Source organism: Micromonospora sp. NPDC048907, assembly GCF_055586885.1.
Genome location: NZ_JBVJHI010000002.1, coordinates 843,178 through 941,466 on the forward strand (window position 1 = coordinate 843,178; position 98,289 = coordinate 941,466).

Genomic DNA, 98,289 nt, shown 5'->3' on the forward strand with positions numbered 1-98,289 from the left:
GTGGTGCTGCGGTGAGGCCGTCCGGGCCGGCGCTGCTGGCATTGGTTACCGTTACGGGATGACGGTCACGAACGGGTACGACGCCTTCGAGGGCGCGGGCGACCTGCTGCGCGCGCTGTCGGCGCCGATCCGGCTGGCGATCGTCAGCGAACTGGCCGAGGGCGAGCGCTGCGTGCACGAGCTGGTGGAGAAGCTCGGCGCCCCGCAGCCACTGGTCTCCCAGCACCTGCGGGTGCTGCGCGGCGCCGGCGTGGTGCGCGGCTCGCGGCGCGGCCGGGAGATCGCGTACGCGCTGGTGGACGAGCACGTCGCGCACATCGTGGCCGACGCGGTCAGCCACGCCGGGGAGGGGCCGTCGTGACCGAGGGGGCACTGCGCAACACCCGCCAGCGGAGCGCGGTGAGCGCGCTCCTGGCCGAGGTCGACGGCTTCCACAGCGCCCAGGACCTGCACGCCATGCTGCGCCAGCGTGGCGAGCGGGTGGGTCTGACCACCGTCTACCGGACCCTGCAGGGGCTGGCCGACGCCGGTGAGATCGACGTGATGCGCCCGCCCGGCGGCGAGCACCTCTACCGGCGGTGCAGCGAGGGCCATCACCACCACCTGGTCTGCCGGGCCTGCGGCCGGACCGTGGAGGTGGCCGGCCCGGCGGTGGAGAGCTGGGCCGAGCGGGTCGCCGCCGAGCACGGGTACGCGCAGGTCAGCCACACTCTGGAGATCTTCGGCACCTGTCCGGCCTGCGCCGGCTGAGAAAACCGACCCGTGCCCGGACGGCCGGGCCGTGGCACGCTGTCCGGCGTGAAGATCTACGCCGACCGTTTTCCGACCGCCCTCCGTCAGCTCCTCACCGATCTGCTCGTGGTCGTCTGGGTGTACGCGGCGATCCGCTTCGCGCTCTGGCTGCACGACCTCGTCGAGAAGCTGGCCGTACCCGGACAGAAGCTGGAGGGGGCCGGCGGCGGACTCGCCGACAACCTGGCCGACGCCGGCGGCAAGGTCGGCCGGGTGCCGCTGGTCGGCGACGAGCTGACCGGCCCCTTCACGAAGGCCGCCGAGGCCGCCCGCGCCGTCGCCGAGGCCGGCCGCGACCAGCAGGAACTGGTCGGCCAGCTGGCCCTGGCGCTGACCATCGCGGTGCTGGTCTTCCCGCTCGGGCTGGTGCTGTTCGGCTGGCTGCCGCTGCGGGTGCGCTGGATGCGGCGGGCCGGCGCGGCGAAGGCCCTCGCGGCCGCGCCGGCCGGGCGGGACCTGCTCGCGCTGCGCGCGCTCGCCGGGCAGCCCCTCGCCAAGTTGAACCGGATCGGGCCGGACGTGGCCGAGGCGTGGCGCCGCGGCGACGACGGGACGGTCGACGCGCTCGCCGCGCTGGAGCTGCGCGGACTCGGGCTGCGCACCGGCCGGTAAGGTGTGCCGGTGCTGTACTTCCTGATCGTCGTCGCGGTCCTGCTGCTGATCTACGCGGGCGTCCTGGTGAGCTTCGTCCGCAAGGGCCGCCGGATCCCGCCGGCCGCGTACCTCGTGCTGGCCGGCCTGAACGGCCTCATCCTGGCCGGGGTGATCGCCTGGGCGGTCGCCCGCTGACGGCGGGCCCCCGCCGCGTCCGGCGGGGGCCTCCGACCGTCACGACGCGGGCGGGATGCGGCGGCGCACGTCCTGCGCCGTGGACGGGCCGGGCTCCCAGCGGGCCACCCAGGGCCGATCGGCGCGCGGGGTGACCACGCCCTCCTCGATCGAGGCGTAGCGGCCCGCGATGATCCGCTTCGCGGCGGCCACGTCCACCGAGTCGGTGTTCGACCACAGCCCGGTGAACAGCTCGTCGACGCGCAGCCGGGCCTGCCGGCAGAACAGGTCGGCCAGCTCGACGTTCTCCGGGTGCTCGGCGCGCTCGGCGACCGCCCGGACGCAGACCGCCGACATCGCGAACAGCTCCGCGCCGATGTCCACCACCCGGCCGAGGAACGCCTGCTTGCGCTCCATCTTCCCCTGCCAGCGGGACATCGCGTAGAAGGTGGAGCGGGCCAGCTTGCGGGAGGTCCGCTCGACGTGCCGCAGGTGCCCGGCGAGCGGGCCGAACTCGTGGAAGGCCCCGGGCGCCTGGCCCTTGCCGACGGCCAGGGTGGGCAGCCACTTCGCGTAGAAGGCGCCGGCCCGCGCGCCGGCCCGCGCCTTGCGGCCGAGCCCGGCGTCCGGGTCGATGATGTCGCCGGCCACCGACAGGTGCGCGTCGACCGCCTCGCGGGCGATCAGCAGGTGCATGATCTCGGTGGAGCCCTCGAAGATCCGGTTGATCCGCAGGTCGCGCAGGAGCTGCTCGACGGCGGCCGGACGCTCGCCCCGCGCGGCCAGGGAGTCGGCCGTCTCGTAGCCGCGCCCGCCCCGGATCTGGATCAGCTCGTCGGCGATCTTCCAGGCCATCTCGCTGGCGTAGAGCTTCACCAGCGCGGCCTCGATGCGGATGTCGTTGCGGTCGTCGTCGGCGAGCAGGCAGCAGAGGTCGAGCATGGACTCCATGCCGTACGTGGTGGCGGCGATGAAGGCCAGCTTCTTGGCGACCGCCTCGTGCTCGCCGACCGGCCGGCCCCACTGGACCCGGTCCGCGGCCCACTCCCGGGCCACGTTCAACGCCCACTTGCCGGCGCCCACGCACATGGCCGGCAGCGAGAGCCGGCCGGTGTTCAACGTGGTCAGCGCGATCTTCAGGCCCTTGCCCTCGCCGCCGATCACGTTCTCCTTCGGCACGAAGACGTCGTGGAACCGGGTGAGGCTGTTCTCCAGGCCGCGGAGCCCGATGAACTCGTTGCGCCGTTCGACGGTGATGCCCTCGCTGTCGCCCTCCACCACGAACGCGGTGATGCCGCCGCGCCGCCCCTCCGCCGCCGGCACCCGGGCCATCACCACCAGCAGGGTGGCGACCGTGCCGTTGGTGGCCCACAGCTTCACCCCGTTGAGCCGGTAGCCGGTGCCGTCCTCGGTCGGCTCGGCCGTGGTGGCCAGGCGGGCCGGGTCGGAGCCGACGTCCGGCTCGGTGAGCAGGAACGCGGAGACCTCGCCGGCGGCCAGCCGGGGCAGGAAGCGCTCCTTCTGCTCGGGCGTGCCGAACATCTTCAGCGGCTGCGGCACGCCGATCGACTGGTGTGCGGACAGCAGCGCGCCGATCGACGGGTTCACCGAGCCGGCCCGCATCAGCGCCCGGCAGTAGTGCAGGTTGCTCAGCCCGAGGCCGCCGTGCTTCCGGTCGATCTTCATACCGAACGCGCCGAGCCGGGCCAGCCCGTGGAACACCTCGTCGGGGATGCGCGCGTCCCGCTCGATGGCCGCACCGTCCACCTCGGAGTCCAGGTACGCCCCGAACGCGGCCAGGAACTCCTCGGCCCGCGCCGCCTCCGCCGGATCGGTGCGGGGCCAGGGGTTGATCAGGTCGAGCTGGAAGCGGCCGAGGAACAGCTCCTTGCCGAAGCTGGGCCGGTCCCAGGCCGACTCGCGGGCCGCCTCGGCGACCTGCCGGGCCTCCTTCTCGGAGACCTGGCCGGCCTCGGTCGGCAGCGGCCCGGCCCCGCCCGCCGCGCCGGCCGGCGGCTGCGGAGGGTCGTCGACGGGCGCCACCCGCCCGGTCGGGCCGCCGTGTCCGGCGGGGTCGGGTCGGCTGTTCTGTGTCGTGGTCACGGCTGCCTCCTGGAGACCTCGGTCCGGCTGCGTCGACGTGCGACGAGAACGACGCTACCCCCGGGTGTTACCCAGGGGTAGCGTCGCGCGCACGTCCGATTTGGCGGGTCCGGGCGGTCAGTCGCCGGCCAGCGCCCGCGGATCGTCGTCCTCGTCGTCGATGTCGTCGTCACCCCAGTTGCGCCGGGCGAACGGCAGGACCACCCAGAAGGTCAGGAACCAGAGCCCGGTGATCGCGCTCAACAGGAATGCGATCGGGCGGTCCAGCACGAAGTCGGTGATCAGCAGGACCGCGCTGACCATCGAGATCAGCATGAAGCCGAGGCCGCCGCTGGCCATCCGGTGCGCGAAGCGGACCAGCTCCGGCTTGCGGCCCTGGCGGAACAGCGCCCGGTGGAAGGCGACCGGCGAAATGATCATCGCGGTGGCCGCGGCGGCGGCCAGCAGCGCGACGATGTAGACGTCCCGCTGGAACTCGGTGGTGCGGGTGAAACCGTTGCTGAACGGCAGGGTCAGCAGGAAGGCGAACAGGATCTGCACCCCGGTCTGCGCCACCCGCAGTTCCTGGAGCAGGTCGGCGAAGTTGCGCTGCCAGCGCTGCTTCTCGGTTTCCTTGGACACCCGCTACCTCCAGGGAAGACGGTACTGCCGGCGGGGGCCTCCCGCCGGCAGCACAGCCTGTGCCCCGTCCGGCCGAGCGTGAAACCGGTTCAGGATCCGCGGCGGATGCGGCCCGCGTACCGGGCCTCCAGCTCGGCGTTGTGCTCGTCGCCGCCGGTGATGTTGGCGGACAGGTAGACCGGGGGCCGCTCCCCCGCCGCGAGCAGCCGGGCGACCACCTCGGCGACGATCTGCTGAGCCAGCAGCGCGGCGGTGATCGACGAGACGGCGCCGACCGCGCCACCGCCGGGCAGCGGCAGGGTGGCGTCGCCGTACGGGGCGCCGTTGTCCAGCACCACGTCGGCGAAGTCGGCGAGCTTGCGCCCGGACGGGTGGCGGGACGTCATCCGGGCCGAGTGCTGCGCCGACGTGATCGCCACCAGCCCGTGCCCGCGCTCCTTCACGATGGCGGCGAACTCGACCATCGCCCCGTTCACGCCGGAGTTCGAGGCGAGCACGAACACGTCCTGCGGCCGGACCGGAGCCAGCTCGTAGAGGCGGTGCGCCACGGCCGGCTCGCGTTCCAGCTTCGGGCCCAGCACGTCGGCCGGCTCGCCGCCGTGCAGCACCAGGTCGCGCAGGGCGATCCGGTTGGTGGGGACCAGCCCGCCGGCCCGGCCGGCGACCTCCATGGCGAGGGCCTCCGAGTGGCCGGTGCCGAACGCGTGCACCACCCCGTCGGCGCGGAGCGACGCGGCGATCAGATCCGCCGCCCGGGCCACGTTCTCCCGCTGGTCGGCCGCGACCCGGCCGATCGTCTCGGTCACGATCGCCAGGTACGCCTCGGCGCTCACCGTCATGCTTCCTCCGTCCCTCGGGGCCCGGCCAGCCACTCCACCGCGAAGTCGACCGCCGCCCGCTGTTTCATCAACCGGCCCGTCCCGTCGCCGACCGGCCCGAGCCGCACCGCGCCGGTGGCCTCCAGATCGGCGCCGAGCCGGGCGAAACACTCCTCGTCCAGGCGCACGTCGTCCCACCACACCCACTCCCGGCCGCCGTCGGCGGTCAGCACGGCCCCGCCGCAGCGCTGCCGGGGCGGCGCGGGCTGCCGGTACTCCGCCAGGTGCAGGGACGTGTTGCTGCCGTGGTCCACGCCGAGCAGCAGCACGTCGGCGTCGAGGTCGTAGAGGCGGGCCAGCGGAGAGGCCTCGCCCAGCATGTCGGCCCGCCCGTGGTCGGCGACGATCCGTGCGGCGGCCGGCCCGAGCGCGGCGAACGAGACGTACGGGTGGTCGCTGCGCAGTGCCCCCGGCGAGGTGCGGACCAGCTCGGCCAGCGCGCCCATGAAGCGGCTCGGGGTCACCGCCGGGTCGAAGCCGGGCATCCCGTCGCGGATCACCGGCCACCAGTCCGCCGGCACCGGCGGGTTGCTCCACTCGGCCGGGTCGCTGTTGTCCGGCGTGTGGGTGGGCACCACCACCGTGCCGGCCGGGCCGAGCACGTCACGCAGGGCCAGCAGCACCGCCTCGGGGCCGCCGCAGAGGAAGCCCAGCGGGCGCAGGGAGGCGTGCACGAGCACGGTCCCGCCGGGGCGTACGCCGAGGTCGCGGAGCTGGCCGGCGAGCGACGCCCGGGTGTGCGGCCGGGCCCGTGCGGGGCTCGGGGTCATCGGCCGACGCGGGCGAGCACCGCCGCGGCCAGCGGGCCGGACGCCTCGTCCGGGATCCAGTGGGTGACGCCGGGCAGCACCTCGAAGCGGTAGTCGCCGGTGACGTGGGCGGCGCACGCCTCGGCGGCGGTGCGGCCGATCGCCACGTCCCCGTCGCTCCACACGAACGTGGTGGGCACCTCCACCGGCCCGACGGCCTTCATGTCCGCCCCGGTCATGGCCCGGTACCAGTTCAGCGCCGCGGTCAGCGCGCCCGGCTCGCGCATCGGCTCGGCATAGCGGGCCACCCGGTCGGCGTCGCCCACCCCGCCGAGCATCCGGCGCAGGGCCGCCGCGCGGAACGCCAGCAGCACCTTCTCCGCCTTGCCCGGCATGCGGAACAGGGCGATGTAGGACGAGCGGGCCTTCTGCCGCGGGTCGGTGGCGAGGGCGTGCCCCATGGCCGCCGGGTGCGGCACCGACACCGCCGTCAGCGTGCGGACCCGCTCCGGGTGCGCCGCCGCCAGCCCCCACGCCACGATCGCGCCCCAGTCGTGGCCGACCAGGTGCGCGGCGGTCACCCCGAGCGCGTCGAGCACGGCGGCCGCGTCGGCCACCAGCTCCGGGATCCGGTACGCCCCGACATCCGCCGGCCGGGCGCCGGGCGAGTAGCCGCGCTGGTCGAGCGCGTACGTGCGCAGCCCGGCGGCGTGCAGCGCGGGGGTCACCTCGTCCCACTCGCCGGCGTGCTGGGGGAAGCCGTGCAGCAGCAGGACCGGGTCACCGCCCTCGGGGCCGCCGGTGCGTACCTCGAACGTCAGCCCTCGCGCCTCGACCCGCATGATCGCCACCCTAACGGGCGATCGCCCTGCTGGGCTGGTCGGCGGGTTCGGTGCTAGCGTCTGCGTCGAGACAACTTCACATCCGACAGGGGAGCGCACAGCGCTGAGAGTGCGGGCCGGTGCCCGCAGACCCTCCGTACCTGATCTGGGTAATGCCAGCGCAGGGAGTTCGGTCGACCTCCAGCCGCGCCGCCGTCCGGTGACCACCGGGCGTCGGCGTGCGTCTTCTCCTGGTTCCTCACCTGAACTGGGAGTCCGCCATGAACCACACCGACAGCAACCGCTGGCGCACCGTCGACATCGTCGTCGCCTCGGTGATCGCCGTCGCCTTCGGCGTCATCTTCTGGGCCTGGGGCCTGGTCTGGAGCGCCACGGACGCCGCCTTCGCCTTCTTCCCGCCCGCGCAGACGCTGATCTACGGCGTCTGGCTGGTGCCGGCCGTGCTCGGTGGCCTGGTCATCCGCAAGCCCGGCGCCTCGCTCTACTGCGAGCTGCTGGCGGCGGTCGTCTCCGCGCTGCTGGGCAGCCAGTGGGGCGGCATCGTCATCGTGCAGGGCCTGATGCAGGGCGTGGGCGCCGAGCTGGCCTTCGCGGCGTTCCGCTACCGCACGTACCGGCTGCCGGTCGCGCTGCTGGCCGGCGCGCTGACCGGCCTGACCGCGGCGATCTTCGACTTCGTCTACTGGAACAAGGCCTACGACCTGGTCGACTACCGCCTGCCGTACGCCCTGCTGACCATCGTCAGCGCCACGGTGATCGCCGGCGCCGGCGCCTGGTTCCTCACCCGCGCCCTGGCCAACACGGGAGCCCTGGACCGCTTCCCCGCCGGCCGCGACCGCGCCCTGGTCTGACGGGGTTGATCATGAAGTTAACGGCGATGTCGATCTCCGAAACCGCCGTCAACTTCATGATCGACCGGGCAGGGTGAGCCCGGAGAGGGGGTGCGGGAGCAGTGGGCGCTGTGCAGTTGCGCGGGTTTGGGTGGCGGCATGCCGGGCGGAAGGGCTGGGCCGTTCGGGGGGTGGACCTGCGCGTCGAGGTTGGGGAGCGGGTGCTGCTGCTGGGCGCATCGGGCGCGGGCAAGAGCACGCTGCTGGCGGCGCTGGCCGGGCTCCTGCCCGAGGACTCCGGCGAGCAGGAGGGCACCGTCGAGATCGACGGGCTCGACCCGCGCAAGGCCCGGGAGCGGGTCGGCATCGTCTTCCAGGACCCGGAGACCCAGCTGGTGATGGCCCGCTGCGGCGACGACGTCGCGTTCGGGCTGGAGAACCGGGGGGTGCCCGCCGACGAGATCTGGCCCCGCGTGGACGAGGCGCTGCGCCGGGTCGGCTTCCCGTACGACCGGGACCGGCCCACCGCGGCGCTGAGCGGGGGCGAGCAACAGCGGCTGGCGCTGGCCGGCACGCTCGCCCTGCGGCCGGGTCTCCTGCTGCTCGACGAGCCGACCGCCAACCTCGACCCGGCCGGCGCCGACCTGATCCGGCGGGCCGTCGCGGACGCCCTCGACCCGGACACCACGCTGATCCTCGTCGAGCACCGGGTCGCCGAGGCGCTGCCGCTGGTCGACCGGGTGGTCGTGCTGGAGCCCGGCGGCGGGGTGCGCGCCGACGGGTCGCCCGGGGCGGTCTTCGCCGCGCACGGCGACGCGCTCGCCGCCGCCGGGGTCTGGGTGCCGGGCCGCACCGTGCCGCCGCGGCACGCCACCACCCCACCCGGGGACGTGCTGCTCACCGCCGACCGGCTCGGCCTACCGCCCCGGCTGGCCCCCACCGACCTGGCGGTACGCGCCGGCGAGGCGCTCGCCGTGCTCGGCCCGAACGGCGCCGGCAAGTCCACCCTGGCCCTGCTCCTCGGCGGCCTGCTCCGCCCCGGCACCGGTTCGGTCGTGGCCACCCCCGCCCTGGCCGGCCGGGACGCGCGCACTCCCCCGCACCGCTGGCGGGCGCCCGCCCTGGCCGGCCGGATCGGCTCGGTCTTCCAGGACCCGGAACACCAGTTCGTCACCGGCACGGTCCGGGACGAGCTGGCCCTCGGCCCGCGCCGCACGGGGCAGCCCGGGGCGGCCGTGACGGCCACCGTGGACGCGCTGCTGGAACGGCTGCGGCTGGACCGGCTGGCGGGCGCCAACCCGTACACCCTCTCGGGCGGCGAGGCGCGGCGGCTGAGCGTGGCGACCGCCCTGGCCACCGCGCCCCGCCTGCTGATCTGCGACGAACCCACCTTCGGCCAGGACCGGCGGACCTGGCGGGAACTGGTCGACCTGCTCGCCGACCTCCGCGACGCCGGGCACGGCGTCGTCGCGGTCACCCACGACGCGGACTTCGTCGCCGCGCTGGCCGACCGGACCGTCACCCTGGAGCGCCGATGACGCCCGCCGGCCCCCGACCGCCCCGGCGCTCCGGAGGGCCGACGACGCGCGCCGACCGCGACCGCACCGGTGCCCGGGAGCGCCGGTGATCGGCGTCGAGCCGGTCGCCGCGGCCGGGGCGCCGCTGGCGCGGCGCAACCCGGTGGCGAAGCTGGCCGCCGCGCTGGTCTTCACGGTGATCCTGGTGGCCACCCTCGACCCGGTGGCCCCGGCCATCGCGATCGCCGTCGAGCTGGCGGTGCTGCCGCTGTTCGGCGTCCGCTACCGGGTGCTCGCCCGGCGGGCCTGGCCGCTGCTGGCCGGCGCCGGCGGCATCCTGGTCACGCTTGTGCTCTTCGCCGCCGACCGCTCCGGCCGGGTGCTGGTCGAGGCCGGCCCGGTCCTGGTCACCGAGGGCGTGCTGGTCACCGCGCTGGGCCTGGTGCTGCGGATGCTCGCCGTGGCGCTGCCCGGGATCCTGGTCTTCGCGACCACCGACCCCACCGACCTGGCCGACGCGCTGATCCAGAACGCGAAGGCGCCCGCCCGGTTCGCCATCGGCGCGCTGGCCGCGTTCCGGCTGGTGCCGCTGCTGGAGGAGGAGTGGCGGATGATCAGCATGGCCCGCCGGGCCCGGGGCGTGGACGCCGGCCGCAACCCGGTGGCCAAGCTGCGGCTGTTCGGGTCGACGGCGTTCGCGCTGCTGGTCGGGGCGATCCGGCGGGGCACCCGGCTGGCCGTCGCCATGGACGCCCGGGGCTTCGACGCCGGCACCCCGCGTACGGTCGCCCGGCGGCAGCGCTTCACCCGCGCGGACGCCCTGCTGGTCGCCGGCGCGGCGACGGTCGCCGGGGCGGCGCTGACGGTCAGCGTGGTGCTGGGCACCTTCCGCCCGCTCATCGGCTGAGCCCCGCTACCGCAGCGGCGGGGCCACCCCGCTCCGGTACGCCAGCACCACGGCCTGCACCCGGTCCCGCACCCCGAGTTTGGCGAAGATGCGGTTCACGTGCGTCTTCACGGTCGCCTCGCCGACGAAGAGCCGGCCGGCGATCTCCCGGTTGGACAGGCCGAGGGCCATCATCCGCAGCACCTCGGTCTCCCGGACGGTCAGCTCGGCGAGTCCCGGGTGAGGCACCACCGACGCGGTCGCGGTGTAGTGGTCGATCAGGCGGCGGGTGATCGACGGGGAGAGCAGGGCGTCACCCCGGGCCGCGGTCCGCACCGCCTCGGCCAGCTCCCGGGGCGGCGTGGTCTTGAGCATGAAGCCGGAGGCGCCGGCGCGCAGCGCCCGGTAGACGTACTCGTCGAGGTCGAAGGTGGTCAGCATGATGATCCGGGTGTCGCTCCGCGCCGCCAGGATCCGCTCGGTGGCGGCGATCCCGTCCACCGGCGCCATGTGGATGTCCATGAGCACCACGTCCGGCGCGAACCGGGTCGCCAACTGCACGGCTTCCGCACCGTCGGCCGCGTCGGCGACCACCTCGAGATCCGGCTGGGCGGTGAGGATCAGGCGGAGCCCGCCGCGCACCAGCGCCTCGTCGTCGGCGATCAGGACCCGGGTCATCCGGTGATCCCCGCCGTGGCCAGCGCACCGGCCGACGCCTCCGCGTCGAAGGGCAGCGTGACGCGTACCTCGAAGCCGCCCTGCGGGCGGGGACCGGCGCTCACGGTGCCGCCGAACAGCTCCACCCGCTCCCGGATGCCGGTCAGGCCGTGTCCGGTTCCGGCGTTCCGGCGGACCGCGCCGGCACCGTCGTCGGCGACGTGCAGCCGGAGGGCGTCACCGGCCACCTCGATCGACACGCGGACGGTCGCACCGGGCGCGTGCCGGGCGGCGTTGGTCAGCGCCTCCTGGAGGATCCGGTACCCGCTGACGTCGGCGGCGGCGGGGACCGCGTCGAGGTCACCCGTGACGGTCACGTCGACCCGCCCGCCGGCCAGGCTGACCCCGGCGGTCAGCGCGTCGAGCCGCCGCAGTGACGGCAGCCCCTCCGGGGCCGCCTCCGCACCCCGGAGGATCACCAGCAGCCGGCGCAGCTCGGTGACCACCTCGCGCCCGACCTCCTGCACCGCGTCGAGGGACGCACGGGCCTGACCCGCGTCCGAGTCGAGCACCGCCTGCGCCGCGGCGGCCTGCAACACCATCACGGAGACGCCGTGCGACACGATGTCGTGCAGTTCGCGGGCCACCCGCAGCCGCTCGTCCGTCCGGGCGGCGGCCTCCCGCTCGGCGGCCACCGCCACCAGCCGGGCCGCCTGCGCCCGCCGCATGCGCACGGCGTACCCGGGGCCCAGCACGGCGAGCCCCACGAACAGGATGAAGACCCAGTCGGAGTCGCCGGCCATCGCGTTCTCGACACCGAGCGGGAGGAGGTAACCGGCGGCGGCGACCGGGACCGCGGCCCGGCCACCCACCGCGACACAGGCGAAGGTGGCCGCCACCAGCGCCAGCAGCGGCACGACCGGCCACTCCGGCAGGACCGGCGTGAAGCTCTGCGCGGTGAAGCAGGCCCCGGCCACGACGGCGGCCGTCCGGGGGTACGCCGTGCAGCCGGCCACGGCGAGGCCGTAGCCGACCAGCAGCACGGTGAGGACGGCGAGCCAGCCGGCGGAGAGCGCGGCGAGGTCCGGCCCCTCCCCCTCGACGTAGCCGGCCAGCGGTACGTACAGCTCAGCCAGGCCGAACGCGAACAACGCGGCCCCGGCGAGCGAGATGGCCACACCGCGCCACCAGGCCCGGACGTCGAGGGCAGACATGCCGGAAGGGTAGCCACGGCAGGCGGCTCTCCGCGTCCACCCACGGGTGTAGCGACGGCCGCCGACTCTCCACCCGGGGCTCCACTTCCGCGCCGACGACCCGGCTCGGGTGTGGCTCCTAGCGTCCGTCCCACGACTTCGAGAGGAGACACTGATGGACGACAGCACTGGCGGGCGGACCGGCCGGCGGCTCACCGCGGGCGCGCTGCTCGGCGGCGGCGTGGCGTACGGCGTCGCGAACGCCTTCTACTGGGTGGTGTTCCCGGACGACGTGGCCGACACCGCCGGGAACGTGGCGGTGGCCGCCGGGAACCTGGGCGCGTGGCGGGTGGAGACCGTGCTGTTCGCGCTCGCACACCTGCTGCTGCTGCCGGCGACGCTCGGGCTGGCCGCCACCCTGCACCGGCGCAGGCCGGTGGCCGCCCTGGTCGGCGGCGCCACGGCGCTGCTCGGGCTCTACTTCTCCACCGTCCACCTGTGGCAGTACAACGCCTTCTTCGGCGCCCTGGCCGGCGGCGGGGTGGACGCCGAGGCCGCCCGCCCGGTGACGACCGCGATCGACGGGGATCCGTTCGTGATGGCCTCGTTCGCGGTGTGGCTGCTCGGCTGGCTGGTCGGCCTCCTCGTGCTGGCCTTCGGCGCCTGGCGGGCCCGCCTCGTGGCCCTCTGGGTGCCGCTGCTGCTCACCGCCGGGCAGGTGCTGGACCTGGTCGGCTCGGGCGTCCCGGTCAAGCTGGCGGTGAGCGCGCTCATAATGGCCGGCTTCGTGGGCCTGGCCCTCGGCGTGGTGCGGCGGCACGCGGCCGAGGCGCCGGCCGGTACGGCGACCCCGGCGACCGCCGCCGCCTGAGCCGAAGGGGCCTCCGGGTGCAGTTGTCGTCGCTCCGGCGACGACAACTGCACCCGAAGACCTCAGCTGCGCCGGAAGGCGTAGAACCGGGTCTGACCGGCGCGCTGGCTGCGCCCGGCGAGCCGGGCCTCCCGGCCGGCCGGCGGGCCGGCCTTCGGGGGCGGCGGCGCGTCGGCGCGGCCGGGCAGGGTCACCGGCGCGGCCGGCGCCACGGTGAGCGCGTCGAGATCCGGCGGGGTGAGGTCCACCGGGGACGGCGCGGGCTTGGCGGACTTCCTGGGACTGCGCTTGGCGGGCATACGCTGCCTCCTGACTGTCGGGCACCCATGGGCACGGCGAGCGGGAAACACCCGGGCGGGTCCGGCCAGGAACGCCGCGCCACCGACGGTGACGGGAGAATGCGGACGCCCGGGGCGCACGGTCCACGGCGGTACGCGCGGTGGACCGGGCCTTCGAGAGGTGGGCGTCAGTTACGCATGACCGCACGCTAACCCACCGCCGCGCCGCCCCGCATCCGAATTACCGCGCCGCCGCCGTCGACGGGCCGGGGACGCACCGCCACCGGGTCCTCACCCGCCGTCGACATCCCGGCCCCGCCCCGCGCCACCCGCGATACGGTCGCAGCACGGGCACCGGAGACGAGGGGTGGCGGTACGCATGGCACAGCAGGCGACGGCGCAGATCGGGGTCACCGGTCTGGCGGTGATGGGCCGCAACCTGGCCCGGAACCTGGCCCGCAACGGCTTCACCGTGGCGCTGCACAACCGCTCGCCCGAACGCACCCGCAGCCTGGTTGCCGAGCACGGCGACGAGGGCACGTTCGTGCCGTCGGAATCCATGGCGGACTTCGTCGCCTCGCTGGAGCGGCCCCGCGCCGTGATCGTCATGGTGAAGGCGGGCGCCCCCACCGACGCGGTGATCGACGAGCTGGTCCCGCTGCTGGAGGAGGGGGACATCGTCGTCGACTGCGGCAACGCGCACTTCGCCGACACCCGCCGCCGGGAGGAGGCGTTGCGTGGGCACGGGCTGCACTTCGTCGGCACCGGCGTCTCCGGGGGCGAGGAGGGCGCGCTGCGCGGGCCCAGCATCATGCCGGGCGGCTCGGCCGAGTCCTACCGGAAGCTCGGCCCGATCTTCGAGAAGATCGCCGCCCAGGTGGACGGGGTCCCGTGCTGCCGGCACATCGGCCCGGACGGCGCCGGCCACTTCGTGAAGATGGTCCACAACGGCATCGAGTACGCCGACATGCAGCTCATCGCCGAGGCGTACGACCTGCTGCGGGCCGGCCTGTCGGCGACCCCCGCGGAGATCGCGGACATCTTCCGGGAGTGGAACGGCGGCGAGCTGGAGTCCTTCCTCATCGAGATCACCGCCGACGTGCTCGGGCACAGCGACGCGGCGACCGGCCGGCCCTTCGTGGACGTGGTGCTCGACCAAGCCGAGCAGAAGGGCACCGGCCGGTGGACCGTGCAGAGCGCGCTGGACCTCGGCATCCCGATCACCGGCATCGCCGAGGCCACCTTCGCCCGGTCGCTGTCCGGGCACGCCGACCAGCGCGCCGCCGCCCGCCGCGCGTTTCCCGACGCGGGCGAGAAGTGGCAGGTGGACGACCGGGACACCTTCGTCGAGGACGTCCGGCGGGCGCTGCTGTCCAGCAAGATCGTCGCGTACGCGCAGGGCTTCGACCACATCCGCGCCGGCAGCCGGGAGTACGACTGGGACATCGACCTGGGCGGCACCGCCACCATCTGGCGGGGCGGCTGCATCATCCGGGCCCGCTTCCTGGACCGGATCCGGGAGGCGTACGACACCGAGCGGGACCTGCCCACTCTGCTGGTCGCCCCCTGGTTCGCCGACCGGGTGGGTGCCGGGGTCCCGGCCTGGCGGCGGGTGGTGGCCGACGCGGCCCGGGCGGGCGTGCCCACGCCGGCCTTCTCGTCGTCGCTGGCGTACTTCGACGCGCTGCGCGCCGAGCGGCTGCCGGCCGCGCTCATCCAGGGGCTGCGGGACAACTTCGGCGCGCACACCTACCACCGGGTGGACCGGGAGGGGACGTTCCACACCCGGTGGGCGGGTGACCGCTCCGAGACGGAGGCGTGAGCGCGCTCAGGCGAGCGTGGCGTGCATCTCCCAGACCAGGATCTCCGCCGGCTCGTCGGCGGTCACCCGCTGACCCCCGGCCATCGTGATCCGGGCCGCGTCGCCCTCGTCGAGGCGTCCGGCCGACTCCAGGGTCACGGCGCCGGCGGGCACGTAGAGGTGCAGGAAGGGCGCGTCGGGCAGGTTCACCGTGTCGCCGGGGGCGAGCCGGGCGGCGTGCAGGGCGGCGTACCGGTTGCGGATCCGGATGGCGGAGGCGCCGTCGTACCGGTCCATGCCCGAGGCGACCGGCACGAGGCCGCCCCGCAACAGCTCGTCGCCGATCTCCAGCTGCTCGTAGCCGGGGTCGATCCCCTCCTCGTCGGGGAGCACCCACATCTGCACGAAGTGGACCGGGTCGTGGTGCGGCGCGGTGTTCTCCAGCCGCCAGGAGTCGTTCTTCTCCGAGTGCAGGATGCCGGTGCCGGCGCTCATCCGCTGGGCCAGGCCCGGGTAGATGACGCCGGAGTGGCCGGTGGAGTCCTGGTGGACCAGCGAGCCGCGCAGCACCCAGGTGACGATCTCCATGTCCTGGTGCGGGTGGGTCTCGAAGCCGGTGCCCGGGTGCACCACGTCGTCGTTGTTGACCAGCAGCAGCCCGTGGTGCGTGTTGGCCGGGTCGTAGTGCCGGGAGAACGAGAAGGAGTGCTTGGAGTCGAGCCAGGACAGCCGGGTGAAGAAGCGGTCCCCGGCCCGGCGGACGTCCACCGCCGGAGCGGGCGCCGTGGCCGTCACCAGGCACGCTGCCCGGTGTCGGTCGGCGCCCAGGTGAGCGCCGGTTCGCCGGTGCTCAGCTCGGCGATCTCGCCGGCGCGGACGGCGGGCGTGTGGCCGAGTTCGGCGCAGTGCTGCTCGGCGATCTCCGCGCAGATGAGGGCGACCTGCTCGCAGATCGGGCTGCCCAGGTCCGCCGCGTTCAACGCCATGATCATTTTGAACCGGAGATCGTGCATCCCCCACCCCCGTGGCGGGCGCGTCCGGGCGGCGCGCCCTCGCGCCGATCGTACGCGCGGGCGCCCCGCTCCCGGCCGGAAAGCCGGATGGCGGGGCGCCCGCGTGACGGCCCGTCGGGCGGGCCGTCGACGTCACCAGAACCGACGGCGCTTGGCCTTCTGCGGCCGCAGCAGGTCGGCGCCCTTGGTGAGCAGTCGGCTCACCCCGGACGGGCCGCGACGGGCCTCCAGGGTGTGGCTGAGCCGGCGCGCGCCGGCCGCCGCCAGCGGCACGGCGACCGCCATGACCGCCCACTGGGCAATCCGCTTCTGAATCATGTGGGTTCACCTCCGCTATCTGCCTGCTGTCTGCATTGATACCCAGCGGGCGGCGTCGGTAAGCGCGACCTCAGGCGCCGGGGGCCACCGGGTTGGGCAGCGCGCCGCCGAAGCGGCGGTCCCGCTGGGCGTAGAGCTCGCAGGCGTACCAGAGGTGGCGGCGGTCGAAGTCCGGCCAGAGGGTGTCGAGGAAGACCAGCTCCGCGTAGGCGGTCTGCCAGAGCAGGAAGTTGGAGGTGCGCTGCTCCCCCGACGGGCGGAGGAAGAGGTCCACCTCGGGGACCTCCGGGTGGTAGAGGTATTTCGCGATGGTCTTCTCGGTGACCTTGCCCGGGTCGATCCGGCCGGCGGCCGCGTCGCGGGCGATCGCCGCGGCGGCGTCGGCGATCTCCGCCTGACCGCCGTAGTTGACGCAGAACTGAAGGGTCAGCGTCGAGTTGCCCCGGGACATCTCCTCGGCGGTCTGCAGCTCGGAGATGACGCTCTTCCAGAGCCGCCCGGCCCGGCCGGACCAGACCACCCGGACGCCCAGGTCGACGAGCTGGTCCCGGCGCCGGCGGATGACGTCCCGGTTGAAGCCCATGAGGAAGCGGACCTCGTCCGGCGATCGGCGCCAGTTCTCGGTGGAGAAGGCGTACGCCGACAGGTAGGGGATGCCCAGCTCGATCGCGCCCTCGATGGTGTCGAAGAGGCTGTGCTCCCCCTGCTCGTGACCCTTGGTCCGGGGCAGCCCGCGCTCCTTGGCCCAGCGGCCGTTGCCGTCCATCACCACGGCGACGTGCCGGGGCAGCGCCTCGGCCGGCAGCGCCGGGGGCCGGGCGCCGGAGGGGTGCGGAGTCGGTGGCACCGGCTCGCGCCGGCCGGCCCTCATCGATCGGATCACTCGGTTATCTCCCTGTTCACACCAGCGGCGGCGGGCCCGCCTCCGGTGCGCGGCGGGACCACACCCGGCCCCGCGCCACCGGGCGGCGGGACCGCGCCGGACGCCGGGGCACCCCGGTCGACCAGCGGCAGCGAGCGTAGCGCGCGTTCCAGGTGCCACTGGAGGTGCGCCGCGACCAGGCCGCTGCACTCGCGGCGCACGCCCGTCTCGGTCGCGTCCGCGTACGCCCAGTCGCCGGTGGTCAGCGCGGACATCAGCTCGACGGTCGCCGGGGCGGGGTGGGCGGCGCCCGGGGGCCGGCAGTCCGGGCAGACCGCGCCACCGGCCGGCACGGAGAACGCCCGGTGCCGCCCCGGGGTGCCGCACACCGCGCAGGCGGCCAGCGCCGGTGCCCAGCCGGCGAAGGCCATGCCGCGCAGCAGGTAGGCGTCGAGCACCAGGGTGGTGGCGTGGTCGCCGGTGGCCAGCGAGCGCAGCGCGCCGAGGGTGAGCTGGAACAGCCGCAGCGAGGGTTCCCGCTCGATCGGGGTGAGCCGCTCGGCGGTCTCGGCGATCGCGCTCGCCGCCGTGTAGCGGGGGTAGTCGCCGAGGAACCGCTTGCCGTAGAGGTCGATCCCCTCGGCCTGGCTGATGGTGTGCAGCGAGCTGCCGTGGTTGCCCTTGGGGTCGCCGGCGAGCTGGAGGTCGACGTGCCCGAACGGCTCGAGCCGGGCGCCGAACTTGCTGGTGGTCCTCCGGACGCCCCGGGCCACCGCGCGCAGCCGGCCGTGCCGCCGGGTCAGCAGGGTGATGATCCGGTCGGACTCCCCCAGCTTCTGCACACGCAACACCACCGCGTCGTCGCGGTAGAGCTGTCGGCGGTATCCGGCCATCGGCCCATTCTCCCTCGGGGTGCGAAATCAGGGTCTCCTCGGGGTGGATCGGCGGCCCGACCCCGATGCGCCGGCCGGAGGGTCGGTCGTAGCGTCCTGACCATGGCTCTGCACCGGACCGCCGTGGCCGCCGCCGCGGCCGCCTCCCTGATCGTCCTCGCCGGGTGCGACACCCTGTCGTTCCGCCGCCTCGACTACGACCAGACCGAGCAAGCGAAGATCGCCCGGATCACCGTGCCGTCCGGGGGCGCGGGTGACGTGACGATCCGGGCCACCGGCCCGGCGGACCAGGTGCGCATCAAGCGGATCGTCCGCTACCAGGGCGGCGAGCCGAACACCCGCTACGAGATCAAGGGCGACGAGCTGGTGCTGCCGAGCGACTGCGGCGCCCGGTGCACCGTCTCCTGGGAGGTGACCGCACCGGAGGGCGTGACGGTGCGCGGCGAGACCAGCTCCGGGAACGTCATGCTGCACCGGGTCGGCCCGGTCGACTTCAACCTCCACTCCGGCGATTTCACCGTGACCGAGGCCCGTGGCGAGGTCCGTGCCGCCACCACCTCGGGGAACATCGAGGTGGTCGACGCCACCGGTCCGGTCCGGCTGCGCGCCTCCTCCGGCGACATCACCGCCCGCCGGCTCGCCGCCGGGGTGGACGCGGAGGCCACCTCCGGCAACCTCGTCGTCGAGCTGGACAAGGCGGCCGCGGCCCGGTTGCACGCGACCAGCGGCGACGTCGACCTGACCGTGCCCGAGGGCCGGTACCGGGTGCGGGCGGACGCCAAGTCCGGCGACACCAACCTCGCCGTGCTGAACGACCCGGGCGCGCCCCTGCTGCTCGACGTCTCGGCCAGCAGCGGCAACGTGACGGTCAGCCAGCGCTGAGGCCGCCCGCGGGTCAGCCCGGGACGCGGCCGGACCGCTCCGGCGCGCGGCGCGGGCCCGGCACCCGGGCGCCGACGGCCGCCAGGTCGTGGGCCGCGCCGGCGGGCGCCGGGCGCGCCGGTGCGGCCGCCGCCCGGCCGGCCGGGGTCCGCCGCGGGCGCCCCGGCACCAGTTCCGGGGTACGCCGAGCGGCCAGGTCCTCGACCCAGCCGACCAGCAGGGTGACCACGCCGACCAGCGCGAACACCAGCACCACCCGGATCGCCAGCCCGAGCGGGTCCCGCTGCGACCAGCCGACCACGTCGACAAGCGGGGTGAGCGCCACCACGAACGGCATGTGCCAGAGGTAGACGGTCAGCGCGCGCCGGTTCAGCACGGTGACCGCCCGGCCCAGCACCGGGGTGCGGTCGACCCAGGCCGCCCCGGCCGGCGCCCGGCCGATCGCCACCAGGATGAACGCCGCCGACCAGAGCGCGTTGCCCAGGTGGATGTCGTTCACGTCGTAGCCGCGCGGGCCGGGATGCGTGACGATCCAGCCCAGCCCGGCCGCGCCGAGGGCGAGCGCGAGCGGGACGAGCACCCGGCCGGCCGTACGGCGCAGCAGACCGTCGTGGTGGGCGAAGCCGAGCAGCCAGGCCCCGAAGTACAGGCCGAACTCGCGCAGCACGGTCGGCGGGTTCGCCAGCACGCCGAACTCGATGGCCGCGAGCAGCGCGTACGGGGCCAGCAGGGTGGGCAGCGGGGCCCGGCGGAACAGCCGGAGGGCCACCGGCGAGGCCAGCACGAACCAGAGGTAGTCCCGCAGGTACCAGATCGGGCTCAGCGCGAGACCGCCCCAGTAGTTGGCCGGCGGGTCGCTGACCGGAAGGAGCCAGAGCAGCACCTTCGGGGTGAGCGCCAGCCCGGTCAGCAGCATGGCCGGCACGAGGACCACGGCGAGCACCCAGAGCGACGGCAGCAACCGGCGCAGTCGCCGGCCCACGGCCGGCACGCCGCTCCGGTCCAGCGACGCGGCCATGAGCGAGCCCGCGAGCGCGAACATCACCGACATGGCCGGGAAGATCAGGGTCAGCGTCGCCCATCCGGTGACGTGGTAGACGACGACGCGCACGATGGCCAGGGAGCGGAGCAGGTCGAGATAGCGGTTTCGCATCAGCTCGCGGGGGCGTCGGGGGCAGGGAGCAACGCCTCCCTACCCTGCGACTCGGCCGGGCGAAACGGTGCGGGACCCCGGGTCAAAAGTGAAACATCGCACAAAGCCGACCGATCGCGACCAGCCCGGCGCCGCCGGAACGCGGACCGCCGGCCCCGGGGATCGGGACCGGCGGTCGGGCGTACGGGTCAGAAGCCGAGCTTGCGCAGCTGCTTCGGGTCGCGCTGCCAGTCCTTCGCGACCCGGACGTGCAGGTCCAGGTAGACCCGGGTGCCGAGCAGCTCCTCGATCTGCCGGCGGGCCGTGATGCCCACCTGCTTGAGCCGGCTGCCCCGGTGACCGATGACGATCGCCTTCTGGCTCGGTCGCTCCACGTACACGTCGGCGTAGATCTTCGTGACGCCGCCCTCGGGGATCATCTCCTCGACCACGACGGCGATGGAGTGCGGCAGCTCGTCCCGGACGCCCTCCAGGGCGGCCTCCCGGACCAGCTCGGCCACCAGCACCTGCTCGGGGTCGTCGGTGAGCATGTCGTCCGGGTAGAGCTGCGGCGACTCCGGCAGGTAACCGGTCATCACGTCGACAAGCGTGTCCACCTGGTGGCCCGAGACGGCGCTCACCGGCACCACGTCGGCGAACTCGCCCAGCTCGCTCACCGCGAGCAACTGCTCGGCCAGCCGCTTCTTGTCCACCAGGTCGGTCTTGGTGACCACGGCCAGGACGGTGGCCCGCAGGCTGGCCAGCTCGCCGGTGATGAACCGGTCGCCCCGCCCGATCGGCTCGTTCGCCGGGATGCAGAGGCCGATCACGTCGACCTCGCTCCAGGTCTCCCGGACCAGGTCGTTCAGCCGCTCGCCGAGCAGCGTGCGGGGGCGGTGCAGGCCCGGGGTGTCGACCAGCACGAGCTGCGACTCCGGGCGGTGCAGCACCGCCCGGATGATGTGCCGGGTGGTCTGCGGCTTGTTCGAGGTGATGGCGATCTTGGTGCCGACGATCGCGTTGGTCAGCGTCGACTTGCCCGCGTTCGGCCGGCCGACGAAGCAGCCGAAGCCCGCCCGGTAGGGACGCTGCTGGATCTGGGTCACTCGACCACCGTGCCGAGGACGGTGCCGTCCGGAGCGGCCACGTGGATCGGCGCGTCGGCGGAGAGATCCCGGACCGCGGCGTGCCCCGCGCCGTCCAGCGTCGAGGCCTCGGTCACCACGACGGCGGCCTCCAGCCGGCTCGCGCCGGCGGCCACCGCCGAGGCGACCGCGAGCTGGAGCGCGGTCAGGGCCAGCGACGGCAGCGCGACGCTGGCCGCCGCGTACGTCCGGCCGTCCTGGTCGCGGACCGCCGCGCCCTCCACGGCGCCGACCCGGCCCCGCGCGCCCCGGGCCAGGACGACCAGCTTGCCGTCCTCGGCGCTCAGCTCGCCCGGGTCGGACGGGGTGGGCCGGGCGGCCGGCACGGCGGGTGACTCAGGCATCGGCGGGTTGCCTCTCCTCGGAACGGTTCTGGTTGCCACGGGGGTCGGCCTGCTCGCCGTGCCCCGCCCGGTCCGGCGCGTCGCCCGGCTCGACCCGGCTGACCAGCACGGTGTCGATCCGGTTGCGCCGCCCGGTGGTGCCCTCGGCGATCAGCCGCAGCCCGGCCACCTCGGCCCCGGAGCCGGGAATCGGCACCCGGCCGAGCGCCTGGGCGAGCAGGCCACCGACCGTCTCCACCTCGTCGGTGGGCAGGTCGGTGTCGAACAGCTCGCCCAGATTCTCCACCGGCAGCCGGGCGGTCACCCGCACGGCCCCGTCCGCCAGGCGTTCGACCGGCGGGCGTTCGACATCGTACTCGTCGGTGATCTCGCCGACGATCTCCTCCAGGATGTCCTCGATCGTGACGAGGCCGCCGGTGCCGCCGTACTCGTCCACGACGATGACCAGGTGGTTGCGGGCCGCCTGCATCTCCGAGAGCAGGTCGTCGACCGGCTTGGACTCGGGCACGAAGGTCGCCGGGCGCATCAGCTCCGCCACCGGCGTCTGCCGGGCCTCCGGGGCGCCCTGGATCCGCCGGATCAGGTCCTTCAGGTAGAGCACGCCGAGCACGTCGTCGACGTTCTCACCGATCACCGGGATGCGGGAGAAACCGGAACGCAGGAAGAGCGCCAGCGCCTGCCCGAGGGTCTTGCGATCCTCTATCCACACCATCTCGGTCCGGGGCACCATCACCTCACGGGCGATGGTGTCACCGAGCGCGAAGACCGAGTGGATCATCTGCCGCTCGCCGTGCTCGACGACACCGCGCTGCTCGGCCAGGTCGACCAGCTCACGCAGCTCGACCTGGGTGGCGAACGGCCCCTCGCGGAAGCCGCGTCCCGGGGTGACCGCGTTGCCGATGAGGATGAGCAGCGAGGCCAGCGGGTTGAGCGCCCGGCCCAGCCAGCGCACCAGGGGCGCGACCGCGCGGCCGACCGCGTAGGCGTGCTGCCGGCCCAGGGTGCGCGGCGCCACGCCGACCACCACGAAGCTGACCACGGCCATCGCCCCGGCGGTGACCAGGGCGGCCCGCCAGCCGGCGCCGAAGGTGTCCACCGCCACCAGCGCGACAAGCGTGGTGGCGGTCAGCTCGGCCAGCAGCCGGAGCAGGAGCAGCAGGTTGAGGTGGCGGACCACGTCGCCGGCGACCGCCTGGAGGGTACGCGCCCCGCGCGCGCCGTCCCGGGCCAGCTCGGCGGCCCGGGCCGGCGAGACGGCGGCCAGCGCGGCCTCGGTCATCGCGATGAGGCCGGCGAGCACCACCAGCCCCGCCGCGACGACGAGGAGGGTGAGGTCGGGCAGGCCGGCGGGGGCGCCGACGGCCGCCAGGGTGGTGGTCACTGCGATCGGGTCGACCGCCAGCTGGCCAGCAGCCGGGCCTGGAGACCGAACATCTCCCGCTCCTCCTCCGGCTCGGCGTGGTCGTAGCCGAGCAGGTGCAGCACGCCGTGCACGGTGAGCAGGTGCAGCTCGTCGGCGGTGGTGTGCCCGGCGGCGGCCGCCTGCTTGGCCGCCACCTCCGGGCAGAGCACAATGTCGCCGAGCAGGGCCGGCTCACCGCCGGCCGGGGAGCTCTCCCCCGGGCCGTGGTCGACGCTGCCCTCGTCCATGGGGAAGGCGAGCACGTCGGTCGGGCCGTCGCCACCCATCCAGCGGTGGTTCAGCTCCGACATGTATTCGATGTCGACCAGCAGCACGGAGAGCTCGGCGAGGGGGTTGACCCCCATCTCGTCGAGGGCGTGGCGGGCGACGGCGAGCACGGCGTCGGTGTCGACGTCGGCGCCGGACTCGTTGGCGATCTCGATGGACAACTGTCTTCCTCTGTCGGATTAGCGGCGTCGGCCGGCCCGGCCGCCCTGGGCGGTCCGCCCGGGCACGGCGTGCACGCTCTGCGCCTGCTGGTTCTCCCGCTCGGCGTCCCAGCGGGCGTACGCGTCGACGATCTCGCCCACCAGCTTGTGGCGTACCACGTCGGAGCTGGAGAGCTGGGCGAAGTGCACGTCCTCGACGTTGCCCAGGATCTCCCGGACCACCCGCAGGCCGCTCGTCGTCCCGCCGGGCAGGTCGACCTGGGTGACGTCACCCGTGACCACGATCTTGGAGTTGAACCCGAGCCGGGTGAGGAACATCTTCATCTGCTCGGGCGTGGTGTTCTGCGCCTCGTCCAGGATGATGAACGCGTCGTTGAGGGTGCGGCCCCGCATGTACGCCAGCGGCGCCACCTCGATGGTGCCGGCGGCCATCAGCTTCGGGATCGACTCCGGGTCGAGCATGTCGTGCAGCGCGTCGTAGAGCGGGCGCAGGTAGGGGTCGATCTTCTCGTTCAGGGTGCCGGGCAGGAAGCCCAGCCGCTCGCCCGCCTCGACCGCCGGCCGGGTCAGGATGATCCGGTTGACCTGCTTGGCCTGGAGCGCCTGGACGGCCTTCGCCATGGCCAGGTAGGTCTTGCCCGTGCCCGCCGGCCCGATGCCGAAGACGATGGTGTGCGCGTCGATCGCGTCGACGTAGCGCTTCTGACCCAGGGTCTTGGGACGGATGGTGCGCCCGCGCCGGGAGAGGATGTTGAGCGTCAGGACCTCGGCGGGCCGCTCGGCGCCGCCCTGCTCGAGCATCCCGACGGTACGCCGGACTGCGTCAGTGGTCAGGGTCTCGCCTTTCTCGATCAGTTCGAGCAGCTCACTGAAGAGGCGCTCGGCGAGGGCGTTGTCGGCGGGCGCGCCGGTGATGGTGATCTCGTTGCCCCGCACGTGGACGTCACTGTTGACCGAGCGTTCGACGAGCCGCAGGATCTCGTCGCCCGCGCCGAGCAGGTTCACCATGATCTTCTGGTCGGGGACCGTGATCCTGGTCTGCACCCGGGGCGGGCCGGGAGGTGGGGTGCCGGTCATAGGTCGGGCCGACGGGCCCTACGCCACCTGCTCTCGAACTCGGCGCCGGGCCCTGCTGGCGCGGCGGTCGTGACTCCCATCGTATCGGGTCAACACCCGCGGCACCGCGCCCATTTCCGTCCGGCGCCAGCCGGCGGAACAGACCCTCCGCCGGTGCCGGGAGATCAGCTCCCGGCGCGGAAGTCGTACCCCTCGAAGGTCTCCTGGTGCCGGGTGAAGCGGTAGGTGGCCCAGTGCATGCGCACCACCGCGCCGCGCTCGTCCCGGGTCAGCCGGAGCAGCTCGCCCACCTCCCGGCCGGCGACCGTGCGGAACACGTCCGGCCGGTCCGGCACCGGGGCGAACACCGCGGGCGGCTTGCCCGCCGGGTCGTCCGCGCCCCGGGCCCGCAGCGCCCCGTCGTGCCAGGAGAAGACGTACTCGAAGCCCTCGCCCCACCACCGGCCGAGCAGGCCACGCAGGTGCTCCGGGGCGGGCGCGCCGGGCCGCCACGGCTCGACGTCGGCCGGGTCGTGCTCGGCGGCGGCGGCGAGCAGCCGGTGCGGCAGGTCGAAGACCTCCACGCCGGTGCCGGACGAACCGAGCACCGCGCAGCCCATCGCGCCGGCCGTGCCGTCCCCGCCGCGCCGGCCGTAGACGGCGGCCAGGAAACCGGGCATGGCCCCGTCGTGCCCCACGTGCATCACCCGCTCCGGCTGCGGCACCAGGATCAGCCCGAGACCGAAGCCGCCCGCCCAGAGCGTCTCGTCGGTGGTGGTGAGCGGCCAGCGCATCTCGTCGAGGGTGGCCGGCGCGAGCACCGCGCCCGCCGGGTCCAGCGCGGCCGGGTCGGCCAGGAAGGCGGCCCAGCGGGCCATGTCCGGCGCGGTGCTCCAGAGCTGCGCGGCGGGGGCCACCGCGCCGAAGTCGGTCGGGGGCTCCGGACGGGCCTCGTCGGAGTACGCGTCGACCAGGAACCCGGTCGCCGCCCGGTCGCCCGGCGTGGGGCCGGTGGCGGTCAGCCCGAGCGGGGCGAGCACCCGCTCGGCCAGCACCTCGGCCCAGGTGCCGCCGCGCAGCCGGGCGACCGCCTCGCCGAGCAGGGCCAGGCCCAGGTTCGAGTAGTGGTACCGCCGGCCGCTGGGCAGCACCCGCTCCACCCGGGCCAGGTCGGCGAGCAACTCGCTCACGTCGGGCGCGCGGAGGCTGTCCCAGACGTCGCCGTGCGGCTCGCGCTGCAGGCCCGCGGTGTGCGACAACAGCCGGCGGACGGTCAGCTCGCCGTGCGCCGGCAGGTCGAGGTGCCGCCCGATCGGGTCGTCCAGGTCGAGGAGCCCGTCGTCGCGGCACTGCATGACCAGCACCGCCGTGAAGGTCTTGGTGACCGAACCGATCCGGAAGACCGACTCCGGCCCGAGCGCGGTGTCGTTGCCGGTCCCGCCGACCGCGCAGGTCCAGAGCGGCCGGTCGGCCCGGTGCAGGGCGGCCGAGACCGCCGGGATCCGCCCGTGGGCCTGCGCCTGCCGCACCATCCGGCCGAGCCGGTCCTGCACCGTGATCATGAGGGCAGTCTAGGCAGTGCGTCAGCGGCAGAGCATCGGGCCGAGCGGCACGCCGCCGAGCAGGTGCGCGTGCACGTGGAAGACCTCCTGGCCGCCGTACGGGCCGGTGTTGAACATGAGCCGGAAGCCGTCCACGGTCAGCCCCTCCTCCTCGGCCACCACGGCGGCGGTGCCCAGCAGCTCACCGGCCAGCCCCGGGTCACCCTGGGCCAGGGTGGCCACGTCCGCGTAGTGCTCCTTTGGGATCACCAGCACGTGGGTGGGCGCCTTCGGGTCGATGTCCCGGAACGCCAGCGTGGTGGCGGTCTCGCGGACGATGGTGGCCGGGATCTCCCCGGTGACGATCCGGCAGAACAGGCAGTCGGTTCCCATCGGGGCATGGTAAGGCGTCCCGTACCGGGTCAGGCATGATGTGCCGCGTGACTTCTCGGGCGGTACTGGTGACGGGGGCCTCGCGCGGCATCGGCCGCGCGGTGGCGCGGGCGTTCGCGGAGGGCGGGGACCGGGTGGCCGTCCACCACCGGGACTCCGCGGAGCTGGCCGAGGCGCTGCGCGCCGAACTGCCCGGCGAGGGGCACGTGGTGGTCCGCGCCGACCTCGCCGACCCGGAGGCGGTCCGGGCCATGGTGGACGAGGCGGCGCGGCGCCTGGGCGGCCTCGACGTCCTGGTCAACAACGCCGGGGTGTTCGGGCCGGCCGACCCGCCGCACCCGGTCTTCGAGAGCAGCTACGAGCAGTGGCGGCAGCGGTGGCGCGAGGTGCTGGACACCAACCTGTTCGGTGCGGCGAACGCCGCCTGGTGCGCCGCCCAGCACATGCGCGAGCGGGGCGGGCGGATCGTCAACGTCTCCTCCCGGGGCGCGTTCCGGGGCGAGCCGGCCAACCCGGCGTACGGGGCCAGCAAGGCGGGGATGAACGCGATGGCGCAGTCCCTCGCGGTGGCCCTGGCGCCCTACGGCATCGGGGTGGCCTGCGTGGCCCCCGGCTTCGTCGAGACCGACATGACCAACGAGCACCTGAAGAGCCCCCGCGGCGACGCCGTCCGGGCCCAGTCCCCGTTCCACCGGGTGGCCCGCCCGGAGGAGATCGCGGCGGCCGTGCACTGGCTGGCCAGTCCCGATGCCGAATGGGCCTCCGGCACCATCATCGACCTCAACGGCGCCTCCTACCTGCGCAGCTGACCCCCGCCCGGCGGAGCCCCCGGCCGGTCTACCAGCGGTCCAGGCGGGCGGACAACACGCTGAGCGCGGCCACCCCGGCCGTCGACGTGCGGAGGACCGACGGGCCCAGGCGGACCGGGCGGGCGCCGGCCGCGGTGAAGGCGGCCAGCTCGGTCGGGGCGATGCCGCCCTCGGGGCCGACCACCAGGACGATCTCCCCGGTGTCGGGCAGGACGGCGGTGGTCAGCCGCTCGTCGGCCTCCTCGTGCAGGACGAACGCGGCCGCCGCGCCGGAGATCCGCCGGGCCACCGTGGTGGTGGACTCGTCGGGCGTGCCGGCCACCACCGGCAGCCACGGGCGGCGGGCCTGTTTGGCCGCCTCCCGGGCGGTGGCCGCCCACTTCTCCCGTGCGCGTACGCCCCGCTCCCCGCGCCACTGGGTCACCGAGCGGGACGCCGCCCAGGGAACGATCTCGTCCACGCCGACCTCGGTCATCGCCTGCACCGCCAGCTCGCCCCGGTCACCCTTGGCGATGCCCTGCACCACGACCAGCCGGGGCAGGGACGCGTCCTCGTACCCCCGGGAGGTGACCCGGAGGTCGAGGGTGCCCTTGCCGACGGCCGTGACCACGGCGCCGGCCGTGCCGCCCCGCCCGTCGGTGAGCAGCAGCTCCTCGCCGACGCGCAGCCGCTGCACGGTGGCCGCGTGGTGCCCCTCGGGGCCGTCCAGCGTCAGCGTGTCACCGGTGGGCAGCGCCTCGACCAGGAACAGCGGCGCCGACACCTCAGGCGTGCCCGTTGAAGGCGTCGCGCATCCGGGAGAAGAAGCCGCCCTGCTTGGTCAGCTCCGCGACCTCCTCGCCGCGGGTTTTGGCGAAGTCGCGCAGCATCCGCTCCTGGTCGGCGTCGAGCTTGGTCGGGGTCCGCACGTCCAGGTGGACGTAGAGATCCCCCCGGCCGGTGCCGCGCAGGTGCGGCACGCCCCGGGCGCGCAGCCGCAGCGTGCTGCCCGGCTGCGTGCCCGCCTTGACGTCGACCGTCTCCTCGCTGTCCAGGGTCTTGATGGTCAGCCGGGTGCCGAGCGCGGCCGCGGTCATCGGCACGGTGACCCGGCAGTGCAGGTCGTCGCCCTTGCGGGAGTAGACGTCGTGCGGCCGCTCGTGGATCTCCACGTAGAGGTCGCCGGCGGTGCCGCCGCCCGGACCCACCTCGCCCTGCTGGGCCAGCCGGATCCGCATGCCGTCCTCGACGCCCGCCGGGATCTTGACGGTGAGCGAGCGCCGCGTGCGCACCCGGCCGTCACCCGCGCAGGTCGGGCAGGGGTGCGGGATGGTGGTGCCGTAGCCCTGGCAGACCGTGCACGGCCGGGCGGAGACCACCTGGCCGAGGAAGGTCCGCTGCACCGACTGCACCTCGCCCCGGCCGCCGCACGCCTCGCAGGTGGCCAGGTGGGTGCCGGCCGCGGTGCCCGCGCCGGAGCAGGTGGTGCAGAGCACGGCCGTGTCGACGGTGATCGGCGCCTCGACGCCGAACGCCGTCTCGTTCAGGTCCAGCTCCAGCCGCAGGATCGCGTCGGCGCCCGGCCGGGTGCGCGGCCGCGGGCCGCGGCTGCCGCCCGCCGCCCCGCCGAAGAAGGCGTCCATGATGTCCTGGAAGCCGACGAACGGGCCGGCGCCGCCCGGACCACCCGGACCCGCGCCCCCGCCGCCCGGGGCGAGCGGGTCGCCGCCCAGGTCGACGATCTGCCGTTTCCGATCGTCCGAGAGGACCTCGTACGCGGCGTTGATGTCCTTGAACTTCTCCTGTGCCTCCGGGTCCGGATTGACGTCCGGGTGGAACTGCCGCGCCAGCTTGCGGTAGGCGCGCTTGATCTCGTCGTCGGAGGCGTCCCGGCTCACGCCGAGAATGCCGTAGTAGTCCCTGGCCACTGCGTTCGGTGTCCTCATGTTCGTCTCGCGTTGCGCCGGTCGGCGGCCGGAGCCGGCCGTCGGTCCTGACTGGTCAGTTCTGGGCCAGCAGCTCGCCCACGTAGCGTGCCACGGCCCTCACCGTGGCGATGGTGCCGGGGTAGTCCATCCGGGTCGGGCCGAGCACGCCGAGACCGCCCACGATCGTGCTGCCCGGGCCGTACCCGGTGCTGACCACCGAGGCGGCACGCAGGTTGTCGATCTCGTTCTCGTCGCCGATGAGCACCCGGGTGGTGCTCGGCTCGGCCTCCCCGATCAGCTTGAGCAGCACGACCTCCTCCTCGAGCGCCTCGAGGATCGGGCGCAGCGAACCCTGGAAGTCGAGCAGGCCGCCGCGGGTCAGGTTGGCCGTGCCGGCCAGCGCGATGCGCTCCTCGTGCCGCTCGACCAGCGTCTCCAGCAGGACGCTGGAGAGCGTGGCCATGGCCGGGCGCAGCTGCGGGGTCGACTCGTCGACGAGGGCCTGCACCAGCGGCGGGGTGTCGGAGAGGCGGCTGCCGACCAGCTTCTCGTTCACCAGCCGGCGCAGGTCGGTCACCTCCTCGGCGGCGACGGGCCCGGGCATCTCGACCAGCCGCTGCTCGACCCGGCCGGTGTCGGCGATCATGACGACCATCAGCCGGGTGGTGGAGATCGGCACCAGTTCCAGGTGACGCACCTTGGAGCGGGCCAGGCTCGGGTACTGCACGACGGCGACCTGCCGGGTGAGCTGGGCCAGCAGCCGGACGGTGCGGTGCACCACGTCGTCCAGGTCGACCGCGCCGACCAGGAAGCGCTCGATCGCCCGGCGCTCGGCCGGGCTGAGCGGCTTGACCCGGGAGAGCCGGTCGACGAACAGCCGGTAGCCGCGGTCGGTGGGCACCCGGCCGGCGCTGGTGTGCGGCTGCCGGATGTAGCCCTCCTCCTCCAGCACCGCCATGTCGTTGCGGACGGTCGCCGGGGAGACGCCCATCTGGTGGCGCTCGACCAGGGCCTTGCTGCCGACCGGCTCCTGCGTGGCGACGTAGTCCTCGACGATCGCGCGCAGCACGGCGAGCTTGCGGTCGTCGAGACCCATCTCCCCACCTCCTGACGCACCTCGTCCGCCCCGGCGCGCGGCGTCCGCCGGGCGTCTGGCACTCGACTGTAGCGAGTGCCAGTCTACGTCGGCCGACCCGCCGACGCGATGATCAGCGACGTACCTCCGGTGCGGCCCGCCGCACACCCGGCCCGCCACGGCCGAACAGCCGGACATCCCGGGCGATGTCGCTCTGGTGCGCCCTTGCCTCCGGGACCTACCGTGACGTCCATGACTGAACCTCCTCGCCCTCCCGGAGCGGGGGACTCCGGCGCACCGCCGCCGGAGCCGACCCCGCCGTCGGCACCGTACGGCTCGTCGCCGGCCGGCGAACCACCCACCGCACCACTGTCCGGGGCACCGGCGGGGAGCGGCTATCCCCCGCCCGGTGGCTATCCCCCGCCTCCCGGCGGACAGCCGCCGTCGGGCGGCTACCCACCCCCCGGCGGCTATCCCCCGCCGGGCGGCGGCTACCCGGGCGGCGGCTCCTACGGGCCGCCCGCCGGCTACGCCAACACCGACGACAAGACCTGGGCGCTCGTCGCGCACTTCGGCGGGGCGGCGGCCATGTTCGTCAGCGGCGGCGTGCTGGGGTGGCTTCCGCCACTGGTCGCCATGCTGGCCCGCGGCAACCAGTCCCCGACCGTCCGCCAGCACGCGGTCGCGGCGCTCAACTTCCAGCTGGTGTGGTCGATCGTGGGCGTCGTCGGCTGGATCCTGAGCTGCATCCTCATCGGGTTCCTCGCCGTCGGCGCGGCCGTCATCATCGGCGTGGTGTTCGGCATCCTGGCCGGCGTGAAGGCCAACGAGGGGCAGTTCTACCGCTACCCGATGTCGGCCAACCTGATCAAGTGACCCCGACCCGGTCGGCCTCCGGGCCGGCCGGGTCCGGTCAGGGCAGCAGGTCGCGGACGACCGCGTCGGCGAGCAGCCGGCCCCGCAGGGTGAGCACCGCCTGCCCGGCGGCGTACGCGCCGTCGTCCAGCAGGCCGCCGGCCCGGGCCCGCTCGGCGCCCGCCCGGCCCGCCTCGTCGAGCCCGGACAGGGGCAGCCCGTCGGCGAGCCGCAGCCGCAGCATCACGTCCTCCATGTGCGCCTCGTCCGGCGTGAGCACCTCCCGGGCCAGGCCGGGCGACTCCCCGGCGGCCAGCCGCTGGGCGTACGCGGTCGGGTGCTTGACGTTCCACCAGCGCACCCCGCCGACGTGGCTGTGCGCCCCCGGGCCGAGACCCCACCAGTCGGCGCCCGTCCAGTAGAGCAGGTTGTGCCGGCACCGGGCCGCGTCGGAGCGGGCCCAGTTGGAGACCTCGTACCAGGAGAAGCCGGCCGCCGCGAGGGCCGCCTCCGCGGCGAGGTAGCGGTCCGCCGCCACGTCGTCACTGGGGTACGGCAGCTCGCCGCGGCGCATCCGGGCGGCCAGCCGGGTGCCGTCCTCCACGATGAGGGCGTACGCGCTGACGTGGTCCACCCCCGCCGCGACCACCTGGTCCAGCGAGGCGGCGAAGTCCTCGGCCGACTCCCCCGGCGTGCCGTAGATCAGGTCCAGGTTCACGTGCTCGAACCCGGCGTCCCGCGCCTCCAGCGCGGCGGCGGTGGCCCGGCCGGCGCTGTGCTGCCGGTCGAGGATCGCCAGCACCCCGGGCGCCGCGGACTGCATCCCCAGCGAGATCCGGGTGTAGCCGGCGGCCCGCAGCGTCTTGAGCGACTCCGGGGTGACCGTCTCGGGGTTGGCCTCGGTGGTCACCTCGGCGCCGGCGGCCAGCCCCCAGGTGCGGTCGATGCCGTCGAGGATCCGGGCCAGGTCGTCGGCGGGGAGCAGGGTGGGCGTGCCGCCGCCCACGAAGACGGTGTCCACCCGGGGCGGCGGGGTGTCGCCCAGCACCCGGCCGGCGAGGGCCAGCTCGGCCAGCACGGTGTCGGCGTACGTCTCGCGGCTGCCCCCGCCGCCCAGCTCGGCCGCCGTGTAGGTGTTGAAGTCGCAGTAGCCGCACCGGCTGGCGCAGAACGGGACGTGCACGTACACGCCGAAGCCGCGCGCGCCGACGGAGCGGCGGGCGGCAGCGGGCAGCGCCCCGTCGCGCGGGACGGGTTCGCCTTCTGGAAGGACGCCGGGCATGGCCACTAGTGTGCCCGGCATGACCTCTCCGGACGCTCTCGTGCGGGTCGCCACGGCCCGTGGGGTGACCACCCTCACCCTGGACAGCCCGCACAACCGCAACGCGCTCTCCACCCCGCTGATGACCGAGCTGCTGTCCGGGCTGGCCGCGGCGGTCGCCGACGACGCGGTCCGGGCGATCGTGCTGGACCACACCGGCCCGGTGTTCTGCTCCGGGGCCGACCTGAAGGAGACCGCCGCCGCGTACGCCAGCGGGAACGTGCCGGCCGGGATGCTGGGCGACGTGCTGGTCGCGGTCCGGGAGTGCCCGAAGCCGGTGCTGGCGCGGGTGGCCGGGCCGGCGCGGGCCGGCGGGCTGGGCCTGATCGCCGCCGCGGACCTGGCGGTCTGCGCCGAGGAGGCGACGTTCGCCTTCACCGAGGTCCGGATCGGGGTGATCCCGGCGGTGATCTCGGCGACCGTGCTGCCCCGGCTGCACCCCCGGGCCGCCGCCGAGCTGTACCTGACCGGCGACACCTTCGACGGCCGGCGCGCCGCCGAGATCGGCCTGGTCACCGCCGCCGTGCCGGCGGACGAGCTGGACGACGCGGTGGCGCGCTACCGCGCCTCGCTCGTGAAGGGCGCGCCGAAGGCGCTCGCCGGCACCAAGGAGCTGCTGCGCCGGCCGGCCGCCACCGACCTGCGGGCCGAGATCGCCGAGTTGGCCGCGCTCTCCACGGGGTACTTCCTCTCCGAGGAGGGCCGGGAGGGCGTCCTCGCGTTCCGGGAGAAGCGGCCCGCGGCCTGGGTCCCCGCCGGAGACTGAGGCCGGGAGACCCCCGGACGCGGGGCGTGCCGGGGCGGTGACGCAGCGGGAGGCGTCCGGTCGGCCGACCCGGGGACGGGAGTGGGCGACGTACGCTTGGCGGGCTGTCGGGACTGGGGGTGCGGGTGCGAACGCGAGCGGCGATCGTGGCATCGGGTGTGGTGGTGGCGGTGCTGGCGCTGCTCGGCGTGTGGTTCGTCGCGAAGCAGTTCGGGCACCACCTGCGGCTGCCGACGGCCAGCCGCACCTGCACCGTCCAGGCCGACGGTGAGGTCGTGCTCGGCGCCGACCAGATGGCCAACGCGGCCACCATCGCGGCGATCGGCGTGCAGCGCGGGATGCCCGAGCGGGCCGTGGTCGTGGCGCTGGCGACGGCCTACCAGGAGTCGCACCTGCGCAACATCGCCCACGGGGACCGCGACTCGGTCGGCCTGTTCCAGCAGCGCCCGAGTCAGGGCTGGGGCACCCCCGAGGAGATCCGCGACCCGCGCTACGCGGCCAAGAAGTTCTACGCCGCGCTGAAGAAGGTCAGGGGCTGGGAGAAGCTGCGGGTGACCGAGGCCGCCCAGCGGGTGCAGCGGTCGGCCTACCCCGAGGCGTACGAGAAGTGGGCGGACGAGTCGCAGGTGCTCACCCGCGCCCTGCTCGGCGACGCGACCGGGGCGGTGGCCTGCACGGTCGGCCCGACGCCGACGATGCGCGGCCCGGCCGCCGCCAGCGCGCTGATGCAGGGCCTGGCCCTGGACTGGGGCCTGCCGGAGCTGACCGCGGGCACCGACCTGACCGGCCTGACCGTGCCGGCCGCCGACAGCCGCAACGGCTGGCGGTACGCCCACTGGCTGGTCTCGCACGCCGACGACCACGGGGTGAAGCGGGTGCGCTTCGGCGGCCTGGAGTGGACGGCCGAGCAGGGCACCTGGGCCAAGGTGAAGGGCGACCCGGCCAGCCAGGTGCTGGCCGAGGTCTTCGCGGCGGCCTGACCCGACCCGCCCCCGGCCGGCCCGGTTCGTCAGCCGGCGGCGACGCCGAGGCGGCGGCGGACCTTGGCCCGCACCGACTCGGGCAGCCCCGGCACGTCGAGCAGGCGCGGCAGCAGCTCCGGCTCCAGGGTGGTCGCCCGGAACACCTCGCCGATCGTCACCCCGTGCGCCGGCCGGTCGACCACCTCGACCGGATCGCCGGCGCCCACCTCGCCCTCGCGCAGCACCCGCAGGTACGCCCCGGGCGCGCCGTGGACGGTGAACCGCTTGATCAGATCGGGCACGCCCCAGAAGCCGGCGAAGGTGCGGCACGGCGTGCGCGGCTTGGTGACCTGGAGGACGGCCGAGCCGATCGCCCAGCTCTCGCCGATCACCGCCCCGGTGACGTCCACCGCCCAGGTGGTGAGGTTCTCGCCGAAGGCGCCCGGCCGCAGCTCCCGGCCCAGCTCGCCGGCCCACCAGCCGGCGTCCTCCTCGGCGTACGCGTAGACCGCCTGGTCGGGGCCGCCGTGGTGGGCCCGCTCGCCGATGAAGTCACCGGTGAGGCCGGCGAATCGGATCTCCACACGGCCGTCGACCGGCCGCTTGTCGATGCCGCTGCGACCGCTCGGGTCGCCCGCCCACTCCGCCTCGGTCACACCGCCGAGGTTCACCGCCGCCAGCCTGCCCGTCATGGCGGTCAGCCTAGGTGCCGCCAACGGGTGCGGGAAAACGAGTTCCGCCCCGGCACCCGGCGGACCGCTCAGCCCTTGACGGCCCCGGCGACCAGGCCGGAGACCATCCGGCGCTGGACCAGCAGGAAGAAGACGATCACCGGCAGGGTGAACAGCGTCGAGGCGGCCATCACCGAACCCCAGGCGGTGTCGTCCCGACCGAAGAAGAACGTCATCGCCACCGGCAGCGTGTACCGGTGCTGGTCGTTGATGAAGGTCAACGCGAAGATCAGCTCGTTCCAGGCGGTGATGAAGGAGAAGATGCTCGTCGCCACCAGGCCGGGAGCGACCAGCGGGAAGAGCACCTTGCGGAAGGTCTGGGCCCGGCTGGCCCCGTCGATCGCCGCCGCCTCCTCCAACTCCTTCGGCACCGCGGCCACGAAGCCGCGCAGCATCCAGACCGCGAACGGCAGCGAGAAGCCGAGGTAGGTCAGGATCAGGCTGGGCAGGGTGTTGTAGAGCCCGAGCCGCTGGATCATCAGGAACAGCGGGATGACCAGCGCCTCCAGCGGGATCATCTGCACCACCAGCAGCAGGATCAGGAAGGTGGTGCGCAGTTTGAAGCGGAACCGGGCCACCGCGGTCGCGGCGAGCAGCGCGACGAGCCCGCTCAGCACGACGGTGGCCACCGCGACCAGCGCACTGTTCAGGAAGAAGTCCGTGAAGGAGACGCCCGGGATGAGGTTGCCGGTGAGGATCTCCCGGTAGTGCTCCAGGGTCGGCTCCGCCGGCACCGGGCGCGGCGTGGCCGAGAAGATCTCCTTGTTGGGCTTCAGCGAGGTGGCGACCATCCAGTAGACCGGGAAGGCCGCGAAGAGCGCGACCAGCAGGCCGGCGCCGTTGAGGGCGATCTTCTTCACGACTCGTCCTCCTGCCGCAGCACCATACGGACGTACACGCCGGTCACCACCAGCAGGATCAGGGTGAGGATGACGGCGATCGCCGAGCCCAGCCCGTACTTGGGCGGCGGCGAGAACGCCTCCGCGTAGGAGTAGATCGACAGCATGAACGTCGACCGGTCCTGGGTGCCGCCGGCCAGCACGAACTGCTGGGTGAAGACCTTGAAGTCCCAGATCGTGGAGAGCACCACGAGGATGCCGAAGACCGGCCGCAACATCGGGAAGGTCACCGACCAGAAGACGCGCCAGGGCCCGGCCCCGTCCACCCGGGCGGCCTCCTGGAGCTCACTCGGCACGCTCTTCAGGCCGGCCAGCACGCTGACCGCGATGAACGGGAACGAGTGCCAGACCACCACGAGGGTCAGGATGGCGAAGAAGAGCAGCGGGTCGTTGAACCAGCCGTAGCCGGTCCAGTCGCTGCGCCCGAACAGCGCCGTGGAGAGCCCGTCCGGGAGTTTGTTGAACAGCCAGGTGGCCAGGCCGCTGGTGTCGTCGAAGATCCACTTCCAGACGATGGTGCCGGTGAGCGCCGGCGTGGCCCAGGCCAGCATCACGCAGCTGGCCACGAACGTGGCCATCTTCCGGCCGAGCCGGTTGAGCAGCAGCCCGACCAGGGTGCCGAGGATCATGGTGAGCACCACGTTGGCCACGGCGAAGAGCACGGTGTTGCGCAGCACCGTACGGAAGAACGGGTCACCGAGGATCTGGGTGTAGTTGGCCAGGCCCACCCACGGCCACTCGCGGTCGCCCCGCAACTGCCGGACGCTGTTCAGCTTGTAGAAGGACATCATCACGACCTGGCCGAGCGGCCAGAGCAGCAGCACCGCGATGATCGCCAGACAGGGCAGGAGCAGCAGGTACGGGAGGCGGTCCACGCGACGGCGCCGCCGCGCGGGGGTCTCCCGCGCGGCGGCTTCGCCGGTGGCCTCGGTCAGCGTGGTCACTTGGCGTTGAGGATGCTTTCCATCTCGGTGGCCGCGTCGGCGGTGGCCTTCTCGACCGTCTTCTGGCCCTTGATGACCGAGCTGTTCATGGCCTGGGTCACCGTCTTGGTCCGGCTCACCTCCACCCACTTCGGGGTGAGCGGGGTCAGCTTGGTGTTCTGCATGGCCGTGGCGAACGCGGCCATCACCTTGTCGTTGGCGTAGTTGCCGCCGCTGACCAGGTCCTTGTAGACGGGGAAGAAGCCGAGGCTGCTGGCGAACTCCTGGTCCTTCTGCTTGCTGAGCAGGACGGTCAGGTAGTCCCAGGCCAGCGCCTGCCGGTTGCTGTCCTTCCAGAGGGCGATGTCGGAACCGCCGGCGAAGGCCGGGGCGGCCTTGCCGTCCGGACCCGGGATGGGGAACGTGCCCCACACCTTCTCGATGTCGGGGTTGTCCTTCTTCATGGCGCCGCCCTGCCAGCTACCGGCGAACGCCATGGCGGCCTTGCCGGTGGCGAACTGGGTGCGGGCGTCGACCTCGTTCCAGGCGGCGGCGGCCGGCGGGGCCACCTTGTGCACGGTGACCAGGTCGGTCCAGAACTTGACGGCCTTCTGCGCCTCGGGGGTGTTGTAGCCGGACTTCCAGCTGTCGCCGTCCTTGGTGGCGATCTCCGCGCCGGCCGCCCAGAGGAACGAGTAGAACGGCAGCTCGGAGTTGCCCGGAAGGGCGATGCCGTAGGTGCCCGGCTTCTTGGCCTGGACGGTCTTCGCGGCGGACACCAGCTCGTCCCAGGTCGTCGGCGGCTTCACGCCCGCCTCGGCGAACCAGTCGGTGCGGTAGTAGATGGCCCGCACACCCGCGTACCAGGGCACGCCGTACTGCTTGCCGTCGAACTGGGCGTTCTTCACCAGGTCGGGAAGGATGTCCTTGCCCTCGGACCAGCCGTTGAACTTCTCCGTGACGTCGGCGAGGGCCTCCTGCGCCGCCCAGCCCTGGGTCTCGGTGTTGCCCAGCTCGGTGACGTCGGGTCCCTCACCGCCGGCGAGCGCGGCCTGGAACTTCTTCGGCGCCTCGAGCCAGGGGATGTACTGCACCACGACGTCGGTCTCGGGGTGCTTCTTCTTGAACTCCGCCTCGACGCCGTCGAGGAACTTGGTCTGGGCGTCGCCGCCCTCACCCATCATCCAGACCGTCAGCTTGCTGTTGTCGGCGGCCTTGTCGTCGTCGCCCGAGCCACCGCACCCGGAGAGCACCATCGCGGCCGAGGCCACGATGGCGGTGACCGGGGCCAGCCGCTTCCACCTGTTCACGCCATATCTCCCTCGGGGCGCTTGGCATTAACCTTCTCCGCCGCACCTTAGTAGGAAAATTTCCTTTACAACAGGGGGTACCCGCGGCGGGCGGCCGAGGCGACCGTATCGCAGCCGGACGCCCGGGCGGCAGGGGTGCCGTCCGGGCAGCTCAGCGCGGAGACGAAGGCGGGCGCCCGACCGATTGGTCGGGCGCCCGCCGGCGCGCTTCGGGGGATGGGGTCAGTAGCGCGAGACGCCGCGGCGGCGACCCACGCCGGCCACCACGGCCACGGCGATGGCGGCGAACAGGACCTGCAGCAGCAGCTCCCGCCAGTCGATGCCGGCCGTGTCGGCGAAGCCGGACGCCCGGGCGACGATCGTGCCCAGCAGCGCGGCGCCGACGCCGATCAGCATGTGCAGCCACATCGGCATGTTCTGGCGGCCCGGGACGACCAGGCGGCCCAGAGCGCCGACGATCAGACCAACGATGAGCGCGGTGATGATGCCCCAAACGGTGAGCTCCACGGTCGCCCTCCTTCTCTGTCAATGAGTCACACGATGTCGTGTGGTTCCTGTCGTGACCGCTAAGTTCCCGACCCGCCGAAAATCCAAACCGACTCCGGTGACGAATTGCTCCGAACGGCTCTGACCTGGGATTTCCTGGCCGGATCCGGGCGCGGGAAGCGCCGGCGGGCCAGCCCTTCGCGGCTGACCGGCTTCAATTCCCTTTCCCGAGCACGAACGCCAGCGGGCGCCCGACCGACCGGTCGGGCGCCCGCTGCGGCGCTGGGGGTGTGCGTCAGTAGCGCGAGACGCTGCGACGGCGACCCACCCCGGCCACCAGGGCCACGGCGATGGCGGCCAGCACGACCTGGACCAGCAGCTCCATCCAGTCGATGCCGGAGGTCTCGGTGGCGATGCCGAGCGCGCGGGCCAGGACGGTGCCCAGCAGCGCGGCGCCCACGCCGATCAGCATGTGCAGCCACATCGGCATGTTCTGGCGGCCCGGGACGACCAGGCGGCCCAGAGCGCCGACGATCAGACCAACGACGAGCGCGGTGATGATGCCCCAGACGGTGAGGTCCACGGTCTTCTCCTTCTAAGAAGTTTCACACGATCTGTGTGGTTCCTGTCGTGACCGGTAAGTTCCCGAGCCGCCGAAAAACCAAACCGACTCACCCCCCGCGCCATCCTCCGGCCCGCCGTGCGTCGGTTCCGGCCGCCCAGGCATCTCCCAGGTGGGAGCGGTTCCGCGGCGGGTCCGCCGGCCGAGGAAAAATCTCCGGGTACGCGAACGGCCGGCGCCCCGCTCGTGCGGGACACCGGCCGTGCGGCGCGGAGGCGTTACTTCTTGCCGGCGGCCTTGCCGTCGCCGGAGTCCGAGGAGAGCGCGGCGATGAAGGCCTCCTGGGGGACCTCGACCCGGCCCACCATCTTCATCCGCTTCTTGCCCTCCTTCTGCTTCTCCAGCAGCTTGCGCTTCCGGCTGATGTCACCGCCGTAGCACTTGGCGAGCACGTCCTTGCGGATGGCGCGGATGGTCTCCCGGGCGATCACCCGGCTGCCGATGGCCGCCTGGATGGGCACCTCGAACTGCTGGCGCGGGATCAGCGTGCGCAACTTCGCCGCGATCGTCGTGCCGTAGTTGTACGCCTTGTCCTTGTGCACGATCGCGCTGAACGCGTCCACCGGCTCCCCGTGCAGCAGGATGTCGACCTTGACCAGGTCGGACGCCTGCTCGCCGGAGGGCTCGTAGTCCAGCGAGGCGTAGCCCTTGGTGCGGCTCTTGAGCTGGTCGAAGAAGTCGAAGATGATCTCGGCCAGCGGCAGGGTGTACCGCAGCTCCACCCGGTCGGCGGACAGATAGTCCATGCCGAGCAGGCTGCCCCGGCGGCCCTGGCACAGCTCCATCACCGCGCCGACGTAGTCGTTCGGGGTCAGCACGGTGGCCCGCACCGTCGGCTCGTACACCTCGGCGATCTTGCCGGTCGGGTACTCGCTCGGGTTGGTCACCACGATCTCCAGGCCGTCCTCCTGGATGGCCCGGTAGACCACGTTCGGCGCCGTGGAGATGAGGTCGAGGTTGAACTCCCGCTCCAGCCGCTCCCGGATGATCTCCAGGTGCAGCAGCCCGAGGAAGCCGCAGCGGAAGCCGAAGCCGAGCGCGCCCGACGTCTCCGGCTCGTACACCAGGGCGGCGTCGTTGAGCTTGAGCTTGTCCAGCGCCTCGCGGAGGTTCGGGTAGTCGGACCCGTCGATCGGGTAGAGGCCGGAGTAGACCATCGGCTTCGGGTCCTTGTAACCGCCGAGGGCCTCCTTCGCCGGGTTGGCGTTGATGGTGACCGTGTCACCGACCCGGGACTGGCGGACGTCCTTCACACCGGTGATCAGGTAGCCCACCTCGCCGACCCCGAGCGCGTCGGCCTTCACCATCTCCGGCGAGATGACGCCGATCTCCAGCAGCTCGTGGACGGCGCCCGTGGACATCATCTTGATCCGGTCCCGGGCGCTGATCAGCCCGTCGATCACCCGGACGTAGGTGACCACGCCCCGGTAGACGTCGTAGACCGAGTCGAAGATCATGGCGCGGGCCGGGGCGTCGGCGTTGCCGACCGGCGGCACGAACTGCCGGACGATCTCGTCGAGCAGGTGCGGCACGCCCTCACCGGTCTTGCCGGAGACCTTGATGCAGTCCGCCGGGTCGCCGCCGATCAGGTGGGCCAGCTCCTCGGCGTACTTCTCCGGCTGGGCCGCCGGCAGGTCGATCTTGTTGAGCACCGGGATGATGTGCAGGTCGTTCTCGAGCGCCAGGTAGAGGTTGGCCAGCGTCTGCGCCTCGATGCCCTGGGCGGCGTCGACCAGCAGGATGGCGCCCTCGCAGGCCGCCAGCGACCGGGACACCTCGTAGGTGAAGTCCACGTGGCCCGGGGTGTCGATCATGTTGAGCACGGCGGACTCGCCGGTCCGGTCGCCCTCCCGGATGGTCCACGGCATGCGGACGGCCTGGCTCTTGATGGTGATGCCGCGCTCGCGCTCGATGTCCATCCGGTCGAGGTACTGGGCGCGCATCTGCCGCGGGTCGACCACGCCGGTGAGCTGCAGCATCCGGTCGGCCAGGGTCGACTTCCCGTGGTCGATGTGGGCGATGATGCAGAAGTTCCTGATGCGCGCCGGGTCGGTGGCACCAGGAGCGTTCGCGCCGGGATCGAGCGTCGGTGGCACAGCTGTCCGTTCTGGTCGGCTGACGTGAGCGGGCCGGCGCGCCGCCGGCCCCCTCTATGCTCCCACGTCGCCGGGGGCGCGCCCGGCGCTCCCCCGGCGTCACTCCTCGGGCGGCTCCACGAAGAGGGCGGCGAGCTTCGGCAGGTGCCGCCGCGCCTGCTCCTCGTCGTCGAAGTCCCAGAAGTCGTTCAGGTCCGGCGCCCGGACCGGGTCCCGGTCCGCCGGCAGGTCGGCCGCGGTGGCCTTCCGGTACGCCTCCCACGGCACCGCCAGCATGTCCTCGCACTCGAACTCCTCGCCGCTGAGCGCGGCGGCCCGGACCTGCGGCAGCTCGGCCAGCGAATCCGGCTCGGCGACCGCCCGGGCGAACACCGCCCGGCCCTGGGTCATGAGCCAGCCCCGGAAGTATTCGAAGCCGTCGTCCGAGGCGCCGCCGTTGATCAGGTACGCCGCGCCCCAGAGGTCGACCTTGTACGACGCGGCGAGCACCCGCTGCTGGTGGTGGGCGTACCCGACGATCTCCTCCGGGTCCCGCTCAGCCAGCAGGGCGACCGCGCGGGCGGCGACCGCCGCGGGCTCGCCCCCGCCCCCGGCCCGGGCGCTGTCGATCAACTGCCAGAACTCCTCGGTCCTCATGGCCTCGCAGTCTGGCAGAGCGCACCGACGTCCTGGCGGAGCGCGCCGCCGTCCCGGTGCGGCAGCATGGGCGGGTGCCCGCGATCTCCCTGCCCCCGGTGCCGTACGACGCGACCGCCGACCGGCCGGGCTGGGCCGCGCTGCCGGCCGGGCTGCGCGACGCGCTGGCCGCCCGGCTCGGCGGCCCCCCGGTGACGGTCCGCCCGGCCGGGGCGGGCTTCACCCGCGGCTTCGCCGCCGTGCTCACCGGCCCGGCCGGCGAGCCGGTCTTCGTCAAGGCGGCGGCGCTGGCCGAGCAGCGGCACCTGGTCGACTGGTACGCCCGCGAGGCCGCCGTCCTGGCCCGCCTCCCCGCCGGCCTGCCGGTCCCCCGCCCGCGCTGGGCGCTCACCGAGGCCGGCTGGTACGCACTCGCCCTGGACGCGGTCGACGGGCACACCCCCCGGCTGCCCTGGGACCCGACCGAGCTGGACGCCGCCCTCACCGCGTACGCCGAGGTGGCCACCGCGCTCGCCGCGCCACCCACGGACCTCGTCGCGCTCGGCCTGCCGCGCCTCGCCGACCTGGCCCGCGACGACATCCTCTGGTGGGGCGAGGTGGCCGCCGGCCGCGAGCCGGCACCGGCGCTGCCGCCCTGGGCCCCGCTGCCCGAGCTGGCCGCGCTGGAGGCCCGCCTCCCCGGGTACGCCGACGCGGCCCCCGGCCTGGCCCACGGCGACCTGCGTGTCGACAACGTGCTGCTCGACGCCGGCGGCCGCGCCTGGATCTGCGACTGGACCTGGCTCTGCCACGGGCCGGCCTGGTTCGACCTGGTCAGCCTGCTGATCACCGCCCACGCGAGCGGCCTCGACGCGGACGCCGCCTTCGCCGGCCACCCGGCCGCGGCGGGCGCCCCGGCCGACGCGCTGGACGTCACCCTCGCCGCACTCTCCGGCTACTTCCTCACCAGCGCCGCCGCCGGCCCGTCCACCGCCTCCCCGCATATCAAGGCCCACCAGCGCTGGAGCGGCGAGCAGGCGCTCGGCTGGCTCGCCGCCCGCCAGGGCTGGACCTGAGCGTCCTGGCCTTTGCCCACCTCGCCGGGATGGCGGAGGATCAGGGCGGCTCGGGTGCGCGGCTCAGCCGGGGCGCCGGGCCGGGTTGAGCAGGCCGGACGGCCCGGGGCGCCGGAGGCGTTTTGGCTCGTCCCGGGCGACCTGGTAACCTGGCTTTTCGCGCGGCGATGGCGCATGTCCGCCGTGCGTGAAAGCAGACCAACCCGAGCTATCAAGACGAGGCTGTCGCGTGGCGAACATCAAGTCCCAGATCAAGCGCAACCGGCAGAACGAGAAGCGCCGGCTGCGTAACAAGTCGGTCAAGTCGTCGCTGAAGACCGCCATCCGGAAGTTCAACGAGGCTGCCGAGGCGGGCGACACCGAGAAGGCCACCGCCCTGATGCGTGAGGCCACCCGCAAGCTGGACAAGGCTGCCAGCAAGGGTGTCATCCACGCCAACCAGGCGGCCAACCGGAAGTCGGCGATCGCGCAGCGCGTCGCCTCGTTCTCGGCCTGACGAACGCCGTAGACCTCACCGGAAGCCCCGGGGTTCACCGCCCCGGGGCTTCCGGTCGTCTGCGTTTCCGCAGCCCACGGCCGGCACCGTGTGCCAACCGACGACCGGGCCGGTTCAGCGGTACGGGTCGCGGTGGCCCGGGTCCGGCCGGCGCTCGGCCTCGCCGGTAGCGTCACCGGGCCGCGCCGCCCGCAACGGCTGGTCGGCGGGGTGCGCCGCCAGCATCGTCGGGTCGCCGGCCACGGCCACCCGGCCCGGCAGCGCGCGGGCGGTGGACGGCACGCTCGCCCGCCCGATGACGGGCTCCATCTGCCGGCGGAAGCGGTCCCGTTCCTGCTCCGGCACCTGCGCCGCGCCGCGGATCACCACCTCGGCGACCATGTCGTTGAGCTTCACCATGACGGCCACCGCCGCCGGCAGCAGCAGCACCGCCCACCAGGTGACCAGCTCGGCGAGGGCGAGCAGCACGGCCAGCGCCACGGCGCCCTCGAAGAAGAGGAAGCAGAGCACCCCGCCGGGGTTGACGAAACGCAGTCCGAGGACCCGGGCGTAGAGCGGCCGGTACCGCTCCTCGTCCGCCGGGACCGTCGACCACGTTCGGGTCACCGGCCGCCACCCTGCCGCGCCGCGGCCACGGAGAACACGGCCCGCTCCAGCGCGTACGCCCGGTCGTCGGCACCGCCCTTGACCGCCGCGTTGCACTCGGCGGCCGCCCGCATGGCCGCCACCAGGCCCTCCGGCGTCCAGCCCCGGCCCTGCCGCTGGGCCCGCTCGATCTTCCACGCCGGCATGCCCAGGCTGCTCGCCAGCTGGTAGGGGCTGCCCCGGCCGGCCGAGGCGACCCGGGCCACGGTCCGCACGCCGTCGGCGAGCGCGTCGGCGATCGGCACCGGGTCGACACCGACGTGCAGCGCCCAGCGCAGCGCCTCCAGGGCGGCGGGCACGTCGCCGACCATCGTCGCGTCGGCCACGGTGAAGCCGGTCACCTCGACCCGGCCCCGGTAGTAGCGGGACACCGTGTCCGCCCCGATCCGCCCGTCGGTGTCGGCGACGAGCTGGGAGCAGGCGGCGGCCAGCTCACGCAGGTCGGTGCCGACGGCCGCGATCAGCGCCTCGGCCGCGTCCTCGGTGCACTTCCCGCCGAGGCGGCGGATCTCGTCCCGGACGAAGGCGACCCGCTCCCGGTGACCCTTGAGCTTCGCGGCCGGCACCACTGTCGCGCCCGCGGCTCGCAGCCCGTCGGCGAACGCCTTGCCCTTGGCGCCGCCCAGGTGCAGCACCACGAGCTGCACCTCCGGGTCGGGGTTCTTCGCGTACCCCAGCAGGGCGGTGACCAGGTCCTTGCGGGCGTCCTGCCCGGAGCGGAGCACGAGCACCCGGCGGCCGCCGAACAGCGACGGGCTGAGCATCTCGGCGATCTCCCCCACCGCCAACGAGCCGGCCTGGTATTCCCGGACGTCCACATCGGGGTCGACGCTGCGGGCCCGGGCGACGGCTTCGGAGACGGCTCGCGTGGCGAGCAGCTCCTCGTCGCCGAGAACGAGCAGAATAGGGGGCAGGCTGGCGGGGGTCACGTCGCCCATATTCGCACGGCCCCCGACCGGATCGTGCCTGCTCATCGAGGACTGTGACGGCAGAGCCCGCAGTCAGCGCAAATCCCGACATTCGAGTCGATCTACCAGCTATACCAACAAGCCCCCTCGATGGTCGGGCGGTATCCCGAAGGGGTCTCACGGCCGCCGCCCCGGAGCGGTCCCCCGGGCGACCACCGCCAGCCCGGCACCGCTGCGGACGGCTGCGACGTCACCGTCGGTGTCGGTGCGCAGCACCCGCGCCCCGGCCCGGGTCAGCCGGTCCAGCAGGCCCGGGTTGGGGTGCCCGTAGTCATTGCCGGTGCCCACGCAGACCAGTGCGACCGCCGGGCGGACCGCGGCGAGGAACTCCGGATCCTGGTACGCCGACCCGTGGTGGGCCACCTTCAGCACGTCGGCCCGGAGGGCGCCGGAAGGCACGGTCTCCAGCAGCGCCCGCTGCTCCTCGGTCTCGGCGTCACCGGGCAGCAGGATCCGCACTCCGTGCACGGTGGCGGCCAGCACCAGCGAGTTGTTGTTCGGGTCCGACCGGCTGCCGCGCAGCGGGTACGGCGGCCCGACGGCCACCAGGTCGACCGCCCCGGCCCGCCAGCGCCAGCCGGGCGGCACCGGCGCCAGCCCGCTCCCGCCCCGGCGCGCCGCGTCACGCACCTGGGCGACCCCGTAGGGCGGCTCGGTCCACTGCGGGGTCGCCACCGCCGCCACCCGCCGGCCCCGGAACACCCCGGCGATCCCGCCCACGTGGTCGGCGTGGAAGTGGCTGACCACCAGCAACGACACCTCGCGTACGCCGAGCCGGCGCAGGCAGCCGTCCACGCCGGACGGATCCGGGCCCGCGTCGACCACGACCGCCCGACCCGGGGCCACCGGCAGCACCACGGCGTCCCCCTGCCCCACGGCGCACGCCACGATCACCCAGCCCGGCGGCGGCCAGCCGGCCGCGAGCAGCCGGACGGGCAGCGTGCCGAGCACCACCGCGACCACGACGACCGCGACCAGCCGCCGGGCCACCGGGCGCCGGGCGGCCACCAGCAGCGCCACGCTGACGGCGGCCAGCAGCAGGGCGCCGGTCACCCCACCCGGCCAGGGCAGCGTCCCGGCGGGCAGCCGGGCACCCTGCGCGGCCACCGCCACCAGCCAGCGGGCCGGCCAGCTCGCCAGCCAGGCGGCGAACTCGGCACCGGCCGGACACACCGGCGACAGCACCGCCGCCGTCACGCCCAGCACGGTGGCGGGCGCGACGACCGGCACGGCCAGCAGGTTCGCCGGCACGGCGACCAGGCTCACCGTCCCGGAGATCCCCGCGATCACCGGACCGCAGGCGAGCTGTGCGGCCGCCGGCACGGCCAGCGCCTCGGCCGCTCCCGGCGGTACGCCCCGCCGGCGCAGCGCGTCCCGCCAGCCGGGGGCGAGCAGCAGCAGTCCACCGGTGGCGCAGACCGAGAGCGCGAACCCCGGGTCGCCGGCCAGCTCCGGGTCGACGAGCACCAGCACGGTGACCGCGGCGGCCAGGGCGGGCAGCGCGGCCCGGGACCGCCCGGTGGCGAGCGCCGCCAACCCGATCGCCCCCATCGCGGCGGCCCGCACCACGCTCGGCGACGGCCGCACCAGGATCACGAACCCGGCCAGGGCGAGGACGCACAGCGCCGCGGCCGTCCGCGGACCGGCCCGCGCCCAGCGGGCGAGCAGCAGCACCGCCCCGACCACGATGGCCACGTTGGACCCGGACACCGCGTTGAGGTGGGTCATGCCGGTGGCCCGGAAGTCCTCCTCCACCTCCGGCGGCAGCCGGCTGGTGTCCCCCACCACGAGACCGGGCAGCAGCCCACCCGGCGCGTCCGGAAGCGGCGCGCAGGCCCGCTGCAGCCCCGTGCGCAGCGCGCCCGCCGCCCGCTGCGCCCACGGGGCCGCACCGTGCCGTTTCGGTGGCCCGGTGGCCGACAGCACCGCCGCCGTCAGGTCCCCGCCGCGCGGGGCCGACAGCCGCCCCCGCACGGTCGCCCGCTGCCCCGGCAGCACCGAGCGCCAGGCCGGGTCACTCGCCAGCACCAGGCCGCGCACCGTGCCGGTGACCTGGCGGCCGGCGGGGTCGGTGAGGCGGGTGAAATCGGCCCGGACCAGCAGGGTGGCCGGGCGGCCGGCGCCTCCCCGGACGGGGCGCGGGTCGTCCCGGACGACCAGCTCGGCGGTGACCAGGGTGCGTTCCGCCACGAGCGCCCGCACGGGGCCGGCGTCGCGGACCGCGAGGCGGGCGCCGGTGGCGGTCGCGCCGCAGACCACGCCGATCAGCACGGCGACCGCGATCCAGCCGTAGCGGCGGACCGAGGCGGCCGGGCGACCGAGCAGGCCGCACAGGTGCGCGCCGGTGAGCAGTGCCAGGACGGCGGCGACGGCGGCCAGCCGGACGCTTGCCGCCGCGGTGAGGTGCAGACCGGCGAGAGCGGCGAGCCAGGCGGCGACGGCCAGCCCGGCCAGCCGCAGGTCGGGCACGTCGCCGACCGTCGCGCCCCCGCCTCCGGCCTCCGGTCCGCCTGGACTGCCCAGGTCCTGCACCCACCGGGTGATGCGCCGGTCGCTCACACCGTCACCAGGTCCTTGAGCTGTTCGTACCGGGCGTCGCCGATGCCGTCGACCTGGCGCAGGTCGGCGACCGACCGGAAGCCGCCGTGCTGGTCACGGTGGTCGAGGATCCGCTGAGCCAGCACCGGACCCACGCCGGGCAGGGCGTCGAGCTGGGCCAGGGTGGCCGTGTTCAGGTTGACCGGGCCGCTTCCCTGCGCCGCGCCACCGGCTGCGGGACCGCCGCCGGCCGCCGGTCCGGGTGGGGCGGCCTGGCCGGGCGGGGCGGCGACGCCGACGAGGATCAGCTCGCCGTCGGTGACCTTGCGGGCCGGGTTGAGCAGGGCCACGTCGACGCCGGGCAGCACACCGCCGGCCGCCTCGATGGCGTCGGCCACCCGTGCGCCGGCCGGGAGTCGGACGAGGCCGGGGCGGCGGACCTTGCCGGCCAGCGCCACCACCACCTGGCCGGTGGAGGCGGTGGGCGCCGGCACGGAGGTTTCCGGTGCGCCGACCGCCGCAGCCGGACGGACGGGCTCTGCCTGTGGCCGGGAGCGCCAGGCCCAGACTCCGGCGACCAGCACGACGACGACCGCCACGGCGGCAAGGGCCCGGACACCCCGCCGCCCCGGATCGAAGGCACCCGGCCCGGGCAGCCGGGACGCCAGAGGAGGCCGTACCCCGGCATCGTCGGCAGCGCCCCCAGGTTCGTGCCCGCGTCGGCCACCTTCGCCCTCGGCCGGCAGGGCCTCGCCGGAAAGGCTTGTCAGCGGCCACCTCTCGCCGGGGTCAGGGTCCGTGGCCAGCCGGACCGGCTCGGGCGCGCGGCCGGACGCGCGAATGGGAACCGGACTCGCGACCGCCCCGAGGGGTCGCGGATCGGCAGAGGAGGAAGCCCGCGCAGCCCACGGCAGGTCAGGGTCGAGATCCGGACCGAGCCGGGAACCCTCTGCCGGCATGGCGGCACCGCGGGGCGGGGCGAGACCGTCGACCGGCTCGAACAGCCGGGACAGCCGCCGCCGTACCGTCGTCTCCTCGTCGTCTGGCACGGCTGGAAGCTACGGCGCCACCCCGGGCTCGGCGCGGACGTCGGCGCTCGCCTGTGGACGACGAACGGCCGTGTGGACAACCCCCGAAACCACCTCCATCTGTGCTACGGGAGCTACGAGGGCCGGTCGCCTCGTTGAGGATGATCGACGCCGAGGTGCTCAGCCCGCTACGACCCGCCGAGGGGGTGCCCCACCACCAGGGCCGGGCCGGCGTCGAGGTCGCGGACCACCTCGGCCACGATGTCGGCGGCCCGGTCGAGGCTCCAGGGTTCGGCCGCGCGGCTGCCGTGCCCGGGCAGGTCGACGCCCGCGACGGGAACTCGGCGGCGAGGGCGGGCAGTCGCGGCTGCCACTGGCCACGGGCGAAGCGGGTGTCGTGCACCAGGACGATCGCGGGTGATCCACAGCGCCCGATCTGCCTCCGGGGCCGGACCCGGCGCGCCCGCCGACGTCCAGCAGCAGGGTCACCAGGCCGACCGCGCCTCGGGGTCCAGGCCGAGCGCCGCCCGGCCCCCGTCGACCGGCAGGGTCACCCCGTTGACGAAGGCCGCCCCCGCCGACAGCAGGAAGGCCACCACGTCGGCCACCTCCCCGGTACGCCCGGTCCGGCCCACCGGGTGCAGCCGGGCCAGTTCCGCCTCGACCCGGTCCGCCTCGGCCGGATCCAGGTCGGCCAGGAAGGCGGCGTGCCGCTCGGTGTGGATGGACCCGAGCGCGACCGCGTTGGTGCGGATCCCCCGGCCGCCGTAGTCCACGGCCAGGGCCCGGGTCAGCCCCTCGACGGCGGCCTTGGCGGTGGCGTACGGCAGGGCGCCCGGCACCGCCCGGCCGGCCTGGTGGGAGGAGACGTTGACGATCGCACCGCCGGCGCCGGCGGCGAGGAACCGGCGTACGGCCGTGCCGGCGCCGACCACGGCGGGGCGCAGGTTGGCGGCGATCAGGTCGAACACCTCCCCCGCCGGCGCGCGGTGCAGGGCGGCGTCCCGGAACACGGCCGCGTTGTTGACCCAGCCGGCCAGCGGAGCGGCCGCCTCGGCCAGGTCGGCGGCCCGCGCGGTGACCTCCTCGTCGGCGGCGTCGCCGGCCACGGCGCGCAGCCGGTCGGCGGCCGGGTGCCCGGCCAGCCAGGCCAGCGCGGCCTCGTCCCGCTCGACGACGACCACGGTGTCACCGTCGGCGGCCAGCCGCTCGACGATCGCCCGGCCGACGCCCCGCCCCCCACCGGTAACCACATGGGACCGAACGCTCATCCGACCCCCCGAGCCCCGGAGATCTTGGCGAGTTGCCGATCGCCAGGAACGGGAACTCGCCAAGATCGGACCACCCGGGGCGCGGCGGCGCCGGCGCCGACCCGGCCGAGAACGGCACTGGCCACGCCGACCCGACCGGCGCACCCGACGGCGAAGGCCGGGACCACGGGACCGGCGAAAGCCGGGACCACGGAACCGGCGAAGGCGAGGACCACGGGAGCGGCCGCGACGGCGAGCGCGGTCACGGGCGGCGGTGGAGGACGACGCAGGCGAGGCCCGGGCCGGCGTGGGCGGCGATCACCGCGCCGGCCTCGGAGACGTACGTGTCGTGCAGCCGGTCGCCCAGCCGCTCGGTGAGCGCGGCCAGCAGCTGTTCGGCCCGCTGCGGCGCGGCGAGGTGGTGCACGGCGAGGTCGACCTGGGCGTCGCCGGCCGCCTCGACGGCGAGGTCGACGAGGCGCGCGATGCCCCGGCTGGCGGTGCGGACCTTGTCCCGCACGACGATCGCGCCGTCGGGCATGTGCATGATCGGCTTGACCGAGAGGGCGGTGCCGAGCAGCGCCTCGGCCGCGTTGATCCGGCCGCCTCGGCGGAGGAATTCCAGGGTGTCGACGTAGAAGTAGATGGTGGTGCGGTCGACGGCGTCGAGCGCCGCCTGGCGTACTCCGGTGAGGTCAGCGCCCCGCGCGGCGGCCGCGGTGGCGGCGAGCACCGGGAAGCCCAGGCCCATCCCGGTGGAGCGGCTGTCGACCACGGTGACCCGGTCGTCGCCGACCTCGGCGGCGGCCAGCCGGGCGGCCTCGACGGTGCCGGAGAGTTCGGCGGAGAGGTGCACCGAGACGACGCCGTCGGCGCCGGCGGCGAGCAGGTCGCGGTAGACCTGCGCGAACTGTTCCGGGGCGGGCCGGGAGGTGCTCACCGTGACCCGCCGGCCGCTGAGGACGCGGGTGGCGTCCTCCGGGAACGTCTCGACGCCCTCCAGGCCTTCGGCGCCGTTGAGCACGACGGTCAGCGGGACGACGGTGAGCCGGTGCGCGCGGACCAGCTCGGGCGGCAGGTAGGCGGTGGAGTCGGTGACGACCGCGACGGGCATGCCCGGCACGCTAGCCGATGTCACGGCGGCGCGCCGGGGCCGAACGGCTCAGACCGCGTCGGTGAGGGCGGGCTGGGTGATGAGCCCGACGTTGTGTGCGCGCAGGTGCCAGCCCCGGACGTCGTCGTGGCGCAGTTCGGTCCAGTGGCAGTTGGCCAGCGAGCCGAGGCTGCGCAGCACCGTGTGGTCCCAGCCGAGCAGGTGGCCGACGCCCTGCCGGGCGCCGCCGCCGTGGGTGGTGACCACCACGGTGCCGCCGGCGGCCAGGTCGGCCGCGTCCTGGAACGCGGCGCCGAGCCGCCGGCCCAGGTCGTCGAGGCTCTCGATGCCCGAACCGGGGTCGGGGTCGCCGGCGCGCCAGCGGGCGTACTCGTCGGGGAAGCGCTCGGCGACCTCGGTGAGGGCGAGGCCCTGCCACTGGCCGAAGTGCCGCTCCCGCAGTCGGGTGTCGGAGCGGACCGGCAGGCCGGTGAGCGCGGCGAGCGCGGCGGCGGTGTCGGCGGCCCGGCGCAGGTCGCTGGCGACGATGGCGTCGGGGCGCAGCGCGGCCAGCACGGGGGCGGCGACCCGGGCCTGCTCCCGGCCGAGGTCGTTGAGCGGCACGTCGGTCTGCCCCTGGACCCGGCTGGCGGCGTTCCAGTCGGTGTTGCCGTGCCGCCAGATGATCAGTCGGGTCATTCCGCGGCGGCGCTGCTGGCGGCCGAGTCGGCGAGGTCGCGGTCCACGAACGGGATCTGCGGGCAGTCCTTCCAGAGCCGGTCGAGGGCGTAGAACTCGCGCTCCTCGGTGTGCTGCACGTGGACCACGATGTCGACGTAGTCGAGCAGCACCCAGCGGCCGCCCCGCTCGCCCTCGCGGCGGACCGGCTTGGCCTTCTCCGGCAGCTCCAGCAGGCGCTCCTCGATGGCGTCGACGATGGCGAGCACCTGCCGCTCGTTCGGAGCGGCGGCCAGCAGGAACGCGTCGGTGATCGCGAGCTGGTCGCCCACGTCGATGATGACGATGTCCTGCGCCTTCTTGTCGGCCGCGGCCTGGGCGGCAGCCATCGCCAGCTCGTGAGCGCGTTCCGAAACTGTCACCGTTCTCCTTCGATCAACCGTGCGACTTACCAAGCCTCTCACACCCGGGCGGGCGACGACTTGTCAGTTCTGGTCGATTACGCGGACAAAGGCGAACGTTCCGGGCGGATTTACCGCTGGTAGAGCCGCCGTTTGGCGATGTACTGCACCACACCGTCGGGCACCAGGTACCAGACCGGCTCTCCCCGGGCCACCCGGGCGCGGCAGTCGGTCGAGGAGATGGCCATGGCCGGGACCTGCACGAGGCTCACCGTGTCGGCGGGCAGGTGCTTGTCGGAGAGCTCGAAGCCCGGCCGGGTCACCCCGATGAAGTGGGCCAGCTCGAACATCCGGTCCACCTCCTTCCAGGACAGGATGCGTTCCAGGGCGTCCGCGCCGGTGATGAAGAAGAGCTGCACCTTCGGGCCGTACTCGTCGTGCAGGTCCTGGAGCGTGTCGACCGTGTAGGTGGGGCCGCCCCGGTCGATGTCGACCCGGCTGACCTGGAAGCGGGGGTTCGACGCCGTGGCGATCACCGTCATGAGGTAGCGGTCCTCGGGCGAGCTGACCGGTTCGTCCGCCTTCTGCCACGGCTGCCCGGTGGGGACGAAGACCACCTCGTCCAGGCCGAACCGGTCCGCCACCTCGCTGGCGGCCACCAGGTGCCCGTGGTGGATGGGGTCGAAGGTGCCGCCCATGATCCCCACTCGCCGGATGTCTTCCTCCACCCCGCGATCGTAGGCCGGGCCACGCCCGCGGTCCGGCGGGGCCGCCGGGCGTCCCACGGACCACGCCGGACGGGGTCGCACACCCCGCCCGGCGCGGTCACCGGGTCAGGCGCCCGCGGCGGCCACCGCGGTCCGGGCGACCAGGGCCCGGCGCAGGTCGTCGTCCAGGTCGACGACCCGCCGGCGCAGCCCCGGCGTGAGGTCGTCGCGGGCCAGCAGCGCCGCGGCCAGCTCCCGGGTGGTCTGGGCCACCGCGTAGCGGGGGAAGGCCAGGCTGGCGACCCGGTCCGCCGTCCAGGGGGTACGCAGCCGCGCGGCGGCCGGCATGTCGGCGAAGTAGCGCTCGACGTAGCCGGCGGTCAGCTCGGCCTGCTCGGGCTGCCAGAAGCCCTCCGCGGTCGCCTCGACGAGCCGGTTGGAGAGGTCGGTGTTGCGGGTGACGATCTCCCAGGCGGCCCGCTTGGCGTCGGCGTCGGGCAGCGCGGCCCGGCAACTCGCGGCCCGCTCGGCCCCGGTGGCGCTGCGGTCGGCGGCCGACTCGGCGGCGATCTCGGGCTCGCCGGCCGCGCCGAGCACCACGAGCCGGCGCAGCAGCGCCCAGCGCAGGTCGGCGTCGACCGCCAGCCCCTCCGGCACGCCCTCGCCGGCCAGCCAGCCGGCGAGCAGCCCGGTGTCGGCGGTGGCGCCGATCAGACCCCGGGCCGCGGCGAGCTGGAGCGAGCCGCCGGCCGGGGCACCCGCCAGCAGGGTGGCGCAGGCGCCGGCGACGCGGAGCAGGGCCGCGTCGCGGGCCAGCGGGTCCAGGTAGCGGTCGACCAGGGTGCGGCTGAGGGTGAGCACGTCCTCCGCGATGATCACCTCGGTCTCGGCCGGCAGCGCCGCCTCGATGAGCGCGACGACCGAGGTCACCGGCCGTTCGCCGTCGGTGGCCGCGTCCAGCGCCTCACCCCAGAGCAGTGCCCGGGCCAGCGGGTCGGCCAGCCCCGGGAGCACCATCGGCACCGCGTCGGCCGAGGCGGGGTCGAGCCGGATCTTGGCGAAGGTGAGGTCACCGGCGTTGGGCAGCAGCAGGCCGGTGGCCGGCTGGCCGAGCAGCTCGGCCAGCACGGTGCGGCCCCGGTCGGCGGCCGGGTCGAGGTCGACCTCCACCCGCTGCACCGGGGCGTCGGGGGCGTGCCGGGCCACGCCGATGCGGTGCGGCCGCAGCACCGGGTGGGTCTCGGGCGCGGTCTGCACCACCGCCACGTCGCTCCAGCGGCCGTCGGCGTCGACCGCGGTCTCCATCCGCAGCGTGTTGACCTGGGGCCGGCGCAGCCAGCGCTCGGCCCAGTCGGCCAGGTCGCGCCCGCTGGCGGCGCTGAGGCTCTCGAGCAGGTCGGCGAGGGTGGCGTTGCCGAACCGGTGCTTCGCGAAGTGCGCGTTGAGGCCGGCCAGGAAGGGCTCGTCGCCGACCCAGGCCACCAGCTGGCGCAGCACGCTGGCGCCCTTGGCGTAGGAGATGCCGTCGAAGTTGAGCAGCGCCTGGTCGGAGTCGGCCACCTCCTCGGGGGCCACCGGGTGGGTGGAGGGCCGCTGGTCGGCCGCGTATCCCCAGGCCTTGCGGCGCATGGCGAAGGTGGTCCACGCCCCGGTGAAGCGGGTGGCCTCGGCGGTGACCCGGGTGCCCAGGTACTCCGCGAAGGACTCGTTCAGCCAGAGGTCGTCCCACCAGCGCATGGTGACCAGGTCGCCGAACCACATGTGCGCCATCTCGTGCGCGATGGTGGTGGCCCGCAGCTCCCGCTGGCTGTCGGTCACCGCCGAGCGGAAGACGTAGTCGTCGCGCAGGGTCACCAGGCCCGGGTTCTCCATGGCGCCGGCGTTGAACTCGGGGACGAACGCCTGGTCGTACTTGCCGAACGGGTAGCGCTCGGCGAAGAGCTGGTGGAACCGGTCGAGGCACTGCTTCGTGACGGTGAAGATCTCGTCGGCGTCCGCGTCCAGGTGGGCGCCGAGGGACTTCCGGCAGTAGACGGCGAGCGGAATGCCGTCGTGCTCGTCCTGCCGGACGTGCCAGGGGCCCGCGATCAGGCTGACGAAGTACGTCGCCAGCGGCGCGGTGGGCGCGAACTCCCAGCGCCCCGGCGCCGGCCGGTCGGCGACCTGGCCGTTGGCGGCCACCGTCCACTCCGGAGGCGCCGTCACCGCGAGCGTCACCGGGGCCTTGAGGTCGGGCTGGTCGAACGCGGCGAAGATGCGCTGCACGTCGTCCAGGAAGGACATGGCGTAGAGGTAGGTCTCGCCGTCGGCCGGGTCGACGAAGCGGTGCATCCCCTCGCCGGTGTTCGAGTAGGCCATCTCGGCGCTGACGGTCAGCGTGTTGGTCTCGGCCAACCCGGTCAGCGGCAGGCGGTTGTCGTCGAGCAGGGCCGGGTCGAGGTCCCGGTCGTTGAGGCGCGCCCCCAGCAGTCGGAGGGGTTTGACCTCGGCGAAGGTCTCGGCGCCGGGGGTCGCCCGGAACCGGATGGTGACGGCGGAGCGGAAGCGCTCGGCGTCGCCGGTCAGGTCGAGGTCCACCTGGTAGGACTCGACGGTAATCATCGCGCCACGCGCGGTCGCCTCTACACGGGTCAGGCTCGGCATCCGCTTATCCTGCCCGATGGGGCCCGAGCGGGCTCCCCCGATACGTACGGCGATGGAGGAACAACGATGGGTCAGCATCCCAAGGGCGATTTCGACCTGTCTCAGGCCGTCTGGCAGCGGGCCGAGGGCGACACGTCCGACAGTGCGGTCGAGGTGGCCTTCGTCGGCGACCTGATCGGGATGCGGAACTCGGCCGAGCCGGACGGGCCGGTGCTGGTCTTCACCCAGGACGAGTGGGACGCGTTCGTGGCGGGCGCCCAGGACGGCGAGTTCGATCTGGACTGAGCCCGCGCGCTCAGTCACCGTCGCCCCAGCCGAGCCCGCCGGGGCCGGGCGCGTGGTGGAAGCCCGGATGGCCGGCCACGTCCGCGCAGTGCTCGCCGTCGGGGCCCACCGCCCCGCAGAACAGCCGCTCCGCGCGGTGCCAGGCGTCGGCCGGGGAGAGCGCCGCCGCGCCGAGTGCCAGCTCCGGGCGGAGCAGGCCGAGCGCCTCGGCGTACGCGACGGCCAACTCCCGCGCGATCGTCGGGTCGGCCGCCTCGAAGCCGAGGTGCACGGTGAAGTGCCGGGGCGGCCGGGCCGTGGCACGCCGGGGCGGCCCGACCAGCGGCTCCTCCCGGTCGCCGCGCCGCAGCCCGGTCACCGCCCGCCGGTGCCGCCAGTGTGCCGCCCTGTTGTCCCGCATCCGTCCTCCCCGTCGCCGGTGACCGCACCCGCCGGAAGTCCCGCCGGCGGGTGCGGGGCCGGCCGCCGCCGGCCCCGCACCGAAGCGAACCAGCTTTTCCGCGTCCTGGGAGGGGCCAGCTCCCGCGCTCGCCGCCGGCCCCCTCCCGGCGGCGACCGGCGCCGCCCACACCGGCCCGAGGTGACGGGTCGCGGGTGAGGATTTGCCCGCGCCGGCACGGGTAGGTAGCGCAGCGACCGCACAGGGTCGCCGAGCCGCGTCAGGAGCAGCCGATGAGCGCCATCCCCAGCGACCGCAGCCCGGAGAGCACGCTCGCGTTCCTCCGCGAGGGCTACCGGTTCATCGGCGCGCGGTGTGACCGCCTCGGCACCGACATCCTCCAGACCCGGCTGCTGCTGGAACCGACGATCTGCCTGCGGGGCCGCCCGGCGGCGGAGCTGTTCTACGACAACGAGCGCTTCGTCCGGCGGGGCGCCCTGCCGATGCGCGCCCAGCGCACGCTGACCGGGGTGGGCGGTGTCCAGGGCCTCGACGGCGAGGCGCACCGCCGGCGCAAGGCCATGTTCATGTCGATCATGACCCCGGCGGCGATCCGCCACCTCGGGCAGCTGTTCGACGACGAGTGGCGGGCCCGGATCCCGGCGTGGGCCGGGTCCGGGCCGGTGGTGCTCTACGACGAGGTGGGCCGGATGCTCACCCGGGCGGTGTGGGCCTGGGCCGGGGTGCCGCTGGCCGACGCCGACGTGCCCCGCCGGACCGCCGAGATGCACGCGATGATCGAGGGGCCGGCCGTGGTCGGTCCGGGGCACTGGCGGGGCCGGCTCGGCCGCCGCCGCGCCGAACGGTGGGCCGGCGAGGTGATCGAGCGGGTGCGCGCCGGCGCGCTGCCGGCGCCGGAGGGCAGCGCACTGCGGGTGGTCGCCGGGTACCGGGACGAGCTGGGGATGCCGCTGCCCCGCCGGATCGCGGCGGTGGAGCTGCTCAACGTGCTCCGCCCGACCGTCGCGGTGGACCGCTTCGTGGTGTTCTGCGCGCTGGCGCTGCACGACCACCCGCACTGGTGCGACCGGGTCCGCGGCGACGACGCGGCGGCCGAGAGCTTCGTGCAGGAGGTACGGCGCTACTACCCGTTCTTCCCGGTGGCCGCGGCCCGGGTCCGGCGCTCGTTCGAGTGGCGGGGCTACGCCTTTCCCCAGGGTCGGCGGGTGCTGCTGGACCTCTACGGCACCAACCACCACCCGGAGCTCTGGCCGGAGCCGGAGCGGTTCCGGCCGGAGCGCTTCGACGGCTGGCGGGGTGACCCGTTCCAGCTGGTCCCGCAGGGCGGCGGCGACCACGACACCGGCCACCGCTGCGCCGGCGAGTGGATCACGATCGAGCTGATGAAGCGGGCGGTCGGCAACCTCACCGGGTCGATGAGCTACCGGGTGCCGCCGCAGGACCTGGCGCTGGACCTCGGCCGGATGCCCGCCCTGCCGCCCAGCGGCCTGGTCCTCGACGGGGTACGCCGCACCGCCTGATCAACGCGACCGGGCCGTCAGGAGGCCACCACGAGCGCCTGCGGCGCGGCCTGCTTCATCCGGGTGCGCAGCCACTTGAGCTGGACGGCGGTCTCCTGCTCGCACGCCTTGACCACTCCGAGCAGGTCCTCGTCCCGGGCCCCGTACGCGGCCTGCCCGACGGCCGTCCAGGTGATGTCGCACTGGGCGGCCATCAGATAGAGGTCCTGGAGGTCGCGGAGCAGCCCGATCGGCCCGGTCCGGGTGCCGGAGAACAGCTCGGCGTGCAGCCGGTCCGGCTCGGCCGGGGCCTCCTCGGCGTACCGGCGGGCGAAGGGGGCCAGCTTCTCGGCGTGGGTTCGGCACTGCTTGGCCAGCTTCTCGCAGGTGTGGAAGACGTCCGGCTCGTCCCCGTGCGCCTTCCCCACCTCGGTGAACGCGTCGCCGAGGCGCTCCTGGGCCTTGTGCAGCAGGCCGAGATAGTGGGCCAGGTGCATGTCACTCTCCCCTCGACGGCGCCTCGGCGGCCGGCCCGCCGACCGTGGCCGGGATTCCGGAGCCCTCCGGCGGCGCGGAGCCGCCCACCGTGGGCGCGGGCGAGGGGCGGCCGCCCGAGTCGGCCTCCTTCACCACCCGCACCGCCGCCACCTTGAAGATCGGCTGCTTGGAGACCGGGTCCCAGGCCGTGATCGTCAACTCGTTGGCCGCCCGGTCGTGCCGCCCCTCCCCCGGGCCGGCGCCGTCCGCCGCGTCCCAGTAGCCGTAGTGGAAGGGGAGGAAGACCACGCCGGGGCGTACCCCGCAGATCCGGGCCCGGGCGCGGACGACGCCGCGCGGCGACTCGATCCGGACCAGGTCCCCCTCGCCGACGCCGAGCCCCTCGGCGTCGGCCGGGTTGAGCTCCACCCACGACTCGGGGGCCGCGTGCACGAGCTGGGCGGCCCGGCCGGTCTTGGTCCGGGTGTGGAACTGGTAGACGGTCCGCCCGGTGGTCAGCAGCAGCGGGAACTCCCCGCTCGGCACCTCCGGCGACGGCTGGTACGGCGTGGCGTGCAGGAACGCCCGCCCGGCCGGCTGCTTGGCCCGGTACTCCTCGGGCAGCAGCTCGGCCCCGGTGGCCAGGTCGTGGCCGTACGACTCGCAGTAGTCCGGGTCGGTGTTGAACACCCCGTCGGTGTAGAGCCGCTCGGTGCCGTCCGGGTGCTCGTCGGTGCAGGGCCACTGGATCCCGCCGGTGCGCAGCTTGTCGTAGGTGATCGCGGTGTAGTCGCAGGGCCGGCCGCGGGAGCACTCCTTCCACGCCTCGAAGACCTCCTCCGGCCCGGTCCAGGTGATCAGCGGGTTCCCGTCCTTGTCGCGGAAGTCCATCCGGCGCGCGTAGTCGAGGAAGATGTCCAGGTCGGGGCGGGCCTCGCCGGGTGGCTCGACGGCCTTGTCGGAGATGTGCACGGTCCGGTCGACGCTGGTGAACGTGCCGGTCTTCTCGCCCCAGGTGGCCGCCGGCAGCACCACGTCGGCCAGCTCGGCGGTCTCGGTCAGGAAGAGGTCCTGCACCACCACGAACAGCTCCGGGTTCGCCAGGATCCGGCGGATCCGGGCCAGGTCGGGCAGGGAGACCGCCGGGTTGGTGGCCGAGATCCACAGCAGCTTGATCGAGCCCTGCTCGGCGTACCGGAAGATCTGCATGGCGTGGGTCGGCGGCGCCCAGTGCGGAATGCGGTCGACCTCGACGTTCCACAGCCGGGCCAGCTCGGCGATGTGCTCCTCGTTGGCCCAGTTGCGCAGGCCGGGCAGGTCCCCGTCGGCGCCGCACTCGCGGTTGTTCTGCGCGGTGGGCTGGCCGTTCATCTGGTAGAGCCCGGCGCCGGGCCGCCCGAGCATGCCCCGGATCAGGTGCAGGTTGTTCACCTGGCAGGACGCCGCGGTGGCCTGGTTGGACTGGTAGAAGCCCTGGAGGACGGTGGACACCAGCCGTTCCGACCGCCCGAGCAGCTCGGCGGCGCGCTCGATGTCCGCGGCCCGCAGGTCGCAGATGTCGGCGACCTTCGCGACCGGGTAGTCCTCCACCACCCGGCACAGCTCCTCGAAGCCGAGCGTGTGCTCCCGGACGTACGCCTCGTCGTACCAGCCGCGGTGGATCAGCTCGCGGAGCAGGCCGTTGAGCAGTGCCAGGTTGGTGCCGTTGCGCAGTGCCAGGTGCACGTCGGCCTCCCGGGCCACCGGGGTGGCGCGCGGGTCGACGGCGAGCATGGCCGGCGGGTTCGGCCCCCGCCGGCGGTCCAGCATGCGCATCCAGAGCACCGTCTGGGTCTCCGCGACGTTGTGCCCCCACAGCGCGATGGCGTCGCAGTGGTCCACGTCGGTGTACGAGCCGGGCTGCCCGTCGGTGCCGAAGGACGCCTTGAGTGCCGCGGCGGCCGTGGCGGTGCACAGCCGGGTGTTGCCGTCCATGTGCGGGGTGCCCAGCCCGGCCTTACCGATCACGCCGAGCGTGTAGTACTCCTCCAGGAAGAGCTGCCCGCTGGTGTAGAAGCCGAAGTGCCCCCAGCCGCCCGGGCCGTCCAGCAGCTCCTTCGACCGGGCCACGATCCGGCCCATGGCGGTGTCCCAGTCGGTCTCGACCAGCCGGTCCCCCTCGCGGACCAGCGGCCGGCGCAGCCGGTCCGGGCTGTGGTTGGCCTGCCAGCCGTAGAGGTCCTTCGGGTCGACCCGGCCGTGGTTGATCCGGTCCCCGGCACGGCCCCGGACACCGACGATCCGGTCGTCGACCACGGCGATGTCCATGGCGTCGCCGTTGGAGTGCAGGATCGAGGCGCTGGGCACCCACCGCCGCACGTCGGCCTCGGTGTGCCCGTCGGCCAGGAAGGTGTCCACCCGCACCGGCCAGCGTTCCCCCGGCCCGTACGGCGTGCGCGGCCCCCACGGGTCGGCGATCCGGTCCACCATGGCTCATCCCTCCTTCGGCGCCGCCCGGAGCGGCACGGGTCGGCCGGCCGCGCGGTGGAACAGCAGGTCCACCACGGTCACCAGCAGCACGGCGGCGAACGCGACGGCGCGCTGGCCCGGGGTGTGCAGCAGCCCGGGGCCCACGATCAGTGTGGTGGCGCCGGCCGGCGGATGCGCGGCCTTCAGCAGGACCGGCACCGCGGCGGTGACGGCGAGGGGGCCGGCGAGGGCCCGCGCGGCGGGCCGGGACGGCGTCTCATCGATCTCGGCGGGCATGTCGGGTGCTGTACCCCTGCCGCGGGAATTCGAATCGACGCACGTCCCGGCCATCGCGCCCTGGTCAGGCCGCCTGCGGGTGCAGCACCGTGCGCAGGCAGCCCTCCTCCTTCTTCTGGAAGATCTCGTACCCCCGGGCACCCTGCTCCAGCGACATCGGGTGGGTGGCCAGGTAGCCCGGGTCGATCTCGCCGATCGCGATCCGGTCCAGCAGCATCGGGATGTAGCGCTGGGCGTGCATCTGCCCCATCCGCAGCACCAGCGCCTTGTTCATGGCCGCGCCGAGCGGGAACTTGTCCACCAGGCCGCCGTACACGCCGACGATGCTCACCGTGCCGCCCTTGCGGCACGCCATGATCGCCTGCCGGACCGAGGTGGGCCGGTCGGTCTGCAGCCGGGCGCTCTGCTTCGCCCTGTCGTACGCGTAGACCGGCCCGACGTCGTGCGACTCCATGCCGACCGCCTCGATGCAGGCGTCCGGCCCGCGCCCGGCGGTCAGCTCCCGCAGCGCCTCCAGCACGTCGGTCTCCGCGTAGTTGATCGTCTCGACGCCGAGCCGCTGGGTGGCGGTGGCCAGCCGCTCCGGCAGCCGGTCGATCACGATGACCCGCTCCGCGCCGAGGATCTGCGCGGACCGGGCGGCCATCTGCCCCACCCCGCCGGCGCCCCAGACGGCGACCACCTCGCCGCCCTTGAGGCCGCAGAAGTCGGCCGCCATCCAGCCGGTCGGCATGGCGTCGGAGGCGAACACCACCGAGTCGTCCGGCACCCCGTCGGGCACGGTGAACGCGCCGACGTCGCCGAACGGCACCCGGATGTACTCCGCGTGGCTGCCCGCGTAGCCGCCGGCCGCGTGCGAGTAGCCGAGGATGCCGGCCGGCGAGTGGCCCCACAGCTTCTCGGTGAAGACCGGCTGCGGGTTGGAGTTGTCGCAGAGCGAGTACTGCTCGGTGCGGCAGTACCAGCAGCCGCCACAGGCCACCACCGAGCCCACGACCACCCGGTCGCCGACCTTGATCCGCCGCACGTCGGGGCCGGTCTCGACCACCTCGCCCATGAACTCGTGGCCGAGGATGTCCCCCTCCCGCATCGCGGGCAGGTATCCGTTGATCAGGTGCAGGTCGGAGCCGCACACACTGCTGGCCCGTACCTTGACGATGATGTCGCCGCCGGACCGGACGGCCGGCTCCGGCACGTCGCGCACGGCCAGCTTGCCGACGCCCTCCCAGCACAGCGCCCTCACGGCCGGCCCCCCGCCATCAGCTTCTCCCGCATCCGGTCGGTGGCCTGCTCCTGCTTCGGGCTGCGCCCCGACGGGTCGTGCCGGGTGTCCAGCACCTGGCCGGTCTCGATGAGCGACTTGATCCGGCGCAGGGCGCTGCGCAGCGCGACGTCCGGGTCGGTCCCGCCGGCCAGGCCGAGCGCCCGGCGTACCGGGCCGGAGCGCCAGCGCAGCTCGGCCCGGATCTCGGTGCCCCGGTCCTGCGGCGCCGGCAGCAGCTCCACCCGTCCCTCCTGGGCCACCGGCCCCTCGGTGACCCGCCAGGTCAACCGGCCCGGCCCGGTCACGGTGACCTCGGCCCGCCACTCCGTGCCGTCCCCGCCCGGGTCGGTCGCCACGCAGCGCCACCGGCGGTCGTCGAGCTGCTCCAGGGTCACCCACTCGGCGAGCCCGCGGTCCAGCCGCTCCCGGTCGGTCCAGAAGCCGATCACCGCCTCCACCGGCCGGTCCACGGTGATTCCCCGATGGACGACGTACCAGCCGTCCGCCCGGTCGGGTTGGTGCCGGCGCCCGCGCCGGGCCACCACGCGGCCGACCCCGAGCGCGGTCACCGCGGCGGCGCCGGCCAGCGTCCACCTCGTCGCGTTGCTGCTCATCACGTCTCCTCCACCGGGCGCCTCGGACCGCCCACATTCCGGAGCGCTACCCGGCGCGGCGGCGTCGAAACGGCGAAACAGTTTGATCACCGGAATTTCGGGCACGCTGCCGTCCCCGCCGACCGAGAGGGGCCCGCCCGTGACCCACGACTTCCGCCGGTCCGGCCGGCACCGACCGGCCGGCGGCAGCCCGGAGGCGTTCGACCCCGGCGCGGCGTCCGCGCCGGGGCGGCTCCGGATGGCGTACGTCCTGCCGCTGCGCCCCGACGGCGACAGCGACGACCTGACCGGCTACCTGCGCGAGCTGAGCCGGTGGGTCGACGTGATCGTGGTCGACGGGTCCCCGCCGGAGGTGTTCGCCCGGCACGCCGCCGCGTGGCGGGGCCTGGTCCGGCACGTCCCGCCCGATCCCGCGCTGCGCGGCCGCAACGCCACGGCGCTCGGCGTGCTGACCGGCGTCGCCCTGGCCCGCCACGAGCACGTGGTGATCGCCGACGACGACGTCCGCTACGACCTCGCGGGGCTGCGCGCCGTGCACGGGCTGCTCGACCGGGTGGACCTGGTCCGGCCGCAGGACCACGTCGACCCGCTGCCCTGGCCCGCCTGGCGGGACACCGGCCGGACGCTGCTCCACCGGGCGCTCGGCGCCGACCGGCCGGGCACCCTCGCGGTGCGGCGGAGCACCTTCCTGGCGATGGGCGGCTACGACCCGGACGTGCTCGCGGAGAACCTGGAGCTGGTGCGGACGGTCCGCGCGTACGGCGGCGCCACGGCGACCCCCGCCTGGCTGTACGTGCGTCGGCTCCCGCCGACCGCCGCGCGCCGGCCGGCGTACGACGAGCTGGCCGGACCCGGGTGGCTGCTGGCCGCGCTGGCGGTGCTGCCGGCCGCGGCGGCCGCGCTCGCCGCCCGCCGGCCGGGGCTGCTGCTGCGGGCCGGGGTGGCGGCGGTGGCCGTGGCGGAGGTGGGCCGGCGGCGGGCCGGCGGCGCCCGCGTCTTCCCGGCGCACACCACGCTCGCGGCGCCGGTCTGGCTGCTCGGACGCGGGATCGGCGCCTGGCTCGCCGTGGGCCGGCGGCTGCGCGGCGGCCGGCCCGGCCCGGGCGCCGGTCCGGCGGCGCACACCACCCGGGCGCTGCGCCGGCGGCTCGCCGAGCGCCGCCCCGACGAGCTGGTGCTCTGGGTGGAGACCGGCGCCGCGCCGGCACCGGCACCGGCGGACCGCCTGCCGCGCTGAGCCGGCGGTCCCGCACGCGACAGCTCGCGGCCACCTCCCGGCGTGGCGCCGGGTGTGGCCGCGAGCTGCGGCGTACGGATGGCGGTGGTCAGTACCGCACCTGGTCGCGGGACTGCTGCGCGGTGTCCCTGACGTCCTGCGCGGCGGACCTCGTGTCGTCCTTGACGGCGTGCACGGCGTCCTGCGCGGTGGACTTCACCGACTCGGTGGCCTGCTGCGCCGGCTCGCGCAGCTCCTCCTTCAGCTCCCCGGCGACCTCGGTGAGCTTCTCCTTCACCACGCCGCCGTGCTCGGCGGCCTTCTCCTTGACCTGCGCGGCGACCTGCTGCTCGCGGCGGGTGGCCGGGATCAGCGAGGACACCAGCATGCCGACGCCGAAGGCGATCACGCCGGCGGCGATCGGGTTGCCCTCGGACTTCTCCCGCAACACCTGCGGGGCCCGCTGGGCGGCGTCGCCGACGGTCGAGGCGGCGGCGTGCGCCTTGTCGCCGACGGTGGAGGCCGCCGAGGAGGCGTGGTCGCCGACCGAGTGGGCGGCGTGGCCGGTGCTGTGGCCGAGGTCGGATGCGGTTCCCATCACCTTGTCCTTCACGTTGGTGAGCGCGCTGCGGACGCGCTGCTTGCGGTCGTCGACGATCCGGCCCGGGCTCACCTTGTACGCCAGGGCGTCCACGTCCGAGCTGAGGCTGGTGCGGGTGGCTTCGATCTCCCGGCGGATCTGGTCGGGGTCGGTGCTCATCGGGTGACTCCCTCCGGGTGCGGCTTGAGCGCGTCGGGGATGCGCTGCACGCTGTCGTTGGTCTGCTTGAGGCCGCGAATCCGCTCGGCGTTCTTCTTGGCCTTCGAGTAGAGGACCGCGGCGACCACGGCCCAGATCACGGCCACGATCAGCGCGGCCAGGCCGGAATCCATCACGTTGTCCAGGAACTGCCACACCGCGATGGAGAGGAAGAGCGCCACCATGTAGCCGCCGAAGCCGGCGCCGCCGAAGAGGCCGGCGGCCTTGCCCGCCTTCTTGCCCTCCTGGCGGATCTCCGCCTTGGCCAGCTCGACCTCCTGGCGCATCAGCGTGGAGAGGTCGGTGGTGACCTGGCGCATCAGCTCACCGATGGAGCTGCCCCGGACCTCGTCCGCGGTGTGCGGCGCGCCCGCCGCGGTGTGACCCGAGTCCAGTCCGGACCCCTGCGTCGGCATGCTCATGCCGCCGCCTCCCTTCTGCCGCTCGGGCGGTTCACGGACGGTTGACGCCGCTCGACGGCACGCCCGGCAGCGGGTCGGTCCGGCTCGGCGGGGGCAGCGGCTGGCCGGTGCCGCCCTCCGGGTCGGCCCAGGTGTTCGGGGCGCCGCCACCCGGGTAGGTCGCGCCCGGCGCGGAGTAGCCCGGGTCCGGCTCGGCGTACGTGCCGGGGGTCGGGTCGAGGTAGCCGCCCGGCGGGGTCTGCTCCGGCACCGCCCGGGAGGTCGGAATGACCGCGGTGCGGTCCGGGTCGTACGACGGCTGCACGCCGCCGTCGCCGACGGCCGCGATGTTCCGGGTCAGCCGGCCGGCGACCACACCGAGCACGGCGGCGCCCAGCAGGAAGGTGCCCGGGTTGCGGCGGGCGTAGTTCTTCACCTCGTGGAGCAGGTCGCCCGGCTCGCGCTGCTCCAGCCAGCCGGCCACGCCGTGCACCCGGTCGGCGGCCTGGTGGGCCAGCTCGGTGACCGGGCCGGAGCCGCCGCCGTTCTGCGCCATCGAGCGCATCTCCTCGGCCAGCGACCGCAGCCCGCTGGCCGCGCGCTGCTGCTGCTGGCTGGTCTGGGCGGTGACCTGGTTCCGGGCCTCGCCGTAGAGGTTGCGGGCCTGGCGCTTGGCCTCGCCCACGACCTCCTGGCCCTGCTCCTTGGCGGTCTGGGCGACCGCGCCGCCCGCGTTGGCGGCCTCGTTGCCGACCTGGCGGGCCTGGTCGCGGACGCCGCCGCCGTTCGTCGACTCGTAGGTGCCGGACGTGGCTGAGAGATCGTAAGTCATGGATTTCCCTTCCGCTCGGAATGCGTAGCGGGTGTGCTGGGGGGATCACGCCGGCGTTGCTGCCGGCGTGTCGAAATCCCTACCCCTGGTCGTCGGGTCCATGCCTGATTCGTCATTTCTCTGCGGAGCCGCCCCGCGCCGGTCACACAATGGAGGGTCTGCCCGCCCGGGCGGCGGTGTGCTCCCACGGAGGTGACAGCGATGGCACGTGACGTGCGCGGACGCGCCGCGGCCCGGTCCCGGCCGCCGATCCAGAAGGTCGCCCTCGCCGTGGCCGCCGTCTTCGTGCTGATCGGTGTGCTCGGCTTCGTCCCCGGTTTCACCACCCACTACGGCGACCTGGAGTTCGCCGGCCACCACTCGGAGGCCAAGCTCATCGGCCTGTTCCAGGTGTCGATCCTGCACAACCTGCTGCACCTGCTCTTCGGCCTGGTCGGCCTCGTGCTGGCCCGCCGGATCGCCGGGGCGCGGCTGTTCCTGGCCGGCGGCGGCGCCGCCTACCTGGGCCTCTGGCTGTACGGCTTCGCCATCGACCGGGAGACCGCGGCCAACTTCGTGCCGTTCAACGACGCCGACAACTGGCTGCACCTCTTCCTCGGCTTCGGCATGCTCGCGCTGGGCCTGCTGCTCAACAACGACGTGGGCACCGGCGGGCGGCCGGACACCGCCCTCGACCGGCCCTGACCAGCGCCGTCACCCATTCGGGCGGCCTCGACCGCGACCCGCCGGACCGGCGTTTGCCCGCGCGCGGCCAGGGGCACAGGACCACCACGGGGAGTGACCCCGGCGGGACGAGGAGGTCCGGCGATGCCACGGTTTCTGCGCGACAACGCGCTCACGGTCGCCATGCTCGGCGCGTTCGTGATCTTCCTGGTGTTGCAGAGCGTGTTCGGCTGGCACGTGCACAACGAGGAGTTGGCCGAGTACGGCGCCGCGCCGCTGAGCTGGTGGGCCTATCTCGGCACCGGGCACTTCGCCGAGGCGGTCTTCGAGAACTGGGAGTCGGAGTTCCTCCAGATGGGCGGCTACGTGCTGCTCACCGCGTACCTGGTGCAGAAGGGCTCGGCCGAGTCGAAGCCGGAGGGCCAGACGGACCGGCCCGACGACGACCCGCGGCACGGGACCCCCGACTCCCCCTGGCCGGTGCGGGCCGGCGGCCTGCCGCTGGTGGTCTACCGGAACAGCCTCTCGATCGCGCTGTTCATGATCTTCGCGGGCTCGTTCCTCGGGCACCTGTTCGGCGGCGTGGCCGCCTACAACGAGGAGCAGGCGCTGCAGAGCGGGGCCGCGCCGGTGAGCGCCTGGCAGTTCCTCGGCACGAGCGACTTCTGGTTCCAGTCGATGCAGAACTGGCAGAGCGAGTTCCTCGCCGTGGGCGCGCTCATCCTGCTCAGCATCGTGCTCCGGCAGCACGCCAGCCCCGAGTCCAAGCCGGTCACCGCGGCCCACGCCGAGACCGGCGCCTAGGGTGGTCCGCCGTCAGGCGGCGACCGGGAGCCGCTTGGCGAAGCACACGCTGTACGGGTTGTCGACGTACTCGCCGTACACCGGGACGGGCAGGTAGCCGCAGGACCGGTAGAGGCCGATGGCGGCCGGCAGATAGCTGCCGGTCTCCAGGCAGACGGTGGTGTGCCCCTGCCGGAAGGCCAACTCCTCCAGCGCGGCGAGCAACTGCCGGGCGATCCCCCGCCCGCGGTACGCCGGCCGGACGTACATCCGCTTCAGCTCGCCGGTGTCGGCGTCGAGGGCCTGGAGGCCACCGCAGGCGACGACCCGACCCCCCTCGACCACCGCCAGGTAGCGGATGTCGTCGCGGGTGACCGTCGCCTGCCCGTCCAGGCCGCCGTCGGCCTCGCGCAGCTCCCGCTGCTGCGCGGCGACCAGGGCGGCGACCTCGGGATCGGTGGCGGGACGGGATTCGATCAGCATTCCGTCACGGTAGGTCGACCGGATTTCGCGGAGGTTTCCGGTCACCGTCCCGCACGCGGACGGGGCGGAACTACTCCCAGTCCTCGTCGTCGGCGTCGTCCTGCGGTGCGGCCGCCACCTCGTCCTCCGGGCGCACCCGGCGCGCCTTGCGGGCGGCCAGCCGCTCCGCGGCGGAGGCACGGGTCGTCTTGTCCTCCAGCCGGACGTCGGTGCCCCGGTTGCCCGGGACGAAGTCGACGCCGGCGTAGAGCGTGGGCTGCCAGTCGAACTCCCGTTCGCCGATCCGGACCAGGTCGCCCGCCTGGGCGCCGGCCTTCGCCAGCTTCTCCTCCACGCCGAGGCGGGCCAGCCGGTCGGCCAGGAAGCCCACCGCCTCGTCGTTGTCGAAGTTCGTCTGCTTGACCCAGCGCTCCGGGCGGCTGCCCCGGACGGTGAAGGAGCCGTCGTCCTCGGCCTCGATGGTGAAGCCGGCGTCGTCGACCGCCTTCGGGCGGATCACGATCCGGGTCGGCTCGGCCGGCGGCGCGGCACGGCGCGACTGGTCCACCAGCTCGGCCATGGCGTACGTCAGCTCCCGCAGCCCCTCCCGGGTGGCGGTGGAGACGTCGAACACCCGGAAGCCGCGGGCCTCCAGGTCGGGCCGGACGATGTCGGCGAGGTCCCGCCCGTCCGGAACGTCGATCTTGTTGAGCGCCACCAGGCGGGGCCGGTCGGCCAGCCCGCCGTACTGGGTCAGCTCGGACTCGATGGCGTCGATGTCGGCGAGCGGGTCCCGGCCCGGCTCCAGCGTCGCCGTGTCGACCACGTGCACCAGCACGGCGCAGCGCTCGACGTGGCGGAGGAACTCCAGGCCCAGACCTCGGCCGGTGGCCGCGCCCGGGATCAGCCCCGGCACGTCGGCGACCGTGAAGGTGTGGTTGTCCACCCGCACGACGCCCAGGTTGGGCACGAGGGTGGTGAACGGGTAGTCGGCGATCTTCGGCTTGGCCGCGGAGATCACCGAGATCAGCGAGGACTTGCCGGCGGACGGGAAACCCACCAGGCCCACGTCGGCGACGCTCTTCAGCTCCAGCACCACGTCGAGCCGGTCCCCGGGCTCCCCCAGCTCGGCGAAGCCGGGGGCCTTGCGCCGGGCGTTCGCCAGCGAGGCGTTGCCGCGGCCGCCGCGCCCGCCCCGGGCCGCCTCGAACGTGGTGCCCACGCCGACCAGGTCGGCCAGCACCTCGCCGTCGAGGGTCTGCACCACGGTGCCGTTGGGCACCTTGATGATCAGGTCGTGGCCGTTGGCGCCGTCCCGGTTCGAACCCGCGCCGCCCTTGCCGTTCTCGGCCTTCAGGTGCGGGCGGAAGTGGAAGTCCAGCAGCGTCGTCACCTGCGGGTCGACGACCAGCGAGACGCTGCCGCCGTGCCCGCCGTTGCCGCCGTCGGGTCCACCGAAGGGCTTGAACTTCTCCCGGTGGATGGAGACACAGCCGTGCCCGCCGTCGCCGGCCTGCATGTGCAGGACGACCCGGTCAACGAACGTCGTCACGACGCCAATCCTTCCAGCGGGGCACACCCCCGCGTGAGAAAAGACGAAGCGGGCCGGGACACGAGGTCCGCGGCCCGCTTCGCCGGAAGATTACTGCTGCGGCACGATGCTGACGGTCTTGCGACCGCGCTTGGTGCCGAACTGGACCGAGCCGGCGGCCAGCGCGAACAGCGTGTCGTCGCCGCCACGGCCGACCAGGTCACCGGGGTGGAACTTGGTGCCACGCTGACGGATGAGGATCTCACCCGCGCTGACGACCTGACCACCGAAGCGCTTCACGCCGAGTCGCTGGGCCGCGGAATCGCGACCGTTACGCGAGCTGGACGCACCCTTTTTGTGAGCCATTGGAGGACGACCTACTTCCCGCTGGAGATGCCGGTCACCTTGACCTGGGTCAGCGGCTGGCGGTGACCCTGGCGCTTGTGGTAGCCGGTCTTGTTCTTGAACTTGTGGATCCGGATCTTCGGGCCCTTGGTGTGCGCGGCGATCTCGCCGGACACCGCGACCTTGGCAAGCTTCGTAGCGTCGGTCACCAGGTCGTCACCGTCGACGAGGAGCACCGCGGTGAGCTTCACCGCGTCGCCGGGGGCACCGGCGAGCTTCTCGACCTCGATCACGTCGCCCTCGGCGACCTTGTACTGCTTGCCGCCGGTCTTGACGATCGCGTACATCGGAGGCGGACTCCCTGTCGTTGAGGCTGCTGGCGTCTTCACCCACCGTTACCGGTCGGTCGTTCCCACGGCGTCTCGCCGGGAGCCGTGACACCGGCGGCGCGGGCACGCGGGAACTCGGCACACCAAAGTGCGCCGCAGGCAAGCGTACGCCATGACCGGCCCGCCGCCCAAACCGGGCCGCCGGGTCAGGCCGGACAGAGCTCGTCGAGCCGCCCCTGGAGCCGGTCGAACTCCGTCTCGTCGATCGCCTGCACGTCCGTGCCGAGCCCGGCGACCTCGGTGGCGAGATCCGCCAGCAGGGTACGCAGCCGCGGGTCGGCGGCCTGCCCGGACTGCTCCCGCAGCGCGTCCCGCCAGCCGGTGAGGGCCGTCTCCGCGTCCCGTCGGGCGGCGTCCGCGGCCGTGCGGTCGCCGCGGCCGGTGGCGCGCAGCATCTCGGCCAGCTTGAACACGTACGTCTGCACGGCCGAGGAGCCGGCCTGCTTGGCGCGGGCGCAGACACCCGGGTCCCCGGTGACCGTCGGCGCCGGCGTGGCCGCCGTGGGCGGTGGGGCCGGTGAGGCGAAGCCCACCGCGAAGGGGTCCTCGCCCCGGTCGGCGCAGCCCGCGCCGGCCAGCAGGACCCCGGTCAGCGCGGTGACCGCGAACACGCGACGCATGTCTCCTCCCTCCGGGGCCGGCCGTCCCGACCGGGGGTCGACGGACACGGCAGGGCCCCTGCCCCGGACTCTGTTGCCGGTGCAGGGGCCCTGTCAAACGCCGTGCAGGTCAGCGGCTCACGGCCGGGTACGCCGCCGCGCGCCGCCACGCCGGGAACGCCGGCGGGCGGTGCCGCTCTCGGCGCCCTCCTCGTCCCCGTCGCCGATGGCGTCCGGGTCGTCCGCGGCGGCCAGCCGGGCCGAGTCGCCCTGCTGGCTGTCCGCCACCGCCGGGGCGGCCGCCGTCTCCGTCTCGAACCGAGACAGGTCGTAGCCCTGGGTGTCGTAGTAGTCGTCGTCCGAGCTGTCGACCACCTCGGCGACGGCCTTCTGCGGCGCCGCCGGGGTGGGCTGCTCCGCGGCCTCCGCCGCGGGCTTCTCCGCGGCGGCCTTGCGGCCCCGGCGGCGGCCCTTCTCCTCGGTGGCGGGGCTGGTGACGGCCGAGGCCACCGCCTTGACCTTCTCCCCCGCCCCGCCGCGCGGCTTCTCCGGCACCGGCTCGGTGTGGATGATGACGCCCCGGCCCTTGCAGCACTCGCAGGTCTCGCTGAACGCCTCCAGCAGGCCCGCGCCGATCCGCTTGCGGGTCATCTGCACCAGGCCGAGCGAGGTGATCTCGGTGACCTGGTGCTTGGTGCGGTCCCGGCCGAGGCACTCGGTGAGCCGGCGCAGCACCAGCTCCCGGTTCGACTCCAGCACCATGTCGATGAAGTCGATCACCACGATGCCGCCGAGGTCGCGCAGCCGGAGCTGGCGCACGATCTCCTCAGCCGCCTCCAGGTTGTTCCGGGTGACCGTCTCCTCCAGGTTGCCCCCGGAGCCGGTGTACTTGCCGGTGTTGACGTCGATGACGGTCATCGCCTCGGTCCGGTCGATCACGAGCGAGCCGCCGGACGGGAGGAAGACCTTCCGGTCCAGCCCCTTGAGGATCTGCTCGTCGATCCGGTACTCGGCGAAGACGTCGCTGGTGCCGGCGTGCCGGCGCAGCCGGGCCACCAGGTCGGGCGAGACGTGCGACAGGTAGGACTCGACCAGGTCGTACGCGGGCTCGCCCTCGATGACCAGCTCGCGGAAGTCCTCGTTGAACAGGTCCCGGACCACCCGGATGACCAGGTCGGGCTCCTCGTAGAGCAGCACCGGGGCGCCACCCTCGGCCGCCTTGGCCTGGATCTCCTCCCACTGCGCCTGGAGCCGCTTGACGTCCCGGGCCAGCTCGTCCTCGCTGGCGCCCTCGGCGGCCGTCCGGACGATCACCCCGGCGCCGTCCGGCACCAGCTTCTTGAGGATGTCCCGGAGCCGCTTGCGCTCGGTGTCCGGCAGCTTCCGGCTGATGCCGGAGGCGTTGCCGTTCGGCACGTAGACCAGGTGCCGGCCGGAGAGCGCGATGTGGCTGGTCAGCCGGGCGCCCTTGTGCCCGATCGGGTCCTTGGTCACCTGCACCAGCACCGAGTCGCCGGACCGGAGCGCCTGCTCGATCGAGCGGGCCCGGCCCTCCAGGCCGCTGGTGTCCCAGTTGACCTCGCCGGCGTAGAGCACGGCGTTGCGGCCGCGCCCGATGTCGACGAAGGCCGCCTCCATGCTGGGCAGGACGTTCTGCACCTTGCCCAGGTAGACGTTGCCGGCCATCGTGCCGGACGAGTTGCGGGTCACGTAGTGCTCGACCAGCACGCCGTCCTCCAGGACGGCGATCTGCGTCCGGTCGCCCCGCTGGCGGACCGCCATCACCCGGTCGACCGCCTCCCGGCGGGCCAGGAACTCCGACTCGCTGAGGATCGGCGGGCGGGTACGCCGCTGCTCGCGGCCGTCCCGGCGGCGCTGCCGCTTGGCCTCCAGCCGGGTGGAGCCGGAAACGCCCTGGACCTCGTCGACGGCCTTGCGCGGCTCGCGGATCTTGACGACGGTCGGCACGCCGTCCTCGGCGGCGGTCTCCGCCTCACCCGCGCCCCGGCGGCGGCGCCGGCGGCGACGGCGGGTCAGCCCCTCGCCCTCGGCCTCCTCCTCGTCCTCGGTCTCCTCGGCCTCGGCCTCGGCGGACTCGGCACGGACGGCCTCCTCGGCCTCGTCGTCCTCCGCCTCCTCGGCGCCCCGACCACGGCCGCGGCCCCGGCGGCCACGACGACGGCGGCGACGGAGGGCCGCCTCGTCCTCGTCCTCCTCCGCCTCGGCGATGTCCTCGGCCTCGGCGGTCGGCTCCTCCTCGGCCTCGACCTCGACCTCGACCGGCTCGGCCTCGCGGCGACCCCGGCGGCGGCGCCGGCCGGTCTCCGCCGGCTCCTCGACCGGCTCCTCGGCGACCGGGTAGGTGACCCGGACGACCGGGGCCTCCTCGGGCTGCGGAGGCATGAACAGGACGGTCGGCGCGGAGAGCGCGGCCCGGCGCCGACGGCTGGTCGGTGCGGGCTCCTCCGCCGGCTCCTCGACGGGACCCGGCACCGCGGCGCCCGGCGACACCTCGCCGGTCCGGTCCTCCGGACCGCCGGCGCGGGCCAGGGCGGCCTCGTCGGCGTCCCGGTCACCCGGGGACGGCTCGTCCTCGGCGTCCTCGCCGACCGCGTCCTCGTCCTCGTCCTCCGGCTCGCCCTGGGCCGGCGCCGGGGGCTCCGGTGCGGCGGGCGGCTCGGTGTCGGCCTGCGGCTCGGCGACCGCGTGCGGCTCGACCGCCGGCAAGGCGGTCCCGGCGGGCGCACCGGTCGGCACCTCGTCCGCGGCGGCCTCGACCGGCGGCGGGGTGGCCTTGCGGCGGCGGGTGCGGGTGACCTTGACCGGCGGCACCACCTCGTCCGAGGCGGCCTCCGCCCCGGCCGCGACCATCGGCTCCTCGGCCGCCTTGGCGGGGGTCGCCTTGCGCCGCCGCCGGGTCTTCGGCGCGGCCTCCAGGTCCCCGGCCACCGGGGCGAACACCTCGGCCTGCGGCGTCTCACCGGTCCCGGTCGCCGGGGTGTGCGCCTCGACCGGCGCGTCGGTCTGCTCCGGCTGGTTCAGCGGAGCGGCCTTGCGGCGGCTGGCCCGCTTGCGGGCCGGCGGCTTGACCTCGGCGGTGCTGTCGGTGCTGCTGGTGGCGGTTGCCTCGGCCGGCTCTGCGCCGGTCCGTTCGCCGCCCTCGGGCTCGTTCTCGAGCATGGACGTTCTCCAGTTCTGGCTGCCCCGGGCGCGGGTGAGCGCTGCCACGCAGGGTCGCCGCAAAAGGTGTTTCCGCCGGTCGCGCAGGTGCGCGGCCGCCGAAGTCTGCCTGCCAGAACGCTGACCGACGGTCAGCGTTCTCCGATGGCTGCCCCGTCGCGATCCGCGTCCAACGGATCGACGATCTCGCCCTGCGCGGTCAACGTGCCCTGCGCCAGCCGAATCACCCTCGGTGAGACCGGCGGCTCCAGGTCGGCCACCACGCGGAGGCCGGAAAGGACGTCATCGGGTCGAACGGAGGGGGTGACCTGCCGCACGACCAGTTCGAGTATCGCACACGGTACGGCCGTCGCCCCGGAAGGCGTCTCGGACGGCGGCAGCGCATCGATGGCCATGACGGCCGCGCGGGCGTCGAAGGTGCGCCGCCCCTGCTTGGTCATCCGCTCGACCTGGATCTCCTCGGCGGCGGTGAACGCGCTCACGGCACGCTCCAGCGCGGCCGGGTCGACCTCGGGCAGCTCGATCCGCCAGCGGGAGGCCTCGATCCGGTCGGCCAGGCTGCCGCCGGCGGCCTCCACCGCGTCCAGCACGTCGAGCCCGGGCGACAGGGCGGCGTCCAGGGCCGCCCGCAGCTGCGCCGGGTCGACCGGCTCGCGCAGGCCGATCTCCAGGTACTCCGCCTCGCTGGCCACGCCGGTCGGCGCGGCGGAGGCGTAGGAGATCTTCGGGTGCGGGGTGAAACCCTGGGAGAAGGCGATCGGTACGCCGGCCCGGCGCAACGCGCGCTCGAAGGCCCGGGCGAAGTCCCGGTGCGAGGTGAACCGCAGCGGTCCACGCTTGGCGTACCGGATCCGGACCCGCTGGACGACCGGCGCCTGGCCGCCCTCGGGTTGAGGCTTTCTGGCGATCGTGAGCTCCTCGGCTGTGCCTGCGTGTCGGTCCCCATCCTGGCGCAGCGGCCGGCACGGCCCGCAGCCGGGGCGGCGGAAGTGGCCGGACGAACCGGCCCGAACCGGTCAGTGGGGGATGCCCGCCCGCCGGAAACGACGGTGGCCGGCCGGCGACCCGCAGGTCACCCGGCCGGCCACCGCACGCTCAGGACCGGTTGCCGCCCGGCGGCGGGTACGTCCCCGGGGGCGGCGGGAGATGGCCGGGCGGCGGCGCGTAGGGGTTGGCACCGGGCGGCGGCTGCCCACCCGGAGCGCCCGGCGGGGCGTGGTAACCGGCCGGGACCGGCGGTGTGCCGTAGCCACCTCCGGCGTCCTGGTCGAGCAGGTGGTCCGGCACGGCGGCCGCCCGGGCCGCCTCCCGGCGGTAGCGGCGCCGGTTCCAGATCAGGAAGACCACCAGCGCCACCAGCACCAGGAGCACCACGGCGATGCCGATGCCGATGACCATGACCTGCTGGTCGGTGGGGCCACCCCGGTCGCCGTACTCGGTGACGTCGAAGTCGTCGTCCTCGGCGGCCTGCGGCGGAGCCGGGCTCGCTGCGGTGCCGAGCAGCGGGTTCGCCGAGACCGCCGGCACCTTGGCGGTCAGCGCCGCCACCGGGTCGATCCGGCCGAAGCCGTACTGCGGGTCGCGGCCGGGCGGGCCGGCGTCCCGGGCGGTGCGGATGATCCGGTTGATCACGTTGGGCGCGGAGAGATCCGGGTATTTCGCGCGGATCAGGGCCGCGATGCCCGAGACGATCGCGGTGGAGTCGGAGGTGCCGTCACCCCAGCCGTAGCCGTGGTCCCGGCCCGCGTTGTAGATGCCGTCACCGGGGGCGGCCACCGCGGCCTCGGGCCCCTGGGCCGAGCCGGACCAGAAGCGCCCGCCCCGCGTGGTGCCGGTCACCGCGATCACCCCGGGGACGTTGGCCGGGCTGGTCACCTCGACCTCCCCCTTGGCGGTGTTGCCCGCGGCGGCCACCACCACCACGTCCCGGTCCAGGGCGTACTTGATCGCGGACTCCTCGTCGTCGGAGGCCACGCCCATGCTGCCGTAGGACAGGTTGATCACCTTGGCGCCGCCGTCGACGGCCATCCGGATGCCCTGGGCCGACGCCGCCTCGCTGATCTCTCCCTTGCCCGGCTTCGTCTTGATCGGCAGGATCCGCGCTCCCGGCGCGATGCCGGTCACCCCGTCCGATCCGGCGTTGCGCGCCGCGATGATGCCGGCCATGTGGGTGCCGTGGCCCTCCGCGTCGGCGCGTCCGTCACCGGGGGCGCCGTAGCTGCGACCCCCGGGGAGCACCTGGCCGGCGAGCTCCGGGTGGGTGGCGTCGACACCGCTGTCCACCACGGCGACGGTCACCCCGCGCCCGGTGGAGATCCGGTGCGCTTGGTCGATGCGCAGCTCGTCCAGGTACCACTGCTCGGCCCGTCGCGGCGCGGCGGCCGCCGGTTGGGCGGCCCCCAGCACCATGAGCCCGGCCACCAGGCCGGCCGCGACCGGCCGGAGCCCGCCCACGTGCAACCTCATCCGTCCGTCCTCAGCGCAGGATGCCCGGGGACGCGGCGTCACCGCTGCCCCACGGATCGTCGTCCTCAGTCAACCACGACGAGTGCTCGCTGCCGGAGCCGCCGTGCCCGGCGCCCCCGTGCCCGCCGCCCATCATGCCGCCACCCATCATGCCGGCGCCGCGCGCGCCACCCGCGCCCGCGCCGGCGCCCGCCGCGTTGCGCAACGCGCTGGCCGCGCTGGTCATCGGGGGCACCTTGCCGTTGCCGCCGCCGACCATGCCGGGGATGCCGCCCATGCCGATCCCGCCGGCCGCGCCGACACCACCGCCGCCGATGCCGCCGGCCGAGCCGAGGCCGGCGCCACCGCCACCGAAGCCGCCACCGGCGCCACCGAGCCCCGCGGAGTTGACGCCGCCGCCGAGACCCCCGGTGCCGCCGTAGCCACCGCCGATGCTGCCCGGCCCGCCGGCGCCGGCCAGGCCGGTGCCGTAGTCGTGGTCGCCCGTCCCGGTGCCCGGGTAGCCCGCGCCGGTGGACGGCGGGGTGAACGTGCCCGCGCCGCCGCCACTGCCGCCGCCGCCGAAGTCCGGGCCGCCGGTGGTGGGCGGGGGCGTCAGGGACCCGCCGTCGAAGGAGCCACCGCCACCGCCACCGCCGATGCCGGTGCTGCCGAGAGACGGTGCGCCGCCACCGAAGCCGCCGCCCGCGCCACCGCCACCGACGCCGCCACCACCGCCCGGCAGGCCGGACGGCGGCTTGCGGTCGTCGGGACGGTAGTCGTCGGACCCGGTCCTCGGGGTCGGCACGACCAGCTTGGGCCGCTCCGTCTCCACGGCGGCGGGCAGCGGCGACATCGCCGAGTTGGCCGCCTGCTGGTTGTCCCGGTACCAGTTGTCCAGGTGCGACTTGGTGTCCCACCAGCCGCCACGCTTGTTGTCGCTGGCGTTGCCGTCGACCTTCATGGTCGCCTCGAGGTCGTCGGCCTTGTCGCGGAACGCACCGTCGGCGTACGAGGCCGGGTTGCTCTGGTAGTCCTTGCGGAGCGCCGCCAGGAAGCCCGAGGCGCTCTCGCCGTCGCGTGCGTCGTCGAGCTCGGTGCCGTTGGGCAGGCTCCACTCGTTCCAGCCGAAGTCGTCCATCAGCGGGATCGGGATGCTCGCCACCGACTTGCGGATGTCACCCTCGATCCGCGACAGCGCGCCGCTGACGTTGCTCGCGTGGGTGATGAGCTCCTCGATCTCCTTGCCGATCTCGCCCAGGTGCTCGCGGTACGCGTCGCCGCCGCTGCCCTTCCAGCCGCTGAGCAGGCCGGGCAGGCCGCCGCTGTGCGGGCGCTCCTTGCCGGGTGCGATCGGACCGACGAAGGACCGACCGACGAGCGAGTCCCGCAGGTAGCCCAGGCCGGTGGAGAGGTTGCTCCACCCCATCCCGACCGAGCCGACCGTCTCCGGATCCGCCGACAGCGTCACCTCGCGGACGCACCGCTCCCAGGTTCCTCCAGCCATGACCCTCTCCCCCTCAGGCCGTGTACGGGTAGGTGGGCTGCTCGCCCGTCGCCGGCGGCGGGGCTGCGGACTCCAGCAGCCGCTCGATCTCCTTGCCGTTGGCGGCGTTGCGGGCCTCGGTGTCGCGGAACGCCTTCGCGATGTCCTCGGTGCCCTGCTTCAGGGTGGCGAGCTTGGTGGACAGCGCCTTGAGGTGGGCCTCCATGTTCGCCGTCGACTTCGTCAGCGCCTGCCACTGCATGCGAGCGTCCTCGTACGCGCCGAACGGCGTGCCGTTGGGCACCGTCTGCGCGTTGTTGCTGTCGCCCTTCATCCGCTCCTTGATGCGTTCCATCTCGTAGCTGATGGTGTCGTCGACGTACTGCTTGAGGCGCTCGACGTAGTCCGCCGCGGCGTCCAGGTCCTCGACGCTGACGTGCAGATCGCCGGTGTCCGGCGGCCTGATGTCACCCATGCTGCTGCCCTCCCCGCTGCCGGCCCCCGGCCGGTCCAATACGGACGCAGCGTATCGAGAGACAGCCAGTCGGGGCACCCCCACCCCGCGTCACGGGACATCGACGGGCGACGCGTCCCGGAATGTGACGGAGCGCGGGACCCCGAGGGATCCCGCGCTCCGGTGTGCATCGGTGCTGCTACTGCTGGGCGCCGGCCGGCAGCTTCAGACCGTTGACCGGGGTCAACGGCAGCAGCTTCCGGCCGGTCGGGCCGATCTGGATCTCGGTGTCCATGGAGGGGCAGACGCCGCAGTCGAAGCAGGGCGTCCAGCGGCAGTCGTCCTGCTCGTACTCGGCGAGCGAGTCCTGCCAGTCCTGCCAGAGCCAGTCCTTGTCCAGGCCCGAGTCGAGGTGGTCCCAGGGCAGGACCTCCAGCTCGTCCCGTTCCCGGGTGGTGAACCAGTCCAGGTCCACCCCGTACGACGGCAGCACCTCGGCCGCCGCGTCCACCCAACGCTGGTAGGAGAAGTGCTCGCTCCAGCCGTCGAACCGGCCGCCGTTCTCCCAGACCCTGCGGATCACCGCGCCGACCCGGCGGTCGCCCCGGGACAGCAGGCCCTCGATCAGGGAGGGCTCGCCGTCGTGGTAGCGGAAGCCGATGGCCCGGCCCAGCGAGCGGTCGCTGTTGATGGCCTGCTTGAGCAGCCGGAGCCGGCCGTCGATGACCTCCGGGCGCTCCATGGCGGCCCACTGGAACGGGGTGTGCGGCTTCGGCACGAAGCCACCGATCGAGACGGTGCAGCGGATGTCCTTGGACCCGGTGGCCGCCCGGCCGGCCCGGATGACCTCGTGCGCCATGTCGGCGATCTCGAGGACGTCGGCGTCGGTCTCGGTCGGCAGGCCGCACATGAAGTAGAGCTTCACCTGCCGCCACCCGTTGGTGTACGCGGTCACCACGGTGCGGATGAGGTCGTCCTTCGACACCATCTTGTTGATGACCTTGCGGATCCGCTCCGACCCGCCCTCGGGGGCGAAGGTCAGGCCGGTCCGCCGGCCGTTGCGGGACAGCTCCTGCGCCAGTTCGATGTTGAAGGCGTCCACCCGGGTCGACGGCAGCGAGAGCGAGACGTTGGTGCCCGCGTACTGCTCGGCGAGGCCGGAGCACATGTCGCCGATCTCCGAGTGGTCGGCCGACGACAGCGACAGCAGGCCCACCTCGTGGAAGCCGGAGAACTCCAGCCCCTGCTGCACCATCTGGCCGACCGTAGTGATCGAGCGCTCGCGCACCGGACGGGTGATCATGCCGGCCTGGCAGAACCGGCAGCCCCGCGTGCAGCCGCGGAAGATCTCCACCGCGTACCGCTCGTGGACCGTCTCGGCCAGCGGCACGAGCGGCTTCTTCGGGTACGGCCAGGCGTCCAGGTCCATGGTCGTGCGCTTGTGCACCCGGAACGGCACGTCCGGGCGGTTCGGCACGACCCGCTGGATCCGGCCGTCCGGCAGGTAGTCCACGTCGTAGAAGCGCGGCACGTAGATGCTCTCGGTGCGGGCCAGCCGCAGCAGCAGCTCGTCCCGGCCGCCCGGACAGCCCTCGGCCTTCCAGTCCCGGACGATCGCGGTGATCTCCAGCACCGCCTCCTCGCCGTCGCCGAGCACGGCGGCGTCGACGAAGTCGGCGATCGGCTCCGGGTTGAACGCGGCGTGGCCGCCGGCCACGATCACCGGGTCGGCCTCGGTGCGGTCGGCGGCCAGCAGCGGGATGCCGGCCAGGTCGATCGCGGTGAGCAGGTTGGTGTAGCCCAGCTCGGTGGAGAAGGAGACGCCGAACACGTCGAAGTCGCGCACCGCGCGGTGGGCGTCGACGGTGAACTGCGGCACGCCGTGGGCGCGCATCAGCTTCTCCAGGTCCGGCCAGACCGCGTACGTCCGCTCGGCCAGCACGTCGGGCAGCTCGTTGAGCACCTCGTAGAGGATCTGCACGCCCTGGTTGGGCAGGCCCACCTCGTACGCGTCGGGGTACATGAGCGCCCACCGGACGGTCGCGGTGTCCCAGTCCTTGACCACCGCGCCCAGCTCGCCACCCACGTACTGGATGGGCTTGGTCACCTGGGGCAGCAGCGGCTCCAGCCGCGGCCACACGGAATTGGCCGCGGTCGGGCGCGGCGTCGTCGACGGGGCACTCATGATGCCCAAGGGTACGCGGTCCCCGGCCACCGACCACGCCGCATCGCCACCCACCCCACCAGCGCCGCCACCCCAGCCCGTCCCGGTCAGCAGGGTCGCGCCGGGATCCGGGCCGAGCCCGGCGCGAACGTCCTGATCGGCGGGCGGGGACCGGTGGGGAGGGGCGCCGGGATTCGTCGGGGGTGGCGGGGCGGTACTAACCTCGCAACGGGCGCGAGAGGAGATTGCCGCGATGTCGCAGCCGCAGCCGGGGGCGGACCGGCCGGCCGACGGGGGCACACCGGCCACCGGCCGGAACGGGGATCCGGCGGTCACCGAGCCTCCGGCCGACGTTCCACCGCAGGCCGACGCCGCGCTCCCGACCAGGGCGGACGCGTCGTCCCCGCCGGAGTCCGCGCCGCCGGACGCCGAGGCCCGGGCCGGCGCACCGGACCCGCGGCCGGTCCCCGCCACCGCACCGGCCGAGCCGGCCCCGAAGGCTCCACCGGAGGCCCCGGCCGCGCCCGACACCCCGGCGGCTCCGGAGGCCGAGTCCGCGCCCGACACCCAGGCCGCGCCCCACGCCGAGTCCGCGCCCGACACCCAGGCCGCGCCCCACGCCGAGTCCGCGCCCGACACCCAGGCGGTGCCGGACGCCGCCTCCCTGCCCCCACCCCCGGCCGCGCCGGACCCCGACCCGACCCCCGTCTCGCCGGCCTCTCCCGCCCGCGGGTCCGCCGCCGTGCCCGGTTCCGCCCGCGCCGCCGGCTCCGCCCCGGTCGCGCCCCGCCCCGACCCCACCCGGCTGGAGCAGCGGCCGGACCCCACCCGGGTCGAGACGCCCGAGCCGCCCGCCCCCCGCTGGAGCGGCTCCGCCGCGGTCCCGCCCCCGCCGCCGCGCAGGCGTGCCTGGGGCGAGTCGGCCGAGCCCACCCCGGCGCCGCCGGTCGACTCGCCGGAGCACCAGGTCCCGGTCGACCCGTGGGCGGGCGTGGACACCACCGGCTGGGACCTGCACTCGGCCGACTTCCCGGCGCTGCCGCCGACCCTCCCCTACACGGCGCCCTACCCGGCGCCGCACCCGCCGGCCCACCCCGCCCCGCCGGTCGCCGCCGCGCCGCCGGTCAGCCCGCCGGCCGTCCCGGCCCCGCCGCCGGTCGCCCGGCCGGTGGCCCCGCCGCCGGTGGCCGCGCCGCCGGTGGCGCCGCCCGCGCTGCCCAGGCAGCGCCGCGGGAAGACCCCGCCGCCGGTGGCCACGCCGCCCGGGTGGCGACCGCCCAAGGGGTACGTGGCCGTGCCGGTCCGCCGCCGGCGCCGCTGGCCCTGGGTGCTGCTGCTCAGCGTCGCCTGCTGTTGCGGCGTGCCGCTCTGGTGGGCCCAGCCGCTGTCCAGCCAGTACCCGGCGAGCGCGAGCCTGCCCGACCAGCTCGGCTCGATGCGGCTGCGCCAGGACGAGCGCAGCCAGGCCACCGCCGCCGAGCTGAAGTCGCAGGTACGCCAGGCGCACCTGCTCGCCGAGGACACCTTCGCCGGCATCTACACCACGACCGACGGCAAGCGGGTCACGCTCTTCGGCGGCACCGGGTTCCGGCTGAGCCCGGAGTCGGACGCGCAGGCCGAGCTGGCCCGCCTCACCGACCGGTACGACCTCGCGCCCTCGGTGCCGGTGGAGACCGGCGTGCGGGGCCGGTACGAGCGCTGCGCGGTGGGCCGGGCCGACGGCGACACGGTGGTGGTGTGCACCTCGGTCGACCACGGCAGCCTGGCCACCGGCGTCTTCACCCGGCTGTCGGTCGAGGACAGTGGCCGGCTGCTGGACGACCTGCGCCAGAAGGTGGTCACTCCCGAGCAGTCCTGAGCGGCCGTCACCGTTCGCAACGTATCGAACACGTAAAGGTTCCGCCTTCCTCCCGGGTCGGATCGGCCCGAGGGGTGACAATCTGGACATGCCGCGGCGTTGGCTCTTCGCTGACCAGCTGGGGCCGCACTTCCTCGACGAGCGGACGCAGCCGGTTCTCCTCGTCGAGTCCAAGGCGGTCTTCCGGCGGCACGCCTTCCACCGGCAGAAGGCCCACCTGATCCTCTCCGCGCTCCGGCACCGCGCGGCCGAGCTGGGTGACCAGGCGATCTTCGTGCGCGGCGAGACGTACGGGCAGGCGCTGCGGCAGGTCGGCGAGCCGCTGGAGGTGTGCCACCCGACCTCGCGGCGGGCGCTGGAGTTCGTCCGGGGGCTGGACACGGTCACCGTGCTGCCGGCCCGCGGATACGTGACCAGCCTGGCCGACTTCGCCGACTGGGCCGACGGCCGGCGGGGCGCGCTGCGGATGGAGGCGTTCTACCGGTTCGCCCGGGAGCATCACAGGGTGCTCATGGACGGCCAGGGGCCGGCCGGCGGCCGGTGGAGCTTCGACACCGAGAACCGGGACCCGCCGCCGCGGGACGGCCGGCTCGACGTCCCGGCCCCGGCGATGCCGGCGGAGGACGACATCGACGCGGAGGTCCGGGCCGACCTGGACCGCTGGACGCGGGAGGGCATCCGGTTCACCGGGCGGGACGGGCCGCGCCGCTTCCCGGCCACCACCGGCGAGGCGAGGTCCCGGCTGCGGCACTTCCTCCGGCACCGGCTCCCGGCGTTCGGCCGGTACGAGGACGCCATGCTCTCCACCGACCCGTGGCTGGCGCACAGCACGCTGTCGTCGTCGTTCAACCTGGGGCTGCTCGACCCGATGGTGGCGGTCCGGGGCGCCGAGCGGGCGTACCGGAGGGGGGAGGCGCCGCTGGCCGCCGCGGAGGGCTTCGTCCGGCAACTGCTGGGCTGGCGGGACTACATCTGGCACACCTACTGGTATTTCGGGCGGGGCTGGCGGGACAGCAACGAGCTGGGCGCCCGCCGATCGCTGCCGGACTGGTGGCGCGACCTGGACGCCGAATCGGTCGACGCGCGCTGCCTGCGCGACGTGCTCACCGGCGTCCGCGACCGGGGCTGGGTGCACCACGTTCCCCGGCTCATGGTGCTCGGCAACTACGCCCTCCAGCGCGGCTGGCGCCCGTCGGAGCTGGTCGAGTGGTTCCACACCCGGTTCGTGGACGGCTACGACTGGGTGATGACCGGCAACGTGGTGGGCATGAGCCAGTACGCCGACCTGGGCCGGATGACCACCAAGCCGTACGTCGCCGGCGGCACGTACATCAACCGGATGAGCGACTACTGCGGCGGCTGTCGCTACGACCCCCGCCAGCGGCTCGGCCCGGACGCCTGTCCGTTCACCGCCGGCTACTGGGCGTTCCTGGCCGGCAACCGCGACCGCATCCCGGCGAACGCCCGGATGGCGCGGGCGATGAGGCAGCTGGCGCTCCTCGGCGACCTGGACGCGGTGGTCGCCCAGGAGCGGCGGCGCGGCAGCGACCCGCCGTGACGCCTCAGGCGGCCGGTTCAGCCGGCGGCTCGGCGCGCTTCGGCGCGTAGCGCGGCACGTACTCCTGGCCGGTGAGCTTCTGGATCTCGGCCATCATCTCGTCGGTCATCTCGCGCAGCGAGGTGCGGTCGTCGGACCGGCCGGTGAAGTCGAGCGGCTTGCCGAACCGGATGGTGATCTCCGCCCGGCCCGGCCGGGGCACCCGCGTGCCGATGGGCTGCGCCTTGTCGGTGCCGGTCACGCCCACCGGGATGATCGGCACGCCGGCCGCCACCGCCAGCCGGGCCGCGCCGGTCCGCCCCCGGTAGAGCCGGCCGTCGGGCGAGCGGGTCCCCTCCGGGTAGATGGCCACCAGGTCGCCGGCCTTGAGCACCGGGATCGCGGCGTCGAACGCGGACAGCGCCGCCCGCCCGCCGGCCCGCTCGACCGGGATGGCACCCAGCCCGGTGAGCACGAACTTCGAGAAGACGCCCTTCACGCCGGTGCCCTTGAAGTACTCCGACTTGGCCCAGAAGGCCAGGTGCCGGGGCACCACCGTGCCGAGCAGCAACTCGTCGGCGACGGAGAGGTGGTTGCCCGCGAAGATCGCCCCACCGGTCGCCGGAATGTGCTCCAACCCCTCCACGTGCGGACGGAAGGCCAACCGGAGCGCGGGCGCCACGGTGAGCTTGCCGATGGTGTAGAGCAGGGGCACGGGTCCTCCGGCGGTCGTACGTGAACAGGCGCTGTCACGGTAGCGGACGGGTCCGCATCCGACGGATCGGGTGGTCAGCCGTCCGCGGGGTGGTCCGGCGGCGCGGACGCCGCCGGACCCACGGTCACGACCTCATACCCGCCGGACCGCCACCGTCACCCGCTCGCCCTCGCCGACCTCGCCGGCGAAGCCGTCGACGCCCTCGGCGAAGTCGACCGTGTCGGCCAGCACCTCCCGGGCCACGAACTCGGTGTACGCGGCGACCGCCGCGCGGACCTCCTCCGAGGCGGAGACGGCCACCACGATCCGGTCCGAGACGTCCAGGTCGGCGTCCCGGCGGGCCTGCTGGACCACCCGGACCACGTCCCGGGCCAGCCCCTCGGCGGCCAGTTCCGGGGTGACCTCGGTGTCCAGCACGACCACGCCCTCACCGCCGGGCAGCGGCGCGGAGTGCTCGGCGTCGGCGGCGACCAGGCGCAGCTCGTACTCGCCCTCGGCGAGGGTGACCCCGGCGGCGACCGGGGCGCCGTCGCGAAGCTCCCACTCCCCCGCCTTGACCGCCTTGATCACCTGCTGGACCGCCTTGCCGACCCGCGGGCCGAGCGCCCGGGGCACCACGGTCAACACCTGCTGGCAGTACGCGGACACCTCGTCGGTGAACTCCACCGCCTTCACGTTGACCTCGTCGGCGACCAGGTCGGCGAAGGGCCGCAGCTGGGCCGCGACCGGCGAGGCCACGGTCAGCTTCGACAGCGGCAGCCGGACCCGCAGGCCCTTGGCCTTGCGCAGCGACAGCGCCGCCGAGGCGACCGCCCGCACGTTGTCCATGGCGGCCACCAGCTCGTGGTCGGCCGGGAACTCCTCCGCCGACGGGAAGTCGGTGAGGTGCACCGACCGCTCGCCGGTGAGCCCGCGCCAGATCTCCTCCGCGGTCAGCGGCGCCAGCGGCGCCACCACCCGGCAGAGCGTCTCCAGCACCGTCCACAGCGTGTCGAACGCGTCGGCGTCGCCCGCCCAGAACCGGTCCCGTGAGCGGCGAACGTACCAGTTGGTCAGCGCGTCCAGGTAGGACCGGACGGTCGCGCAGGCGCCCGAGATGTCGTACGCGTCGAGCTGACCCTGGACCGTCGACACCAGCTCGTTCGTCTTCGCCAGCACGTACCGGTCGAGCAGGTGCGTCGAGTCGGTGCGGCGCTTCGCCGTGTAGCCGTCGGCGTTGGCGTAGAGCGAGAAGAAGTACCAGACGTTCCACAGCGGCAGCAGCACCTGGCGCACCGCGTCCCGGATGAGCGTCTCGGTGACCGCCATGTCCCCACCGCGCAGCACCGGCGAGGACATCAGCATCCAGCGCATCGCGTCCGACCCGTACGCGTCGAAGACGTGGTAGACGTCCGGGTAGTTGCGCAGGCTCTTGGACATCTTGCGCCCGTCGGAGCCGAGCAGGATGCCGTGGCTGAGGCAGTTGCGGAACGCCGGCCGGTCGAACAGCGCGGTGGCCAGCACGTGCATGGTGTAGAACCAGCCGCGGGTCTGCCCGATGTACTCGACGATGAAGTCGCCCGGGTAGTGGTGCTCGAACCACTCGCGGTTCTCGAACGGGTAGTGCACCTGGGCGAACGGCATCGAGCCGGACTCGAACCAGCAGTCCAGCACCTCCGGCACCCGGCGCATCATCGACTTCCCGGTCGGGTCGTCCGGGTTGGGGCGGACCAGGTCGTCCACCGCCGGCCGGTGCAGGTCGGTCAGGCGCACGCCGAAGTCGCGCTCCATGTCGGCCAGCGAGCCGTACACGTCGACCCGCGGGTGGTTCGGGTCGTCGGACTTCCACACCGGGATCGGCGAGCCCCAGAACCGGTTCCGGCTGATCGACCAGTCCCTGGCGTTGGCCAGCCACTTGCCGAACGAGCCGTCCTTGATGTGCGCCGGCGTCCAGTTGATCTGCTGGTTCAGCTCGACCATCCGGTCCTTGACCCGGGTGACCGCGACGAACCAGGACGAGACCGCCTTGTAGACGAGCGGGGTGTCGCAGCGCCAGCAGTGCGGGTAGGAGTGGGTGTAGGTGTCCTGCCGGAGCACCACCCCCCGCTCCTTCAGCTCCCGGATCACCGGCTTGTTCACGTCGAAGACCTGCTCGCCCTGGTACGGGGGGACCAGCCCGGTGAACCGGGTGTGGTCGTCCACCGTGACGATGGTCGGGATGCCCGCCGCGTTGCAGGTGTTCTGGTCGTCCTCGCCGAAGGCCGGGGCCAGGTGGACGATCCCGGTGCCGTCCTCGGTGGTGACGAAGTCCGCGCCGAGCACCTGGTAGGCGTTCTCGCCGGCCTGCTCGACGAGGAAGTCGTAGAGCGGGGTGTAGCGGCGCCCGACCAGGTCCCGGCCGTGCACGGTGCCGACCTGCTCGTACCCCTCCAGCTCCTTGGCGTACGCGCCGAGCCGCGCGGCGCCGACCAGGTAGCGGTCGCCGTCGCGCTCCAGCACGGCGTACTCGATGTCGGGGCCGACGGCGAGCGCCAGGTTCGACGGCAGGGTCCACGGCGTGGTGGTCCAGACGCCGAGCCGCACCGGGCCGCGCACCGGTTCGGGGGCCGAGTCGTCGGCGATCAGCTCGAACCAGACGGTCAGCGTCGGGTCGTGCCGGTCCTTGTAGACGTCGTCCATCCGCGTCTCGGTGTTCGACAGCGGGGTCTCGCACCGCCAGCAGTACGCCAGCACCCGGAAGCCCTCGTAGACCAGACCCTTGTCGTGCAGGGTCTTGAAGGCCCACATGACGCTCTCCATGTAGTCCAGGTCGAGCGTCTTGTAGTCGTTGGCGAAGTCGACCCAGCGGGCCTGCCGGGTGACGTACCGCTCCCAGTCCTGGGTGAACTCCAGCACCGACGTGCGGCAGGCCTCGTTGAACCGGGCCACGCCGAGGTCGAGGATCTCCGCCTTGGTGGTGATGCCGAGCTGCTTCTCGGCGACCACCTCGGCGGGCAGGCCGTGGCAGTCCCAGCCGAACCGGCGCTCGACGTGCCGGCCGCGCATGGTCTGGTAGCGCGGCACCACGTCCTTGACGTACCCGGTGAAGAGGTGGCCGTAGTGCGGCAGGCCGTTGGCGAACGGCGGGCCGTCGTAGAAGACGAACTCGTTCTTCCCGTCCTCGCCGGCCGGCCGGGCCTCGACGCTGGCCTCGAAGGTCTTGTCGGCCGTCCAGTGCTCCAGGACCCGGCGCTCGACCGCGGGCAGGTCCGGGCTCGCCGGGACGCCGGCGGCGGTCGGGTCGTGCAACGGATAGGCCATCGGGGGTCGCTCTCCTCAGCAGCTCACATGTCCGTGTGGGTCTGCGAGGACGAACCCGTTCCCGGTACGCCCTGTCGGCGTGCCCGGGGCTGGGCCCGCGGTACCACCCCGCTTGGCGGTCAAGGTGCGACCGCCCGCTCGTTGGCCGGCTGTGACGGGCCGGTCCCGTCCGGTTCTACTGAGCCGGTCACCCGGCCGTTCTTCCGGAGGCTCACCGGTGATGGCCGGGTCGTCGCCTGTGCCCACAAGCGTACTCGACCCACCCCCCGTCCCGCCCCCGACTATCACCCGCCCCGGTGATCATGAGGTTGGCGGCGACATCCGAGATCGTCATCGCCGCCAACCTCATGATCGACCTACCGGGTGGGTGCCGGGAGGGTGGTGGTCCAGAGGGAGGTGCCGGCGCGGTCGCGGAGGTTCACCGTCAGGGCCGCCGACCCGCCGTCGATCGTGACCTCGCCGAAGTGCTGGAAACCCTCGGCCGGGGACGTGTTGGCCTGCGGCGGGGCGTGCACGAAGACGGCCTGCGGGCCGAAGGTGCCGTCCAGGGCGTTCGGGCCGAACGCGCCGGCGTGCGCCGGGCCGGAGACGAACTCCCAGAACGGGGTGAACTCGCCGAACGCCGCCCGGGCCGGGTCGTAGTGGTGGGCGGCGGTGTAGTGCACGTCGGCGGTGAGGAAGACGAGGCCGGTCACCCCGGCCCGGTGCACGGCCCGCAGCACCTCGGCGAACTCCCGCTCGCGGCCGGCCGGCGCGCCCGGGTCGCCCTGCGCCACACCCTCCTGCGCGCCCGGGCCGTCCGGCACCACGAGACCGATCGGCAGGTCGTTGGCGACCACCTTCCAGGTCGCCCGCGACCGGGTCAGCTCACGGACCAGCCACTCGCGCTGCTCCCGCCCGAGCAGGCCGCGCCCCGGGTCCGCGTAGGTGTTGCCGTCGTTCGGGTCCTTGTACGTGCGCATGTCGAGGACGAACACGTCCAGCAGCGGCCCGTACGACAGCTTGCGGTAGAGCGGCCCGTCGACGGGGGCCGGCACCCACTCGTGGAACGCCTGGCGGGCCCGCGCGGCGAGCACGTCCACCCGCCGCTCGGTGTACCGGTCGTCGTCGAGGATCTCCCCCGGGTACCAGTTGTTCAACACCTCGTGGTCGTCCCACTGGTTGACCTGGGGCACCTCCGCGGCGAACGCCCGCAGGTGCTCGTCCAGCAGGTTGTACGCGAACTGCCCGCGGTACTCGGCCAGGGTCTCGGCGACCTTGCTCTTCTCCGGGGTGACCAGGTTGCGCCAGACCCGCCCGTCGGGCAGCGCGACGCTCTCGGTGAGCGGGCCGTCGGCGTAGACGGTGTCGCCGCTGCACAGGTAGAAGTCGGGGCGGCGCTCCCGCATCGACCGGAAAATGGCCAGGCCGTCGAAGTCGGGGCTGATCCCCCAGCCCTGCCCCACGATGTCGCCGGTCCAGACGAACCGCACGTCCCGGCGCTGGTGCCGCCCCGGAGCCGTGGCGAACGAGCCGGCCAGCGGCTCGCTGCACAGGCCGGCCCGGTCCAGGCTCTCCACCCGGACCCGGTAGTACAGCCGCTCGCCCGTCGGCAGGCCGCGCAGCCGGACCCGGCCGGTGAAGTCCCCCGTCGGGTCGAGCACCGGACCGCGCACCACGCGCGCGCCGCGCAGGTCGGGCCGGCGGCTCACCTCCACCAGCATCCGGCCGGGCCGGTCCGCCCGGGTCCACACCAGCGCCGAGTCGGCGGTCACGTCGCCGCTCTGCACGCCGTGGGTGAGCAGCGGGCGCCCGGCCGGCCGCCAGGCGGGGGCGGCGAGCGCGCCGGGCGCGCCGAGCAGCGCGCCGCCGGCGACACCGGCGCCGGTGACCAGGCCGGCGCGCAGCAGCGTACGTCGATCGAATTGCGTCATGGATCCTCCCGGTTCGACAGGTGCCAGGTCGGTCTACCGGGCGGACGTGACCGGGGGTGCCGAGCGAGGTGACGCGCACCCCAACGACGGCTGTCGAGACGGCCCACCGGTCCCGCATGACCACCGTCACAGCGCCGCACCGTCACACCGGCCCGGTCCCGATCCGTCGTGTGGGCGTAAGCGACACGGACCGAAGGAGGCGGCGATGAGCCGGATGGACACGGCGGCGGTGGCGCCGGAGGCGTACCGGGCGGTGCTCGGCCTGGAGAAGTACGTCCAGAAGAACGTGGACCACACCGTGCTGGAGCTGGTCAAGCTGCGGGCGTCGATGTTGAACGGCTGCTCGTTCTGCGTGGACATGCACAGCCGGGACGCGCTGGGGGCGGGCGAGTCGAGCCGGCGGCTGTTCGCCGTCGCGGCGTGGCGGGAGGCGCCCTTCTTCACCGAGCGGGAGCGGGCCGCGCTGGCGCTGACCGACGCGGTGACCAAGCTCGGCGAGCACGGCGTGCCGGACGACGTCTGGGACGCCGCCGCGAAGGTCTGGTCGGAGAAGGAACTGGCCGATCTGCTTGTCGCGATCGCCACAATCAACGTGTGGAACCGGATCTCGGTGAGCACCCGTACCGAGCCGCCGGTCGAGGTGTGACCTCACCCTCGGCGGCGGCGCAGGCGGCCGGTGCGCTCACCGCGCACCGGCCGATGCTGCTCGGGCTGGCGTACCGGCTGCTGGGCAGCCTGCACGACGCCGAGGACGTGCTCCAGGAGGCGTACCTGCGCTGGCTGGACGTCGACCGGGACAGCGTGGCCGAGCCGCGCCGCTACCTGTCCCGGGTGGTCACCCGGCTGGCCCTGGACCGGCTGCGGGCCCGGCAGACCGCCCGGGAGACGTACGTCGGGCCGTGGCTCCCCGAGCCGGTGCCGACCGACCCGTCCCCGTTCGGGCCGCTGGACACCGTCGAGCAGCGGGAGACGCTCTCCACCGCGCTGCTGCACCTGCTGGAGCGGCTCACCCCGCCGGAGCGGGCGGTGTACGTGCTGCACACCGCCTTCGCCCTGCCGTACGCCGAGATCGGTGACCTGCTGGACCGGTCCGCGGCGGACTGCCGGCAACTGCACCACCGCGCGGTGGCCCGGATCGCGGAGGGCCGGCGGCGGTTCACCGCCGGCCCGGCCGAGCAGCGCCGGCTGCTCGACGCCTTCCTGGCCGCGGCCCGCGACGGCGACCTGGAGCGGCTGACCGGCCTGGTCGCGGCCGACGCCACCGCGTGGAACGACGGCGGCGGCCGGGTCTCCGCGGCCCGCAACCCGGTGCGCGGCGCGGAACGGGTGGCCCGCTTCTTCGCCGGCCTGTACCACCGCCGCCACCCGGACGTCCGGGACACCCCGGTCGAGCTCAACGGCGCGCCCGCGCTGGTGCTGAGCTGGCCGTCCGGCCCCCGCTACACGCTCTCCGTGGCGGCCGCCGACGGCCGGATCACCGGCTTCTACCTCATCGGCAACCCGGACAAGCTGGCCGGCGTGCCCGGCTGAGCACGCGCGACGGCCCCGGCCCGCACGCGCGGGACCGGGGCCGTCGGGAAGCGGGTCAGCCCAGCTCGGGGAACCAGAGGGCGATCTCGCGCTTGGCGCTGTCCACCGAGTCGGAGGCGTGCACCAGGTTCTCCCGGTTGGACAGGGAGAGGTCGCCGCGGATGGTGCCGGCGGCGGCCTTGCGGCCGTCGGTGCTGCCGATCATCCCGCGGACCACCTCGATCACCTGGTCGCCGGAGAGCACCAGGGCCGCCAGCGGGCCGCCGGTCATGAAGGCCTTCAGCGGCGGGTAGAACGGCTTGTCCACGTGCTCGGCGTAGTGCTGGTCGGCGAAGTCGCCGTCCATGGTGCGGACCACCAGCGCGTCGATCCGCAGGCCCTTGCGCTCGAAACGGCCGAGGATCTCCCCGACCAGACCGCGGCGGACCGCGTCGGGCTTGATCAGTACGAGCGTGCGCTCGTCCGGGCTGCTGCTGGACACGCTGGTTTCCTCCTGTGCGCGGAACCGGGTCGGGCTGGGTACGGTCAGCGTAGCGACCCGGTCCCGGCGCCGGCGCGGCGGCTGCTCCTTCCCTGGGTCGCCCGCGGCGGCCTAGCCTGGCCCTGGAACCCCTGGGAGGTCCACTGTGGCGAATGGCGGGAACCGACCCATCGCGCCGGTACGCAAGCTGATCGGCGCGGTGCTGGGCACCCTGGCCACGTTCGTGACCCTGTTCGGGCTGGGCATGACGAGCTGGGCGATCGTGGCGCTCGGGGTCGCCCTGCTGGTGCTGGCGATCGCCCTGGCCACGGTCCGCGGCGGCGGCCGCACCTGGGTGGTCGGGCTGGGCCACGTGCACAGCGCCTCCGAGCCGCCCACCCAGTACGCCTTCGGCCGCTGCGAGCTGCAACTGGTGATCGACGCGCCCGGCCTGCCGCCCCGGTCCAAGAAGATCATCGAGCCGCGGGTCCCGGTCGCCAAGTGGCCGTCGCTGGGTCAGGCGCTGCCCGTCCGGGTGGCCCTCGACGACCAGCGGCACGTCCGCGTCCTCTGGGACGAGGTGCCCACCCACGCCGAGACGGCCGCCGCGGTGGCCGACCTGCCGCCCGAGTACGCCGACCCGGACCCGGTCGACGAGGTGCTGATCGGTCAGGAGGCCCCGCCGTGGGCCGACCGGGCCCCCGAGGACGACTTCCGCGACGACTTCCCGCCCGCGCCGGACCCGCTCCTCGACGACCTCACCGGGCGGCCGGAGGACCGCGAGCCGGTGGTGCTGCACCAGCGCCCCGGCGGCGGCGTCGTGCTGGAGGGGCAGCTGGTCGAGCCCACCACGGCCGGCCCACTCCCCCGCCGGGCCCCGACGCCCCGACCGCCCGCCGAGGAGCGGTTCGACACCGTGCCGGTGGACCCGATCGACGTCCCGCTGGACGAGCCGGCCGGCGAGGCGCCGCCCACCGCGGAGGAGCTGGACGAGGCCATCTTCGGTCCCGTCGGCGACGACGAGCCGGCCGAGGCGGCGAGCCCGATCAGCGGTGTCGGCATCACCCTGCTCGTCGCCGACCTGGACCGGTCCCTGGACTTCTACCGGGACCTCGGCTTCGCCGAGGTGGACCGGGGCGAGGGCAACGCCGTCCTCGCCTCCGGGCCGACCCGCCTGGTGCTGCGCCGGGTGACCGGGGCCGCCCCGATCAGCCGGCGGCTGGTCCACGTCAACCTCGAGGTCGACGACATCCAGGCGGCCTACGAACGGCTGCGCGAGTCGGGCGTCCGGTTCACGTACGCCCCGCGGGTGGTCAACCGGGGCACCAAGCTGGAGGTGTGGGCGGCCGCCTTCCGCGACCCGGACGGGCACGGCGTGGCGCTCACCCAGTGGCGCACGCTCGCCGACGCCTGACCCCGGCCCCGGGCCGGCTCAGCGGAGGATGACCCGCCGCACGTGCAGCGCGTACGCCCACACCAGCGCGAAGATGATGCCGAGCGCGAACAGCGACCAGTGCAGCAGCCCGGCGAGCAGCAGCAGGCCCTGGAGGACCGTGCCGGCGTTCCAGGCCCACGCCCGCTTCATCCGGGCGGCCAGCACCACGCAGGCGACCGCCAGCGCGACGATCGCGGCCACGGCCGCGCCGCTGAGGTCACCGCCGACCACCCGGATCGGCTGGATGGCCAGCAGCAGCACCAGCGCCTCCAGCGCGAGGGTGCCGGCGCCGAGACCGCGGACCGCCTTGTCGGGGTCGCGCAGCCCGGAGCGGCGCGGCTCCGGCTGCTCCGCCCCGCCCGGCGGGCGCTCGTCCACCGGGCCGGTCATCGCTTGAGCAGCCGGCGGGCGTCGGCCACGGTCACCACCGATCCCGTGATCAGCACGCCCACCCCGGCCAGCTCGCCCGGCACGTCGGACTCGGCCTCGGCGACGGCCGCCTCGATGGCGTCCGGCATGGCCTCGGTCGCCTGCACCCGGTCCGGCCCGAAGACCTCCCGGGCCAGCTCGGCCAGCTCGTCGACGGGCATCGCCCGCGGCGAGCTGTTCGCGGTGACCACGATCACGTCGAGCACCGGTTCCAGCAGCTCCAGCAGGCTGGCCGCGTCCTTGTCGCCGAGCACGGCGAGCACGCCGACCAGCTTGCTGAACGCGAACTCCTCCTGGAGCGCGGTGACCGTGGCGGCCATCCCGTGCGGGTTGTGCGCGCCGTCGAGCAGGATCGTCGGGGCGGTGCGCACCTTTTCCAGCCGCCCCGGCGAGCTGGTCGCGGCGAAGCCCTCCCGGACCGCCTCGATGTCGAGCTGCCGCCGTGCGCCCGCGCCGAGGAACGCCTCCACCGCGGCGAGCGCCACGGCGGCGTTCTGCGCCTGGTGGGCGCCGTGCAGCGGGATGAAGATCTCCTCGTACACCCCGCCGAGGCCCTGGATGGTGAGCACCTGGCCGCCGACGGCGACCGCGCGGCGCAGCACGCCGAACTCGGCGCCCTCCCGGGCGACGGTGGCGCCCACCTCGGCGCAGCGCTCCAGGATGGGCCGGGCGGCCTCCTCCTCCTGGGCCGCCGCGATCACGGTGGCGCCGGGGTGGATGATGCCCGCCTTGTGCAGCGCGATGTCCTCGATGGTGTCGCCGAGCCACTCGGTGTGGTCCAGCCCGATCGGGGTGATCACCGCGACCCCGGCCTGGATCACGTTGGTGGCGTCCTCGGCGCCGCCGAGGCCCACCTCCACCACGGCGACGTCCACCGGGGCGTCGGCGAAGGTGGCGAAGGCCAGCGCGGTGGTCAGGTCGAAGTAGGTCAGCGGCTCGTCGAACCGCTGGTCGACCAGCGCCGCGAGGGGCTCCACCTCCCGGTACGTGGCCACGAAGCGGTCCTCGCTCACCGGCTCGCCGTCCAGGCTGATCCGCTCCCGGACGGTCTCCAGGTGCGGGCTGGTGTAGCGGCCGGTGTGCAGCCCGAACGCCCGCAGCAGCGAGTCGATCATCCGGGCCGTCGAGGTCTTGCCGTTGGTCCCGGTCAGGTGGATCGACGGGTACGCCCGCTGCGGGCTGCCGAGCAGGTCGAGCAGGCTCTCGATCTTCTCCAGCTCGAAGCGCATGCGGGTGAAGCCGCGCGCGTTCAGCGCGGCGTCCACCTCGGCGAATTCGGTGCGATCGGTCACGAGGGAAGCGCCTCCAGCGCGGCGTCGATCCGGACCAGGTCCGCCTCGGCCACCGCGAGCCGCTCCCGGATCTTGGCGACGACCGGTTCGGGGGCCTTGCCGACGAACGCGGGATTGTCCAGCTTCGCCCGGGCCTGCGCGGCCTCCTTCTCGGCGGCCGTCCGGTCCTTGGTCAGTCGGGCCCGCTCGGCTGCCACGTCGATCGACCCCCGGGTGTCCAGCGCCACGCTGACCTCGCCGGGCATGGCGAGGGTGGCGCTGGCCTGGAAGTCGTCGCCGGGCGGGTCGAGCCGGACCAGCGAGCGGACCAGCGGCTCGTGCGCCGCGATGCCCGCGCCGGCCAGGCCGTCGAGCCGGGCGGCCACCCGCTGCGTCGGGCGCAGCCCCTGGTCGGAACGGAACCGCCGGATCTCGGTCACCACCCGCTGGAGGGTGCCGACCTCGACCTCCGCCGGGTCGTCGACGAGGGTACGGTCGGCCGCCGGCCAGGCGGCGGTCATCACGGTCTCGCCGCCGGTCAGCGCGGTCCACAGCTCGTCGGTGACGAACGGGATCACCGGGTGCAGCAGCCGCAGCAGCTGGTCGAGCACGTGCCCGAGCACCCGGCGGGTGGCGTCGGCCGCCGGACCGCCCTCGGCGAGCACCGGCTTGCTCAGCTCCACGTACCAGTCGCAGACGTCGTCCCAGGCGAAGTGGTAGAGCAGGTCGCAGACCTTCGCGAACTCGTACGCCTCGAACTGCTCGTCCACCTCGGCGGTGACGTGCGCCAGCCGGGAGAGGATCCACCGGTCGACGGTCGACAGCTCGGTCGCGGCCGGCAGCGGCCCGTCGGTGTGCGCGCCGTTCAGCAGCGCGAAGCGGGTGGCGTTCCAGAGTTTGTTGCAGAAGTTGCGGGAGCCCTGGCACCACTCCTCGCTGACCGGCACGTCCTGGCCGGGGTTGGCTCCCCGGGCCAGCGTGAACCGGGTGGCGTCGGCGCCGAACCGGTCGATCCAGTCCAGCGGGTCGACCACGTTGCCGAAGGACTTCGACATCTTCTTGCCGTGCTCGTCGCGGACCATGCCGTGCAGGGCCACCACGTCGAACGGCTGCACGCCGTCCATGGCGTAGAGGCCGAACATCATCATCCGCGCGACCCAGAAGAAGAGGATGTCGTAGCCGGTGACCAGCACGCTGGTCGGGTAGAACTTCGCCAGGTCCGGGGTGCGCTCCGGCCAGCCGAGGGTGGAGAACGGCCAGAGGCCGCTGGAGAACCAGGTGTCCAGGACGTCCTCGTCCTGCCGCCAGCCCTCGCCGGTGGGCGGCTGCTCGTCGGGGCCGACGCAGACGATCTCGCCGTCCGGCCCGTACCAGACGGGGATGCGGTGACCCCACCAGAGCTGCCGGGAGATGCACCAGTCGTGCATGTTGTCGACCCAGGCGAAGTAGCGCTTGGCCAGCTCGGCCGGCTCGATCTTCACCCGGCCGTCGCGCACCGCGTCGCCGGCGGCCTTGGCCAGCGGGGCGGTGTTGACGAACCACTGCAGCGACAGCCGCGGCTCGACGGTGGTCTTGCACCGGGAGCAGTGCCCCACGGCGTGCACGTACGGCCGCTTCTCGGCCACGATCAGGCCCTGCTCGCGCAGCGCGGCCACGATGGCCGGGCGGGCCTCGTAGCGGTCCAGCCCCTCGAACGGGCCGGGCGCCGTGATGATCCCGCGCTCGTCCATGATCGTGAGCTGCGGCAGGTCGTGCCGCTGGCCGATCTCGAAGTCGTTGGGGTCGTGCGCCGGGGTCACCTTCACCATGCCGGTGCCGAAGCTCGGGTCGACGTGCTCGTCGGCCACGATCGGGATCCGCCGGTCGGTGAGCGGCAGGTCCACCTCGGTGCCGATGAGGTGCCGGTAGCGCTCGTCGTCCGGGTGCACCGCGACCGCCGTGTCGCCGAGCATGGTCTCGGCCCGGGTGGTGGCCACCACGACCTCGTCGCTGTAGCGGATCGAGATCAGCTCACCCTCGTCGTCGGTGTGCTCGACCTCGATGTCGGAGAGCGCAGTGAGGCAGCGGGGGCACCAGTTGATGATCCGGTTCGCCCGGTAGATGAGCCCGTCGTCGAAGAGCTTCTTGAACATGGTCTGGACGGCCCGGGACAGGCCCTCGTCCATGGTGAAGCGCTCGCGGTCCCAGTCGACCGCGTCGCCGAGGCGGCGCATCTGGCCCAGGATGGCGCCGCCGGACTCGGCCTTCCACTGCCAGACCCGCTCCACGAACTTCTCGCGGCCCAGGTCGTGCCGGGACAGGCCCTCGCCGGCGAGCTGCCGCTCGACCAGGTTCTGGGTGGCGATGCCGGCGTGATCCATGCCGGGCAGCCAGAGCGCCTCGAAGCCCTGCATGCGCTTGCGCCGGTTCAACGCGTCCATGAGGGTGTGCTCGAAGGCGTGGCCCATGTGCAGGGAGCCGGTGACGTTCGGCGGCGGGATGACGATGGTGAAGGGCGGCTTCTCGCTGTCCGCCGACGCCCGGAAGTGGCCGGCGGCTACCCACTGCTCGTACCGTCGCTGCTCTACCTCGCCGGGCTGGTACTGGCCGGCAAGGGTCGGGGCGTCGGGGCGTCGGGCATCCAGTCTCTCGGTCACCCTGAAAGTCTACGGAGCGCTTTCGGAGACCCGACGTGCGCCACCTGTTAGTTCGCGTACGGTGGCGGACATGTCCGACGCGCACCTCACCGAGCGTCCGGTCGACGGCGGTCCCGAGCCGGTCGACCTGACCGACGAGCCGATCCGGCTGAGCCGCCGCGACCCGGCGCTGGAGCCCGAGCGACGCCCGGCCTCCCGGCGGCGGAAGATCGCGCTCGCGGCCGCGCTGGTGGTCGGGCTGGCCGGCGCCGGGGCACTCGGGCTCGGCGGCTGGCGGGTGCTCGCGGAGAAGGACACCGAGCTGAGCACTCCGGCCACCGTGGCCGGGCTGACCCGGGACGACAGCGAGCGGGCCCGCGGCACGGCCGACTACCTGCGTGACGGCTTCGCCGCCGACATCGAGCTGGACCGCAGCTTCGGCGCCGTCTACGCCGACCCGGCGGACGCCAAGCGGTCGGTGCTCCTGTTCGGCGGCACCACCCTGCTGTGGCAGCCGGAGCGGGACCTGGACAGCCTCTTCGGGCTGATGGCCGACGAGACCGGCAAGGTGACCGGCCTGCGCGAGGTGGACGCCGGCGACCTGGGCGGCGTGATGAAGTGCGGGACGACCAGTGGCGACGGCGGCGACTTCGCGGTCTGCGGCTGGGCGGACCACGGCAGCGTCGTGATGGGGATGTTCCCGGGCCGGGCCGTGAACGATTCGGCGGCGCTGTTCCGCCAGCTCCGCGAGGGCATCCAGAGCCGCTGAACGCCGGCGCCCCTCGGGGCGCCGAAATGCATCGGAAAACGCAGTCAGGGCCACCCCGAAGGGTGGCCCTGACTGGATGATTGTCCGGCGGTGTCCTACTCTCCCACACCCTCCCGAGTGCAGTACCATCGGCGCTGGAGGGCTTAGCTTCCGGGTTCGGAATGTGACCGGGCGTTTCCCCTCCGCCATGACCGCCGTAACTCTATGAACATGTCAAAACAACACCAACAAAAGGGGCTGTTCGCTTGTTCAGAGTTGCACAGTGGACGCGTAGCAGCTTGGTAGTCAAGTCCTCGGCCTATTAGTACCGGTCAACTGAACCCGTTACC

99 protein-coding genes, 1 rRNA gene and 1 riboswitch (1 of these 101 only partly in view) are annotated in these 98,289 nt (G+C 74.1%); of the genes, 28 read left to right on the forward strand and 72 right to left on the reverse strand.

Annotated features, from left to right (window positions below):
- The 5 genes in view from ACZ6PY_RS09010 to ACZ6PY_RS09030 are tightly spaced (at most 48 nt apart) and all read left to right on the forward strand, a layout consistent with a single transcriptional unit that may run on beyond the window.
- Nucleotides 1-15, forward strand: partial view of a metal ABC transporter permease gene (locus ACZ6PY_RS09010; RefSeq protein ID WP_466070600.1) — the end only. Its footprint begins 861 nt before the window's first position; the window shows 15 of its 876 coding nt (coding positions 862-876); the start codon falls outside the window, past its left edge; its stop codon occupies nucleotides 13-15.
- A 43-nt stretch (nucleotides 16-58) separates the two neighbouring features.
- Nucleotides 59-361: an ArsR/SmtB family transcription factor gene (locus ACZ6PY_RS09015; protein ID WP_262282078.1), complete on the forward strand. Its 303-nt coding sequence runs from the start codon at nucleotides 59-61 to the stop codon at nucleotides 359-361.
- Nucleotides 358-750 carry a Fur family transcriptional regulator gene (locus tag ACZ6PY_RS09020; RefSeq protein WP_151465202.1) on the forward strand — a complete coding sequence of 131 codons (393 nt, stop codon included), beginning with the start codon at nucleotides 358-360 and terminating at the stop codon, nucleotides 748-750. The genes ACZ6PY_RS09015 and ACZ6PY_RS09020 overlap by 4 nt, the downstream gene beginning before the upstream one ends.
- A gap of 48 nt (nucleotides 751-798) precedes the next feature.
- On the forward strand, nucleotides 799-1,404 hold the full coding sequence (locus tag ACZ6PY_RS09025; RefSeq protein WP_262282077.1) for a hypothetical protein: 606 nt from the start codon (nucleotides 799-801) through the stop codon (nucleotides 1,402-1,404).
- 9 nt (nucleotides 1,405-1,413) lie between these two features.
- A complete protein-coding gene (locus ACZ6PY_RS09030) occupies nucleotides 1,414-1,581 on the forward strand; it encodes a hypothetical protein (protein WP_167537054.1) in 168 nt (55 codons plus the stop codon).
- Nucleotides 1,582-1,620: 39 nt separating this feature from the next.
- Here ACZ6PY_RS09030 and ACZ6PY_RS09035 read toward each other — a convergent pair whose 3' ends face one another.
- The 5 genes from ACZ6PY_RS09035 to ACZ6PY_RS09055 all read right to left on the reverse strand — a co-directional run bounded on the left by ACZ6PY_RS09035 (nucleotide 1,621) and on the right by ACZ6PY_RS09055 (nucleotide 6,753).
- Nucleotides 1,621-3,663, reverse strand: coding sequence for an acyl-CoA dehydrogenase family protein (locus ACZ6PY_RS09035; RefSeq protein WP_466070603.1), 2,043 nt, complete (start codon nucleotides 3,661-3,663; stop codon nucleotides 1,621-1,623).
- A gap of 117 nt (nucleotides 3,664-3,780) precedes the next feature.
- The gene (locus tag ACZ6PY_RS09040; protein WP_466070605.1) at nucleotides 3,781-4,284 is read right to left on the reverse strand and encodes a DUF6328 family protein; all 504 of its coding nucleotides are present in this window, start codon (nucleotides 4,282-4,284) and stop codon (nucleotides 3,781-3,783) included.
- Between the two features lie 89 nt (nucleotides 4,285-4,373).
- On the reverse strand, nucleotides 4,374-5,123 hold the full coding sequence (locus tag ACZ6PY_RS09045) for a sugar isomerase domain-containing protein (RefSeq protein ID WP_466070607.1): 750 nt from the start codon (nucleotides 5,121-5,123) through the stop codon (nucleotides 4,374-4,376).
- Nucleotides 5,120-5,932, reverse strand: a complete 813-nt coding sequence (locus tag ACZ6PY_RS09050) for an AAC(3) family N-acetyltransferase (protein WP_466070609.1) — start codon at nucleotides 5,930-5,932, stop codon at nucleotides 5,120-5,122. The genes ACZ6PY_RS09045 and ACZ6PY_RS09050 overlap by 4 nt, the downstream gene beginning before the upstream one ends.
- On the reverse strand, nucleotides 5,929-6,753 hold the full coding sequence (locus ACZ6PY_RS09055) for an alpha/beta fold hydrolase (protein ID WP_466070611.1): 825 nt from the start codon (nucleotides 6,751-6,753) through the stop codon (nucleotides 5,929-5,931). Before ACZ6PY_RS09055 ends, ACZ6PY_RS09050 begins: the two co-directional genes overlap by 4 nt.
- Before the next feature lie 77 nt (nucleotides 6,754-6,830).
- A riboswitch (TPP riboswitch) is annotated at nucleotides 6,831-6,938 on the forward strand.
- A gap of 75 nt (nucleotides 6,939-7,013) precedes the next feature.
- Here ACZ6PY_RS09055 and ACZ6PY_RS09060 point away from each other — a divergent pair.
- From ACZ6PY_RS09060 to ACZ6PY_RS09070, 3 genes are all read left to right on the forward strand, one after another.
- Nucleotides 7,014-7,604 carry an ECF transporter S component gene (locus tag ACZ6PY_RS09060; protein ID WP_466070613.1) on the forward strand — a complete coding sequence of 197 codons (591 nt, stop codon included), beginning with the start codon at nucleotides 7,014-7,016 and terminating at the stop codon, nucleotides 7,602-7,604.
- Nucleotides 7,605-7,705: 101 nt separating this feature from the next.
- On the forward strand, nucleotides 7,706-9,121 hold the full coding sequence (locus ACZ6PY_RS09065) for an ABC transporter ATP-binding protein (RefSeq protein ID WP_466070615.1): 1,416 nt from the start codon (nucleotides 7,706-7,708) through the stop codon (nucleotides 9,119-9,121).
- Between the two features lie 85 nt (nucleotides 9,122-9,206).
- Nucleotides 9,207-10,007, forward strand: coding sequence for an energy-coupling factor transporter transmembrane component T family protein (locus ACZ6PY_RS09070; protein WP_466070617.1), 801 nt, complete (start codon nucleotides 9,207-9,209; stop codon nucleotides 10,005-10,007).
- Between the two features lie 6 nt (nucleotides 10,008-10,013).
- Here ACZ6PY_RS09070 and ACZ6PY_RS09075 read toward each other — a convergent pair whose 3' ends face one another.
- Nucleotides 10,014-10,664 carry a response regulator gene (locus ACZ6PY_RS09075; RefSeq protein WP_466070619.1) on the reverse strand — a complete coding sequence of 217 codons (651 nt, stop codon included), beginning with the start codon at nucleotides 10,662-10,664 and terminating at the stop codon, nucleotides 10,014-10,016.
- On the reverse strand, nucleotides 10,661-11,857 hold the full coding sequence (locus ACZ6PY_RS09080; RefSeq protein ID WP_466070621.1) for a sensor histidine kinase: 1,197 nt from the start codon (nucleotides 11,855-11,857) through the stop codon (nucleotides 10,661-10,663). The genes ACZ6PY_RS09075 and ACZ6PY_RS09080 overlap by 4 nt, the downstream gene beginning before the upstream one ends.
- A 154-nt stretch (nucleotides 11,858-12,011) precedes the next feature.
- Here ACZ6PY_RS09080 and ACZ6PY_RS09085 point away from each other — a divergent pair, with 154 nt between their 5' ends.
- Nucleotides 12,012-12,707: a hypothetical protein gene (locus ACZ6PY_RS09085; RefSeq protein ID WP_466070623.1), complete on the forward strand. Its 696-nt coding sequence runs from the start codon at nucleotides 12,012-12,014 to the stop codon at nucleotides 12,705-12,707.
- A gap of 62 nt (nucleotides 12,708-12,769) precedes the next feature.
- Here ACZ6PY_RS09085 and ACZ6PY_RS09090 read toward each other — a convergent pair whose 3' ends face one another.
- Entirely contained in the window at nucleotides 12,770-13,006 is a 237-nt protein-coding gene (locus ACZ6PY_RS09090; RefSeq protein ID WP_466070625.1) for a hypothetical protein, read from the reverse strand.
- Between the two features lie 358 nt (nucleotides 13,007-13,364).
- On the opposite strand from ACZ6PY_RS09090, the gene gndA reads away from it, so the two are divergent.
- Nucleotides 13,365-14,807, forward strand: coding sequence for an NADP-dependent phosphogluconate dehydrogenase (gndA, locus tag ACZ6PY_RS09095; protein WP_466070627.1), 1,443 nt, complete (start codon nucleotides 13,365-13,367; stop codon nucleotides 14,805-14,807).
- 6 nt (nucleotides 14,808-14,813) lie between these two features.
- Here gndA and ACZ6PY_RS09100 read toward each other — a convergent pair whose 3' ends face one another.
- From ACZ6PY_RS09100 to recO, 5 genes are all read right to left on the reverse strand, one after another.
- A complete protein-coding gene (locus ACZ6PY_RS09100; protein ID WP_466070629.1) occupies nucleotides 14,814-15,581 on the reverse strand; it encodes a pirin family protein in 768 nt (255 codons plus the stop codon).
- Nucleotides 15,578-15,799: a thioredoxin reductase gene (locus tag ACZ6PY_RS09105; protein WP_313718712.1), complete on the reverse strand. Its 222-nt coding sequence runs from the start codon at nucleotides 15,797-15,799 to the stop codon at nucleotides 15,578-15,580. The genes ACZ6PY_RS09100 and ACZ6PY_RS09105 overlap by 4 nt, the downstream gene beginning before the upstream one ends.
- A gap of 132 nt (nucleotides 15,800-15,931) precedes the next feature.
- The gene (locus tag ACZ6PY_RS09110; protein ID WP_466070631.1) at nucleotides 15,932-16,117 is read right to left on the reverse strand and encodes a hypothetical protein; all 186 of its coding nucleotides are present in this window, start codon (nucleotides 16,115-16,117) and stop codon (nucleotides 15,932-15,934) included.
- Between the two features lie 70 nt (nucleotides 16,118-16,187).
- Nucleotides 16,188-16,988, reverse strand: coding sequence for an isoprenyl transferase (locus tag ACZ6PY_RS09115; RefSeq protein ID WP_262282572.1), 801 nt, complete (start codon nucleotides 16,986-16,988; stop codon nucleotides 16,188-16,190).
- 8 nt (nucleotides 16,989-16,996) lie between these two features.
- The gene (recO, locus tag ACZ6PY_RS09120; protein WP_466070633.1) at nucleotides 16,997-17,872 is read right to left on the reverse strand and encodes a DNA repair protein RecO; all 876 of its coding nucleotides are present in this window, start codon (nucleotides 17,870-17,872) and stop codon (nucleotides 16,997-16,999) included.
- Nucleotides 17,873-17,974: 102 nt separating this feature from the next.
- On the opposite strand from recO, the gene ACZ6PY_RS09125 reads away from it, so the two are divergent.
- On the forward strand, nucleotides 17,975-18,754 hold the full coding sequence (locus ACZ6PY_RS09125) for a DUF4097 family beta strand repeat-containing protein (RefSeq protein ID WP_466070635.1): 780 nt from the start codon (nucleotides 17,975-17,977) through the stop codon (nucleotides 18,752-18,754).
- 13 nt (nucleotides 18,755-18,767) lie between these two features.
- On the opposite strand, the gene ACZ6PY_RS09130 is transcribed toward ACZ6PY_RS09125, so the two are convergent.
- From ACZ6PY_RS09130 to ACZ6PY_RS09165, 8 genes are all read right to left on the reverse strand, one after another.
- Nucleotides 18,768-19,907 (reverse strand): acyltransferase family protein, encoded by a 1,140-nt coding sequence (locus ACZ6PY_RS09130; protein ID WP_466070637.1) that lies wholly within the window; start codon nucleotides 19,905-19,907, stop codon nucleotides 18,768-18,770.
- A 188-nt stretch (nucleotides 19,908-20,095) separates the two neighbouring features.
- On the reverse strand, nucleotides 20,096-20,992 hold the full coding sequence (era, locus tag ACZ6PY_RS09135) for a GTPase Era (protein ID WP_466070639.1): 897 nt from the start codon (nucleotides 20,990-20,992) through the stop codon (nucleotides 20,096-20,098).
- Nucleotides 20,989-21,375, reverse strand: coding sequence for a cytidine deaminase (locus tag ACZ6PY_RS09140; protein WP_313718706.1), 387 nt, complete (start codon nucleotides 21,373-21,375; stop codon nucleotides 20,989-20,991). Before ACZ6PY_RS09140 ends, era begins: the two co-directional genes overlap by 4 nt.
- Nucleotides 21,368-22,777, reverse strand: coding sequence for a hemolysin family protein (locus ACZ6PY_RS09145; RefSeq protein ID WP_466070800.1), 1,410 nt, complete (start codon nucleotides 22,775-22,777; stop codon nucleotides 21,368-21,370). Before ACZ6PY_RS09145 ends, ACZ6PY_RS09140 begins: the two co-directional genes overlap by 8 nt.
- A complete protein-coding gene (ybeY, locus tag ACZ6PY_RS09150) occupies nucleotides 22,753-23,226 on the reverse strand; it encodes an rRNA maturation RNase YbeY (RefSeq protein WP_262282060.1) in 474 nt (157 codons plus the stop codon). Before ybeY ends, ACZ6PY_RS09145 begins: the two co-directional genes overlap by 25 nt.
- Before the next feature lie 18 nt (nucleotides 23,227-23,244).
- Nucleotides 23,245-24,303, reverse strand: coding sequence for a PhoH family protein (locus tag ACZ6PY_RS09155; protein WP_313718705.1), 1,059 nt, complete (start codon nucleotides 24,301-24,303; stop codon nucleotides 23,245-23,247).
- Between the two features lie 164 nt (nucleotides 24,304-24,467).
- Nucleotides 24,468-25,844, reverse strand: a complete 1,377-nt coding sequence (locus tag ACZ6PY_RS09160; protein WP_466070642.1) for a serine hydrolase domain-containing protein — start codon at nucleotides 25,842-25,844, stop codon at nucleotides 24,468-24,470.
- A 21-nt stretch (nucleotides 25,845-25,865) separates the two neighbouring features.
- Nucleotides 25,866-26,216, reverse strand: a complete 351-nt coding sequence (locus ACZ6PY_RS09165) for a histidine triad nucleotide-binding protein (RefSeq protein WP_466070644.1) — start codon at nucleotides 26,214-26,216, stop codon at nucleotides 25,866-25,868.
- 47 nt (nucleotides 26,217-26,263) lie between these two features.
- Here ACZ6PY_RS09165 and ACZ6PY_RS09170 point away from each other — a divergent pair, with 47 nt between their 5' ends.
- Nucleotides 26,264-27,025, forward strand: coding sequence for an SDR family NAD(P)-dependent oxidoreductase (locus tag ACZ6PY_RS09170; protein ID WP_466070646.1), 762 nt, complete (start codon nucleotides 26,264-26,266; stop codon nucleotides 27,023-27,025).
- Nucleotides 27,026-27,053: 28 nt separating this feature from the next.
- On the opposite strand, the gene ACZ6PY_RS09175 is transcribed toward ACZ6PY_RS09170, so the two are convergent.
- The 3 genes from ACZ6PY_RS09175 to hrcA all read right to left on the reverse strand — a co-directional run bounded on the left by ACZ6PY_RS09175 (nucleotide 27,054) and on the right by hrcA (nucleotide 30,028).
- Nucleotides 27,054-27,788 (reverse strand): 16S rRNA (uracil(1498)-N(3))-methyltransferase, encoded by a 735-nt coding sequence (locus ACZ6PY_RS09175; protein WP_466070648.1) that lies wholly within the window; start codon nucleotides 27,786-27,788, stop codon nucleotides 27,054-27,056.
- Nucleotide 27,789: 1 nt separating this feature from the next.
- Nucleotides 27,790-28,932 carry a molecular chaperone DnaJ gene (gene dnaJ / locus ACZ6PY_RS09180; protein WP_192579915.1) on the reverse strand — a complete coding sequence of 381 codons (1,143 nt, stop codon included), beginning with the start codon at nucleotides 28,930-28,932 and terminating at the stop codon, nucleotides 27,790-27,792.
- A gap of 73 nt (nucleotides 28,933-29,005) precedes the next feature.
- Nucleotides 29,006-30,028 (reverse strand): heat-inducible transcriptional repressor HrcA, encoded by a 1,023-nt coding sequence (gene hrcA, locus ACZ6PY_RS09185; RefSeq protein ID WP_466070649.1) that lies wholly within the window; start codon nucleotides 30,026-30,028, stop codon nucleotides 29,006-29,008.
- 231 nt (nucleotides 30,029-30,259) lie between these two features.
- On the opposite strand from hrcA, the gene ACZ6PY_RS09190 reads away from it, so the two are divergent.
- Nucleotides 30,260-30,883 (forward strand): DUF4870 domain-containing protein, encoded by a 624-nt coding sequence (locus tag ACZ6PY_RS09190; RefSeq protein ID WP_466070651.1) that lies wholly within the window; start codon nucleotides 30,260-30,262, stop codon nucleotides 30,881-30,883.
- A gap of 37 nt (nucleotides 30,884-30,920) precedes the next feature.
- Here the strand turns inward: ACZ6PY_RS09190 and hemW are convergent, their stop codons facing one another.
- Nucleotides 30,921-32,144 carry a radical SAM family heme chaperone HemW gene (hemW, locus tag ACZ6PY_RS09195; protein WP_466070653.1) on the reverse strand — a complete coding sequence of 408 codons (1,224 nt, stop codon included), beginning with the start codon at nucleotides 32,142-32,144 and terminating at the stop codon, nucleotides 30,921-30,923.
- 19 nt (nucleotides 32,145-32,163) lie between these two features.
- Between hemW and ACZ6PY_RS09200 the strand changes: the two genes are divergently transcribed.
- Together ACZ6PY_RS09200 and ACZ6PY_RS09205 are read left to right on the forward strand one after the other, a co-directional pair.
- Nucleotides 32,164-32,949 carry an enoyl-CoA hydratase-related protein gene (locus tag ACZ6PY_RS09200; RefSeq protein ID WP_466070655.1) on the forward strand — a complete coding sequence of 262 codons (786 nt, stop codon included), beginning with the start codon at nucleotides 32,164-32,166 and terminating at the stop codon, nucleotides 32,947-32,949.
- A gap of 119 nt (nucleotides 32,950-33,068) precedes the next feature.
- Nucleotides 33,069-33,929 carry a hypothetical protein gene (locus ACZ6PY_RS09205; protein ID WP_466070657.1) on the forward strand — a complete coding sequence of 287 codons (861 nt, stop codon included), beginning with the start codon at nucleotides 33,069-33,071 and terminating at the stop codon, nucleotides 33,927-33,929.
- A 29-nt stretch (nucleotides 33,930-33,958) separates the two neighbouring features.
- Here ACZ6PY_RS09205 and ACZ6PY_RS09210 read toward each other — a convergent pair whose 3' ends face one another.
- From ACZ6PY_RS09210 to ACZ6PY_RS09245, 8 genes are all read right to left on the reverse strand, one after another.
- Nucleotides 33,959-34,603, reverse strand: coding sequence for an MOSC domain-containing protein (locus tag ACZ6PY_RS09210; RefSeq protein WP_466070658.1), 645 nt, complete (start codon nucleotides 34,601-34,603; stop codon nucleotides 33,959-33,961).
- 68 nt (nucleotides 34,604-34,671) lie between these two features.
- Nucleotides 34,672-35,502: a carbohydrate ABC transporter permease gene (locus ACZ6PY_RS09215; RefSeq protein ID WP_262282050.1), complete on the reverse strand. Its 831-nt coding sequence runs from the start codon at nucleotides 35,500-35,502 to the stop codon at nucleotides 34,672-34,674.
- Entirely contained in the window at nucleotides 35,499-36,485 is a 987-nt protein-coding gene (locus ACZ6PY_RS09220) for a carbohydrate ABC transporter permease (protein WP_262282049.1), read from the reverse strand. The genes ACZ6PY_RS09215 and ACZ6PY_RS09220 overlap by 4 nt, the downstream gene beginning before the upstream one ends.
- Nucleotides 36,482-37,774, reverse strand: a complete 1,293-nt coding sequence (locus ACZ6PY_RS09225) for a sugar ABC transporter substrate-binding protein (RefSeq protein ID WP_466070660.1) — start codon at nucleotides 37,772-37,774, stop codon at nucleotides 36,482-36,484. The genes ACZ6PY_RS09220 and ACZ6PY_RS09225 overlap by 4 nt, the downstream gene beginning before the upstream one ends.
- Nucleotides 37,775-37,996: 222 nt before the next feature.
- Nucleotides 37,997-38,281 carry a GlsB/YeaQ/YmgE family stress response membrane protein gene (locus ACZ6PY_RS09230; protein ID WP_387116670.1) on the reverse strand — a complete coding sequence of 95 codons (285 nt, stop codon included), beginning with the start codon at nucleotides 38,279-38,281 and terminating at the stop codon, nucleotides 37,997-37,999.
- A 274-nt stretch (nucleotides 38,282-38,555) separates the two neighbouring features.
- Nucleotides 38,556-38,843 carry a GlsB/YeaQ/YmgE family stress response membrane protein gene (locus tag ACZ6PY_RS09235; protein ID WP_151464918.1) on the reverse strand — a complete coding sequence of 96 codons (288 nt, stop codon included), beginning with the start codon at nucleotides 38,841-38,843 and terminating at the stop codon, nucleotides 38,556-38,558.
- Nucleotides 38,844-39,100: 257 nt separating this feature from the next.
- Complete coding sequence (gene lepA / locus ACZ6PY_RS09240; RefSeq protein ID WP_466070662.1) at nucleotides 39,101-40,978, reverse strand: translation elongation factor 4; 1,878 nt, start codon at nucleotides 40,976-40,978, stop codon at nucleotides 39,101-39,103.
- Between the two features lie 99 nt (nucleotides 40,979-41,077).
- Nucleotides 41,078-41,614: a DUF4240 domain-containing protein gene (locus ACZ6PY_RS09245; protein WP_466070663.1), complete on the reverse strand. Its 537-nt coding sequence runs from the start codon at nucleotides 41,612-41,614 to the stop codon at nucleotides 41,078-41,080.
- Between the two features lie 74 nt (nucleotides 41,615-41,688).
- Between ACZ6PY_RS09245 and ACZ6PY_RS09250 the strand changes: the two genes are divergently transcribed.
- The gene (locus ACZ6PY_RS09250; RefSeq protein WP_466070665.1) at nucleotides 41,689-42,669 is read left to right on the forward strand and encodes a phosphotransferase family protein; all 981 of its coding nucleotides are present in this window, start codon (nucleotides 41,689-41,691) and stop codon (nucleotides 42,667-42,669) included.
- A 229-nt stretch (nucleotides 42,670-42,898) separates the two neighbouring features.
- Nucleotides 42,899-43,165, forward strand: coding sequence for a 30S ribosomal protein S20 (rpsT, locus tag ACZ6PY_RS09255; protein ID WP_189198073.1), 267 nt, complete (start codon nucleotides 42,899-42,901; stop codon nucleotides 43,163-43,165).
- Between the two features lie 114 nt (nucleotides 43,166-43,279).
- Here rpsT and ACZ6PY_RS09260 read toward each other — a convergent pair whose 3' ends face one another.
- The 11 genes from ACZ6PY_RS09260 to pepN form a co-directional block, all read right to left on the reverse strand.
- A complete protein-coding gene (locus ACZ6PY_RS09260) occupies nucleotides 43,280-43,771 on the reverse strand; it encodes a hypothetical protein (protein ID WP_466070667.1) in 492 nt (163 codons plus the stop codon).
- The gene (holA, locus tag ACZ6PY_RS09265) at nucleotides 43,768-44,748 is read right to left on the reverse strand and encodes a DNA polymerase III subunit delta (RefSeq protein ID WP_466070669.1); all 981 of its coding nucleotides are present in this window, start codon (nucleotides 44,746-44,748) and stop codon (nucleotides 43,768-43,770) included. Before holA ends, ACZ6PY_RS09260 begins: the two co-directional genes overlap by 4 nt.
- Nucleotides 44,749-44,895: 147 nt before the next feature.
- Nucleotides 44,896-47,247 carry a ComEC/Rec2 family competence protein gene (locus ACZ6PY_RS09270; protein ID WP_466070803.1) on the reverse strand — a complete coding sequence of 784 codons (2,352 nt, stop codon included), beginning with the start codon at nucleotides 47,245-47,247 and terminating at the stop codon, nucleotides 44,896-44,898.
- 86 nt (nucleotides 47,248-47,333) lie between these two features.
- Nucleotides 47,334-48,275, reverse strand: a complete 942-nt coding sequence (locus ACZ6PY_RS09275; RefSeq protein ID WP_466070805.1) for a ComEA family DNA-binding protein — start codon at nucleotides 48,273-48,275, stop codon at nucleotides 47,334-47,336.
- 257 nt (nucleotides 48,276-48,532) lie between these two features.
- Nucleotides 48,533-48,772: an alpha/beta fold hydrolase gene (locus ACZ6PY_RS09280; RefSeq protein ID WP_466070807.1), complete on the reverse strand. Its 240-nt coding sequence runs from the start codon at nucleotides 48,770-48,772 to the stop codon at nucleotides 48,533-48,535.
- Between the two features lie 57 nt (nucleotides 48,773-48,829).
- On the reverse strand, nucleotides 48,830-49,615 hold the full coding sequence (locus ACZ6PY_RS09285; protein ID WP_466070671.1) for an SDR family NAD(P)-dependent oxidoreductase: 786 nt from the start codon (nucleotides 49,613-49,615) through the stop codon (nucleotides 48,830-48,832).
- A 241-nt stretch (nucleotides 49,616-49,856) separates the two neighbouring features.
- Nucleotides 49,857-50,708, reverse strand: coding sequence for a DegV family protein (locus ACZ6PY_RS09290; protein WP_466070673.1), 852 nt, complete (start codon nucleotides 50,706-50,708; stop codon nucleotides 49,857-49,859).
- Between the two features lie 48 nt (nucleotides 50,709-50,756).
- Entirely contained in the window at nucleotides 50,757-51,386 is a 630-nt protein-coding gene (locus ACZ6PY_RS09295; protein ID WP_466070674.1) for a histidine phosphatase family protein, read from the reverse strand.
- Entirely contained in the window at nucleotides 51,383-51,787 is a 405-nt protein-coding gene (gene rsfS, locus ACZ6PY_RS09300; protein ID WP_262282038.1) for a ribosome silencing factor, read from the reverse strand. The genes ACZ6PY_RS09295 and rsfS overlap by 4 nt, the downstream gene beginning before the upstream one ends.
- Before the next feature lie 110 nt (nucleotides 51,788-51,897).
- The gene (gene nadD, locus ACZ6PY_RS09305) at nucleotides 51,898-52,494 is read right to left on the reverse strand and encodes a nicotinate-nucleotide adenylyltransferase (RefSeq protein WP_262282037.1); all 597 of its coding nucleotides are present in this window, start codon (nucleotides 52,492-52,494) and stop codon (nucleotides 51,898-51,900) included.
- Nucleotides 52,495-52,599: 105 nt separating this feature from the next.
- Nucleotides 52,600-55,116: an aminopeptidase N gene (pepN, locus tag ACZ6PY_RS09310; RefSeq protein ID WP_466070676.1), complete on the reverse strand. Its 2,517-nt coding sequence runs from the start codon at nucleotides 55,114-55,116 to the stop codon at nucleotides 52,600-52,602.
- Between the two features lie 66 nt (nucleotides 55,117-55,182).
- Between pepN and ACZ6PY_RS09315 the strand changes: the two genes are divergently transcribed.
- Nucleotides 55,183-55,401: a DUF397 domain-containing protein gene (locus ACZ6PY_RS09315; RefSeq protein WP_262282035.1), complete on the forward strand. Its 219-nt coding sequence runs from the start codon at nucleotides 55,183-55,185 to the stop codon at nucleotides 55,399-55,401.
- A 10-nt stretch (nucleotides 55,402-55,411) separates the two neighbouring features.
- Here the strand turns inward: ACZ6PY_RS09315 and ACZ6PY_RS09320 are convergent, their stop codons facing one another.
- Entirely contained in the window at nucleotides 55,412-55,801 is a 390-nt protein-coding gene (locus ACZ6PY_RS09320; RefSeq protein WP_466070678.1) for a hypothetical protein, read from the reverse strand.
- 272 nt (nucleotides 55,802-56,073) lie between these two features.
- On the opposite strand from ACZ6PY_RS09320, the gene ACZ6PY_RS09325 reads away from it, so the two are divergent.
- On the forward strand, nucleotides 56,074-57,321 hold the full coding sequence (locus ACZ6PY_RS09325; RefSeq protein WP_466070680.1) for a cytochrome P450: 1,248 nt from the start codon (nucleotides 56,074-56,076) through the stop codon (nucleotides 57,319-57,321).
- A gap of 17 nt (nucleotides 57,322-57,338) precedes the next feature.
- Here ACZ6PY_RS09325 and ACZ6PY_RS09330 read toward each other — a convergent pair whose 3' ends face one another.
- The 5 genes from ACZ6PY_RS09330 to ACZ6PY_RS09350 form a co-directional block, all read right to left on the reverse strand.
- Nucleotides 57,339-57,797 carry a hypothetical protein gene (locus tag ACZ6PY_RS09330; protein WP_466070682.1) on the reverse strand — a complete coding sequence of 153 codons (459 nt, stop codon included), beginning with the start codon at nucleotides 57,795-57,797 and terminating at the stop codon, nucleotides 57,339-57,341.
- A 1-nt stretch (nucleotide 57,798) separates the two neighbouring features.
- Entirely contained in the window at nucleotides 57,799-60,246 is a 2,448-nt protein-coding gene (locus tag ACZ6PY_RS09335) for a molybdopterin oxidoreductase family protein (protein ID WP_466070683.1), read from the reverse strand.
- Between the two features lie 3 nt (nucleotides 60,247-60,249).
- The gene (locus ACZ6PY_RS09340) at nucleotides 60,250-60,522 is read right to left on the reverse strand and encodes a hypothetical protein (RefSeq protein WP_466070685.1); all 273 of its coding nucleotides are present in this window, start codon (nucleotides 60,520-60,522) and stop codon (nucleotides 60,250-60,252) included.
- A 64-nt stretch (nucleotides 60,523-60,586) separates the two neighbouring features.
- A complete protein-coding gene (locus ACZ6PY_RS09345; protein ID WP_466070687.1) occupies nucleotides 60,587-61,765 on the reverse strand; it encodes a zinc-dependent alcohol dehydrogenase in 1,179 nt (392 codons plus the stop codon).
- Entirely contained in the window at nucleotides 61,762-62,400 is a 639-nt protein-coding gene (locus tag ACZ6PY_RS09350; protein ID WP_466070689.1) for an SRPBCC family protein, read from the reverse strand. Before ACZ6PY_RS09350 ends, ACZ6PY_RS09345 begins: the two co-directional genes overlap by 4 nt.
- 139 nt (nucleotides 62,401-62,539) lie before the next feature.
- On the opposite strand from ACZ6PY_RS09350, the gene ACZ6PY_RS09355 reads away from it, so the two are divergent.
- Complete coding sequence (locus ACZ6PY_RS09355) at nucleotides 62,540-63,637, forward strand: glycosyltransferase family 2 protein (RefSeq protein ID WP_466070690.1); 1,098 nt, start codon at nucleotides 62,540-62,542, stop codon at nucleotides 63,635-63,637.
- Between the two features lie 88 nt (nucleotides 63,638-63,725).
- On the opposite strand, the gene ACZ6PY_RS09360 is transcribed toward ACZ6PY_RS09355, so the two are convergent.
- Genes ACZ6PY_RS09360 through ACZ6PY_RS09370 form a run of 3 tightly spaced genes read right to left on the reverse strand, consistent with a single transcriptional unit; the run spans nucleotide 63,726 to nucleotide 65,648 of the window.
- Nucleotides 63,726-64,376 (reverse strand): DUF3618 domain-containing protein, encoded by a 651-nt coding sequence (locus ACZ6PY_RS09360; protein ID WP_466070692.1) that lies wholly within the window; start codon nucleotides 64,374-64,376, stop codon nucleotides 63,726-63,728.
- Entirely contained in the window at nucleotides 64,373-64,837 is a 465-nt protein-coding gene (locus ACZ6PY_RS09365) for a phage holin family protein (RefSeq protein WP_466070693.1), read from the reverse strand. Before ACZ6PY_RS09365 ends, ACZ6PY_RS09360 begins: the two co-directional genes overlap by 4 nt.
- 31 nt (nucleotides 64,838-64,868) lie before the next feature.
- Nucleotides 64,869-65,648 carry a hypothetical protein gene (locus ACZ6PY_RS09370; protein WP_466070695.1) on the reverse strand — a complete coding sequence of 260 codons (780 nt, stop codon included), beginning with the start codon at nucleotides 65,646-65,648 and terminating at the stop codon, nucleotides 64,869-64,871.
- Between the two features lie 201 nt (nucleotides 65,649-65,849).
- Between ACZ6PY_RS09370 and ACZ6PY_RS09375 the strand changes: the two genes are divergently transcribed.
- Both ACZ6PY_RS09375 and ACZ6PY_RS09380 read left to right on the forward strand, forming a co-directional pair.
- Nucleotides 65,850-66,332: a DUF4383 domain-containing protein gene (locus ACZ6PY_RS09375; protein ID WP_466070697.1), complete on the forward strand. Its 483-nt coding sequence runs from the start codon at nucleotides 65,850-65,852 to the stop codon at nucleotides 66,330-66,332.
- A gap of 123 nt (nucleotides 66,333-66,455) precedes the next feature.
- Nucleotides 66,456-67,115: a DUF6766 family protein gene (locus ACZ6PY_RS09380; RefSeq protein ID WP_466070699.1), complete on the forward strand. Its 660-nt coding sequence runs from the start codon at nucleotides 66,456-66,458 to the stop codon at nucleotides 67,113-67,115.
- A 12-nt stretch (nucleotides 67,116-67,127) separates the two neighbouring features.
- On the opposite strand, the gene ACZ6PY_RS09385 is transcribed toward ACZ6PY_RS09380, so the two are convergent.
- The 11 genes from ACZ6PY_RS09385 to ACZ6PY_RS09435 all read right to left on the reverse strand — a co-directional run bounded on the left by ACZ6PY_RS09385 (nucleotide 67,128) and on the right by ACZ6PY_RS09435 (nucleotide 80,170).
- Nucleotides 67,128-67,577 (reverse strand): GNAT family N-acetyltransferase, encoded by a 450-nt coding sequence (locus ACZ6PY_RS09385; protein ID WP_466070701.1) that lies wholly within the window; start codon nucleotides 67,575-67,577, stop codon nucleotides 67,128-67,130.
- 70 nt (nucleotides 67,578-67,647) lie between these two features.
- The gene (obgE, locus tag ACZ6PY_RS09390; RefSeq protein ID WP_466070703.1) at nucleotides 67,648-69,108 is read right to left on the reverse strand and encodes a GTPase ObgE; all 1,461 of its coding nucleotides are present in this window, start codon (nucleotides 69,106-69,108) and stop codon (nucleotides 67,648-67,650) included.
- 90 nt (nucleotides 69,109-69,198) lie between these two features.
- Entirely contained in the window at nucleotides 69,199-69,453 is a 255-nt protein-coding gene (rpmA, locus tag ACZ6PY_RS09395; RefSeq protein ID WP_013288010.1) for a 50S ribosomal protein L27, read from the reverse strand.
- Between the two features lie 11 nt (nucleotides 69,454-69,464).
- Nucleotides 69,465-69,779, reverse strand: a complete 315-nt coding sequence (rplU, locus tag ACZ6PY_RS09400) for a 50S ribosomal protein L21 (RefSeq protein ID WP_151462559.1) — start codon at nucleotides 69,777-69,779, stop codon at nucleotides 69,465-69,467.
- A 188-nt stretch (nucleotides 69,780-69,967) separates the two neighbouring features.
- Nucleotides 69,968-70,441, reverse strand: coding sequence for a hypothetical protein (locus tag ACZ6PY_RS09405; RefSeq protein WP_466070705.1), 474 nt, complete (start codon nucleotides 70,439-70,441; stop codon nucleotides 69,968-69,970).
- Between the two features lie 117 nt (nucleotides 70,442-70,558).
- On the reverse strand, nucleotides 70,559-73,600 hold the full coding sequence (locus ACZ6PY_RS09410) for an Rne/Rng family ribonuclease (RefSeq protein WP_466070707.1): 3,042 nt from the start codon (nucleotides 73,598-73,600) through the stop codon (nucleotides 70,559-70,561).
- A gap of 131 nt (nucleotides 73,601-73,731) precedes the next feature.
- Nucleotides 73,732-74,451, reverse strand: a complete 720-nt coding sequence (locus ACZ6PY_RS09415) for a TIGR03936 family radical SAM-associated protein (RefSeq protein ID WP_262282566.1) — start codon at nucleotides 74,449-74,451, stop codon at nucleotides 73,732-73,734.
- 244 nt (nucleotides 74,452-74,695) lie between these two features.
- The gene (gene mycP, locus ACZ6PY_RS09420) at nucleotides 74,696-76,066 is read right to left on the reverse strand and encodes a type VII secretion-associated serine protease mycosin (protein WP_466070708.1); all 1,371 of its coding nucleotides are present in this window, start codon (nucleotides 76,064-76,066) and stop codon (nucleotides 74,696-74,698) included.
- 10 nt (nucleotides 76,067-76,076) lie between these two features.
- Nucleotides 76,077-77,552 carry a hypothetical protein gene (locus tag ACZ6PY_RS09425; protein WP_466070710.1) on the reverse strand — a complete coding sequence of 492 codons (1,476 nt, stop codon included), beginning with the start codon at nucleotides 77,550-77,552 and terminating at the stop codon, nucleotides 76,077-76,079.
- A 13-nt stretch (nucleotides 77,553-77,565) separates the two neighbouring features.
- Nucleotides 77,566-78,006: a hypothetical protein gene (locus ACZ6PY_RS09430; RefSeq protein ID WP_387116567.1), complete on the reverse strand. Its 441-nt coding sequence runs from the start codon at nucleotides 78,004-78,006 to the stop codon at nucleotides 77,566-77,568.
- Nucleotides 78,007-78,184: 178 nt separating this feature from the next.
- On the reverse strand, nucleotides 78,185-80,170 hold the full coding sequence (locus ACZ6PY_RS09435) for a TIGR03960 family B12-binding radical SAM protein (protein WP_466070713.1): 1,986 nt from the start codon (nucleotides 80,168-80,170) through the stop codon (nucleotides 78,185-78,187).
- Between the two features lie 232 nt (nucleotides 80,171-80,402).
- Here ACZ6PY_RS09435 and ACZ6PY_RS09440 point away from each other — a divergent pair, with 232 nt between their 5' ends.
- Together ACZ6PY_RS09440 and ACZ6PY_RS09445 are read left to right on the forward strand one after the other, a co-directional pair.
- Nucleotides 80,403-82,007 (forward strand): hypothetical protein, encoded by a 1,605-nt coding sequence (locus ACZ6PY_RS09440; protein ID WP_466070715.1) that lies wholly within the window; start codon nucleotides 80,403-80,405, stop codon nucleotides 82,005-82,007.
- Between the two features lie 88 nt (nucleotides 82,008-82,095).
- Nucleotides 82,096-83,565, forward strand: a complete 1,470-nt coding sequence (locus ACZ6PY_RS09445) for a cryptochrome/photolyase family protein (protein ID WP_466070717.1) — start codon at nucleotides 82,096-82,098, stop codon at nucleotides 83,563-83,565.
- 4 nt (nucleotides 83,566-83,569) lie between these two features.
- On the opposite strand, the gene ACZ6PY_RS09450 is transcribed toward ACZ6PY_RS09445, so the two are convergent.
- The 3 genes from ACZ6PY_RS09450 to ACZ6PY_RS09460 form a co-directional block, all read right to left on the reverse strand.
- The gene (locus tag ACZ6PY_RS09450; RefSeq protein WP_466070719.1) at nucleotides 83,570-84,259 is read right to left on the reverse strand and encodes a lysophospholipid acyltransferase family protein; all 690 of its coding nucleotides are present in this window, start codon (nucleotides 84,257-84,259) and stop codon (nucleotides 83,570-83,572) included.
- A gap of 132 nt (nucleotides 84,260-84,391) precedes the next feature.
- A complete protein-coding gene (gene ileS / locus ACZ6PY_RS09455) occupies nucleotides 84,392-87,538 on the reverse strand; it encodes an isoleucine--tRNA ligase (RefSeq protein ID WP_466070721.1) in 3,147 nt (1,048 codons plus the stop codon).
- 356 nt (nucleotides 87,539-87,894) lie between these two features.
- Nucleotides 87,895-89,451, reverse strand: a complete 1,557-nt coding sequence (locus ACZ6PY_RS09460) for an alkaline phosphatase D family protein (protein WP_466070722.1) — start codon at nucleotides 89,449-89,451, stop codon at nucleotides 87,895-87,897.
- A gap of 205 nt (nucleotides 89,452-89,656) precedes the next feature.
- Here ACZ6PY_RS09460 and ACZ6PY_RS09465 point away from each other — a divergent pair, with 205 nt between their 5' ends.
- Both ACZ6PY_RS09465 and sigJ read left to right on the forward strand, forming a co-directional pair.
- Nucleotides 89,657-90,097, forward strand: a complete 441-nt coding sequence (locus ACZ6PY_RS09465; protein ID WP_466070724.1) for a carboxymuconolactone decarboxylase family protein — start codon at nucleotides 89,657-89,659, stop codon at nucleotides 90,095-90,097.
- Complete coding sequence (gene sigJ, locus ACZ6PY_RS09470) at nucleotides 90,094-90,981, forward strand: RNA polymerase sigma factor SigJ (RefSeq protein WP_466070725.1); 888 nt, start codon at nucleotides 90,094-90,096, stop codon at nucleotides 90,979-90,981. The genes ACZ6PY_RS09465 and sigJ overlap by 4 nt, the downstream gene beginning before the upstream one ends.
- A gap of 55 nt (nucleotides 90,982-91,036) precedes the next feature.
- On the opposite strand, the gene ndk is transcribed toward sigJ, so the two are convergent.
- Nucleotides 91,037-91,462 (reverse strand): nucleoside-diphosphate kinase, encoded by a 426-nt coding sequence (gene ndk / locus ACZ6PY_RS09475; protein WP_262287536.1) that lies wholly within the window; start codon nucleotides 91,460-91,462, stop codon nucleotides 91,037-91,039.
- Between the two features lie 145 nt (nucleotides 91,463-91,607).
- On the opposite strand from ndk, the gene ACZ6PY_RS09480 reads away from it, so the two are divergent.
- Nucleotides 91,608-92,855, forward strand: a complete 1,248-nt coding sequence (locus ACZ6PY_RS09480; RefSeq protein WP_466070727.1) for a VOC family protein — start codon at nucleotides 91,608-91,610, stop codon at nucleotides 92,853-92,855.
- Between the two features lie 18 nt (nucleotides 92,856-92,873).
- Here ACZ6PY_RS09480 and ACZ6PY_RS09485 read toward each other — a convergent pair whose 3' ends face one another.
- The 3 genes from ACZ6PY_RS09485 to ACZ6PY_RS09495 are packed head-to-tail and all read right to left on the reverse strand — an operon-like array spanning nucleotide 92,874 to nucleotide 97,212.
- Nucleotides 92,874-93,266 carry a DUF4233 domain-containing protein gene (locus tag ACZ6PY_RS09485; protein ID WP_466070729.1) on the reverse strand — a complete coding sequence of 131 codons (393 nt, stop codon included), beginning with the start codon at nucleotides 93,264-93,266 and terminating at the stop codon, nucleotides 92,874-92,876.
- Nucleotides 93,263-94,597 carry a bifunctional folylpolyglutamate synthase/dihydrofolate synthase gene (locus ACZ6PY_RS09490; protein ID WP_466070730.1) on the reverse strand — a complete coding sequence of 445 codons (1,335 nt, stop codon included), beginning with the start codon at nucleotides 94,595-94,597 and terminating at the stop codon, nucleotides 93,263-93,265. Before ACZ6PY_RS09490 ends, ACZ6PY_RS09485 begins: the two co-directional genes overlap by 4 nt.
- The gene (locus tag ACZ6PY_RS09495; RefSeq protein WP_466070732.1) at nucleotides 94,594-97,212 is read right to left on the reverse strand and encodes a valine--tRNA ligase; all 2,619 of its coding nucleotides are present in this window, start codon (nucleotides 97,210-97,212) and stop codon (nucleotides 94,594-94,596) included. The genes ACZ6PY_RS09490 and ACZ6PY_RS09495 overlap by 4 nt, the downstream gene beginning before the upstream one ends.
- 70 nt (nucleotides 97,213-97,282) lie before the next feature.
- Here ACZ6PY_RS09495 and ACZ6PY_RS09500 point away from each other — a divergent pair, with 70 nt between their 5' ends.
- Nucleotides 97,283-97,960, forward strand: a complete 678-nt coding sequence (locus ACZ6PY_RS09500; RefSeq protein WP_466070734.1) for a hypothetical protein — start codon at nucleotides 97,283-97,285, stop codon at nucleotides 97,958-97,960.
- Between the two features lie 82 nt (nucleotides 97,961-98,042).
- Here ACZ6PY_RS09500 and rrf read toward each other — a convergent pair.
- Nucleotides 98,043-98,159: ribosomal RNA gene (gene rrf, locus ACZ6PY_RS09505) — 5S ribosomal RNA — on the reverse strand.
- Between the last annotated feature and the right edge of the window lie 130 nt (nucleotides 98,160-98,289).

Excerpts from the sequence above, each read along its gene's own strand:
- ACZ6PY_RS09015 (WP_262282078.1), top strand. The coding sequence starts at position 59 with ATGACGGTCACGAACGGGTACGACGCCTTCGAGGGCGCGGGCGACCTG.
- ACZ6PY_RS09045 (WP_466070607.1), bottom strand. The coding sequence starts at position 5,123 with ATGACGGTGAGCGCCGAGGCGTACCTGGCGATCGTGACCGAGACGATC.
- ACZ6PY_RS09050 (WP_466070609.1), bottom strand. The coding sequence starts at position 5,932 with ATGACCCCGAGCCCCGCACGGGCCCGGCCGCACACCCGGGCGTCGCTC.
- ACZ6PY_RS09055 (WP_466070611.1), bottom strand. The coding sequence starts at position 6,753 with ATGCGGGTCGAGGCGCGAGGGCTGACGTTCGAGGTACGCACCGGCGGC.
- ACZ6PY_RS09060 (WP_466070613.1), top strand. The coding sequence starts at position 7,014 with ATGAACCACACCGACAGCAACCGCTGGCGCACCGTCGACATCGTCGTC.
- ACZ6PY_RS09075 (WP_466070619.1), bottom strand. The coding sequence starts at position 10,664 with ATGACCCGGGTCCTGATCGCCGACGACGAGGCGCTGGTGCGCGGCGGG.
- ACZ6PY_RS09080 (WP_466070621.1), bottom strand. The coding sequence starts at position 11,857 with ATGTCTGCCCTCGACGTCCGGGCCTGGTGGCGCGGTGTGGCCATCTCG.
- ACZ6PY_RS09085 (WP_466070623.1), top strand. The coding sequence starts at position 12,012 with ATGGACGACAGCACTGGCGGGCGGACCGGCCGGCGGCTCACCGCGGGC.
- ACZ6PY_RS09090 (WP_466070625.1), bottom strand. The coding sequence starts at position 13,006 with ATGCCCGCCAAGCGCAGTCCCAGGAAGTCCGCCAAGCCCGCGCCGTCC.
- gndA (WP_466070627.1), top strand. The coding sequence starts at position 13,365 with ATGGCACAGCAGGCGACGGCGCAGATCGGGGTCACCGGTCTGGCGGTG.
- ACZ6PY_RS09105 (WP_313718712.1), bottom strand. The coding sequence starts at position 15,799 with ATGCACGATCTCCGGTTCAAAATGATCATGGCGTTGAACGCGGCGGAC.
- ACZ6PY_RS09110 (WP_466070631.1), bottom strand. The coding sequence starts at position 16,117 with ATGATTCAGAAGCGGATTGCCCAGTGGGCGGTCATGGCGGTCGCCGTG.
- ACZ6PY_RS09115 (WP_262282572.1), bottom strand. The coding sequence starts at position 16,988 with ATGAGGGCCGGCCGGCGCGAGCCGGTGCCACCGACTCCGCACCCCTCC.
- recO (WP_466070633.1), bottom strand. The coding sequence starts at position 17,872 with ATGGCCGGATACCGCCGACAGCTCTACCGCGACGACGCGGTGGTGTTG.
- ACZ6PY_RS09125 (WP_466070635.1), top strand. The coding sequence starts at position 17,975 with ATGGCTCTGCACCGGACCGCCGTGGCCGCCGCCGCGGCCGCCTCCCTG.
- ACZ6PY_RS09130 (WP_466070637.1), bottom strand. The coding sequence starts at position 19,907 with ATGCGAAACCGCTATCTCGACCTGCTCCGCTCCCTGGCCATCGTGCGC.
- ACZ6PY_RS09140 (WP_313718706.1), bottom strand. The coding sequence starts at position 21,375 with ATGCCTGAGTCACCCGCCGTGCCGGCCGCCCGGCCCACCCCGTCCGAC.
- ACZ6PY_RS09155 (WP_313718705.1), bottom strand. The coding sequence starts at position 24,303 with ATGACCGGCACCCCACCTCCCGGCCCGCCCCGGGTGCAGACCAGGATC.
- ACZ6PY_RS09160 (WP_466070642.1), bottom strand. The coding sequence starts at position 25,844 with ATGATCACGGTGCAGGACCGGCTCGGCCGGATGGTGCGGCAGGCGCAG.
- ACZ6PY_RS09165 (WP_466070644.1), bottom strand. The coding sequence starts at position 26,216 with ATGGGAACCGACTGCCTGTTCTGCCGGATCGTCACCGGGGAGATCCCG.
- hrcA (WP_466070649.1), bottom strand. The coding sequence starts at position 30,028 with ATGGGTCTCGACGACCGCAAGCTCGCCGTGCTGCGCGCGATCGTCGAG.
- ACZ6PY_RS09190 (WP_466070651.1), top strand. The coding sequence starts at position 30,260 with ATGACTGAACCTCCTCGCCCTCCCGGAGCGGGGGACTCCGGCGCACCG.
- hemW (WP_466070653.1), bottom strand. The coding sequence starts at position 32,144 with ATGCCCGGCGTCCTTCCAGAAGGCGAACCCGTCCCGCGCGACGGGGCG.
- ACZ6PY_RS09200 (WP_466070655.1), top strand. The coding sequence starts at position 32,164 with ATGACCTCTCCGGACGCTCTCGTGCGGGTCGCCACGGCCCGTGGGGTG.
- ACZ6PY_RS09210 (WP_466070658.1), bottom strand. The coding sequence starts at position 34,603 with ATGACGGGCAGGCTGGCGGCGGTGAACCTCGGCGGTGTGACCGAGGCG.
- ACZ6PY_RS09245 (WP_466070663.1), bottom strand. The coding sequence starts at position 41,614 with ATGAGGACCGAGGAGTTCTGGCAGTTGATCGACAGCGCCCGGGCCGGG.
- holA (WP_466070669.1), bottom strand. The coding sequence starts at position 44,748 with ATGGGCGACGTGACCCCCGCCAGCCTGCCCCCTATTCTGCTCGTTCTC.
- ACZ6PY_RS09275 (WP_466070805.1), bottom strand. The coding sequence starts at position 48,275 with ATGCCGGCAGAGGGTTCCCGGCTCGGTCCGGATCTCGACCCTGACCTG.
- ACZ6PY_RS09285 (WP_466070671.1), bottom strand. The coding sequence starts at position 49,615 with ATGAGCGTTCGGTCCCATGTGGTTACCGGTGGGGGGCGGGGCGTCGGC.
- ACZ6PY_RS09290 (WP_466070673.1), bottom strand. The coding sequence starts at position 50,708 with ATGCCCGTCGCGGTCGTCACCGACTCCACCGCCTACCTGCCGCCCGAG.
- ACZ6PY_RS09295 (WP_466070674.1), bottom strand. The coding sequence starts at position 51,386 with ATGACCCGACTGATCATCTGGCGGCACGGCAACACCGACTGGAACGCC.
- pepN (WP_466070676.1), bottom strand. The coding sequence starts at position 55,116 with ATGCCGAGCCTGACCCGTGTAGAGGCGACCGCGCGTGGCGCGATGATT.
- ACZ6PY_RS09315 (WP_262282035.1), top strand. The coding sequence starts at position 55,183 with ATGGGTCAGCATCCCAAGGGCGATTTCGACCTGTCTCAGGCCGTCTGG.
- ACZ6PY_RS09320 (WP_466070678.1), bottom strand. The coding sequence starts at position 55,801 with ATGCGGGACAACAGGGCGGCACACTGGCGGCACCGGCGGGCGGTGACC.
- ACZ6PY_RS09325 (WP_466070680.1), top strand. The coding sequence starts at position 56,074 with ATGAGCGCCATCCCCAGCGACCGCAGCCCGGAGAGCACGCTCGCGTTC.
- ACZ6PY_RS09330 (WP_466070682.1), bottom strand. The coding sequence starts at position 57,797 with ATGCACCTGGCCCACTATCTCGGCCTGCTGCACAAGGCCCAGGAGCGC.
- ACZ6PY_RS09335 (WP_466070683.1), bottom strand. The coding sequence starts at position 60,246 with ATGGTGGACCGGATCGCCGACCCGTGGGGGCCGCGCACGCCGTACGGG.
- ACZ6PY_RS09340 (WP_466070685.1), bottom strand. The coding sequence starts at position 60,522 with ATGCCCGCCGAGATCGATGAGACGCCGTCCCGGCCCGCCGCGCGGGCC.
- ACZ6PY_RS09350 (WP_466070689.1), bottom strand. The coding sequence starts at position 62,400 with ATGAGCAGCAACGCGACGAGGTGGACGCTGGCCGGCGCCGCCGCGGTG.
- ACZ6PY_RS09360 (WP_466070692.1), bottom strand. The coding sequence starts at position 64,376 with ATGAGCACCGACCCCGACCAGATCCGCCGGGAGATCGAAGCCACCCGC.
- ACZ6PY_RS09365 (WP_466070693.1), bottom strand. The coding sequence starts at position 64,837 with ATGAGCATGCCGACGCAGGGGTCCGGACTGGACTCGGGTCACACCGCG.
- ACZ6PY_RS09370 (WP_466070695.1), bottom strand. The coding sequence starts at position 65,648 with ATGACTTACGATCTCTCAGCCACGTCCGGCACCTACGAGTCGACGAAC.
- ACZ6PY_RS09375 (WP_466070697.1), top strand. The coding sequence starts at position 65,850 with ATGGCACGTGACGTGCGCGGACGCGCCGCGGCCCGGTCCCGGCCGCCG.
- ACZ6PY_RS09380 (WP_466070699.1), top strand. The coding sequence starts at position 66,456 with ATGCCACGGTTTCTGCGCGACAACGCGCTCACGGTCGCCATGCTCGGC.
- ACZ6PY_RS09385 (WP_466070701.1), bottom strand. The coding sequence starts at position 67,577 with ATGCTGATCGAATCCCGTCCCGCCACCGATCCCGAGGTCGCCGCCCTG.
- rpmA (WP_013288010.1), bottom strand. The coding sequence starts at position 69,453 with ATGGCTCACAAAAAGGGTGCGTCCAGCTCGCGTAACGGTCGCGATTCC.
- rplU (WP_151462559.1), bottom strand. The coding sequence starts at position 69,779 with ATGTACGCGATCGTCAAGACCGGCGGCAAGCAGTACAAGGTCGCCGAG.
- ACZ6PY_RS09405 (WP_466070705.1), bottom strand. The coding sequence starts at position 70,441 with ATGCGTCGCGTGTTCGCGGTCACCGCGCTGACCGGGGTCCTGCTGGCC.
- ACZ6PY_RS09410 (WP_466070707.1), bottom strand. The coding sequence starts at position 73,600 with ATGCTCGAGAACGAGCCCGAGGGCGGCGAACGGACCGGCGCAGAGCCG.
- mycP (WP_466070708.1), bottom strand. The coding sequence starts at position 76,066 with ATGAGGTTGCACGTGGGCGGGCTCCGGCCGGTCGCGGCCGGCCTGGTG.
- ACZ6PY_RS09425 (WP_466070710.1), bottom strand. The coding sequence starts at position 77,552 with ATGGCTGGAGGAACCTGGGAGCGGTGCGTCCGCGAGGTGACGCTGTCG.
- ACZ6PY_RS09430 (WP_387116567.1), bottom strand. The coding sequence starts at position 78,006 with ATGGGTGACATCAGGCCGCCGGACACCGGCGATCTGCACGTCAGCGTC.
- ACZ6PY_RS09435 (WP_466070713.1), bottom strand. The coding sequence starts at position 80,170 with ATGAGTGCCCCGTCGACGACGCCGCGCCCGACCGCGGCCAATTCCGTG.
- ACZ6PY_RS09440 (WP_466070715.1), top strand. The coding sequence starts at position 80,403 with ATGTCGCAGCCGCAGCCGGGGGCGGACCGGCCGGCCGACGGGGGCACA.
- ACZ6PY_RS09445 (WP_466070717.1), top strand. The coding sequence starts at position 82,096 with ATGCCGCGGCGTTGGCTCTTCGCTGACCAGCTGGGGCCGCACTTCCTC.
- ileS (WP_466070721.1), bottom strand. The coding sequence starts at position 87,538 with ATGGCCTATCCGTTGCACGACCCGACCGCCGCCGGCGTCCCGGCGAGC.
- ACZ6PY_RS09460 (WP_466070722.1), bottom strand. The coding sequence starts at position 89,451 with ATGACGCAATTCGATCGACGTACGCTGCTGCGCGCCGGCCTGGTCACC.
- ACZ6PY_RS09465 (WP_466070724.1), top strand. The coding sequence starts at position 89,657 with ATGAGCCGGATGGACACGGCGGCGGTGGCGCCGGAGGCGTACCGGGCG.
- ACZ6PY_RS09485 (WP_466070729.1), bottom strand. The coding sequence starts at position 93,266 with ATGACCGGCCCGGTGGACGAGCGCCCGCCGGGCGGGGCGGAGCAGCCG.
- ACZ6PY_RS09500 (WP_466070734.1), top strand. The coding sequence starts at position 97,283 with ATGTCCGACGCGCACCTCACCGAGCGTCCGGTCGACGGCGGTCCCGAG.